91 protein-coding genes and 3 tRNA genes (1 of these 94 cut by a window edge) are annotated in these 102,739 nt (G+C 70.3%); 58 read left to right on the forward strand and 36 right to left on the reverse strand.

Features of this window, described 5'->3' with window-relative positions:
- The 4 genes from rplI to rpsF all read right to left on the reverse strand — a co-directional run.
- Nucleotides 1-321, reverse strand: partial view of a 50S ribosomal protein L9 gene (gene rplI, locus ACFV20_RS04805; RefSeq protein WP_126393477.1) — the 5' portion only. Its footprint begins 126 nt before the window's first position; only the first 321 of its 447 coding nucleotides appear in the window; it begins with the start codon at nt 319-321; its stop codon lies off the left edge, out of view.
- Between the two features lie 18 nt (nt 322-339).
- The gene (gene rpsR / locus ACFV20_RS04810) at nt 340-576 is read right to left on the reverse strand and encodes a 30S ribosomal protein S18 (RefSeq protein ID WP_003949403.1); all 237 of its coding nucleotides are present in this window, start codon (nt 574-576) and stop codon (nt 340-342) included.
- A 45-nt stretch (nt 577-621) separates the two neighbouring features.
- Nucleotides 622-1,209, reverse strand: coding sequence for a single-stranded DNA-binding protein (locus tag ACFV20_RS04815; protein WP_385652361.1), 588 nt, complete (start codon nt 1,207-1,209; stop codon nt 622-624).
- Nucleotides 1,210-1,280: 71 nt separating this feature from the next.
- Nucleotides 1,281-1,571 carry a 30S ribosomal protein S6 gene (gene rpsF / locus ACFV20_RS04820; protein ID WP_030847098.1) on the reverse strand — a complete coding sequence of 97 codons (291 nt, stop codon included), beginning with the start codon at nt 1,569-1,571 and terminating at the stop codon, nt 1,281-1,283.
- 263 nt (nt 1,572-1,834) lie between these two features.
- Here rpsF and ACFV20_RS04825 point away from each other — a divergent pair, with 263 nt between their 5' ends.
- From ACFV20_RS04825 to ACFV20_RS04835, 3 genes are all read left to right on the forward strand, one after another.
- Complete coding sequence (locus tag ACFV20_RS04825) at nt 1,835-2,140, forward strand: hypothetical protein (protein WP_385652363.1); 306 nt, start codon at nt 1,835-1,837, stop codon at nt 2,138-2,140.
- Between the two features lie 168 nt (nt 2,141-2,308).
- On the forward strand, nt 2,309-3,430 hold the full coding sequence (gene femX / locus ACFV20_RS04830) for a peptidoglycan bridge formation glycyltransferase FemX (RefSeq protein WP_031137685.1): 1,122 nt from the start codon (nt 2,309-2,311) through the stop codon (nt 3,428-3,430).
- An 81-nt stretch (nt 3,431-3,511) separates the two neighbouring features.
- Nucleotides 3,512-4,543: an alanine racemase gene (locus tag ACFV20_RS04835; protein WP_385652365.1), complete on the forward strand. Its 1,032-nt coding sequence runs from the start codon at nt 3,512-3,514 to the stop codon at nt 4,541-4,543.
- A gap of 114 nt (nt 4,544-4,657) precedes the next feature.
- On the opposite strand, the gene ACFV20_RS04840 is transcribed toward ACFV20_RS04835, so the two are convergent.
- A complete protein-coding gene (locus ACFV20_RS04840; protein WP_385652367.1) occupies nt 4,658-6,169 on the reverse strand; it encodes a glycosyltransferase family 87 protein in 1,512 nt (503 codons plus the stop codon).
- Nucleotides 6,170-6,338: 169 nt separating this feature from the next.
- Between ACFV20_RS04840 and ACFV20_RS04845 the strand changes: the two genes are divergently transcribed.
- Nucleotides 6,339-6,779, forward strand: coding sequence for a hypothetical protein (locus ACFV20_RS04845; protein ID WP_385652368.1), 441 nt, complete (start codon nt 6,339-6,341; stop codon nt 6,777-6,779).
- A 164-nt stretch (nt 6,780-6,943) separates the two neighbouring features.
- Here the strand turns inward: ACFV20_RS04845 and ACFV20_RS04850 are convergent, their stop codons facing one another.
- Nucleotides 6,944-9,598 carry a transglycosylase domain-containing protein gene (locus ACFV20_RS04850; protein ID WP_385652371.1) on the reverse strand — a complete coding sequence of 885 codons (2,655 nt, stop codon included), beginning with the start codon at nt 9,596-9,598 and terminating at the stop codon, nt 6,944-6,946.
- A 415-nt stretch (nt 9,599-10,013) separates the two neighbouring features.
- On the opposite strand from ACFV20_RS04850, the gene ACFV20_RS04855 reads away from it, so the two are divergent.
- From ACFV20_RS04855 to ACFV20_RS04870, 4 genes are all read left to right on the forward strand, one after another.
- Complete coding sequence (locus ACFV20_RS04855; protein ID WP_385652372.1) at nt 10,014-10,697, forward strand: PadR family transcriptional regulator; 684 nt, start codon at nt 10,014-10,016, stop codon at nt 10,695-10,697.
- Between the two features lie 44 nt (nt 10,698-10,741).
- Nucleotides 10,742-11,824, forward strand: coding sequence for an inositol-3-phosphate synthase (locus ACFV20_RS04860; RefSeq protein ID WP_385652374.1), 1,083 nt, complete (start codon nt 10,742-10,744; stop codon nt 11,822-11,824).
- 87 nt (nt 11,825-11,911) lie between these two features.
- Nucleotides 11,912-13,174 carry an MFS transporter gene (locus ACFV20_RS04865; RefSeq protein WP_385652376.1) on the forward strand — a complete coding sequence of 421 codons (1,263 nt, stop codon included), beginning with the start codon at nt 11,912-11,914 and terminating at the stop codon, nt 13,172-13,174.
- A gap of 123 nt (nt 13,175-13,297) precedes the next feature.
- Nucleotides 13,298-13,810: a DUF1720 domain-containing protein gene (locus ACFV20_RS04870; protein ID WP_385652379.1), complete on the forward strand. Its 513-nt coding sequence runs from the start codon at nt 13,298-13,300 to the stop codon at nt 13,808-13,810.
- 117 nt (nt 13,811-13,927) lie between these two features.
- On the opposite strand, the gene ACFV20_RS04875 is transcribed toward ACFV20_RS04870, so the two are convergent.
- Nucleotides 13,928-15,373, reverse strand: a complete 1,446-nt coding sequence (locus ACFV20_RS04875; protein ID WP_385652541.1) for a CCA tRNA nucleotidyltransferase — start codon at nt 15,371-15,373, stop codon at nt 13,928-13,930.
- A 266-nt stretch (nt 15,374-15,639) separates the two neighbouring features.
- Here ACFV20_RS04875 and ACFV20_RS04880 point away from each other — a divergent pair, with 266 nt between their 5' ends.
- From ACFV20_RS04880 to trxA, 7 genes are all read left to right on the forward strand, one after another.
- The gene (locus ACFV20_RS04880) at nt 15,640-18,036 is read left to right on the forward strand and encodes a DUF6049 family protein (RefSeq protein ID WP_385652382.1); all 2,397 of its coding nucleotides are present in this window, start codon (nt 15,640-15,642) and stop codon (nt 18,034-18,036) included.
- Nucleotides 18,037-18,079: 43 nt separating this feature from the next.
- The gene (gene murJ, locus ACFV20_RS04885) at nt 18,080-20,374 is read left to right on the forward strand and encodes a murein biosynthesis integral membrane protein MurJ (RefSeq protein ID WP_385652385.1); all 2,295 of its coding nucleotides are present in this window, start codon (nt 18,080-18,082) and stop codon (nt 20,372-20,374) included.
- Between the two features lie 140 nt (nt 20,375-20,514).
- Complete coding sequence (locus ACFV20_RS04890) at nt 20,515-22,209, forward strand: protein kinase family protein (RefSeq protein ID WP_385652388.1); 1,695 nt, start codon at nt 20,515-20,517, stop codon at nt 22,207-22,209.
- A 27-nt stretch (nt 22,210-22,236) separates the two neighbouring features.
- Nucleotides 22,237-22,962: an RNA polymerase sigma factor SigM gene (gene sigM / locus ACFV20_RS04895; protein ID WP_385652391.1), complete on the forward strand. Its 726-nt coding sequence runs from the start codon at nt 22,237-22,239 to the stop codon at nt 22,960-22,962.
- Nucleotides 22,959-23,879, forward strand: coding sequence for a hypothetical protein (locus tag ACFV20_RS04900; protein WP_385652394.1), 921 nt, complete (start codon nt 22,959-22,961; stop codon nt 23,877-23,879). The genes sigM and ACFV20_RS04900 overlap by 4 nt, the downstream gene beginning before the upstream one ends.
- Before the next feature lie 166 nt (nt 23,880-24,045).
- The gene (gene trxB, locus ACFV20_RS04905; RefSeq protein WP_385652395.1) at nt 24,046-25,014 is read left to right on the forward strand and encodes a thioredoxin-disulfide reductase; all 969 of its coding nucleotides are present in this window, start codon (nt 24,046-24,048) and stop codon (nt 25,012-25,014) included.
- A gap of 43 nt (nt 25,015-25,057) precedes the next feature.
- Nucleotides 25,058-25,390: a thioredoxin gene (trxA, locus tag ACFV20_RS04910; protein ID WP_030847066.1), complete on the forward strand. Its 333-nt coding sequence runs from the start codon at nt 25,058-25,060 to the stop codon at nt 25,388-25,390.
- Nucleotides 25,391-25,488: 98 nt separating this feature from the next.
- Here trxA and ACFV20_RS04915 read toward each other — a convergent pair whose 3' ends face one another.
- From ACFV20_RS04915 to rpmH, 9 genes are all read right to left on the reverse strand, one after another.
- A complete protein-coding gene (locus tag ACFV20_RS04915) occupies nt 25,489-26,106 on the reverse strand; it encodes a GNAT family N-acetyltransferase (protein WP_385652397.1) in 618 nt (205 codons plus the stop codon).
- Nucleotides 26,107-26,425: 319 nt separating this feature from the next.
- Nucleotides 26,426-27,526: a ParB/RepB/Spo0J family partition protein gene (locus ACFV20_RS04920; RefSeq protein WP_385652400.1), complete on the reverse strand. Its 1,101-nt coding sequence runs from the start codon at nt 27,524-27,526 to the stop codon at nt 26,426-26,428.
- Nucleotides 27,523-28,599: a ParA family protein gene (locus tag ACFV20_RS04925; protein WP_185008886.1), complete on the reverse strand. Its 1,077-nt coding sequence runs from the start codon at nt 28,597-28,599 to the stop codon at nt 27,523-27,525. Before ACFV20_RS04925 ends, ACFV20_RS04920 begins: the two co-directional genes overlap by 4 nt.
- 289 nt (nt 28,600-28,888) lie before the next feature.
- Nucleotides 28,889-29,605, reverse strand: a complete 717-nt coding sequence (gene rsmG / locus ACFV20_RS04930; RefSeq protein WP_385652402.1) for a 16S rRNA (guanine(527)-N(7))-methyltransferase RsmG — start codon at nt 29,603-29,605, stop codon at nt 28,889-28,891.
- Between the two features lie 124 nt (nt 29,606-29,729).
- Nucleotides 29,730-30,242 carry a protein jag gene (locus ACFV20_RS04935; RefSeq protein WP_385652403.1) on the reverse strand — a complete coding sequence of 171 codons (513 nt, stop codon included), beginning with the start codon at nt 30,240-30,242 and terminating at the stop codon, nt 29,730-29,732.
- A gap of 15 nt (nt 30,243-30,257) precedes the next feature.
- Nucleotides 30,258-31,544: a membrane protein insertase YidC gene (gene yidC / locus ACFV20_RS04940; RefSeq protein WP_385652405.1), complete on the reverse strand. Its 1,287-nt coding sequence runs from the start codon at nt 31,542-31,544 to the stop codon at nt 30,258-30,260.
- 3 nt (nt 31,545-31,547) lie between these two features.
- The gene (gene yidD / locus ACFV20_RS04945) at nt 31,548-31,922 is read right to left on the reverse strand and encodes a membrane protein insertion efficiency factor YidD (RefSeq protein WP_385652407.1); all 375 of its coding nucleotides are present in this window, start codon (nt 31,920-31,922) and stop codon (nt 31,548-31,550) included.
- Nucleotides 31,919-32,290: a ribonuclease P protein component gene (rnpA, locus tag ACFV20_RS04950; protein WP_078615240.1), complete on the reverse strand. Its 372-nt coding sequence runs from the start codon at nt 32,288-32,290 to the stop codon at nt 31,919-31,921. The genes yidD and rnpA overlap by 4 nt, the downstream gene beginning before the upstream one ends.
- A 21-nt stretch (nt 32,291-32,311) precedes the next feature.
- Nucleotides 32,312-32,449: a 50S ribosomal protein L34 gene (gene rpmH, locus ACFV20_RS04955; RefSeq protein WP_005482975.1), complete on the reverse strand. Its 138-nt coding sequence runs from the start codon at nt 32,447-32,449 to the stop codon at nt 32,312-32,314.
- Nucleotides 32,450-32,823: 374 nt separating this feature from the next.
- Between rpmH and dnaA the strand changes: the two genes are divergently transcribed.
- From dnaA to ACFV20_RS05005, 10 genes are all read left to right on the forward strand, one after another.
- On the forward strand, nt 32,824-34,944 hold the full coding sequence (gene dnaA / locus ACFV20_RS04960) for a chromosomal replication initiator protein DnaA (RefSeq protein ID WP_385652410.1): 2,121 nt from the start codon (nt 32,824-32,826) through the stop codon (nt 34,942-34,944).
- Nucleotides 34,945-35,930: 986 nt separating this feature from the next.
- Nucleotides 35,931-37,061: a DNA polymerase III subunit beta gene (gene dnaN / locus ACFV20_RS04965; protein WP_385652413.1), complete on the forward strand. Its 1,131-nt coding sequence runs from the start codon at nt 35,931-35,933 to the stop codon at nt 37,059-37,061.
- 208 nt (nt 37,062-37,269) lie between these two features.
- Nucleotides 37,270-38,145, forward strand: a complete 876-nt coding sequence (gene gnd, locus ACFV20_RS04970) for a phosphogluconate dehydrogenase (NAD(+)-dependent, decarboxylating) (protein WP_361114601.1) — start codon at nt 37,270-37,272, stop codon at nt 38,143-38,145.
- A 72-nt stretch (nt 38,146-38,217) separates the two neighbouring features.
- Nucleotides 38,218-39,339 (forward strand): DNA replication/repair protein RecF, encoded by a 1,122-nt coding sequence (gene recF / locus ACFV20_RS04975; protein ID WP_385652415.1) that lies wholly within the window; start codon nt 38,218-38,220, stop codon nt 39,337-39,339.
- Nucleotides 39,336-39,911 (forward strand): DUF721 domain-containing protein, encoded by a 576-nt coding sequence (locus ACFV20_RS04980; RefSeq protein ID WP_385652417.1) that lies wholly within the window; start codon nt 39,336-39,338, stop codon nt 39,909-39,911. The genes recF and ACFV20_RS04980 overlap by 4 nt, the downstream gene beginning before the upstream one ends.
- A 433-nt stretch (nt 39,912-40,344) precedes the next feature.
- Nucleotides 40,345-42,405: a DNA topoisomerase (ATP-hydrolyzing) subunit B gene (gene gyrB, locus ACFV20_RS04985; protein WP_385652419.1), complete on the forward strand. Its 2,061-nt coding sequence runs from the start codon at nt 40,345-40,347 to the stop codon at nt 42,403-42,405.
- Nucleotides 42,406-42,447: 42 nt separating this feature from the next.
- A complete protein-coding gene (gene gyrA / locus ACFV20_RS04990; RefSeq protein WP_385652421.1) occupies nt 42,448-45,042 on the forward strand; it encodes a DNA gyrase subunit A in 2,595 nt (864 codons plus the stop codon).
- A gap of 19 nt (nt 45,043-45,061) precedes the next feature.
- A complete protein-coding gene (locus tag ACFV20_RS04995; RefSeq protein ID WP_385652423.1) occupies nt 45,062-45,862 on the forward strand; it encodes a DUF3566 domain-containing protein in 801 nt (266 codons plus the stop codon).
- A gap of 125 nt (nt 45,863-45,987) precedes the next feature.
- Nucleotides 45,988-46,064: transfer RNA gene (locus ACFV20_RS05000), tRNA-Ile, on the forward strand.
- A 347-nt stretch (nt 46,065-46,411) separates the two neighbouring features.
- Complete coding sequence (locus ACFV20_RS05005; protein WP_385652425.1) at nt 46,412-46,756, forward strand: hypothetical protein; 345 nt, start codon at nt 46,412-46,414, stop codon at nt 46,754-46,756.
- Nucleotides 46,757-46,925: 169 nt separating this feature from the next.
- Here ACFV20_RS05005 and ACFV20_RS05010 read toward each other — a convergent pair whose 3' ends face one another.
- On the reverse strand, nt 46,926-47,288 hold the full coding sequence (locus ACFV20_RS05010) for a DUF6344 domain-containing protein (RefSeq protein WP_385652427.1): 363 nt from the start codon (nt 47,286-47,288) through the stop codon (nt 46,926-46,928).
- A gap of 337 nt (nt 47,289-47,625) precedes the next feature.
- Between ACFV20_RS05010 and ACFV20_RS05015 the strand changes: the two genes are divergently transcribed.
- On the forward strand, nt 47,626-47,754 hold the full coding sequence (locus tag ACFV20_RS05015) for a DLW-39 family protein (protein ID WP_003999697.1): 129 nt from the start codon (nt 47,626-47,628) through the stop codon (nt 47,752-47,754).
- A gap of 252 nt (nt 47,755-48,006) precedes the next feature.
- The gene (locus tag ACFV20_RS05020; protein ID WP_385652544.1) at nt 48,007-49,338 is read left to right on the forward strand and encodes a hypothetical protein; all 1,332 of its coding nucleotides are present in this window, start codon (nt 48,007-48,009) and stop codon (nt 49,336-49,338) included.
- Nucleotides 49,339-49,356: 18 nt separating this feature from the next.
- Here ACFV20_RS05020 and ACFV20_RS05025 read toward each other — a convergent pair whose 3' ends face one another.
- Together ACFV20_RS05025 and ACFV20_RS05030 are read right to left on the reverse strand one after the other, a co-directional pair.
- Nucleotides 49,357-50,826: a protein kinase gene (locus ACFV20_RS05025; protein ID WP_385652430.1), complete on the reverse strand. Its 1,470-nt coding sequence runs from the start codon at nt 50,824-50,826 to the stop codon at nt 49,357-49,359.
- Between the two features lie 364 nt (nt 50,827-51,190).
- Nucleotides 51,191-51,739 (reverse strand): DNA-binding protein, encoded by a 549-nt coding sequence (locus ACFV20_RS05030; RefSeq protein ID WP_189590515.1) that lies wholly within the window; start codon nt 51,737-51,739, stop codon nt 51,191-51,193.
- A 181-nt stretch (nt 51,740-51,920) separates the two neighbouring features.
- Between ACFV20_RS05030 and ACFV20_RS05035 the strand changes: the two genes are divergently transcribed.
- Nucleotides 51,921-51,993, forward strand: a tRNA-Ala gene (locus tag ACFV20_RS05035).
- A 157-nt stretch (nt 51,994-52,150) separates the two neighbouring features.
- Here the strand turns inward: ACFV20_RS05035 and ACFV20_RS05040 are convergent.
- Nucleotides 52,151-52,852: a DUF5324 family protein gene (locus ACFV20_RS05040; RefSeq protein ID WP_385652432.1), complete on the reverse strand. Its 702-nt coding sequence runs from the start codon at nt 52,850-52,852 to the stop codon at nt 52,151-52,153.
- Between the two features lie 338 nt (nt 52,853-53,190).
- Between ACFV20_RS05040 and ACFV20_RS05045 the strand changes: the two genes are divergently transcribed.
- Both ACFV20_RS05045 and ACFV20_RS05050 read left to right on the forward strand, forming a co-directional pair.
- Nucleotides 53,191-53,718 carry a peptidylprolyl isomerase gene (locus ACFV20_RS05045; protein WP_385652435.1) on the forward strand — a complete coding sequence of 176 codons (528 nt, stop codon included), beginning with the start codon at nt 53,191-53,193 and terminating at the stop codon, nt 53,716-53,718.
- 135 nt (nt 53,719-53,853) lie between these two features.
- Complete coding sequence (locus ACFV20_RS05050; protein WP_385652436.1) at nt 53,854-54,744, forward strand: rhomboid family intramembrane serine protease; 891 nt, start codon at nt 53,854-53,856, stop codon at nt 54,742-54,744.
- A gap of 254 nt (nt 54,745-54,998) precedes the next feature.
- Here the strand turns inward: ACFV20_RS05050 and crgA are convergent, their stop codons facing one another.
- On the reverse strand, nt 54,999-55,253 hold the full coding sequence (crgA, locus tag ACFV20_RS05055; protein ID WP_221755573.1) for a cell division protein CrgA: 255 nt from the start codon (nt 55,251-55,253) through the stop codon (nt 54,999-55,001).
- 139 nt (nt 55,254-55,392) lie between these two features.
- Here crgA and ACFV20_RS05060 point away from each other — a divergent pair, with 139 nt between their 5' ends.
- The 6 genes from ACFV20_RS05060 to ACFV20_RS05085 are packed head-to-tail and all read left to right on the forward strand — an operon-like array spanning nt 55,393 to nt 59,610.
- On the forward strand, nt 55,393-56,172 hold the full coding sequence (locus ACFV20_RS05060; protein ID WP_385652438.1) for a DUF881 domain-containing protein: 780 nt from the start codon (nt 55,393-55,395) through the stop codon (nt 56,170-56,172).
- A 23-nt stretch (nt 56,173-56,195) separates the two neighbouring features.
- Nucleotides 56,196-56,873 carry a class E sortase gene (locus ACFV20_RS05065; RefSeq protein ID WP_385652441.1) on the forward strand — a complete coding sequence of 226 codons (678 nt, stop codon included), beginning with the start codon at nt 56,196-56,198 and terminating at the stop codon, nt 56,871-56,873.
- A gap of 17 nt (nt 56,874-56,890) precedes the next feature.
- A complete protein-coding gene (locus tag ACFV20_RS05070) occupies nt 56,891-57,088 on the forward strand; it encodes a hypothetical protein (protein WP_385652552.1) in 198 nt (65 codons plus the stop codon).
- Nucleotides 57,085-57,723, forward strand: coding sequence for an aminodeoxychorismate/anthranilate synthase component II (locus ACFV20_RS05075; protein WP_385652443.1), 639 nt, complete (start codon nt 57,085-57,087; stop codon nt 57,721-57,723). Before ACFV20_RS05070 ends, ACFV20_RS05075 begins: the two co-directional genes overlap by 4 nt.
- Nucleotides 57,720-58,847, forward strand: a complete 1,128-nt coding sequence (locus ACFV20_RS05080) for a class E sortase (protein ID WP_385652445.1) — start codon at nt 57,720-57,722, stop codon at nt 58,845-58,847. Before ACFV20_RS05075 ends, ACFV20_RS05080 begins: the two co-directional genes overlap by 4 nt.
- Nucleotides 58,848-58,860: 13 nt before the next feature.
- Nucleotides 58,861-59,610: a class E sortase gene (locus ACFV20_RS05085; RefSeq protein WP_385652450.1), complete on the forward strand. Its 750-nt coding sequence runs from the start codon at nt 58,861-58,863 to the stop codon at nt 59,608-59,610.
- Nucleotides 59,611-59,705: 95 nt separating this feature from the next.
- Here the strand turns inward: ACFV20_RS05085 and ACFV20_RS05090 are convergent, their stop codons facing one another.
- The 7 genes from ACFV20_RS05090 to ACFV20_RS05120 all read right to left on the reverse strand — a co-directional run bounded on the left by ACFV20_RS05090 (nt 59,706) and on the right by ACFV20_RS05120 (nt 69,161).
- Entirely contained in the window at nt 59,706-60,737 is a 1,032-nt protein-coding gene (locus tag ACFV20_RS05090) for a restriction endonuclease (RefSeq protein WP_385652452.1), read from the reverse strand.
- A 203-nt stretch (nt 60,738-60,940) separates the two neighbouring features.
- Nucleotides 60,941-62,965 carry a Stk1 family PASTA domain-containing Ser/Thr kinase gene (gene pknB / locus ACFV20_RS05095; protein WP_385652454.1) on the reverse strand — a complete coding sequence of 675 codons (2,025 nt, stop codon included), beginning with the start codon at nt 62,963-62,965 and terminating at the stop codon, nt 60,941-60,943.
- A gap of 169 nt (nt 62,966-63,134) precedes the next feature.
- Nucleotides 63,135-64,613, reverse strand: a complete 1,479-nt coding sequence (locus ACFV20_RS05100) for a peptidoglycan D,D-transpeptidase FtsI family protein (RefSeq protein WP_385652455.1) — start codon at nt 64,611-64,613, stop codon at nt 63,135-63,137.
- Nucleotides 64,610-66,058, reverse strand: a complete 1,449-nt coding sequence (locus ACFV20_RS05105; protein ID WP_385652458.1) for an FtsW/RodA/SpoVE family cell cycle protein — start codon at nt 66,056-66,058, stop codon at nt 64,610-64,612. The genes ACFV20_RS05100 and ACFV20_RS05105 overlap by 4 nt, the downstream gene beginning before the upstream one ends.
- Before the next feature lie 22 nt (nt 66,059-66,080).
- A complete protein-coding gene (locus tag ACFV20_RS05110; protein ID WP_385652460.1) occupies nt 66,081-67,634 on the reverse strand; it encodes a Stp1/IreP family PP2C-type Ser/Thr phosphatase in 1,554 nt (517 codons plus the stop codon).
- 140 nt (nt 67,635-67,774) lie between these two features.
- Complete coding sequence (locus ACFV20_RS05115; protein WP_385652463.1) at nt 67,775-68,290, reverse strand: FHA domain-containing protein; 516 nt, start codon at nt 68,288-68,290, stop codon at nt 67,775-67,777.
- A gap of 10 nt (nt 68,291-68,300) precedes the next feature.
- Nucleotides 68,301-69,161, reverse strand: coding sequence for an FhaA domain-containing protein (locus ACFV20_RS05120; protein WP_385652466.1), 861 nt, complete (start codon nt 69,159-69,161; stop codon nt 68,301-68,303).
- 473 nt (nt 69,162-69,634) lie between these two features.
- Between ACFV20_RS05120 and ACFV20_RS05125 the strand changes: the two genes are divergently transcribed.
- Nucleotides 69,635-69,718 (forward strand) — tRNA-Leu (locus ACFV20_RS05125).
- A 105-nt stretch (nt 69,719-69,823) separates the two neighbouring features.
- Here the strand turns inward: ACFV20_RS05125 and ACFV20_RS05130 are convergent.
- The 3 genes from ACFV20_RS05130 to ACFV20_RS05140 all read right to left on the reverse strand — a co-directional run bounded on the left by ACFV20_RS05130 (nt 69,824) and on the right by ACFV20_RS05140 (nt 73,637).
- The gene (locus ACFV20_RS05130) at nt 69,824-70,357 is read right to left on the reverse strand and encodes a winged helix-turn-helix transcriptional regulator (RefSeq protein ID WP_385652468.1); all 534 of its coding nucleotides are present in this window, start codon (nt 70,355-70,357) and stop codon (nt 69,824-69,826) included.
- Between the two features lie 122 nt (nt 70,358-70,479).
- On the reverse strand, nt 70,480-72,918 hold the full coding sequence (locus tag ACFV20_RS05135; RefSeq protein ID WP_385652469.1) for an ABC transporter permease: 2,439 nt from the start codon (nt 72,916-72,918) through the stop codon (nt 70,480-70,482).
- Nucleotides 72,912-73,637: an ABC transporter ATP-binding protein gene (locus ACFV20_RS05140; protein ID WP_385652470.1), complete on the reverse strand. Its 726-nt coding sequence runs from the start codon at nt 73,635-73,637 to the stop codon at nt 72,912-72,914. The genes ACFV20_RS05135 and ACFV20_RS05140 overlap by 7 nt, the downstream gene beginning before the upstream one ends.
- Nucleotides 73,638-73,793: 156 nt before the next feature.
- Between ACFV20_RS05140 and ACFV20_RS05145 the strand changes: the two genes are divergently transcribed.
- The 5 genes from ACFV20_RS05145 to ACFV20_RS05165 all read left to right on the forward strand — a co-directional run bounded on the left by ACFV20_RS05145 (nt 73,794) and on the right by ACFV20_RS05165 (nt 79,113).
- Nucleotides 73,794-75,065, forward strand: a complete 1,272-nt coding sequence (locus tag ACFV20_RS05145) for a sensor histidine kinase (RefSeq protein WP_385652472.1) — start codon at nt 73,794-73,796, stop codon at nt 75,063-75,065.
- Nucleotides 75,055-75,714, forward strand: coding sequence for a response regulator (locus ACFV20_RS05150; RefSeq protein WP_385652546.1), 660 nt, complete (start codon nt 75,055-75,057; stop codon nt 75,712-75,714). Before ACFV20_RS05145 ends, ACFV20_RS05150 begins: the two co-directional genes overlap by 11 nt.
- Before the next feature lie 215 nt (nt 75,715-75,929).
- Nucleotides 75,930-76,667 carry a VOC family protein gene (locus ACFV20_RS05155; RefSeq protein ID WP_385652474.1) on the forward strand — a complete coding sequence of 246 codons (738 nt, stop codon included), beginning with the start codon at nt 75,930-75,932 and terminating at the stop codon, nt 76,665-76,667.
- A 168-nt stretch (nt 76,668-76,835) separates the two neighbouring features.
- On the forward strand, nt 76,836-77,555 hold the full coding sequence (locus ACFV20_RS05160; RefSeq protein ID WP_385652475.1) for a ScbR family autoregulator-binding transcription factor: 720 nt from the start codon (nt 76,836-76,838) through the stop codon (nt 77,553-77,555).
- 304 nt (nt 77,556-77,859) lie between these two features.
- A complete protein-coding gene (locus tag ACFV20_RS05165) occupies nt 77,860-79,113 on the forward strand; it encodes a cytochrome P450 (protein WP_385652477.1) in 1,254 nt (417 codons plus the stop codon).
- A 30-nt stretch (nt 79,114-79,143) separates the two neighbouring features.
- Here the strand turns inward: ACFV20_RS05165 and ACFV20_RS05170 are convergent, their stop codons facing one another.
- Nucleotides 79,144-80,067 carry an NAD-dependent epimerase/dehydratase family protein gene (locus tag ACFV20_RS05170; RefSeq protein ID WP_385652479.1) on the reverse strand — a complete coding sequence of 308 codons (924 nt, stop codon included), beginning with the start codon at nt 80,065-80,067 and terminating at the stop codon, nt 79,144-79,146.
- Nucleotides 80,064-81,044, reverse strand: a complete 981-nt coding sequence (locus ACFV20_RS05175) for a ScbA/BarX family gamma-butyrolactone biosynthesis protein (RefSeq protein ID WP_385652483.1) — start codon at nt 81,042-81,044, stop codon at nt 80,064-80,066. The genes ACFV20_RS05170 and ACFV20_RS05175 overlap by 4 nt, the downstream gene beginning before the upstream one ends.
- A 375-nt stretch (nt 81,045-81,419) precedes the next feature.
- Between ACFV20_RS05175 and ACFV20_RS05180 the strand changes: the two genes are divergently transcribed.
- The 4 genes from ACFV20_RS05180 to ACFV20_RS05195 all read left to right on the forward strand — a co-directional run bounded on the left by ACFV20_RS05180 (nt 81,420) and on the right by ACFV20_RS05195 (nt 85,313).
- On the forward strand, nt 81,420-82,118 hold the full coding sequence (locus tag ACFV20_RS05180) for a ScbR family autoregulator-binding transcription factor (RefSeq protein WP_385652487.1): 699 nt from the start codon (nt 81,420-81,422) through the stop codon (nt 82,116-82,118).
- A gap of 179 nt (nt 82,119-82,297) precedes the next feature.
- Nucleotides 82,298-83,737 (forward strand): DUF2252 domain-containing protein, encoded by a 1,440-nt coding sequence (locus ACFV20_RS05185; protein ID WP_385652490.1) that lies wholly within the window; start codon nt 82,298-82,300, stop codon nt 83,735-83,737.
- 122 nt (nt 83,738-83,859) lie between these two features.
- Complete coding sequence (locus ACFV20_RS05190; RefSeq protein WP_385652492.1) at nt 83,860-84,702, forward strand: hypothetical protein; 843 nt, start codon at nt 83,860-83,862, stop codon at nt 84,700-84,702.
- Between the two features lie 281 nt (nt 84,703-84,983).
- Nucleotides 84,984-85,313, forward strand: a complete 330-nt coding sequence (locus tag ACFV20_RS05195; protein ID WP_385652548.1) for a rhodanese-like domain-containing protein — start codon at nt 84,984-84,986, stop codon at nt 85,311-85,313.
- A gap of 153 nt (nt 85,314-85,466) precedes the next feature.
- On the opposite strand, the gene ACFV20_RS05200 is transcribed toward ACFV20_RS05195, so the two are convergent.
- Nucleotides 85,467-86,600: an acyl-CoA dehydrogenase family protein gene (locus tag ACFV20_RS05200; protein WP_385652493.1), complete on the reverse strand. Its 1,134-nt coding sequence runs from the start codon at nt 86,598-86,600 to the stop codon at nt 85,467-85,469.
- Nucleotides 86,601-86,977: 377 nt separating this feature from the next.
- Between ACFV20_RS05200 and ACFV20_RS05205 the strand changes: the two genes are divergently transcribed.
- The 3 genes from ACFV20_RS05205 to ACFV20_RS05215 are packed head-to-tail and all read left to right on the forward strand — an operon-like array spanning nt 86,978 to nt 89,813.
- Nucleotides 86,978-87,865, forward strand: a complete 888-nt coding sequence (locus ACFV20_RS05205) for a DUF5819 family protein (protein ID WP_385652495.1) — start codon at nt 86,978-86,980, stop codon at nt 87,863-87,865.
- On the forward strand, nt 87,862-89,073 hold the full coding sequence (locus ACFV20_RS05210) for an HTTM domain-containing protein (protein WP_385652497.1): 1,212 nt from the start codon (nt 87,862-87,864) through the stop codon (nt 89,071-89,073). The genes ACFV20_RS05205 and ACFV20_RS05210 overlap by 4 nt, the downstream gene beginning before the upstream one ends.
- Nucleotides 89,070-89,813, forward strand: a complete 744-nt coding sequence (locus ACFV20_RS05215) for a TrmH family RNA methyltransferase (RefSeq protein WP_385652499.1) — start codon at nt 89,070-89,072, stop codon at nt 89,811-89,813. Before ACFV20_RS05210 ends, ACFV20_RS05215 begins: the two co-directional genes overlap by 4 nt.
- A gap of 103 nt (nt 89,814-89,916) precedes the next feature.
- Here the strand turns inward: ACFV20_RS05215 and paaN are convergent, their stop codons facing one another.
- On the reverse strand, nt 89,917-91,608 hold the full coding sequence (gene paaN / locus ACFV20_RS05220; RefSeq protein WP_385652502.1) for a phenylacetic acid degradation protein PaaN: 1,692 nt from the start codon (nt 91,606-91,608) through the stop codon (nt 89,917-89,919).
- 160 nt (nt 91,609-91,768) lie between these two features.
- Here paaN and ACFV20_RS05225 point away from each other — a divergent pair, with 160 nt between their 5' ends.
- The 3 genes from ACFV20_RS05225 to ACFV20_RS05235 all read left to right on the forward strand — a co-directional run bounded on the left by ACFV20_RS05225 (nt 91,769) and on the right by ACFV20_RS05235 (nt 94,420).
- Nucleotides 91,769-93,286 (forward strand): 3-hydroxyacyl-CoA dehydrogenase, encoded by a 1,518-nt coding sequence (locus ACFV20_RS05225; RefSeq protein WP_385652504.1) that lies wholly within the window; start codon nt 91,769-91,771, stop codon nt 93,284-93,286.
- Nucleotides 93,283-93,873 (forward strand): TetR/AcrR family transcriptional regulator, encoded by a 591-nt coding sequence (locus tag ACFV20_RS05230; protein WP_385652507.1) that lies wholly within the window; start codon nt 93,283-93,285, stop codon nt 93,871-93,873. The genes ACFV20_RS05225 and ACFV20_RS05230 overlap by 4 nt, the downstream gene beginning before the upstream one ends.
- 238 nt (nt 93,874-94,111) lie before the next feature.
- Nucleotides 94,112-94,420, forward strand: a complete 309-nt coding sequence (locus ACFV20_RS05235; protein ID WP_385652509.1) for a hypothetical protein — start codon at nt 94,112-94,114, stop codon at nt 94,418-94,420.
- Between the two features lie 18 nt (nt 94,421-94,438).
- Here ACFV20_RS05235 and ACFV20_RS05240 read toward each other — a convergent pair whose 3' ends face one another.
- Nucleotides 94,439-94,924, reverse strand: coding sequence for an Lrp/AsnC family transcriptional regulator (locus ACFV20_RS05240; RefSeq protein ID WP_385652550.1), 486 nt, complete (start codon nt 94,922-94,924; stop codon nt 94,439-94,441).
- A 190-nt stretch (nt 94,925-95,114) separates the two neighbouring features.
- On the opposite strand from ACFV20_RS05240, the gene pdhA reads away from it, so the two are divergent.
- The 6 genes from pdhA to ACFV20_RS05270 all read left to right on the forward strand — a co-directional run bounded on the left by pdhA (nt 95,115) and on the right by ACFV20_RS05270 (nt 102,612).
- Entirely contained in the window at nt 95,115-96,260 is a 1,146-nt protein-coding gene (gene pdhA / locus ACFV20_RS05245) for a pyruvate dehydrogenase (acetyl-transferring) E1 component subunit alpha (RefSeq protein ID WP_385652511.1), read from the forward strand.
- Nucleotides 96,257-97,261, forward strand: a complete 1,005-nt coding sequence (locus ACFV20_RS05250) for an alpha-ketoacid dehydrogenase subunit beta (protein ID WP_385652515.1) — start codon at nt 96,257-96,259, stop codon at nt 97,259-97,261. Before pdhA ends, ACFV20_RS05250 begins: the two co-directional genes overlap by 4 nt.
- Complete coding sequence (locus tag ACFV20_RS05255) at nt 97,261-98,901, forward strand: dihydrolipoamide acetyltransferase family protein (RefSeq protein ID WP_385652517.1); 1,641 nt, start codon at nt 97,261-97,263, stop codon at nt 98,899-98,901. The genes ACFV20_RS05250 and ACFV20_RS05255 overlap by 1 nt, the downstream gene beginning before the upstream one ends.
- Nucleotides 98,902-98,987: 86 nt before the next feature.
- Nucleotides 98,988-100,121 (forward strand): NTP transferase domain-containing protein, encoded by a 1,134-nt coding sequence (locus ACFV20_RS05260; protein ID WP_385652520.1) that lies wholly within the window; start codon nt 98,988-98,990, stop codon nt 100,119-100,121.
- Nucleotides 100,118-101,506, forward strand: a complete 1,389-nt coding sequence (locus tag ACFV20_RS05265; RefSeq protein WP_385652521.1) for a molybdopterin molybdotransferase MoeA — start codon at nt 100,118-100,120, stop codon at nt 101,504-101,506. Before ACFV20_RS05260 ends, ACFV20_RS05265 begins: the two co-directional genes overlap by 4 nt.
- A complete protein-coding gene (locus tag ACFV20_RS05270; RefSeq protein WP_385652523.1) occupies nt 101,503-102,612 on the forward strand; it encodes a potassium channel family protein in 1,110 nt (369 codons plus the stop codon). The genes ACFV20_RS05265 and ACFV20_RS05270 overlap by 4 nt, the downstream gene beginning before the upstream one ends.
- The last annotated feature ends 127 nt before the right edge of the window (nt 102,613-102,739 follow it).

The raw sequence follows: 102,739 nt of genomic DNA on the forward strand, positions 1-102,739 counted from the left end.
GCCACCGGAAGCCTTGATCGCGGACGCGATGTCGGCCGGGGTGACGGAACCGAAGAGACGACCGGCGTCGCCGGAGCGGACGGCCAGACGGACCTTGACGCCCTCGAGCTGGGCCTTCACAGCGTTGGCCTGCTCGATGGTCTGGATCTCGTGGATCTTGCGAGCACGACGGATCTGCTCGACGTCCTTCTCGCCACCCTTGGTCCAGCGGATAGCGAACTTCCGCGGGATCAGGTAGTTGCGAGCGTAACCGTCCTTGACGTCGACGACGTCGCCCGCGGCACCGAGGCCGGAGACCTCGTGGGTGAGGATGATCTTCATGTGTCGGTCACCCTTCCCTTATCGCGCGGTGGACGTGTAGGGCAGCAGCGCCATCTCACGGCTGTTCTTCACGGCCGTGGCGACGTCACGCTGGTGCTGCGTGCAGTTGCCGGTCACGCGGCGGGCACGGATCTTGCCGCGGTCGGAAATGAACTTCCGCAGCATGTTCGTGTCCTTGTAGTCCACGTACGTGACCTTGTCCTTGCAGAAAGCGCAGACCTTCTTCTTCGGCTTGCGCACAGGCGGCTTAGCCATGGTGTTTCTCCTGTGTGATCAAGAAGTGTGAGTGCGAACCCGCCCCTAGAAGGGAGGCTCGTCCGAGTAGCCGCCGCCACCGCCGCCGGAGTTTCCACCCCAGCCGCCGCCACCGCCCTGGTTGCCACCGGCGGGAGCGCCGGTCGCCCACGGGTCGTCGGCGGGAGCGCCGCCGCCCTGCTGACCGCCACCGGGGCCGCCGCCCCAGCCGCCGCCACCCTGGCCGCCGCCACCGCCGTAGCCACCCTGGCCACCCTGTCCACCGCGGCCGGAGGTCTTGGTGACCTTGGCCGTGGCGTTGCGCAGGCTGGCGCCGACTTCCTCGACGTCCAGCTCGTAGACCGTGCGCTTGACGCCCTCACGGTCCTCGTAGGACCGCTGCTTCAGCCGGCCCTGCACGATGACGCGCATGCCTCGCTGGAGCGACTCGGCGACGTTCTCCGCCGCCTGACGCCAGACCGAGCAGGTCAGAAAGAGGCTCTCGCCGTCCTTCCACTCGTTCGTCTGGCGGTCGAAGGTGCGGGGAGTGGACGCGACACGGAACTTCGCGACCGCCGCACCGGAGGGGGTGAAGCGCAGCTCGGGGTCGTCGACAAGATTGCCGACGACCGTGATGACGGTCTCGCCTGCCATGGGGGAACCTCTCGGCGGGTTTGCTCTGGCTGCTTGCTACTCGAATCCCGGAATCAGCTGAGCTGGGAAGCTCAGTGGGTCTCGGGACGGAGGACCTTGGTCCGGAGGACCGACTCGTTCAGGTTCATCTGGCGGTCGAGCTCCTTGACGACCGCAGGCTCGGCCTGCAGGTCGATGACCGAGTAGATGCCCTCGGGCTTCTTCTTGATCTCGTACGCGAGACGACGACGGCCCCAGGTGTCGACCTTCTCGACCTTTCCGCCGCCGTCACGGACGACAGAGAGGAAGTTCTCGATCAGCGGAGAGACAGCGCGCTCCTCGACCTCGGGGTCGAGGATGACCATCACCTCGTAGTGACGCATGTGGAACCCACCTCCTTTGGACTCAGCGGCCACGGTCGTTCCGTGGCAGGAGGGTTGTGATGCGTAGGCAACGGTATCGGCCACCACTGACAATCGGGGTTCTGGCGAGAAGCCCCTGCCATGACGTGGGCAGACACCGGTGCGGACGGTACAGAGTACCCGCACAGCGGCTTGCGGTTGAAATCCGGCCGCCAGGGCAGCCAATCTGTACACATCGGGTGTGTATGGCGCTACGATGCGCCGACTTTCGCAGGAGGTGCCCTATGGCACAGGCATTGCGACCCAACACCGGCGGCGGCCTGTTCGCCACGGACGGCAAGCCCCACCCCCTCCAGGACACCCTGCTCGCGGTGACCCTGGTGCTGGGCCTCTTGTCGTTCCTCACGGCGATCATCGAAGAAGACCTGCACGTGCTCAGCTCCTGGGCCGGCCTGGTGGGCATCCTCACGGGCGCCTACGGCCAGTGGATCTCGGAGACGACCCGGGAGCGCTTCGGTCTCATCCTCGGCCTGGGCGCATCGGGCGTCGGGTTCTTCCTGGGCATGGCGCACGGCGGCCTCATCGGCTGACGCCAGGACACCTCCTCATCAGAACAGCGGATCCCGCACCGGCCGGCCTCGGGCCGGGGCGTAGGGCCCGTACGCCCAACCGGCGCGCTCCCACGGCGCAGTAGGCTTCGCGCGAGAGCCGGAGCCCCTGACCCCATGGGGACACACCAGCCCGAGGAGCGCCCCGAAATGAGCCTGACCCTGAGGACCATCAGTCGCGAGCAGCATCTGGCCTACATCCAGAGCCTGCCGTCGGCGAGCCACATGCAGGTCCCGGCCTGGGCTGACGTCAAGGCGGAGTGGCGCTCCGAGAACCTCGGCTGGTTCGACGACCGCACCGGTGAGATGGTCGGTGCGGGTCTGGTCCTCTACCGGCAGCTCCCCAAGATCAAGCGCTACCTCGCCTACCTGCCCGAGGGCCCGGTCATCAACTGGTTCGCGCCGAATCTGCAGGAATGGCTCGAACCGATGCTCGCGCACCTGAAGCAGCAGGGCGCCTTCTCCGTGAAGATGGGCCCGCCGGTGATCATCCGGCGCTGGGAGGCCCCGTCGATCAAACAGGGGATCCAGAACCCTGACGTCAAGCGCCTGCGTGACATCGAGGCCGACCACATCGAGCCGCGTGCCTTCGAGGTGGCCGACAAACTGCGCCGCATGGGCTGGCAGCAGGGTGAGGACGGTGGCGCGGGCTTCGGCGACGTCCAGCCCCGTTACGTGTACCAGGTGCCGCTGGCGAACCGTTCCCTTGAAGAGGTCCACAAGAACTTCAACCAGCTGTGGCGCCGCAACATCAAGAAGGCCGAGAAAGCCGGCGTGGAGGTCGTCCAGGGCGGCTACCAGGACCTCGAGGAATGGCAGCGGCTGTACGAGATCACGGCCGTGCGCGACCACTTCCGGCCGCGTCCGCTGTCGTACTTCCAGCGCATGTGGACGGCCCTCAACACCGAGGACCCCAACCGCATGCGGCTGTACTTCGCCCGGCACAACGGCGTGAACCTGTCGGCCGCGACGATGCTGATCGTCGGCGGGCACGTCTGGTACTCCTACGGCGCCTCCGACAACATCGGCCGTGAGGTGCGGCCCTCGAACGCGATGCAGTGGCGGATGCTGCGCGACGCCTACGCGCTCGGCGCCACCGTCTACGACCTGCGCGGCATCTCCGACTCGCTGGACGAGACCGACCACCTCTTCGGCCTGATCCAGTTCAAGGTGGGTACCGGCGGCCAGGCGGCCGAGTACCTCGGCGAGTGGGACTTCCCGCTGAACAAGCTGCTGCACAAGGCGCTCGACATCTACATGTCGCGCCGCTGATGTCCCGTTCAGTGCTTCCATACCTCTGACACACGGCAACCGCCGATACACGGCACCGCGAGAAAGGTTCCAGGTCCGGCCATGGCGCTCACGCTCTACGTCGACACCGCGCGCTGGCGTGCGCACCACAAGCACGTACAGGAGCAGTTCCCGGGCCTCGTGCCGGTCTGCAAGGGCAACGGCTACGGCTTCGGGCACGAGCGGCTGGCCGAGGAGGCCACGCGGCTGGGTTCGGACGTCCTGGCCGTCGGCACGACCTACGAGGCCGCCCGGATCAAGGACTGGTTCGGCGGGGACCTGCTGGTGCTGACGCCGTACCGGCGCGGCGAGGAGCCGGTGCCGCTGCCGGACCGGGTCATCCGCTCGGTGTCGTCGATAGACGGTGTCTACGGTCTGGTCGGCGCCCGCGTCGTGATCGAGGTGATGTCCTCGATGAAGCGGCACGGCATCGGCGAGCAGGACCTGGCCCAGCTGCACGCGGCCATCGAGAACGTCCGTCTTGAGGGCTTCGCCATCCACCTCCCGCTGGACCGCACCGACGGCTCGGACGCCGTGGAGGAGGTCATCGGGTGGATGGACCGGCTGCGTGCCGCCCGGCTGCCCCTGCACACCATGTTCGTCAGCCACCTCAAGGCCGAGGACCTCGCCCGGCTCCAGCAGCAGTTCCCGCAGACCCGCTTCCGGGCCCGCATCGGCACGCGGCTGTGGCTGGGGGACCACGACGCCACCGAGTACCGCGGTGCGGTCCTGGACGTCACGCCCGTCGCCAAGGGTGACCGGTTCGGCTACCGGCAGCAGAAGGCGGCCTCGGACGGGTTCCTGGTGGTCGTGGCGGGTGGCACCTCGCACGGAGTGGGCCTGGAGGCCCCCAAGGCGCTGCACGGCGTCATGCCGCGCGCCAAGGGCGTCGCCCGCGCCGGCCTCGCGACGGTGAACCGGAATCTTTCGCCGTTCGTCTGGGGTGGCAAGCAGCGCTGGTTCGCGGAGCCGCCGCACATGCAGGTCTCGATCCTGTTCGTGCCGGCGGACGCGCCCGAGCCGAAGGTCGGCGACGAGCTGGTGGCCCATCTGCGGCACACCACCACGCAGTTCGACCGCATCATGGACCGCTGACCGTCACGCCGGCCGGCGCGGGGCGCCGTCTCCCGCAGCACAGCGAGAAGGCCGTACACGGTGTCCCGTGTACGGCCTTCGGCGTCGCCGGTCACGGCGACCTGGGCGGTTCGCTCAGAGCGAACCGCCCGTGGCACCCGGCTTGCCCCACTCGACCGGTGTCCCGTCGAACCGGGCGGTCACCTGCTGCCGCGGGCGGGCCGCCGGGCCGAGGACGAAGACGTCCTCGGCGCCGTCCAGCACTCCGCCCGAGGGGTCGTCGTCACCGGAGCGCCGCACCGGGTCCCGATCCGGCCTGAAGATGTCGCGCACGACCATCACGCACAGGTAGAGCGTCCCGAGCAGGTGCAGGCCGATGGCCCAGTGGTAGCCGTCCGTGGGCAGTCCCTTGTGGGCGTCTCCGCTGGTCGTGTACGCGAGGTACAGCCAGATGCCCAGGAAGTACGCCACCTCGCAGGCCTGCCAGATCAGGAAGTCCCGCCACTTCGGCCGGGCGAGGGCGGCCAGCGGCACCAGCCACAGCACGTACTGCGGCGAGTAGACCTTGTTGGTGAGGATGAAGGCCGCCACGATCAGGAAGGCGAGCTGGGCGAACCGTGGGCGTCGAGGCGCGGTCAGTGCGAGCGCCGCGACGGCCGCACAGCACACCAGCATCAGCAGCGTGGCCAGGGTGTTGACCGTTTCGGTGCTGAGCGGGTCGTCCGAGTTCTGCGCCATGATCAGCCAGAAGGACCCGAAGTCGACGCCCCGTTCCTGGCTGAACGTGTAGAACTTCGACCAGCCCTCGAAGGCGAAGAGCATCACCGGTCCGTTCACGACGACCCAGGCGACGATCGCGCCCCCCAACGCCGTCCCGAACTCCCGCCACTTGCCCGCGCGCCAGCACAGCACCATCAGGGGCCCCAGGAGCAGGAAGGGGTAGAGCTTGGCGGCCGTGGCAAGCCCCAGCAGGACGCCGAACGCGAGGGAGCGGCCACGTGACCACATCAGCATCGCCGCGGCGGTCAGAGCGACCGCGAGCAGGTCCCAGTTGATGGTCGCCGTCAAGGCGACCGCGGGTGCCAGGGCGACGAGCAGGCCGTCCCAGGGGCGCCGGGCGTGGGTACGGGTCACGCAGACGGCGATGACCGACGCGCACACCATGAGCATTCCGGCATTGACCATCCAGTACCACTGCTCCTGGTCCTGGATGGTGCCGCTGCCGGGCGTGAGCCAGGAGGCGACCTCCATGAAGACACCCGTGAGCACCGGGTACTCCAGGTACTGCATGTCGCCGGGGAGCCTGTCGAAGTACGGCACCAGCCCGTCGGCGAAGCCACGGCCCTGGTACAGGTGCGGGATGTCCGAGTAGCACGCGTGCGTGTACTGGGAGCTGGCGCCGAAGAACCAGGCGCCGTTGTAGCAGGGCGCCTTCTGGACCAGGCCGAGGGCGAACATACCGATCGCCACGAGCGCGATGACCCGCACGGGCGCCCACCAGGACGACCCGAGCAGGGCACGCCGCCCGAGCGGACCACCGATCAGCTCGCTGCCGGCCGCGGCGACCTCGTCCTCCTTGGTCGGCCGCACCGGCTCCCGCTCATGGACGCTCGCTCGCGTCGATTCTGCACTGGGCATGCCGCACATCCTGCCGTATGTGTCCGGCGGCGGCGCCAAGCCGTCCGAACCTCCGCCTCGGCTGCCGAGAAACAAAGCAGCCACATTACACCCCAATTGTCGATTATATTTACATTGCAGGAAATTCCATGCGCTGATAGCTTCGAACCAGCGGCATTCCGCCGAGCAAGGGGGATAAGTGAAAAGCAGCACAAAAATCGGGCTCGTCGCCAGCGCATCGGCACTGTTGATCGGGTTTACGGCCAGCCCGTCCCAGGCGGGCGCACAGGCCTACGCGAGTTGCTCCACCAGTCCGGCCGGAGCTGGTGGATCCGTTTCGACCAGCGGATGGAGTTCCGGCGGCCGTAGCATTCCCAGCTTGACGATGAAGCTGTACGACGAGGCCCCGGACAATCACCACGTGCGGATTCGTCTCGTCGTCATGTACGCCGATACGCACCAGTACTTCGGCTGGCACCACAACTACGACGGCTACGGAACGTACAAAGAGTTCCCCAGCTATGTCAGCCAGGGCGGCAATATCTATGATGTCGGAATTCAAGCCGCCGTGTTCGAGGGCAACAAGAGGCTCGACCACTGCACCAAGTGGGTTTCCGGATCGACGAAGGACCCTTCCTGAGTTCTAGCGGTCGCCCACGTCTCTTTTGAACTGATGCCAGGACAGGGGAATTTCCCTGTCCTGGCATCAGTGCTGTGCACGGGTGAGGCGTCCTGGTTGCGGGCACATAAAAGGGTGCGATACGGCCCGGCCGTATCGCACCCTCTCACCTTGCGTGACGTCGGCTACCCCTCAGGGCCTCCGAAGATGCCTCCGTTGCCGTTGCCTCTGCTGTTGCCGCCGCTGTCCAGGTTCGTATCGGTCGGCGTGGGCTCGGGAGAGACTCCTCCGTCCGTGCCTCCGTTGTCGTTGCCGCCGTTCTGTGCGCCACCGTCGTTCTCACAACCGAAGAACCCACAGGTGTCGCTCGGCGTCGGCGACGGAGACGAGCTCTCGGTCGGCGTGGGGCTCGGCGACTCGGTCACGGTCTCGCTGGGCTCCACGCTGGGCGTCGGCTTCGGCGACGGAGCACCCACCTCGTCCTGGATCTCGCCGATCTTCTCGGCCTCGGGGAAGCCCAGGTCGGGCTGACCCTTCAGCGCGGCCTTCATGTACTCCGTCCACACCAGTGTGGGGACGTCACCACCGTGGATGGACTTCTCGCCGGCCGTGCCGTTCATGGAGAGCAACTTGGCACTCTTGGGGTCTTCACGGAACATCGCGACCGAGGTCGACAGCTGCTGGGTGTAGCCGACGAACCAAGCCGATTTGTTCTCGTCGGTGGTACCGGTCTTGCCGGCCGCGGTGCGACCCAGGGAGAGCGCCTTCTTACCCGTACCGTTCTGGATGACGTTCTCCAGAACGTCCGTGACGTTGTTGGCCACGTTCTCGGGCATCGCCTGCGTGATCCGCGGCTTGTCGAAGCCTTCGACCTCCTGGCCGTTGTACTTGACGCTGGTCACCGAGTACGGAGCGGCCTGCTTGCCCGACGCGGCGAACGACGCGTAGGCGTCGGCCATACGGATCGCACTGGGAGTCGACGTACCGAGCGCGAACGAAGCATTGAGATCGGCGAAGCTGCTGTCCAGGATTCCGGACTTCTCGGCCAGGTCGGCCACGTTCTTCATCCCCACGTCCATGCCGAGCTGCACGAACGGCGTGTTGACGGACTGCTCCATCGCCTTGCGCAAGGAGATGTAGCCCCAGGGATAGTCGCTCTCGTTCTCCTGGAAGAACGGCGTGTTGTCCTTCTTCAGGACGTAGGTGCCGTCGTTGTTCTTGACCTTGAGGTGGTCGTTGCCGTTGTACTTGCTCAGCGGCGAGAGGGGACCGTTGCTCCGGTACGTGCCGTGCTCCATCGCGGCGGCGAGCACGAACGGCTTCCACGTCGAACCCACGGGGACACCCGAGGTGTCCGCGTTGTTGTTGAAGTGGCCGTTCTCGTATCCCGCACCGCCGTAGAGCGCGACGATCGCGCCGTCCTTGGGCTTCACCGACGCGGCACCGAACTGGACGTGCTTGTCCAGCTCACGGTTCTTCGGGTCCAGCTTCTCCTTCTCGACCTTCTTGACGGCCTTCGCCAGCGCCTCGACGTTGGCCTTCTTGAAGGTCGTCTTGATCTGGTAGCCGCCCAGGTCGAACTGTTTCTCGGAGATGTTGGAGTGGCTCAGGACGTACTTCTTGGCCGTCTCCGCCAGGTACCCGATCTGACCGCTCATGCCCTTGGACGCCTTGCGGGGCTGAGGCATGGGGTACTTCTTGATCGCGTCCTGGTACTCCTTGTCCGTGATCCTCTTGTCGTTGTGCATCTGCTCGAGGATCCAGCTCCAACGGGCCTCGGAGCGCTTGCGGTTGGCCTTGGCGGTCGCCGTCTTGTCGATGCCGTCGTTACCCGCGGGGTCGTAGTACGTCGGGCCCTTCAGCAGGGCGGCGAGGAAGGCGCACTCACTGGGGGTGAGGTCCTTCGCATCCTTGCCGTAGTAGGCCTGGGCGGCGGCCTGGATGCCGTAGGCGCCACGGCCGTAGTACGAGGTGTTCAGGTAGCCCTGGAGGATCACCGGCTTGGAGACCTTGGTGCCCACCTTGATGGAGATGAACATCTCCTTGAACTTACGGCTGACCGTCTGTTCCTGGCTCAGGTAGGTGTTCTTGACGAACTGCTGGGTGATCGTCGAACCGCCCTGCGTGTCGCCACCCCGGGCCATGTTCGCCAGGGCGCGGGCGATACCCATGGGGTCGACGCCGGAGTCGTCGTAGAAGCTCTTGTTCTCGGCCGAGATCACCGCCCACTGCATGGCCTTGGGGATCCGGTCGATCGTGACGTTCTGCCGGTTCTGCCCGCTGCCCGCCGCGACCATCTGGGTGCCGTCGGCCCAGTAGTAGACATTGTTCTGCGACAGCGCGGCCGCGTTCTCCTCATTGGGGACGCCCACCATGGCGTAGCCGATGCCCGCCACGGCCACCAGGCTGCCGAAGAAGCCGATGCACAGTCCGGAGACCAGCTTCCAGGACGGCATCCAGCGCTGCCAGCCGTACTTGCCGGCCCGCGGATAGTCGATCAGCCGCTTCTTGTCCGGGACGGCGGCCGCGCGTCCCCTGCCCCGGCCGGGCCCACCCGGGCCTCCGGGTGCGGCGCGCCGGCCGCCACGGGCAGGCTCGGCTGCTCTGCGGCGGCTGCCACCCGTACTTCTCTGCGCCGCACGACGGGCCTCGGCACGGCCGCCGTACTGGCGCTCCTCACCCCCCGAGTCGTACGCGCCCGACCCATAGGAGTCGGACGGAGACCCGGTGGCGCCTCGCGGTGCCGCACGGCGGCCGGAGGACGAGGCGGACGTGCCGCGTCGGGCCGCGGCACGTCCGCCTCCCTGCGGCTGCGGCGGTTTGCGACGGTGCTCGCTCATCGAACGACTACTCCTCGGGCAGGCGCACCCCTGCGCGCCTGGAAACGGCGGCTAGTTTCCGGTCCCCCCGAAGTACGGATGCGGTCGGCTCCGCATTCATCGGTCCCGCATGCACCCGTACTACACCGGAGACGACGACGCGCTCAGGCGTCACTCGGTTCCCGGTGATGTGCATGGCGCACAGACTACGCACCGTCAAAACCTGCCGAGCCCAGAAGTTCACCTCAAATCAGGCAACTCGCGTCGGATGAATCGGTGATGTGATCCCGTTCACCCACCCCCCTCTTGTCGCATCCGGAAGGCCGTTCTATCGTCGTGATGTATCGACTCGATACATCAGCTCGACACATCAGCTCGACACATCGGCCCGACACATCGGACGGATACACGCGCACCGCGGCGAGAGGAGGCGACCATGAGCCGGCGTTCCGGGATCCTCGAGTTCGCCGTCCTCGGTCTGCTCCGCGAATCTCCGATGCACGGCTATGAGCTGCGCAAACGGCTCAACACCTCGCTGGGTGTCTTCCGTGCGTTCAGCTACGGGACGCTCTACCCCTGCCTCAAGACGCTGGTCGCGAACGGCTGGCTGATCGAGGAAACGGGCAGCACCACCGAGGACGCCCTCGCCGCCCCTCTCGCGGGGCGCCGCGCCAAGATCGTCTACCGGTTGACGGCGGAGGGTAAGGAGCACTTCGAGCAGCTGCTCGCGCAGACCGGGCCCGACGCGTACGAGGACGAGACCTTCGCAGCCCGTTTCGCCTTCTTCGGGCAAACGTCACGCGATGTCCGCATGCGCGTACTGGAGGGCCGCCGCAGCCGGCTGGAGGAGCGGCTGGAGAAGATGAGCGCCTCCCTGGCCCGGACCCGGGAGCGCCTCGACGACTACACGCTAGAGCTCCAGCGCCACGGGATGGAGTCCGTGGAGCGCGAGGTGCGCTGGCTGAACGAGCTCATCGAGAGCGAGCGGGCGGGGCGGGACCTCAAGGGTCCGGCCGCCGGAGAGCCCGCATCGCGTGACACCACATCTGGAGCGTCGGGCGCCCTGCCCCGGCCGGGGGACACCCCCCGGCCGGATGCGCCCGACGACACCGCCACGTGAGAGCCCACCTAGGGCCTCACTCGTACACACAGGGAGCAACCGGAATGGGTTCGGTTCGCGTAGCCATCGTCGGTGTGGGCAACTGCGCCGCATCGCTGGTGCAGGGAGTCGAGTACTACAAGGACGCCGACGCGGCGTCCAAGGTGCCGGGCCTGATGCACGTCCAGTTCGGCGACTACCACGTGCGTGACGTCGAGTTCGTCGCCGCGTTCGACGTGGACGCCAAGAAGGTCGGCCTGGACCTGGCGGACGCCATCGGCGCCTCCGAGAACAACACCATCAAGATCTGCGACGTGCCCCGCACGGGCGTCACGGTGCAGCGCGGCCACACCCTCGACGGCCTCGGCAAGTACTACCGCGAGACGATCGAGGAGTCCGCCGAGGAGCCGGCCGACATCGTCCAGGTCCTCAAGGACAAGCAGGTCGACGTCCTCGTCTGCTACCTGCCCGTCGGTTCCGAGGACGCGGCGAAGTTCTACGCGCAGTGCGCCATCGACGCCAAGGTCGCCTTCGTCAACGCCCTCCCGGTCTTCATCGCCGGCACCAAGGAGTGGGCCGACAAGTTCACCGAGGCGGGTGTCCCGATCGTCGGTGACGACATCAAGTCGCAGGTGGGCGCCACCATCACGCACCGCGTGATGGCGAAGCTGTTCGAGGACCGGGGCGTCGTCCTGGACCGCACGATGCAGCTGAACGTCGGCGGCAACATGGACTTCAAGAACATGCTCGAGCGCGACCGCCTCGAGTCGAAGAAGATCTCCAAGACGCAGGCCGTCACCTCCCAGATCCGCGACCGCGAACTGGGCGAGGGCAACGTCCACATCGGCCCGTCCGACTACGTCGCCTGGCTGGACGACCGCAAGTGGGCCTATGTCCGCCTCGAGGGCCGTGCCTTCGGTGACGTCCCGCTGAACCTGGAGTACAAGCTCGAGGTCTGGGACTCCCCGAACTCGGCCGGCGTCATCATCGACGCCCTGCGCGCCGCGAAGATCGCCAAGGACCGTGGCATCGGCGGTCCGATCCTCTCCGCGTCGAGCTACTTCATGAAGTCCCCGCCCGTGCAGTACTTCGACGACGAGGCCCGCGAGAACGTCGAGAAGTTCATCAAGGGTGAGGTCGAGCGCTGACGCGCACCACAGTCGCTCCTGCCAGGGCTGTGAGGGTCCCCGGGTCGAACGACCCGGGGACCCTCCCCGTATGTGAGGCTGGGCCCCATGGCCGTCGTCCGTGACCTGCGGGTCCTGTTGCGCTTCCAGGGCTTCCGGCGCCTGCTCGCCGTGCGCCTGCTGTCCCAGGGGGCCGACGGCGTCTACCAGGTCGCGCTCGCCGCGTACGTGGTCTTCTCGCCGGAGAAGCAGACCTCGGCGGCCGCCGTCGCCTCCGCGATGGCCGTGCTGCTGCTTCCGTACTCCCTCGTCGGCCCCTTCGCCGGCGTCCTGCTGGACCGCTGGCGGCGTCGTCAGGTCCTGCTGTACGGGAGTCTGCTGCGTGCTCTGCTGGCCGGTGCGACGGCCGTGCTGATCCTCAGTCCGGCACCGGACTGGCTCTTCTACGTCTCGGCGTTGTGCGTCACCGCGGTCAACCGTTTCGTCCTGTCGGGCCTGTCCGCCGCCCTGCCGCGGGTGGTCGACGCCGATCGGCTCGTCCTCGCCAACTCCCTTTCCCCCACCGCCGGGACGCTGGCGGCGACCGCGGGCGGCGGGCTCGCCTTCGTCGTACGCCTGGCGGTGGCGGACTCCGACACCGCGGTGGTGCTCGTGGGAGCCGGGCTGTATCTGTGCGCTGCCCTGGCATCGCTGAGCATGGCGCCGGAACTCCTCGGCCCTGACCGGCCCTTGCCGCGCGAGCAGCTCGGTACGGCCCTCACCGGAACGGCCCGCGACCTGGCGGCGGGCGTGCGTCACCTGGCCGCTCCGCAGCGCCGGGAAGCCGCCTGGGCGCTCGCGGCGATGTCGATGATGCGGTTCTGCTACGGCGCCCTGCTGGTCATGCTGCTGATGCTGTGCCGGTACGCCCTCACCTCGACCACGGACGACGGACTGGCCCTGCTGGGGCTGGCGTTGGGCGTTTCCGGCGCGGGGTTCTTCGCGGCGGCCGTGGTGACCCCCTGGGCCGCGGGAAGGCTCGGACCGGGCCGCTGGATCGTGGTGTGCGCGGGAGCCGCGGCGCTGCTGGAGCCCGCTCTCGGGCTGCCGTTCGCCACCGCCCCCCTGCTGGCCGCGGCCTTCGTCCTGGGGCTGACGACTCAGGGCGCGAAGATCGCCACCGACACCATCGTCCAGTCCTCCGTCGAGGACGGCTTCCGTGGCCGGATCTTCTCGGTCTACGACGTGCTCTTCAACGCCTTCTTCGTCGGCGCGGCCGCGGTCGCCGCCCTGATGCTGCCACCGGACGGCCGATCCGTTCCGCTGGTGATCACGATCGCCGTTATCTACGCGGCAGTAGCTGCGGCTATGGCACGTTTTGGCCGTCAGTAAGTGTCACATCAATGCCACAGAGCCCCTTCCGGCTACTGCGTTGTCAGCGGGGACCGCTACCTTACGTGGGTCTTATCTCGCGACATGTTCGCGTCACTCACCATGTTCTAGGGGGACCCCCAAGTGACTACTCCGCCGCCCCAGGGCAATCCGTTCGCGCAGGGACAGCCCGCGGCTGCGCCCCAGGCTCCGTTCCCGCCCCAGGGCGGTTACCCGCAGCAGCCCGGCCAGCCCGGCTTCCCGCCCCAGGGCGCCGCTCCGTACGCTCCGGTCCCCCCGCAGCCGACCGGCCGCAAGCTCAGCTTCAAGACGATCAAGAACATCGTCGTCGTCATAGCCGTGGCGACCATCGCCATCGTGGGCTACGTCACGAGCCGGGACGACGCCAACACCGCCGCCGTAGGCGACTGCATGCACCGAGGCAGCAGCAGCGACAACAACCCGGACCTCGAAGTCGTGAACTGCGACGACGCCAAGGCCCAGTACAAGGTGCTGGCCAAGATCGAGGGCTCGTTCCTCACGGACACCCTCGCCTCCAGCAAGTGCGAGGCCGAGGCCAAAGACTTCCAGTACACGTACACCGAGAGCGGTGACGGCAAGGACTTCCTGCTCTGCCTGAAGGACTACAAGAAGTAGGCAGACGCACCGAGGGGCACTGTTTCACGTGAAACAGTGCCCCTCGGGCTGTGTCCAGCAGGCGGCCGGTCTCCGCGGGGTCATGTTTCACGTGAAACATGACCCCGTTGCGCAGCCTCAGCCCTCCTGCGCGGCCCACCACTCCTTCAGTGCCGCCACCGCGGCGTCGGGGTCCATGGGGCCGTTCTCCAGACGCAGCTCCAGCATGTGCTGGTAGGCACGGCCGATGACCGGGCCGGGGCCCACGCCGAGGATCTCCATGATCTGATTGCCGTCGAGGTCCGGGCGGATCGCGTCCAGCTCCTCCTGCTCCTGCAGCTTGGCGATCCGCTCCTCGAGCCCGTCGTAGGCGCGCGACAGTGCCGCCGCCTTGCGCTTGTTCCGGGTCGTGCAGTCCGAGCGGGTCAGCTTGTGGAGGCGGTCGAGGAGAGGCCCGGCATCACGGACGTAACGGCGCACCGCCGAGTCCGTCCACTCGCCGGTGCCGTAGCCGTGGAAGCGCAGGTGCAGTTCGACCAGACGTGAGACGTCCTTCACCAGCTCGTTGGAGTACTTCAGCGCCGTCATGCGCTTCTTGGTCATCTTCGCCCCGACCACCTCGTGGTGGTGGAACGAGACCCGGCCGTCCTTCTCGAAGCGACGTGTGCGGGGCTTGCCGATGTCATGCAGCAGGGCGGCCAGGCGCAGAGTGAGGTCGGGCCCGTTCTCCTCCAGTGCCATCGCCTGCTCCAGCACGATCAGCGTGTGGTCGTAGACGTCCTTGTGACGGTGGTGCTCGTCACGCTCCAGGCGCAGCGCCGGCAGCTCGGGCATCACGCGTTCGGCCAGGCCTGTCTCGACGAGCAGCGACAGGCCCTTGCGCGGCTGCTGCGAGAGGATCAGCTTGTTCAGCTCGTCCCGCACCCGCTCGGCCGAGACGATCTCGATACGCCCGGACATCTCCGTCATCGCCGTGACGACCTCGGGGGCGACCTCGAAGTCGAGCTGAGCCGCGAAGCGCGCGGCCCTCATCATCCGCAGCGGGTCGTCCGAGAACGACTCCTCCGGAGTGCCGGGAGTGCGCAGTACCCGCGCGGCGAGGTCCTCCAGCCCGCCGTGCGGGTCGACGAACTCCTTCTCCGGCAGTGCCACCGCCATCGCGTTCACCGTGAAGTCACGACGAACGAGGTCCTCCTCGATGGAGTCCCCGTACGACACCTCGGGCTTGCGCGAGGTGCGGTCGTAGGCCTCGGAGCGGTAGGTGGTCACCTCGATCTGGTAGCCGTCCTTGTGCGCCCCGACGGTGCCGAAGGCGATCCCGACCTCCCACACGGCATCCGCCCAGGGCCGCACGATCGTGAGGACGTCCTGGGGGCGGGCGTCCGTGGTGAAGTCCAGGTCGTTGCCGAGCCGGCCCAGCAGCGCGTCCCTGACCGAGCCGCCGACCAGGGCGAGTGAGAACCCGGCCTCCTGGAAGCGGCGGGCGAGGTCGTCGGCGACAGGGGCGACCCGCAGCAGTTCACTCACGGCACGGTGCTGCACCTGGCTGAGGGCGTTGGACGGTTCTTCGTTGGCGTTCGGCACAACAGAAGAGGGTACGTGGCCCATGCCGTCGCAAGCTCCTCCTATTCTGCGGAAGGAGCATGGGGACACGTCCGCCATACGCGCACAAGCCGAGCCCTTGAGCCGTAACGCAGCACTCTCCTCCACAGGGCCATATACCGGACAGCACGGTGCCCCGTACGCGATCTTGTCGAGCGGACCGCGGCACTTCCCCTCAGCGGGCATCGTTACCATGCGTGGACGCACATTCCGACGACCACTGACGACGACGAGGGACGGACGAGCGCGTGGCCGAGGCGGCAGACTTCCGAGGGACCAGTGCCTCACCTGCCCGCCGCTGGCTGCGGCGCACCGGGGCACTGCTCACCGGCGCGCCCCTGCTGGCCGGGCTCCTCCAGCTGCCCGCGGCAACGCCTGCGGACGCGGCCGTACCGGAGTCCCCGCAGGCCGCCGGCAAGGGCTCGGTGTCGGTCGCGGTCGACTCGCTGAGCCCCAGTGCCCCCTCCGAGGGAGACACGGTCACCGTCTCGGGGACGGTGACCAACAACGGCAGGCAGACGGTCACCGGTGCCCACGTCGACCTTCAGGTGGGCCCCCCGCTGGATACCCGCTCGGCGATCGACACCCTCGCCAAGAAGAGCGACGACCTCCAGGGACCCACCGGAGAGAAGGTCGGCGGCAAGTACACCGAGAAGTTCTCCGCGCTCACCCCCGGCGTCGCGGAGCCGTTCAGCATCTCCGTGCCGGCCGACAAGCTGGATCTCGGCCGCGACGGCGTCTACCAGCTGGCCGTCGCGCTCTCCGGTGAGACCGCGGCACAGCCCTGGGACAAGGTTCTCGGCGTCCAGCGCACGTTCCTGCCGTGGCAGCCGGAGGAAACCGACACCAAGACGAAGACCACGTTCCTGTGGCCGCTGGTCTCCAGTGCCCACATGGCGGCCGAGACGGGGTCGAACGAACAGCAGACACCGGTCTTCCGTGACGACGAGCTCGCCGACGAGATCGCCCCGGGCGGTCGCCTCGACCAGATGGTGTCGCTGGGCAAGGGCCTCGACGTCACCTGGGTGATCGACCCGGACCTGCTGGCGTCCGTCGACGCCATGACAGGGAGCTACGAGGTCCGCGGCGCGGACGGCACTACCACCCCCGGAAAGAACCAGGAAGTCGCCAAGCACTGGCTGGCCGAGCTCCAGCAGGCGGTCACGGGCGAGGAGGTCACCGCCCTGCCGTTCGGCGACCCGGACCTGGCCTCCCTCGCCCACAACGGCACGAGCGTCACCGGGTCGCTGAACCACCTCAAGGAGGCCACCGACGTCGCCGACGACACGGTGGAGACCATCCTCCACGTGAAACCGTCCACGGACTTCGCCTGGCCGGTGGACGGCGCCGTCGACCCCTCCATCGTGAAGGTCGCCACATCAGCGGGCGCCGACAAGGTGCTCACCCGCGGCGACAGCCTCCAGGACAACCTGTCGTACACGCCCTCAGCGGCCCGGCCCATCGGCGGCGGCACCACCGCCGTCGTCGCTGACTCCCGGATGTCCACGGCGTTCCAGGGCGACCTGACCAAGGCCTCCGCCTCCACGCTCGCCGTGCAGCGTTTCCTGGCCCAGAGCCTGACGCTCGGCCTGCAGACCGGCAAGCAGCGCAGCGTCGTCGTCGCCCCGCAGCGCATGCCGTCCGTGAGCCAGGCACAGGCCATGGCCGAGGCGGTGGGCGCCCTCCAGGTCGGGACCTGGTCCGAGCCGCAGGACCTCACGGCCGCCGCCAAGGCCAAGCCGGACCCGTCCGCCAACACCAAGGTGCCCTCCGCCTACCCCCCCGCGTTGCGCAAGCAGGAACTGCAGCGGGCCGCCTTCGAGCAGATCGCCAGGACCCAGGCCAAGCTCGACAAGTTCAAGGTGATCCTCACCCGCCAGGCCCGGGTGGTGACCCCGTTCGGACGGGCCATGAACCGCGAGATGTCCACGTCGTGGCGCGGCCGGGGCGTCGCGGCGGCGGGCTACCGCTACGGCATCGAGTCCTACCTCAACGGACTCATCGACGGGGTCAAGCTGATCCAGAAGACGGAGACCAAGCTCTCCGGCCGCAGCGCCACGATCCCCGTGACCGTCCAGAACAACCTGGTCCAGGGCGTCGACCACCTGGAACTTCGGCTCACCTCGAAGAACCCCACGCGACTCAAGATCGGCGGCGACGCCTACGAGGAGCAGCCCGTCACGGTCAACGGCGGCCACGCCCAGTCGGTGAAGTTCACCACGTCGGCCAATGCCAACGGCCGGGCCGAAGTCGTCGCCCAGCTGTACACGCAGGACGGGCAGAGGTACGGCGACCCGGTCACCTTCGACGTGCGGGTGACCGAGGTCACGCCCACGGTGATGCTGGTCATCGGCGGTGGTGTCCTGCTCCTGGTCCTCGCGGGCTTCCGGATGTACACCCACCGCAAGCGCGCCGCCGCCCGCGGGGCCGCCGAGGACGAGACCACCGAGGCGGACGACCAGGTCGACGGCCCGCAGGAGCGGGACGGCGCTCCGCAGAACCCGGACACCACCGGCACGCGTCCCAAGGAGGAGACGGAGGCCGGCGCACGCGCGGACACCCCCGAGCAGCCGAGTGACCCGGCCCCGGACACCGCAGCGGAAAGCGCCGACCCGTCCGGCCCGGGTGAGAGAGTGGACCGTTGAGAAATCGTGGCCGGTGGGCCCGGGACGATGAGGTGGGGTAACCATGAACGCGCCGTACGACGGTGACCGCGGCCGTGCCGCGGGCGGCTCGGGCCACCCCGACGCGGGCGGGCCCGAGGGCTCACCGCCCGAGCACGGCCAGGTGCCGCCGCAGCCGCCCACGGACATGTACCTCCAGGACGCCTACCGGCAGGACCCCTACCGCGCGCAGGACCTCTCCGCGCAGGACCCGGTCGGCGAGGCGCTCTACGACCGCGCCGCGCACCCGCCGCCCGCCCCCGGCACGTACCAGCCGCAACAGCAGCTCTACGGCCGGCCGCCGCAGTCGCCGTACGCGCCCGACCCGCAGGTGTGGGCCCAGACGCCCGCACCCGAGCCGGAGGGCCCCACGCGGCACCTGCCCTACGGCGACGACCCCCGCACCACACAGTTCGTGGGCGTGGACGACCTCGTCTCCCAGGCGGGCGAGCCCCGCCAGGAGCAGGACGCCTTCGCACACCTCTTCCGTGACCAGCAGCAGAGCAGCGGTCACCCCTCGTACGAGCCGCCGTCGGTCCCCGGCCCCTCGCCGGCCCCGCGGCAGCCGGCGCAGGGCCCGTACGCGGCGCAGGGGCCCTACCCGGCCGCCGATCAGACCGTGGCGGGACCGCACCTCGTGGACGAGGCACCCGAGCCGGAGCCCGAGGCACCGCCCGCGCCGAAGAAGAGCGGCCGCGCGGCGGGCCTGATGAAGTCCAGCGCCGTGATGGCCGCGGGCACGATGGTCTCCCGCCTCACGGGCTTCATCCGCTCCGCGCTGATCGTGTCGGCGCTGGGTGTCGGTCTGCTCGGTGACACCTTCCAGGTCGCCTACCAGCTACCGACGATGATCTACATCCTCACCGTCGGCGGTGGGCTCAACTCCGTCTTCGTGCCGCAGCTCGTGCGCGCCATGAAGGAGGACGACGACGGCGGCGAAGCGTACGCCAACCGCCTGCTCACCCTGGTCATCGTGACGCTCGGCGCACTCACCGCGCTGTCGGTCCTCGGCGCGCCGCTCCTGATCCGCTTCCTGTCCAACCCGGTCGCCAGCGACCCGGCGGCCAACGAGGTCGCCGTCACCTTCGCCCAGTACTTCCTGCCCACCATCTTCTTCATGGGCATCCATGTGGTGATGGGCCAGATCCTCAACGCCCGCGGCAAGTTCGGCGCGATGATGTGGACTCCGGTCCTGAACAACATCGTCATCATCGTGACGCTGGGCATGTTCATCTACGTCTACGGCACCGCGGCCGACTCCGGGATGAAGGCCACCACCATCCCGCCGGAGGGCCAGCGCCTGCTCGGCATCGGCGTCCTGCTCGGCCTCGTGGTCCAGGCGCTCGCGATGATCCCCTACCTGCGCGAGACCGGCTTCCGGCTTCGGCTGCGCTTCGACTGGAAGGGCCAGGGCCTCGGCAAGGCCGTCACGCTCGCCAAGTGGACCGTGCTGTTCGTCCTCGCCAACCAGGCCGGCGCCATGATCGTCATCCAGCTCTCGACCGCGGCGGGCAAGGCCTCGCCGGTCGACGGCACCGGCTTCGCCGCCTACGCCAACGCACAGCTGATCTGGGGCCTGCCGCAGGCCATCATCACGGTCTCCCTCATGGCGGCCCTGCTGCCGCGTCTGTCGCGCTCGGCCGCCGAGGGCGACGGGGGAGCCGTCCGCGACGACATCTCCCAGGGTCTGCGCAACACGGCGGTCGCGATCGTGCCGATCGCGTTCGGTTTCCTCTCCCTCGGCATCCCGATGTGCACGCTGATGTTCGGCTCCTCGGGCACCAGCGAGGCCACCAACATGGGCATCATGCTGATGGCGTTCGGTCTCGGCCTGATCCCGTACTCCGTGCAGTACGTGGTCCTGCGCGCCTTCTACGCCTACGAGGACACACGAACTCCCTTCTACAACACGGTCATCGTCGCAGCGGTCAACGCGGGCGCCTCGGCGATCTGCTACTTCGTCCTCCCGTCCCGCTGGGCCGTGGTCGGCATGGCCGCCTCGTACGGCCTGGCCTACGCCATCGGCGTCGGCGTCGCCTGGCGACGGCTGCGCAAGCGGCTGGGCGGGGACCTCGACGGCGCCCGTGTCCTGCGGACCTACGCCCGCCTGTGCATCGCATCGGTCCCGGCCGCCCTGCTCAGCGGCGCGGCCTGCTACGGCATCGGCCACACGCTCGGCCAGGGCCCCGCCGGCTCGCTGGCCGCCGTACTGGCAGGCGGCGCCGTACTGCTCGCGATCTTCTTCGTCGCCGCCCGCCGCATGCGCATCGAGGAGCTCAACTCCCTGGTCGGCATGGTCCGCGGACGCCTGGGACGCTGAGTCGGGGGGTAGGCGCACAACCATCGTCAGCCACCGCGTGTCGTGCATAGCGGCGGACTGTGGGCACAATTGGTTTCGGCGTCGGACGGCGCACATTGGATGCCGGCCGGGGCGTAATGGATGGGGAGGCAGGAACGACGGTGGCGGATCGGAGTACGGCTGCCGTCGACGTGGCAGACAACAGCGGCGAGACGTCGCTGACCGCACAGGCGGACCAGTCCACGGCCGACGGGGTGGCCAAGAACCGGGAGCGGGACACGGACAGCGACGAGGTACAGGAGAGCACCAGGACCGACGGTGCCGGAACGACCTCGCCGCCCGAACTGCACAGTGGCCACAAGCTCGCCAGACGCTACCGTCTCGAGGAGTGCGTCACCCGGCTGGACGGCTTCAGCAGTTGGCGTGCCGTCGACGAGAAGCTCCGCCGTGCCGTCGGAGTGCACATCCTGCCCGCCGACCACTCACGGGCCCGCTCCGTCCTGGCCGCCGCCCGTTCCTCCGCCCTCCTGGGTGACCCCCGCTTCGTCCAGGTGCTGGACGCGGTGGAGGAGAACGACGTCGTCTACGTCGTCCACGAGTGGCTCCCCGACGCGACGGAACTGACCACGCTCCTCGCCTCCGGTCCTCTGGAGCCCTACGACGCCTACCAGATGGTCAGTCAGGTCTCCTCCGCGATGGCGGCCGCCCACCGTGAGGGCCTCGCCCATCTGCGGCTGAACCCCAACGCCGTACTGCGCGCCTCGACCGGCCAGTGGCGCATCCGCGGCCTCGCGGTCAACGCCGCGCTGCGGGGCGTCTCGTCGGACACGCCGCAGCGCACCGACACCGAGGCCATAGGCGCCCTGCTGTACGCGGCGCTCACCCAGCGCTGGCCCTACGAGAACGACGCCTACGGCCTGTCGGGCCTGCCGAAGGACATCGGGCTCATCGCCCCGGACCAGGTGCGGGCCGGTGTGCACCGCGGCCTGTCCGAGCTCTCCATGCGCGCGCTCGCCAACGACGGCGCCACCGCCTCCCGGCACGAGTCGCCGTGCACCACGCCGGAGGAACTGGTGAAGGCGATCGGTGAGATGCCCCGCATCCGCCCGCCGGAGCCCGCGTTCACCGCCCCGCCCGAGTACCAGCGCACGACCTACCAGCAGGGCACGTACGGCCGCCAGACCCCGCGTCCCGGCGTCACCCAGCCGGTCCCGACTCCGCCGCCCCCGCTCCAGAGCCGCACGGGCAAGGCCCTGAAGTGGGCCGTCTCCGCCCTCCTGATCGCCGCGCTGGGCCTCGGCAGCTGGCAGCTGGCGGACGCGCTCATGGACCAGGGCGGCAAGAACGAGGACCCGGGCCAGACGCAGACGAACGACGGGAACGACAAGAGCCCGAAGAAGCCCGCGTCCGGCAAGCCGATCGCCATCCAGGGCGCCACGGACTTCGACCCGTTGGGCAATGACGGTTCCGAGAACCCGGATGAGACAAACCGCCTCTACGACAGCGCGCCCGGTACGTATTGGGAGACGAGCTTCTACAGAAGCGCCGACTTCGGCCGGCTGAAGTCCGGTGTGGGTGTCATTCTCGACCTCGGCAAGGTTCAGGAGGTCGGAAAGGTGACGGTCTCGTTCAAGGGCGCCACCTCCGTGGAGCTGCGTGCCGCGGGTGACGCGACCACCCAGCCCCAGTCCCTCGACGGCTACGAGCAGGTCGCCCAGGGGTCCGGTACGACGGTGACTCTCAAGCCCGACGAGTCGCTGAAGAGCCGGTACGTCCTGGTGTGGCTGACCAAGCTGCCCCTGACGGAGGACGGCAACTACCGTGGCCGGGTCGTGGACATCAAGGTGACCAGCTGACCGCATCTGCCTCGAGGAAGGAGGCCGATGGCAGACGGCACCGGATATGACGGAGTGAGCGATCAGGATCTGCTCGCCCGCCACGTCGAAGGCGACCCCGATGCCTTCGGTGAGATCGTGCGGCGGCATCGCGACCGCCTCTGGGCCGTCGCCCTGCGAACGCTCGGCGACCGCGAGGAGGCCGCTGACGCCGTGCAGGACGCCCTTGTGTCCGCCTACCGGGCCGCCCACACCTTCCGGGGCCAGTCGGCCGTCACGACGTGGCTGCACAGGATCACGGTGAACGCCTGTCTGGACCGTGCCCGCAAGGCCGCCTCCCGGAAGACCTCCCCGGTGGACGACACCGAGCGCCTGGAGCAGTTGCTGGAGCCGCACGAGTCGGCCTCGGCCCCCGCCGAGCGCAATGATCTCCACCGGCAGCTCATCGAAGCCCTGGGAACCCTGCCGGCGGACCAGCGTGCCGCCCTCGTGCTCGTGGACATGCAGGGCTACCCGGTAGCCGAGGCCGCCCGCATCCTCGATGTGCCCACCGGCACGGTGAAGAGCAGATGCGCGCGCGGACGGGCGAGACTCCTGCCGCTGCTCACCCACCTACGACCGGACCATCGCGGCGAGGGTAAGAACCCGGGTGGAGAACGGAACCGGACGCAGGGGTCGGCCGTCCCACCCGCAGCGGGGCCGCGTCAACCCGACCCCCCGGACAAGGGACCCAGCGACCCAGCCGCAGCGAAGGGCGGAGGTGGACGAGCGTGACGTCGACGACAGACATGGCCGGGCACCCGGACGTCGCGGAGATCTCCGACCTCGCCGAGGGGCTCCTCCCACCGGACCGGTCCACCGACCTGCGGCGGCACCTTGACGAGTGCGAGCTCTGTGCGGACGTGTACAGCTCGCTGGAGGAGATCCGGGGCCTGCTCGGCACGCTGCCGGGCACCCCGCGTATGCCCGCTGAGATCGCCGGGCGCATTGATGCCGCCCTTGCCGCCGAAGCCCTGCTGAACGCCGACGGCCCGGACTCGCCGGAGCCCCCTGAGCCGGAGCCGGTGGGTTCCTCCGGTGCCACCTCCGAGGACGACAGCGGGGTGCGGGTTTCACGTGAAACATCGACGCCCGCCGATCGGCCTGCAGGGCGCCCCCGCTCCTCCACCACCGGCCCGGGCCGCAAGGGCCGCACCCGCGCCGGACGGCGCAGGATCGCCGTCCTGGGGACCGTCTTCACGGTGGCTGCCCTGGGGCTGGGCTCCGTGCTGCTGTCGTCGCTCGGCGACACCCATGACACCGCAGGCGAAAGGGAGACCACCGCCGCGGACACCTTCTCCGAAGGAAAGCTGCAGAAGCAGGTCACCGATCTGCTGGCGAAGAACAAGACCAAGGAGGGCGGCTCTCGCACTCCGCTGGGCGCGGCGACAGCCCCCGGCACCAACCAGCCCAAGGTCTTCCGGGAGCCCGTCGTGCCCGGCTGCGTCCGAGACGGCATCGGGCGCGACGAGACCGCCCTCGCCACCGAGAACGGCACCTTCCAAGGGAAGAAGGCCATGCTCGTGCTGCTTCCCGATGCCTCCGACGCCACTCGGGTCACCGCCTACATCGTCGACGCCACATGCGTGGACCACACACCGTCCACGGACACCGGCGAGGTGCTCCTGGAGCGCACCTATCCCTCCGCCTGATCAAGTGCTTCGTCTCCGCCTCTCGGGGTCACCGCTTGGTGCCGCATCTCCGTGTGCCCGGACACAGCGGGAATGCGCGCCCCTTAGGATCCGTTGGGTGGGGTGAGAGCTCCGAGAGAGGCTCCCACCGGTCGAACGACGCAGTCCAGAGACGAGGAATCAAGCCGTGAGCGACGTCCGTAACGTGATCATCATCGGCTCCGGGCCCGCCGGCTACACGGCGGCGCTCTACACCGCGCGCGCGTCGCTGAAGCCCCTGGTGTTCGAGGGCGCCGTCACCGCCGGCGGTGCGCTCATGAACACCACCGAAGTCGAGAACTTCCCGGGCTTCCAGGACGGCATCATGGGCCCCGAGCTCATGGACAACATGCGCGCCCAGTCGGAACGCTTCGGAGCCGAACTCGTCCCGGACGACATCGTGGCCGTCGACCTGAGCGGTGAGATCAAGACCGTCACGGACACGGCCGGCACCGTGCACCGGGCGAAGGCCGTCATCGTCGCCACCGGCTCGCAGCACCGCAAGCTCGGCCTGCCGAACGAGGACGCCCTCTCGGGCCGTGGCGTGTCCTGGTGTGCCACCTGTGACGGGTTCTTCTTCAAGGACCAGGACATCGCCGTGATCGGTGGCGGCGACACCGCGATGGAGGAGGCGACCTTCCTCTCGCGGTTCGCCAAGTCCGTGACCATCGTCCACCGTCGTGACACCCTGCGCGCCTCCAAGGCCATGCAGGAGCGCGCCTTCGCCGACCCGAAGATCTCCTTCGTCTGGGACAGCGAGGTCGCCGAGATCCAGGGCGACCCGAAGCTCTCCGGTCTGAAGCTGCGCAACCTGAAGACGGGGGAGCTCTCGGACCTGCCGGTCACCGGACTGTTCATCGCCATCGGCCACGACCCGCGCACCGAGCTCTTCAAGGGTCAGCTCGACCTGGACGAAGAGGGGTACCTGAAGGTGCAGGCGCCGTCGACGCGCACGAACCTGTCCGGTGTCTTCGGTGCCGGCGACGTGGTCGACCACACCTACCGTCAGGCGATCACCGCGGCCGGGACCGGCTGCTCCGCAGCTCTCGACGCCGAGCGCTACCTCGCCGCCCTGGCGGACGAGGAGCAGCCCGAGCCCGAGAAGACCCCTGCCTGACCCTCCCTACCCGCCCCACGCACCAACAGTTAAGGAGCCCGCCGTGGCCGGCACCCTGAAGAATGTGACTGACGACTCCTTCGAGCAGGACGTCCTCAAGAGCGACAAGCCCGTTCTGGTGGACTTCTGGGCCGCCTGGTGCGGACCGTGCCGCCAGATCGCTCCGTCCCTCGAGGCGATCGCCTCCGAGTACGGCGACAAGATCGAGATCGTCAAGCTGAACATCGACGAGAACCCGGGTACGGCCGCCAAGTACGGCGTCATGTCCATCCCGACCCTGAACGTCTACCAGGGTGGCGAGGTCGCCAAGACCATCGTGGGCGCGAAGCCGAAGGCCGCGATCGTTCGCGACCTCGAGGAGTTCATCGCCGAGTGAGTCGGCTGAGTCGGCTGAGTCGTCGCACCGACGACGCATGTTTCACGTGAAACACGAATGGGCCAGCCCGGAAGGGCTGGCCCATTCGTTTGCCTGCCTTACAGCGGTCGCAGCGCCGGCTCCTTCTGCACGGCTCCCAGGAGACGGTCCAGCGCCATCTCGACGTCTTCCTTCCAGGAGAGCGTCGACCTCAGCTCCAACCGCAACCGGGGGTGCGTGGGGTGCTGGCGGACCGTCTTGAAGCCCACCGCCAGCAGATGGTCTGCGGGCAGAACGCAGGCAGGTTCCTTCCAGCGCGCGTCGCCGAACGCCTCGATCGCCTTGAAGCCCCGCCGCAGCAGATCCTTGGCCACCGTCTGCACCATCACCCGCCCCAGCCCCTGTCCCTGGTAGCCGGGCACGATGAACGCGGTCATCAGTTGCACCGCGTCGGGCGAGACAGGACTCGTGGGAAACGCCGTGGAGCGAGGGACATAGGCGGGTGGGGCGTAGAGAACGAAACCCACCGGCACGTCGTCGACATACACCACGCGCCCGCAGGAGCCCCAGTCCAGCAGAACCGCTGAGATCCAGGCTTCCTTCTCCGCGGCGGACGTGCCCGCCTTTACCGCGGCCTCACCGCTGACTGGGTCGAGCTCCCAGAAGACGCACGAGCGACAGCGCTTGGGAAGGTCCTGGAGGTTGTCCAGCGTGAGCGGTACGAGCCGGCGGCCCATGAAGGCTGATCCTCGCTTCCTTCGCCCGCCGCGTCGCGGGCGGCTGTCAGAGCACTCCGTTCCCTGAGGAGACTGCCGATGAACCCACCGACTGCTCCCAGCCCAAACCGGCGCTCACCAGTCCGGTGCGCCTCATGGTTCGCATGGCCCCTGCCTCCCTCTCAGAGGTGTTGCCAAGTGGTTGCGCCGTACCCGACGCATCGTATCCACGAAGCGATTCCATCGATACCGCCAGAAAGGAAAGAGCGGACCATGTTCCGGCACACACCGGACATGGCCCGCTCCGTCACCTGCACAGTGGAGGTTCCTCGCCGGAAGCTCAGGAATCGTTCTCCTCGGAGTCGCCCTCCAGGAGACTCTTCTGCAGGACCGGCCCCTCGCCGGGAGCGAGCGAGCCGAGGATCCGCTCAAGGTCCTCCATCGAGGCGAACTCGACCGTGATCTTGCCCTTCTTCTGCCCCAAGTCGACCTTCACGCGCGTCTCGAAGCGGTCGGAGAGCCGCGTGGCGAGGTCGGACAGCGCGGGCGAAACCCGTCCGCCGGCACGCGGACCCTTGGGCTTCTGCGCCTTCTGGGGCCGTGAGCCCATCAGCGTCACGATCTCCTCGACGGCCCGTACCGACAGACCTTCGGCCACGATGCGGTGAGCCAGCCGGTCCTGCTCCTCCGAGTCGTCCACCGAGAGCAGGGCCCGCGCGTGTCCCGCGGAGAGCACGCCGGCGGCGACCCGCCGCTGCACGGCCGGTGAGAGCTTCAGCAGACGCAGCGTGTTGGAAACCTGCGGACGGGATCGGCCAATGCGGTCCGCCAGCTGATCATGCGTGCAGTTGAAGTCCCTCAGCAACTGGTCGTAGGCGGCCGCCTCTTCCAGCGGGTTGAGCTGGGCCCGGTGCAGGTTCTCCAGCAGGGCGTCCAAGAGGAGCTTCTCGTCCTCCGTAGCACGCACGATGGCCGGGATCGCCTCCAGTCCTGCCTCACGACAGGCCCGCCAGCGACGCTCGCCCATGATGAGCTCGTAGCGGGCCGGACCCACCTGCCGGACGACGACCGGCTGGAGGAGCCCCACTTCCTTGATGGAGGTGATGAGTTCGGACAGCGCGTCCTCGTCGAAGACCTCACGCGGCTGGCGAGGGTTCGGCGTGATGGAGTCGAGAGGGATCTCGGCGAAGTGCGCACCGACGGGTGCCGCAGACGTTGCGGGTGCGCTCGACTGCGCCGGCTCCTCCGTTTCACGTGAAACAGGCGGCAGCGTCGCTACCTTCGCCGCGGCCACCCCGCGGTCGTTCGGCAGCGCGGGCACTGCCGCGGGAGACGTGGAAACGACGTTCCCCGCCGCGGCCTGGGCCACCGATTTCTCCGTCGGTGCGGCAGGGATCAGTGCGCCGAGACCACGGCCCAGCCCCCTTCGTCGCTCGCTCACTGGATGCCCTCCACCATGCTCGGGTCGTTCTGCTGTGCGCCGATATGGGCGTGCGTCGCGTCATAACTGATCCCGACACCCTTCAGCGCGATCTCTCGTGCCGCCTCAAGATAGGAGAGGGCACCACTCGATCCAGGATCGTAAGTCAGTACCGTCTGCCCGTAACTCGGCGCCTCCGAGATGCGGACGGAGCGCGGGATGCTCGTCCGCAGTACCTCGTCGCCGAAGTGGGTGCGCACCTCTTCCGCGACCTGCGACGCGAGACGCGTCCGGCCGTCGTACATGGTGAGCAGGATGGTCGACACATGCAGCGCGGGGTTGAGGTGCCCCCGCACCAGGTCGACATTGCGCAGTAGCTGCCCGAGGCCTTCCAGCGCGTAGTACTCGCACTGAATGGGGATCAGTACTTCCTGTCCCGCCACGAGGGCGTTGACCGTCAGAAGACCGAGCGAGGGCGGGCAGTCGATGAGGATGTAGTCCAGCGGCTGTTCGTACGCCTGGATGGCGCGCTGCAGCCTGCTCTCCCGAGCCACCAGCGACACCAGCTCGATCTCCGCACCGGCGAGATCGATCGTGGCGGGGGCGCAGAAGAGTCCCTCGACATCGGGGACCGGCTGGACGACCTCCGAAAGCGGCCTGCTCTCGACCAACACGTCGTAGATGGACGGGACTTCGGCGTGATGGTCGATACCGAGGGCGGTGGAGGCGTTTCCCTGAGGGTCGAGGTCGACCACCAGGACCCGGCCACCGTGCAGCGCCAGCGATGCGGCGAGGTTGACGGTCGTCGTCGTCTTCCCCACGCCGCCCTTCTGGTTGGCGACCACGATGATGCGCGTCTGCTCAGGCCGTGGCAGGCCCTCGCCGGCACGGCCCAGAGCCTCCACTGCCAGTTGGGCAGCACGACCGATGGGAGTGTCGTCCATCGGAGGCGGTGTTTCACGTGAAACATCCGCCCCCATCGACTCGGTACGGGGACCGGGGACCGGATCGGTCATCGGTCCCGCGATATTGGCGTCGGACCGCAAGGATTCACTCTCCTCGACTTCAGGCTCGCAATGAACAGAGCCTCCCATGTCTTCGGGGTCGCGAACCAGTGAGGCCTGGCGTTCTGTGGAGAAATCCACCTCTGTGGATACCTCAGGTCCCTCATCGAGTGAACCAAGAGGCTTTCGGTCGCGGGGTTCGGCCGCAGCGCGGCCACGACTGATGATGCCGTGCAGCAGAGAGCGACGTTTCACGTGAAACACGATGCACAGCAGCCGTGGCCGGACTGTCGCGACACTCCGGCATGCATGGGTTTGGCAGCTTGTGTGGAGTACGTCTCTTCCTCAGGACGGATCAGACCCACTCCGCAGGATCTCCTCAGCGACGACGACGCGTCCGCCCCGTGCGAGCCGCCTTGGCTCGCTTCGCTGCGAAGCGCACACCGCCGGGGCTCTCCCCGACCTCGACCCGTACGACCGTGGACGTCGGGTCCACCACACCCTCACCCACATGCAGGATCGACGTCTCCACCGCGCCCAGCTTGCTCAGCGCCGCCGACGCGCTCTTCAGCTCCTCCTCGGCGGTGTCGCCCTTGAGCGCGAGCATCTCCCCGTAGGGCCGCAGCAGGGGAATGCCCCAGGTGGCGAGCCGGTCGAGGGGCGCGACGGCTCGAGCTGTCACCACGTGGACGGGCTGGATCTTCCCCATGACCTCTTCGGCCCGGCCACGCACGACCGTCACGTGGTCGAGGCCGAGCAGCTCCACGACCTCGGTGAGGAAGGTGGTGCGCCGCAGCAGCGGCTCCAGAAGCGTGATCTTCAGGTCGGTACGGACCAGCGCCAGCGGAATGCCGGGGAGCCCGGCGCCGGAGCCGACATCGCACACGGTGACGTTGTCGGGCACGACCTCCGAGAGCACCGCGCAGTTCAGCAGGTGCCGCTCCCACAGGCGGGGCACCTCGCGCGGGCCGATGAGACCGCGCTGTACGCCCGCCTCGGCGAGCAGCTCGGCGTACCGCACCGCATCCGCGAAGCGATCACCGAACACCTCGCGCGCCTGCTCGGGCGCGGGGGGAAGCTCCGCTGCCTCCGTCACGGGGGACCGTCCTTCCGTACCGCGTCAGCGCACCCGGCGCCGACACCAGAACCACCAGAACTATCAGGCTGACAAAGTTCGGCCCCGCCTGCGCAACAGACGGGGCCGAGAACGTACGGGCCGATCAGGCGGGCAGCACGACGACGAAGCGCTGCGGCTCCTCGCCCTCGGACTCGCTGCGCAGACCGGCGGCCTTGACCGCGTCGTGCACGACCTTGCGCTCGAAGGGCGTCATCGGCTTCAGCTTCACGGCCTCACCGCTGCTCTTGACCTCCGCGGCGGCCTTGGCGCCCAGCTCGGACAGCTCGGAGCGCTTCTGTGCCCGGTACCCCGCGATGTCGAGCATCAGACGGCTGCGGTCACCGGTCTCCCGGTGCACGGCCAGGCGCGTGAGCTCCTGGAGCGCCTCCAGCACCTCACCGTCACGACCGACCAGCTTCTGCAGGTCCCGGCCGCCCGTGTCGCTGATGATCGAGACGGAGGCACGGTCGGCCTCGACGTCCATGTCGATGTCGCCGTCGAGGTCGGCGATGTCGAGCAGACCCTCCAGGTAGTCCGCCGCGATCTCGCCTTCCTGCTCCAGGCGAGTCAGGGTGTCTGCACCCTCGGCAGCGGCGGAGGTGGTGCCTTCCGTCACGGGATGGACTCCTTCTTACTTCTTGGACGGGGACTTGGGCCGCTGCGGGCCCTTGCGCTGTCCGGACTGGGCCTTGCTGCGGGTACCGCCGGCGGGCTTGGGACCGCCCTGCTTGGCAGCGGTGGCGGGCTCGTCCTCGGTCCGGCCGGACTTGGTGAGCGACGTCTTCGGCTCGTTCTCACCGGCCGCCTTCGCGCCGACGGTGCCGCCGTGCTGCCGCTGCGACTTGCTCTGCCGCTTGGGCTGCTGGCGCTTCGGGGTGCCGGCTGCGGTGGTCGGCGTACCGTCCTCGGCCTGGGCGGCGGCCGCGCTCTCGCTCTTGATCACGGTTCCGTCGGCCTGGGCGGCGAGGCCGGCCTTGCTCAGGCCGTTGATGAACTTGCGCTCGAACTCGTTGCGGTCGCGGCCCTTGGCGACGATCGCCTTCACGATGGCGCGGTCGCGACGCCGACCGACCTTCTCGTGCTGGGTGACGTGCTTGTGCAGGCGCTCCAGGTACGTGGCCTGGGCCTTGGAACCCGGCGTCGGGTTGTTGCGGATGACGTACATCTGCTGGCCCATGGTCCACACGTTGGTGGTCAGCCAGTAGACGAGGACACCGACGGGGAAGTTGATGCCGAAGACGGCGAACATGACCGGGAAGACGTACATCAGCATCTTCTGCTGCTGCATGAACGGGGTCTTCACGGTGGTGTCGACGTTCTTCGTCATCAGCTGGCGCTGGGTGAAGAACTGCGACGCCGACATCAGAACGATCATGACGGCGGTGACCACACGGACGTCGGTGAGGGAGGCACCGAGTGCTTCCACCTTCGACGCGCTGTCGGTGAACTTCGCGGCCAGCGGAGCACCGACGATGTGCGCCTTCTGCGCGCTCTGCAGCAGGCTCTGGTTGATCACACCGATGGTGTCGCCCGTCGCGATGCTGTTGAGCACGTGGTACAGGGCGAAGAAGAACGGGGACTGCGCCAGGATGGGAAGGCACGAGGAGAGCGGGTTGGTGCCCGTCTCCTTGTACAGCTTCATCATCTCTTCGGACTGACGCTGCTTGTCGTTCTTGTAGCGCTCTTGGATCTTCTTCATCTCGGGCTGCAGCGTCTGCATGGCCCGAGTGGACTTGATCTGCTTCACGAAGAGCGGGATGAGGCAGATGCGGATCAGGATCACCAGGGACACGATCGACAGGCCCCAGGCCCAGCCGGTGTCGGGGCCGAAGATGGCGCCGTACACCGAGTGGAACTGGACGATGACCCAGGAGACGGGTGTGGTGATGAAGCTGAAGAGGCTGGCAATCGTGTCCACTAATCATGCTCCTTGGGCATGGGACGGTGTCTCTGCGGCCGGGCTCGAGGATCCGGACCGACTTGTGGGAGAAGTCGGTCCCTCGGTGGCCGGTTCGGCGGCGGAGGACCCGCCCTTGCGTGCACGCCACGCGTTACGCAGCGTTTCGTGCCACCGCGGGCGCTTGCGCGGCGGGACATGGTCCACACCACCCAGCGACCACGGATTGCACCGCAGGATGCGCCAGGCCGTGAGTGCCGTTCCCTTGATGGCACCGTGCCGGTCGATGGCCGTGAAGCCGTAGTGGGAGCACGATGGGTAGTACTTGCAGACCGGCCCCAGCAGCGGACTGATCGTCCACTGGTAGAGCTTGATCAGAGCCAGCAGCGGGTACTTCATCGCGCGCCCCCTCCCAGCAACCGCTGAAGAGCGGCATCCAGGTCTCGGGCCAGCTGTGCATGGTCGGCGTCGCCCGATCCGGGCAGCGCTCGTACGACTACCAGGCTACCGGGGGGCAGCTGGGCGACTCGCTCCCGCATCAGGTGACGAAGCCTGCGCTTCACTTTGTTCCGCACGACCGCGCCACCCACTGCCTTGCTCACGACGAAACCCGCACGCGTCGGGGGAGCGCTCTCCCCAGGCGCGTGCGGGTCCGTGGAACCGCTACGTAGGTGGACGACGAGGAGCGGGCGTCCAGCCCGGCGTCCTCGGCGTACCGCGGTCGCGAAGTCCTCGCGCCGCCTCAGCCGATGCTCGGTAGGCAGCACGACGTCATGACCTGATCAGGATCAGGCGGACAGGCTGGCGCGACCCTTGCTGCGGCGGTTCGCGAGAATCGCGCGACCGGCACGGGTACGCATCCGCAGGCGGAAGCCGTGGGTCTTCGCGCGACGACGGTTGTTCGGCTGGAAGGTGCGCTTGCTCACTCGGGGGCTCCAGAAGAAATCGGTAGTTGCGGGGTGCCGTCCTGGCTGTCACCGTGCGCCCACGAGTAGCTCGCAGTTACGCCCGAGTGCACCGCTGACCGATCATCCGAATGATCTGTGCCCATCGGAGGCAGGCGGCAGCAGCCATCGACAACTCGACCTGGTTACGGTACGCGCGGCTACGCCATCCGGTCAAACCGGGAGTCGCCGGGAGACACTTGTCCACAGGCTGGGGACAACAACTTGAACCGTACCGGCCGCGCTGACTACCGTGACGGAACTCCGATTCGTTCCCTTATCCCTGCCCCACCCGATTTACATCCCGAGCCGTCCCAGAACCACACGTTCGTGGGACCTGTGAGAGAGCGTGCCCTGTGGCTGACGTACCTGCCGATCTTGCCGCAGTGTGGCCACGCGTATTGGAGCAGCTCCTCGGGGAGGGGCGCGGCCAAGGGGTCGAAGGGAAGGACGAGCACTGGATCCGGCGCTGCCAGCCCCTCGCGCTGGTCGCGGACACCGCACTGCTGGCCGTGCCGAACGAGTTCGCGAAGGGCGTACTGGAGGGCCGGCTGGCGCCGATCGTCAGCGAGACGCTGAGCCGCGAGTGCGGGCGCCCGATCCGGATCGCCATCACCGTCGACGACTCCGCGGGCGAGCCCCCCGCCCCTCCCGCACCCCCGGCGCGCCCCCAGCAGCGCTACGAGGAACCCGAGCTCCCGTCCGCGCGCCCGGACCGCGACGGGTACGACCGCCCCGAACGCGACGGATACGACCGGCAGGACCGCGACGGATACGACCGCAAGGACCGTGACGGATACGGCCGCCAGGACCGCGATGCCTACGACGGTCAGGACCGGGACGGATATGAGGGATACGGCCGGCACCGCGCCGAGCACCACCCCGGGCCGGCCGGCGACCAGCTTCCGCCTACGCGCGCAGATCAGCTGCCGACGGCCCGTCCCGCCTACCCCTCCGAATACCAGCGCCCCGAGCCCGGCGCCTGGCCGCGACCCTCGCAGCAGGACGAGTACGGCTGGCAGCAGCAGCGCCTGGGCTTTCCCGAGCGTGACCCGTACGCGTCACCCGGGCAGGACACGTACGGCTCCGGCTCCCAGGACGCCTATGGGTCCCAGGACTCCTACGGGTCCAACGAGACGTACGGATCCCAGGACTCCTACGGACCGAAGGACACGTACGGATCCAAGGATTCCTACGGCCCGCCGTCCCAGGACTACCGCCCGCAGCCCGTCGAGCGGCCCTCCTACGACCAGCAGCGCTCCGACTACGACACGTCGCGGGGCGACTACGACCAGCGTGACGCGGTGCGCCGGGAGCTGCCCGAGCCCCCGGCCGGTTCGGGCCACGTGCACCGAGGCGGCCCGGTCGGTCCGAACCTGCCGACGACCGGTGCGCCCGGCCCCCTGGCCGCGCAGCCCGCGCCGGCGACCGGCCCGGGCGAGCCGACCGCCCGCCTGAACCCGAAGTACCTCTTCGACACCTTCGTCATCGGCGCCTCCAACCGCTTCGCCCATGCGGCCGCGGTCGCCGTGGCCGAGGCGCCGGCGAAGGCGTACAACCCCCTGTTCATCTACGGGGAGTCCGGCCTCGGCAAGACCCACCTGCTGCACGCGATCGGGCACTACGCGCGCAGCCTGTACCCGGGCACACGGGTGCGGTACGTGAGCTCGGAGGAGTTCACCAACGAGTTCATCAACTCCATCCGCGACGGCAAGGGCGACAGCTTCCGCAAGCGGTACCGGGAGATGGACATCCTGCTCGTCGACGACATCCAGTTCCTCGCGGACAAGGAGTCGACGCAGGAGGAGTTCTTCCACACCTTCAACACGCTCCACAACGCCAACAAGCAGATCGTGCTGTCCTCCGACCGGCCGCCCAAGCAGCTGGTGACCCTGGAGGACCGGCTGCGGAACCGTTTCGAATGGGGTCTGATCACGGACGTCCAGCCGCCCGAGCTGGAGACGCGGATCGCGATCCTCCGCAAGAAGGCGGTGCAGGAGCAGCTGAACGCGCCGCCGGAGGTCCTGGAGTTCATCGCGTCCCGGATCTCGCGGAACATCCGCGAGCTGGAGGGCGCGCTGATCCGGGTCACGGCGTTCGCGTCGCTCAACCGGCAGCCGGTCGACCTGGGCCTGACGGAGATCGTCCTGAAGGACCTGATCCCCGGCGGCGAGGACTCGGCCCCCGAGATCACCTCGACGGCCATCATGGGCGCCACGGCGGACTACTTCGGGCTGACCGTCGAGGACCTGTGCGGCACCTCGCGCGGCCGCGCCCTGGTCACCGCCCGGCAGATCGCCATGTACCTGTGCCGTGAGCTGACGGACCTGTCGCTGCCGAAGATCGGCGCGCTGTTCGGCGGGCGCGACCACACCACGGTCATGCACGCGGACCGCAAGATCCGCAACCTGATGGCCGAGCGCCGCTCCATCTACAACCAGGTCACGGAGCTGACCAACCGCATCAAGAACGGCTGACGCCGACGGCGGTACGCCGCCGAGGGCGCCTCCTGTGGTTCCGGGGGCGCCCTTTTCCATGTCCTGGGAGGGTCCGGGAGGGTCCGGGAGGGTCCGCTTGCCTGCCCGAAGGACTCCGCCGTGCCCCGCGAGGGCTCCTTCACGTCCCGGGAGGGCGCCGTCGGGGACCGCGCCGGGCTTCCGTCCGGCACCCGACCGCAACCCGCTGTTCGATTAGTCGCCGGGTTACGGCCCCCCTCCACAGATTCGGTGACTTTCTGCCGTCCACATCCTGGGGACCGGGGAGTTGTCCAGATCGTGTCCACAGCCGCCCTGGGTGAAAGACCATCAGACCAGCTCAGGTGGCTGTGGATTGGTGGACGAAGGATCTCCACAGACTGTGGACGACGAGATGATCCACAGGCTGTGCATCGAGTTGTCCACCGGCCACCCACAGGCTGGGGGCGGTTGTCCCCAGCAAACGGTCGCTTCTCCACATGCCTGTCCACTGTTCGGCAACCCGACGCGCCTCCTCACCGGGTCGAGTGAAAGGCGTCACACGAAGGTGCCGGGTTGGGCTGTGGGAAAGCTGGGTAAAGCTGGGGATGGCGCTGGGGAGAACTCGCCTCACCCTGTGCACGGCGTGTGCAGAACTTTCTGTTCTCCACAGATACGCCCGGTTGTCCACCGCCTCCACCCACAGGACCCGTGGACAAAATTCCCGCCCTGAGCTGGGCAAACGAGGTTATCCACGGTATCCACAGGCCCTACTACTACTCCCGACTAGAGAGAGCTGGGAATCCGTTTCGAAGGGGGCCCTGTGCACAACTCGCTCTTCGGTGCCCGGCCGCCCCTCGTCACGACTTGACCCCGAGAGGCACCTACTGTCAGTGCGGTGCGTCAGACTGGTCCCCGGTGTCCTCCCCTCACAGGGACCGTCGGCACCGCGACAGACGACGAGGGCCAGGCAGAGCGAGAAGCGCCGGCAACAGCAGGAGGCGGCAACAGTGAAGATCCGGGTGGAACGCGACGTACTCGCGGAGGCAGTGGCCTGGGCGGCACGCAGCCTCCCGGCCCGTCCGCCGGCGCCTGTCCTCGCCGGCCTCCTGCTGAAGACCGAGGAGGGCCAGCTGAGCCTGTCCGGCTTCGACTACGAGGTCTCCGCGCGGGTCTCCGTGGACGCCGAGGTCGAGGAGGAGGGCACGGTCCTGGTCTCCGGCCGCCTGCTCGCGGACATCTGCCGCGCGCTCCCCAACCGCCCGGTGGAGATTTCCACAGACGGTGTACGGGCGACCGTGGTCTGCGGCTCGTCCCGGTTCACACTCCACACCCTGCCTGTGGAGGAGTACCCGGCCCTGCCCCAGATGCCGAACGCGACGGGCACGGTGCCCGGCGAGGTCTTCGCCTCCGCCGCCTCCCAGGTCGCCATCGCGGCCGGCCGTGACGACACGCTGCCCGTCCTCACCGGTGTGCGCATCGAGATCGAGGGCGACACCGTCACGCTGGCGTCCACCGACCGCTACCGCTTCGCGGTCCGCGAGTTCCTGTGGAAGCCGGAGAACCCCGAGGCCTCCGCGGTCGCGCTGGTGCCCGCCAAGACGCTCCTGGACACCGCCAAGGCTCTGACCAGCGGCGACCAGGTCATCCTGGCGCTGTCCGGCTCGGGCTCCGGCGAGGGCCTGATCGGCTTCGAGGGCGCCGGCCGACGCACGACGACCCGCCTGCTGGAGGGCGACCTCCCGAAGTACCGCACGCTGTTCCCGACGGAGTTCAACAGCGTCGCCGTGATCGAGACCGCCCCCTTCGTGGAGGCCGTCAAGCGTGTGGCCCTGGTCGCCGAGCGCAACACCCCGGTGCGGCTCAGCTTCGAGCAGGGTGTGCTCATCCTGGAGGCCGGTTCCAGCGACGACGCACAGGCTGTGGAGAGGGTCGACGCCCAGCTCGAGGGCGACGACATCTCGATCGCCTTCAACCCGACGTTCCTGCTGGACGGCCTGAGCGCCATCGACTCCCCGGTGGCCCAGCTGTCGTTCACGACGTCCACCAAGCCCGCGCTGCTCAGCGGCAAGCCGGCGCTGGACGCCGAGGCGGACGACGCCTACAAGTACCTGATCATGCCGGTGCGCCTCAGCGGCTGAGCCGGGCCCGAGGGCCGCAGGTGGGCTGGGGATCATCGGCGGTTGTCCACAGGCTGAGGACAAAGCCGCAGGTGAGGGCGTACGAGTGAGCGCGTATGCCCACAGATGTGCGCGAGCGTCCGGGTTTAGGGTCGGACGCGGGTACGAAAGTGCCTCGCGGTACACACGTGCCGCCACGCCACGTCGCAGAACCTAAGGAACACAACTGATGGAGCTCGGTCTCGTCGGCCTCGGCAAGATGGGCGGCAACATGCGCGAGCGGATCCGCCGCGCAGGTCACACCGTCCTCGGATACGACCGCAACCCGGACCTCGCCGATGTCCACAGCCTGGAAGAGCTGGTGGGCAAGCTCAGCGGCCCGCGCGTGATCTGGGTGATGGTCCCGGCCGGGGAGGCCACGCAGACCACGATCGACCGGCTCGCCGAGCTGCTGGAGCCCGGCGACGTCGTCGTGGACGGCGGCAACTCCCGCTGGACCGACGACGAGCGGCACGCGGAGGAGCTGGCGGCCAAGGGCATCGGCTTCGTCGACTGCGGTGTCTCCGGCGGCGTCTGGGGCCTGGAGAACGGCTACGCGCTGATGTACGGCGGCGACAAGGAGAACGTCGCCAAGGTGCAGCCGGTCTTCGACGCGCTCAAGCCGGAGGGCGACTTCGGCTCGGTGCACGCCGGCAAGGTCGGCGCGGGCCACTTCGCGAAGATGGTCCACAACGGCATCGAGTACGCGATGATGCAGGCTTATGCCGAGGGCTGGGAGCTCCTGGAGAAGGTCGACTCCGTGACCGACGTCCGGGAGGTCTTCCGCTCCTGGCAGGAGGGCACGGTCATCCGGTCCTGGCTGCTCGACCTCGCGGTCAACGCGCTCGACGAGGACGAGCACCTGGACGAGCTGCGGGGTTATGCACAGGACTCCGGCGAGGGACGCTGGACTGTGGAGGCCGCCATCGACAACGCGGTGCCGCTGCCGGCGATCACCGCGTCGCTGTTCGCGCGGTTCGCCTCCCGCCAGGAGGACTCGCCCCAGATGAAGATGATCGCGGCGCTGCGGAACCAGTTCGGCGGCCACGCGGTCGAGAAGAAGTAGTCCAGACAGAAGCAGAGATCCACAGGGCCGCACGGCGGTCCACGAACGTCCGGGGAGGTCGGCGAAACGACCATGCACGTCACGCATCTGTCGCTGGCCGACTTCCGCTCCTACCCCCGGGTCGAGGTCCCGCTCGACCCCGGGGTGACGGCCTTCGTCGGACCGAACGGGCAGGGCAAGACCAACCTGGTCGAGGCCGTCGGCTATCTCGCCACCCTCGGCAGCCACCGGGTCTCCTCCGACGCCCCCCTGGTCCGCATGGGCGCCGAGCGCGCGATCATCCGGGCCCAGGTCCGGCAGGGGGAACGGCAGCAGCTGGTCGAGCTGGAGCTGAACCCGGGTCGCGCCAACCGGGCGCGCATCAACAGGTCCTCGCAGGTCAGACCGCGTGACGTGCTGGGAATCGTCCGGACCGTGCTGTTCGCGCCGGAGGATCTCGCGCTGGTCAAGGGCGATCCCGGCGAGCGGCGGCGTTTCCTCGACGAGCTGATCACCGCGCGCTCTCCGCGGATGGCCGGGGTCCGCTCCGACTACGACCGGGTCCTCAAGCAGCGCAACACGCTGCTGAAGTCGGCGGCGCTGGCCCGTCGGCACGGTGGTCGCACCATGGACATGTCCACGTTGGACGTGTGGGACCAGCATCTCGCGCGCGCGGGCGCCGAGTTGCTGGCCCAGCGGCTTGATCTGATCGCCGCGCTCCAGCCGCTGGCGGACAAGGCCTATGAGCAGCTCGCGCCCGGCGGCGGGCCGATCGCGCTGGAGTACAGGCCGTCCGCGCCGGGTGAGGCGCACACCCGCGAGGATCTCTTCGAGCAGCTGATGGCGGCGCTCGCGGAGGCCCGCAAGCAGGAGATCGAGCGCGGTGTCACCCTGATCGGCCCGCACCGGGACGACCTGCAGCTGAAGCTCGGCCAGCTGCCGGCCAAGGGCTACGCCTCCCACGGCGAGTCCTGGTCCTACGCGCTGGCGCTGCGCCTGGCCTCGTACGACCTGCTCAGGGCGGAGGGCAACGAGCCGGTGCTGGTGCTCGACGACGTCTTCGCCGAGCTGGACACCCGTCGCCGTGAGCGCCTGGCCGAGCTGGTCGCGCCGGGCGAGCAGGTCCTGGTGACGGCCGCGGTCGACGACGACGTACCGCATGTGCTGTCCGGGACGCGGTTCGCCGTGTCCGAGGGCACGGTGGAGCGGGTATGACGGAGAACACATCCGGCGACGTCCCTCAGTCCTCCGAGCCCGCTGACCTCGCGGCCGGAGGTCCGAAGCAGCCCGAGCCGTCCGGTGTCGACCTCGCGCGCGTGGCGTTGCGTGCGGCCAAGGAGGCGGCACGCGCGCGGGGGGACGCGGCGCAGCAGAAGAAGCAGGCGCGCCGCGGAGGTCTGCGCTCCGGAGCGCGAGCCGACGGGCGCGACCCCATGGCGCTCGGATCCGCGATCAACCGGCTGCTCACCGAACGCGGCTGGGAGGCGCCGGCCGCGGTGGGCGGTGTGATGGGCCGCTGGCCGCAGATCGTCGGCGAGGACGTGGCCAAGCACTGCGTGCCGGAGAAGTACGACGAGGACGAGCGCGTCCTGACGGTGCGCTGCGACTCCACGGCCTGGGCGACGAATCTGCGGCTGCTGGCGCCCACGCTGGTCGCGCGGCTGAACGAGGACCTGGGCCACGGCCGGGTGACGCTGATCAAGGTGCAGGGGCCCGGTGGCCCCGCTCGCCGCTACGGCCCGCTGCGTGCTCCCGGCAGCACCGGTCCGGGCGACACCTACGGCTGATCGGGACCGGTTTTCCCGCCCGTCGACAGCACGTGACTGACATCACATCAAGGGCTTCCGGCGCCTCTCTCGGAGTGCCGGGGGCCCTCTTCTCGTGCGCCCGCACACGGTTGCGAATCGCGACCTGACTCCGAAGTAGCCAAGGGTTGACGGCCGGAAGCGCTGAGTGCCTCCGTGAGCCTCTTGGAGCCCCCTTCCGCATATCGGGAGTCGGACAAGACCCGTCGAGGGCGGCACATGCGGACTCAGGTACCGGCAAACCCCCATCAGTGTCAGTGCTACCGGTAGACTGGAAGCAATCCCGCCCCACTCGCTGGGGACCGTCCGGGAAAAGCTGAGCAACGCTGATCAAGGCTTACCAACGCAACATGCCGCAGCCGCTCCGGCAACCCGCCGACGAGCCTGGCTCGTGCTGTGCCAGAAAGGGCGCTTCGTGGCCGATTCCGGCAACCCCAACGAGAACATCCCGTCCACCGACGAAGGCGTGAGCAGCGAGGCGATCACCTCCAGCAGCGAGGTCACCGCCTCGTACGACGCCAGTGCCATCACCGTCCTCGAGGGTCTGGACGCGGTCCGCAAGCGACCCGGCATGTACATCGGCTCGACCGGTGAGCGCGGCCTGCACCACCTCGTGTACGAGGTCGTCGACAACTCCGTCGACGAGGCGCTGGCCGGGCACGCGGACACGATCGAGGTGACGATCCTCCCCGACGGCGGCGTCCGCGTCGTCGACAACGGCCGTGGCATCCCGGTGGGCATCGTCCCGTCCGAGGGCAAGCCGGCCGTCGAGGTCGTGCTGACCGTGCTGCACGCGGGCGGCAAGTTCGGCGGCGGCGGCTACGCGGTCTCCGGCGGTCTGCACGGCGTCGGCGTCTCGGTGGTGAACGCCCTGTCCAGCAAGGTCTCCGTCGAGGTGAAGACCGACGGCCACCGCTGGACGCAGGACTACAAGATGGGCGTCCCCACGGCGCCGCTCGCCCAGCACGAGGCCACCGAGGAGACCGGCACCTCGGTCACCTTCTGGGCCGACGGCGACATCTTCGAGACCACCGACTACTCCTTCGAGACGCTCTCGCGGCGCTTCCAGGAGATGGCGTTCCTCAACAAGGGCCTCACGATCAAGCTCACGGACGAGCGCGAGTCGGCGAAGGCCACGTCGGGGGCGGACGAGGCGGGTGCGGACGAGACCGCCGAGGTCAAGACGGTCACGTACCACTACGAGGGCGGCATCGTCGACTTCGTGAAGTACCTCAACTCCCGCAAGGGCGAGGCGGTGCACCCCACCGTCATCGACCTGGAGGCCGAGGACAAGGACAGGCAGCTGTCCCTCGAGGTCGCCATGCAGTGGAACGGCGGCTACACCGAGGGTGTGTACTCCTTCGCCAACATCATCCACACCCACGAGGGCGGTACGCACGAAGAGGGCTTCCGGGCCGCGCTGACCTCGCTGATCAACAAGTACGCGCGCGACAAGAAGCTGCTCCGCGACAAGGACGACAACCTCACCGGTGACGACATCCGCGAGGGTCTGACCGCGATCATCTCGGTCAAGCTGAGCGAGCCGCAGTTCGAGGGCCAGACGAAGACCAAGCTGGGCAACACCGAGGCCAAGACCTTCGTGCAGCGGGTCGTCTACGAGCACCTCGCGGACTGGCTGGACCGGAACCCCAACGAGGCCGCGGACATCATCCGCAAGGGCATCGCGGCGGCCACCGCGCGCGTGGCGGCCCGCAAGGCCCGTGACCTCACGCGCCGCAAGGGCCTGCTGGAGACGGCGTCCCTGCCGGGCAAGCTCTCGGACTGCCAGTCGAACGACCCCGAGAAGTGCGAGATCTTCATCGTCGAGGGCGACTCCGCCGGCGGTTCGGCCAAGTCCGGCCGCAACCCGCAGTACCAGGCGATCCTCCCGATCCGCGGCAAGATCCTCAACGTCGAGAAGGCGCGCATCGACCGCATCCTGCAGAACCAGGAGATCCAGGCGATGATCTCCGCGTTCGGCACGGGCGTGCACGAGGACTTCGACATCGAGAAGCTCCGCTATCACAAGATCATCCTGATGGCGGACGCCGACGTCGACGGCCAGCACATCAACACCCTGCTGCTGACCTTCCTGTTCCGCTTCATGCGGCCCCTGGTCGAGGCCGGGCACGTGTACCTCTCGCGTCCCCCGCTCTACAAGATCAAGTGGGGCAAGGACGACTTCGAGTACGCGTACTCCGACCGTGAGCGCGACGCCCTGATCGAGATGGGGCGCAACGCCGGCAAGCGCATCCGCGAGGACTCCGTCCAGCGGTTCAAGGGTCTCGGCGAGATGAACGCCGAGGAGCTGCGCATCACGACCATGGACCAGGAGCACCGCGTCCTCGGCCAGGTCACCCTCGACGACGCCGCCCAGGCCGACGACCTGTTCTCGGTCCTCATGGGCGAGGACGTCGAGGCCCGCCGCGCGTTCATCCAGCGCAACGCCAAGGACGTCCGCTTCCTCGACATCTGAGTCGGTCTCAGCTGACCGCACCAGGAAGGACCTTCACCAGCAATGACCGACGAGAACACTCCCGTGACGACGCCCGAGGGTGACGCCCTGGCCATGCGTGTCGAGCCCGTCGGGCTCGAGACGGAGATGCAGCGCTCGTACCTCGACTACGCGATGTCCGTCATCGTCTCGCGTGCGCTGCCCGACGTCCGCGACGGCCTCAAGCCCGTCCACCGCCGAGTGCTGTACGCCATGTACGACGGCGGCTACCGCCCCGAGCGCGGCTTCTACAAGTGCGCCCGCGTCGTCGGCGACGTCATGGGCAACTACCACCCGCACGGCGACTCCTCCATCTACGACGCGCTGGTCCGCCTCGCGCAGCCGTGGTCGATGCGCATGCCGCTCGTCGACTCCAACGGCAACTTCGGCTCCCCGGGCAACGACCCGGCCGCGGCCATGCGGTACACCGAGTGCAAGATGGCGCCGCTGTCGATGGAGATGGTCCGCGACATCGACGAGGAGACCGTCGACTTCACGGACAACTACGACGGCCGCTCCCAGGAGCCGACCGTCCTGCCGGCCCGCTTCCCGAACCTGCTGATCAACGGCTCGGCCGGTATCGCGGTCGGCATGGCGACCAACATCCCGCCGCACAACCTGCGCGAGGTCGCCGCCGGTGCCCAGTGGTACCTGGAGAACCCCGAGGCCTCCCACGAGGAGCTGCTGGACGCGCTGATCGAGCGCATCAAGGGCCCGGACTTCCCGACCGGCGCGCTCGTCGTCGGCCGCCGGGGCATCGAGGAGGCGTACCGCACCGGCCGCGGCTCCATCACCATGCGCGCGGTCGTCGAGGTCGAGGAGATCCAGAACCGCCAGTGCCTGGTGGTCACGGAGCTTCCGTACCAGGTCAACCCGGACAACCTCGCGCAGAAGATCGCCGACCTGGTGAAGGACGGCAAGATCGGCGGCATCGCGGACGTCCGCGACGAGACCTCCTCGCGCACCGGCCAGCGCCTGGTCATCGTGCTGAAGCGGGACGCGGTCGCCAAGGTCGTGCTGAACAACCTCTACAAGCACACCGACCTGCAGACGAACTTCGGCGCCAACATGCTGGCGCTGGTGGACGGCGTGCCGCGCACGCTCTCGCTGGACGCGTTCATCCGCCACTGGGTGACCCACCAGATCGAGGTCATCGTCCGCCGTACGCGCTTCAGGCTGCGCAAGGCCGAGGAGCGGGCGCACATCCTGCGCGGTCTGCTGAAGGCCCTGGACGCCATCGACGAGGTCATCGCGCTGATCCGGCGCAGTGAGACCGTCGAGATCGCCCGCGGCGGCCTGATGGACCTGCTGACGATCGACGAGATCCAGGCCAACGCCATCCTCGAGATGCAGCTGCGCCGACTGGCCGCCCTGGAGCGCCAGAAGATCGTCCAGGAGCACGACGAGCTCCAGGCGAAGATCAGCGAGTACAACGAGATCCTGGCCTCCCCGGTCCGCCAGCGCGGCATCGTCAGCGCCGAGCTGGCCGCGATCGTCGAGAAGTACGGCGACGACCGCAAGACGACGCTGATCCCCTACGAGGGCGACATGTCCATCGAGGACCTGATCGCCGAGGAGGACATCGTCGTCACGGTCACCCGGGGCGGCTACATCAAGCGCACCAAGACCGACGACTACCGCGCCCAGAAGCGCGGCGGCAAGGGCGTGCGCGGCACGAAGCTCAAGGAAGACGACATCGTCGACCACTTCTTCGTGTCCACCACGCACCACTGGCTGCTGTTCTTCACCAACAAGGGCCGTGTCTACCGTGTGAAGGGCTACGAGCTGCCCGACGCCGGCCGGGACGCGCGCGGTCAGCACGTGGCGAACCTGCTCGCCTTCCAGCCGGACGAGTCGATCGCCGAGATCCTGGCGATCCGCGACTACGAGGCGGTTCCCTACCTCGTGCTCGCCACCAAGGCCGGACTGGTGAAGAAGACGCCTCTGAAGGATTACGATTCGCCTCGTTCCGGCGGTGTGATCGCGATCAACCTCCGCGCGATGGAAGACGGTTCCGATGACGAACTGATCGGTGCCGAACTCGTTTCGTCGGATGACGATCTGCTTCTGATCAGCAAGAAGGCGCAGTCGATCAGGTTCACCGCCTCGGACGACACCCTGCGGCCCATGGGCCGTGCCACCTCGGGCGTCAAGGGCATGAGCTTCCGCGAAGGCGACGAGCTGCTCTCGATGAATGTTGTTCGACCCGGTACGTTCGTGTTCACTGCCACAGACGGCGGGTACGCGAAGCGGACCGCCGTCGACGAGTACCGCGTCCAGGGTCGCGGCGGTCTCGGCATCAAGGCCGCCAAGATCGTGGAAGACCGTGGATCCCTCGTCGGCGCGCTGGTGGTCGAGGAGACCGACGAGATCCTCGCCATCACGCTGTCGGGCGGTGTGATTCGTACGCGAGTCAACGAGATCAGGGAAACCGGCCGTGACACCATGGGCGTCCAACTGATCAATCTGGGCAAGCGCGATGCCGTCGTGGGCATCGCTCGCAACGCCGAGGCGGGGCGCGAGGCGGAGGAGGTCGACGGCGATGTGGTCGTCGACGAGACCGCCGAGAACGCCGCGACCAGCGGCACGGACGAGGGTGAGGCGCCCTCGGCCGAGTAGGCACGAGGAGTGAGTCAGCGTGAGCGGAGCCACGGGCGCCGGACCGGCCGGTACCTCAAGGGGTACAGGGGACGACGGCGGCCGTGGCTCCGCCGCGCGTGCGGCGGACCCGCACACGACCAACCTGAAGGCGATCAAGTCCCCGACCAAGGACGAGCCGTCGCCTGACGCGCACGAATCACAGGGGGGAACTGTGACGGACACCCGAGGTCCGCAGACGCAGCAGGCCACATCCGGTGCGGGGGCGTCCACCTCCGGAAAGCGGCCGCAGCCGGCCACGCAGGAACCGGCCACGGCCTCCCCCCTGCCCGGCGAACGCCCCTCACAGCAGCAGGCCGGCCCGTACCACCCGCCGCAGGCCTACCCGGCGCAGCAGCAGGCGGCGGCCGGCGCCGATGCGGGCGCGGGTGCCGTACGGCGTCCGCGCACGGGAGCGAGCACCATGCCCCGCGTGCGCAAGGCGCGGCTGCGCGTGGCGAAGGCCGACCCGTGGTCGGTGATGAAGGTCAGCTTCCTGCTCTCCATCGCCCTGGGCATCTGCACGATCGTCGCGGCCGCCGTGCTGTGGATGGTCATGGACGCGATGGGCGTCTTCTCGACGGTCGGCGGCACGATCTCCGAGGCCACCGGCTCGAACGAGTCCAACGGCTTCGACCTGCAGGCTTTCCTCTCGCTGCCCAACGTGCTGATGTTCACGTCGGTCATCGCGGTCATCGACGTGGTCCTGGCGACCGCCCTCGCGACGCTCGGCGCGTTCATCTACAACCTGTCCGCGGGCTTCGTCGGCGGGGTGGAGCTGACGCTCGCCGAGGACGAGTGACGTCACCTTCGTCGCTGTCCTGAAGAAGCCGCCCGACGATGCGCTGACAACCGATTTTGGGACTGCCCATGTCGTGCGCTAATCTTCAGGAGTCAGCGCGCGGGACACACACCGCAGAGCGCGGCGGGGCTATAGCTCAGTTGGTTAGAGCGCATCCCTGATAAGGATGAGGCCACAGGTTCAAATCCTGTTAGCCCCACCAGCGAGAAGACCCCCGAACCATCGGTTCGGGGGTCTTTTGACACCAACGGCAGACACCAACAGCCGGGGCCGCGTCAGGTGGCGTGCAGGGGGCACCGTTCGCCGGCTGCCAGGTGAATGTCTCCCTGCCAGACGTAGAAGCCTCCGTCCAACCAGCCAGTGCCTCGCAGGCGCAGTCGGCGCAGTCGGCGGGGTTGAGGGAGAGCTGCAGGCTCACGGTGTAGTGGGCTCCTTCAGGCACCTCGCTGGGGCGGTGGGAGCCGAGGGAACCGGAGCAGGGCAGCTACTTTCCAGGGGCTCTGGCATCGATCACGGCGACCCTGGCCGACCGGAGCGGAAGGTGAACAAATGACCTCCTCCGAGCTTGAGGGCATCCTCGATGGCGGCTGGATCATCGACACGAACCTGAGGCCCATGTGTGAATCGGTCGCAGAGTTCGCGGGATACGAGTTCAGTGATGCGGAGTGGCAAGCTGTCGAAACGGCTCTGCCCGCAACGGACGTCGAACAGGACACCTGGTACGACTATCCGATGTCGGGCCAGCTGCCCCTCACGCTGCTCGTCGCAGCCGACCCAGGGTCGTCCGAGGTCTTCATCAGAGTCGCAGGCGTTACCGATGAGCGCACCAGAGCACAGATCGAGGCGGCGCTGCACATCTTCGCGACGTGGGAACTGGCCCGGCAGCCTCGCTAGGCCGTGGTCTGGCACGGATCAGGCCGACGCTCCAGGGGCCCCATGGCCGACCTGAACGGATGAGGCCACAGGTTCAAATCTTGTCTGGAGCAGGACATGCGTAAGCCCGGCCGCTCCGCGGAGCTGCCGGGCTTTGTACGCAGTTCGCCGGGACGTTGTGCCTGGGGGTTCAGCGCTGGAGGGGCGTGAGATGGTCCGCCTCGGGGTCGGGGTCCTCGTCGGTGCAGTCGGTGCCGGGGGAGGTCGCCGTGTCCGCGGGTGAGCGGTGCCGGCAGCGGGGGGTCTTGCCGTGGGCCTCGGCGCGGATGCGCTGCTTCATCGTGGGGGGCAGGGCCCTGGGGGAGGACCAGGGGGACATCACCGGTGCCGCCGTCCGCTGCTGCGGGATGCTCGCGCCGTTGCTGTTGCTCTTCTGCTCGGTCTGCGGTACGGCCGCGGCGGCGGTCGTGGTGACCAGTCCGAGCGCCGTGCACAGCGCGAGGAAGGCGGTGACGATGGTGGTCCACAGCTTCATGACCTTGTTCCGGGCCATGGCCCCTCACTTTCGGGTTGGGCGATTTGCGTACTTTCCTCATGATGTGTATGGGGGTCGAGAAGTGGTGGATCTCCGCCCGTGGCGCGTCGATGTTCCGATGAACACCACCCGGATGGGCGCAAACGAGGTGAAAAGCTGAGGAGAGCGCCGAAGAGAGGCCAAAGTAACCGTCCGTCGAGGTGTGATCACCCTCAGATCGGAGCGGTGTGCTCCGCTTCTATCCCGGCTCCCGGGACGGGAGTTGAGGGGCGACGCAGGTCACCGATCGGTATCGGCCGGTGTGTATAGTCGGGCGCCAGAGGTCCCCTACGTCAAGGAAAGACGAGGTCGCGCGGTGAAGAAGCTTCTCCTGGTCGCACTGGCCGCCATCGGCGGGCTCCTCGTGTACCGCCAGATCCAGGCGGATCGCGCCGAGCAGGATCTGTGGACGGAGGCGACTGACTCCGTGCCCACGGGTTCGTGAGTCACGACAACTCAGACCGAGCACACCCCGGCCGCCTCGCGGTCGGGGTTTTGTGTGCCGAGGGCCGGTCGTGAACGCGGTGCACGCGGCAGGATGGGCCACGGCTGCACGGCTGCACGGCTGCACGGCTGCACGGCTGTCCGGCTGTGCGGCTTGCGGTCCGGCGAGGGTGAGGGGTGGCGCGTGAGGGGACGGTGTCGTACGGCGTGGATACGGCACGCGGGGGCGTGGCGTGGCCGACCGGCCGTGACAGTGGCTGTCCGCGCCGGCGCCGCGGCGCTGGTCCTGGGGGCGACCACGGCGGCGATTCCGACGACAGCGGCAGCGCTTCCGACCACGGCGGCCGCGGATGCGGGAAAGGCCTCCGCCGTCGGGATGCGGGCCTCCGGTACGCCCGGCCCCTACGCCTTCGCCGACGGGGCCCGGCGCATCGAGGGAGCCGGAAGCACCGGGGACGCCGCCCTCCTGAAGCCCGGTGAGGCCTACAAGAGCTCCCTGCCGGGCCGCGGCAGGGTCAACTACCGCCTCGACCTCGACGCCACCTCCAACGCCTACGTCTCCGTCACCGCCGTCCCCTCCCCCGACACCACCGTCTCCGTCATCGACGGGGTCAAGGTGACCGTGCAGGACGCCCAGGGCAACACCTGCTCCGTCGACCAGACCAAGAGCTTCGGTACCGCCCGAAGCCCCCACCCCGTCACCACGTGGGGCATGCGCGAGATCTCGCCCGACCGGCCGCTGTGCCGCAAGGCCGGTGCCTACTACGTGTCCGTCGAGCGCGTCGACCCCGAGGGCGACGGCTCCGAACCCGACGCCTGGGACCTGGAACTGTTCGCCACGACGGAACCGCGGACGGCGAAGACAGGGCCGACCGGCGCACCCGAGGTGTGGAACTCCGCCACGCCCCAGCCGCTCCAGGGCGAGCCCGAGCACCGCCAGGGCGGCGCGGGATTCAGCGGAGCGACCCCCCTCGACCAGGGCGTCTGGCGGGACGACATCCGGCCCGGCCAGACCCTCTTCTACACGGTGCCGGTCGACTGGGGACAGCAGATCTCCGTCACCGCCGACCTCGGCAGCACGGACTCCGGCCGCACCGGCTACGCGTCCGACGCGCTGGACCTGGCCCTCTACAACCCCGCGCGCGGTGACGTCGCCGACATGGCCGTGGGCTACGACGGCGACCAGACGTCCGGAAGCCTGCCTCCCCTGCCGCCGGTCGACCACGCCAACCGCTACTCCGCCACCGCCCAGGTGAGCGCGATGCGCTTCGCCGGCTCCTACTACCTGGCCGCCCACCTCGCCCGCGGCGTCACCGACACCTTCGGGAACGGGCCGTTCAAGATGACGCTGCGCGTGGCGGTGAGCGGGGAGCCGCAGGGAGGGCCCGAGTACGCGGGGGAGCCCGTGCCGAGCGGTGTCTTCGGAGTCTCCGAGCAGGACCGGGAGGCGGCCGCGCAGGGCGTGGCCGCGGGCGGCGACACCGCCATGAGGGCGCTCGCCGTGGGCGGCATCGGAACCGGCAGCGCCCTGCTCGTGGGGCTCGGCGTGTGGACCCTCATGGCCCGGCGCAGGAGTGCCGCGTAGGGGACGCGTCAGGGACGCTCAGATGCGGGACAGTGCCCAGAAACCCACGGCGTAGCAGGCCAGCGCGAGGAGCAGCAGAGGCACCGCCACCCTGGCCGGAGGGCCTGGACGTGAGGGCCGCTGGGCACGGTGCCGTGACGGGGCCGGGCCGCTCGGCGGGGCCGTCGGCGTCCGGGCGGTGTACGAGGCCGTGGAGGCCTCCGCACGGTACTGCTCCGCGAGAGGCACCGGCGGGCCGGAGTACACCGGCGGGAGCGGCTGGGCGGGGGACAGCCGGTGGGTGGTGTCGTAGGGGGAGACGGGCGCCTGCACGTGCGGGGCGTGGACCGGGACGGGGCGGCCCTGCCCGGCCGCGGGGGACGAGGTGACGGTGGGCTGCGGCGGCGGCAGCGGGAAGCTGCCGGTGTCCGACATGGAGGACGGCTGCGACGGGTCGGCGGTGTGCCGGGGATCGGACGGCACCTGTGCGTGGTCCCGGTCGGGCTCGGAAACGTGCCGCCCGCCCGGCTCCGGCGCCTCACCCCCGGCCCGCCGGTGCGAGGACCGCTCCCCGCCCGTCTCCGAGGAGTCGGACGGCTCCTCCCTCGGCCCCAGCCCCTTCGCTCGCTCCAGGGGGCCCTCGGGGGCGAACCCCCTTGGCAGCGGCCCCAGTTGGTCGAAGATCTCGATCAGCTCGTCGTCCGGTCCCGGTTCCGGAAGCAGCTCCGCGGCGGCGGCGAGCGCCTTGCGCGCACCCGTGGCCGTACGGAACCGCGCCTCCGGATCCGGCTGGAGCAGCGAGGCCACCACCTGCCACAGCGGCTCCGCAATGCCCTGGGGCGCACGGGGCGTCCCGTGCTCGGCGAAGTACTGGATGAGCGCCTTGCTGTCCGGTTTGGCGCCCTCGAGCAGATACAGCGCGACCAGCCCCACGGCGAACAGGTCGGCGGGGAAGTCCGGTTCGGCCCCCATCATCTGCTCGGGCGCAAGGTAACCGGGCGTCCCCACCACCAGGTTGGTCTCCGTCAGACGAGGTTCGCCCAGCCGCATCGCGATGCCGAAGTCGGACAGCCGCAACCGCGGCCGGCCCGTGCCCGTGGCCTCCAGCAGCACATTGGCCGGCTTCACGTCCCGATGGACGACACCCTCCGCATGCACCGCGGCCAGGCCCGCCAGCAGCTGATCGAGCAGCGTGCAGACGAAGGCCGGCGGGAGCGGGCCGTAGTCCCCCACGAGATGGACGAGCGAACCGCCCGCGACCAGATCCATGGTGAACAGGACCTTGTCGTCGTCGGCGGCCCAACTGGTCGGGGCGAGCACATGCGGGTGATCGATCCGCAGGGCCTGTTCCCGCACGAAGCGCAGCAGCGAGTGCGCGTCACTCTGGAGCAGGACCTTGGCGGCCACATAGCGGCGGCGACGGTGATCCCACGCGCGCCAGACGGCACCGACCCCTCCGCGTCCGATCGGGTCGACCAGTTCGTACCGGCCGGCGAAGACCTCACCCATGGCTGTACGTCGCTCCTCCCCCTGCGGCTTCCCCCCTTGCTTCCCCCTCGGCGAGCGCTACGACTCCCCGACGGACGAAAACGGCTCCCCCGAAACCCCCGAATCCCCCGAACCCTGGCTCCCCCTCGACCCCACAGGTCTCCCGAACCCCTGAGATCCCGGACACCCCGCACCCCCTGAGATTCCGGGCTCCCCCGAACCCGGCTCCCCCGATGAGTGAGACGCCCCCCGCGCGTCGTCCCCCTCGCGTCGACCGGTCCCCCGTACGGGACACGCCCCCTCGTGCCCGCCCGTACCGTGACGCATCCCCCGTCACCTCACCCGAGCCCGCTGCCGAACCCCCTTCGGCGACCGGGCGGCGGGATCAGTTCTGGTGGGACTGGTAGTGCGTGACGGCGTCCGAAGTGCGGCCGGCGCCGTAGACCCGGAGGAACTCTGCCAGCTCCGGATGGCTCGGCGCGAGGGTGTCGGCCGCGTCGATGATGTCGCCCGCCGCCGCGACCGACCGCAGCAGCGACTGGATCTCACGCACCACGCGCTTGACCGTGGGCGCCCCCGAACTGCTCGTCGTCTGCGTGGTGTTGCTCAGCACCGAGCCCCCCTGCGACTTCTTGATCTCCTCCATGCGCTCGGTGGCCTCGGCCGCACTCACGCTGCCGTCCGCCACCTGCCCCGCCAAGTCCTGCAGCAGCTGCACCCGCTGCACCACGGCCGGGTTACCGATCTTCGCCCGCTGACCACTCATCAGCTGCGACAACATCGGTGCGGACAGTCCCAGAACCCCCGCGAGACGAGCCTGGTTGAGACCAAGATCGTCGATGAGCCTACGGAAGAGCGCCCCCAGTGGCTCCCCGTACCAGTTCCGCTGCAGTTCCCGCGCTCTTGCGGTCGCTTCCTGCTGTGCGGCGTCCATTGCGTCTCCCCATCGCTTCCCCATGTACGGCGGTTCGCGGTAGCGAACCACGCCGAGCATCTTACGGAGAGTGGTCGGCGACGGGGACCCCCAATCTTTTTGCGGAACCACGGGGGAGACCCGGTACTCTGGTCTCCGACGCCCGCCGGGATGCGGTTTCTCCGGTCGGACGTCCCCTTCCGGGGCCTTAGCTCAGTTGGTAGAGCGCTGTCTTTGCATGGCAGATGTCAGGGGTTCGACTCCCCTAGGCTCCACTCCGGACATGCCCCCCGAACTGCGGAAACGCAATCTCGGGGGGCATGTCGCATGCCGGAGCGGGTGACCGGGGGACGCCTGTTTCACGTGAAACAACCCGGCGGGGCGGAAGACCCTCAAGTCTTCCGCCCCGCCGGGCTGTTCGGTCAGGCGCCCTCAGGAACCGTCGTCGCGCCGGGCGGCCTCGTCCTCGGCCTGCTTGGCCTCGACCTCCGGATCCAGGACCGACGTGCCGGTACCGTCCACGGACGACAGACGCCCCGACTCGGGCACCTCCGTCGCGGCCGGCGGCTCCACCAGCCAGTCCGGATTGGCCTGCTTGTCCCACCACTTCCACGCGGCGAAAGCACCCCCGGCGACCGCGCCCAGGATCACCAGCGTCTTCATGGCCTTACCGGCCCGGGCCCGCCGCTCATGCTTGCGGACCAACTTCTGGATCTCCTTGGGCGTGACCTGTCCACGCAACGCGGACAACGCGGCCACACTCCGGGCCGCGGCCTCGGTCGTGACAGGCACGGCCGCAGCCACTGCCTGCTCGATCCTCGGACGCGAGTACTCCGCTGCCTGGCGAGCGGCCCTGCGGGTGCGCTCGGCAGCCTCCTGGGCGGCCTGGTCGACCTTCGGCGGCACATGCGTGCGGGCCTGCTCCAGATACGGCTGCACATGCGTGCCGTACTGGACGCGCGCCTGCCCTGCGGCCTGCGTCACCTTGGGCGCTAGCCGTACGCGTGCCTCGTGTGCGTAGTGCGCGGCCCTGTCCTTGGCCGTGTCGGCGTAGGGCGCCACCACTTCCGCGGCGTGCAGCACGCTGTCCTTCGCCGAACCAGTCGCGGCGCGCACGCTGTCGATGCGGGTCACGGGTTCCTCCTCCTCGGTGGCGTACGGTATTTCGACTTTCCACCCTTTTACGGATCATGCCTCCCGGCACACGACCAGGCATGCGCGGAAGGGCATCCGGGTCACGGGAACCGGCATCCAAACGCCGATCACGTGCAATAGCGGATGAATAAGGGACAACAGGAGCTTGTCGACGACAATGCCACGGATCGCCGCCGAGCGCCCCCGCCCCGGGACTACTCGACTGGTTTTTGCGTACACCCGTCGAGGGTTTCCCCCCGCTGCCACGAGGCCGGGCGACGCGAAGGCCCGTCCGTGCGAGGATCGGGGAGTCACGGAAAGACAACGGAAGGCAGATCGTGGCCGAGCAGCTCTACGCCACCCTGAAGACCAATCACGGCGACATCGAAGTCCGGCTCCTGCCGAACCACGCGCCCAAGACGGTCAAGAACTTCGTCGAGCTCGCCCAGGGCGAGCGAGAGTGGACCCACCCCGAGACGGGCCAGAAGTCCACCGACAAGCTCTACGACGGCACGGTCTTCCACCGGGTGATCAGTGGCTTCATGATCCAGGGCGGTGACCCGCTGGGCAACGGCACCGGCGGCCCCGGCTACCAGTTCGAGGACGAGTTCCACCCGGACCTGCGCTTCGACAAGCCCTACCTGCTCGCCATGGCCAACGCCGGCCCCGGCACCAACGGCTCGCAGTTCTTCATCACCGTCTCCCCGACGGCGTGGCTGAACCGCAAGCACACCATCTTCGGCGAGGTCACCGACGCGGCCAGCCAGAAGATCGTGGACACCATCGCCACCACCCAGACCAACCCGCGCACCGACCGCCCGCTCAACGACGTGATCATCGAGTCGGTCGTCATCGAGACCCGCTGAACGCGACCGCCTCCGCGGGAAACCCCGGGACGGCCCCACAGGCCGCCACGCACAGGTGCCCGCAGGGAACCAATCGCCCCGCTCATCCGTAAGGATGAGCGGGGCGGGCTTTTCTCACACGACCTAGGGGAGACCATGGACGACCAGGCTGCGGGCAGCCCGCAGGACGCCCACAGCGTCCCCATGTGCTACCGCCACCCGGACCGCGAAACGGGCATCCGCTGCACCCGCTGCGAGCGCCCCATCTGCCCCGAATGCATGGTCAACGCCTCCGTCGGCTTCCAGTGCCCCGAATGCGTCCGCACCGGCTCCGGAACCGGCCACTCGCCCTCCGCCGCCATGCCCCGGACCATCGCGGGCGGCTCCGTCGCCGCCGACCCCCGGCTGCTGACCAAGATCCTCATCGGTATCAACCTGGCCGTCTTCATCGCCGTCCAGATCCACCAGTCGCTGCTGAACGACATCGTCCTCCTCGGCGCCTGGCCCCCCGCCCCCTTCACACCCACCCAGGGCGTGGCCGGAGGCGAGTGGTACCGCATGATCACCTCGATGTTCACGCACCAAGAGGTGTGGCACATCGCGTTCAACATGCTCAGCCTCTGGTGGCTCGGCGGCCCCCTGGAAGAAGCCCTCGGCCGCGCCCGCTACCTCGCCCTCTACTTCATCTCCGGCCTCGCCGGCAGCGCCCTGGCCTACCTGCTGGCCTCCCCGACCACGGCGACCCTGGGCGCCTCCGGCGCGATCTTCGGCCTCTTCGGCGCGACAGCCGTGCTGCTGCGCCGGCTCAACTACGACATGCGGCCGATCATCGCGCTGCTGGTGATCAACCTGATCTTCACCTTCAGCCCCGGCTTCAACATCTCCTGGCAGGCCCACATCGGCGGTCTGGTCGCCGGAGTCGTCGTCGGATACGCCATGGTCCACGCCCCGCGCGAGCGCCGCGCACTGGTCCAGTACGGCACCTGCGCGCTGGTCCTCGGCGTCGTCGTGCTCATGACCGTACTGAGGACGGCGCAGCTCGTCTGACCAGGCGTTGTCCACAGCGGGTGTCGGATCTTGTGCATACGGTGCGGGAACACATGTGCCCCCTGTCACCGACCTGCTTTTCCGCAGGTCAGACAGGGGGCGAACAGGTTTTCGAGTGCCGGTACTTCCGTCATACCGGCGTCAACGTCCAACGGGTTATCCACAGATCGTCTTCATTATCCCCATGTGGAAAACCGCTGTGGATAACTCAGCGAACACCCGTGGGCAGAGCTGCGTTCACCGTCCGGTGACCGCTACTTCCACTGGGTCGAGACACCGAATCCGGCGGCGATGAAACCGAATCCCACGACGATGTTCCAGTTGCCCAGCGAGTCGATGGGCAGCGATCCGTCGGTGACGTAGAAGACGACGATCCAGGCCAGGCCGATGAGGAACATGGCCAGCATGACGGGCGCGACCCAGGCACGGTTGGTCAGCTTGATCGCTGTCGTCTGCTTGGCAGGCGGCGGCGTGTAGTCGGCCTTCTTGCGGATACGTGACTTCGGCACGAGGGTCTCTCCTGTCGATGCGCTGCGTGGCCGCGCAGGTAACTGGGTCGGTCTCGGGGCAGCGTAAGGGGACTCCGATTGCTCCCCCGGGCGTCCGTTAGCGTAGTGCTTCCGCCGCGCCGAAGGAGATAAGGGTACGTTGAGCAATTCTGCCGACTCCCCCGGGACGGGATCCACCCCTGAGCGCGCGCGCCGTTTCCGGCCCGTGCGCATCCTCACGGCGGCCGTGTTCGCTCTCGCGGGGCTGATCTTCTTCACCAGCTTCAACACCGCCAAGGGCACCAACATCCGTACGGACACCTCGCTGCTGAAGCTGTCGGACCTCATCCACGAGCGCAGCCGTGAGAACGGGCAGCTGGACGAGACCAACGGCACCCTGCGCCAGGAGATAGAGGCCCTCGCCGAGCGGGACGACGGCAGTACCAAGGCGGAGGACGACAAGCTGAGTGCGCTGGAGAAGCGGGCGGGCACCCAGAAGCTCAAGGGCGAGTCGCTCACGGTGACGCTGAACGACGCTCCGCCGGACGCGACCGCGAAGCTGCCGGGCTACCCCGAGCCGCAGCCGGACTACCTGGTCATCCACCAGCAGGACCTCCAGGCGGTGGTGAACGCGCTGTGGCAGGGCGGGGCCAAGGGCATCAAGGTCATGGACCAGCGGCTGATCTCGACCAGCGCGGTGCGCTGTGTGGGAAACACGCTGATCCTTCAGGGGCGTGTGTACTCGCCGCCGTACAAGATCACGGCGGTCGGTGATCCGGAGCGGCTGAAGAACGCGCTCGCGGCCTCTGCGGCGATCCAGAACTACATGGTCTACGTCAACGTCTACGGGCTCGGCTGGAAAGTCGAGGAGAACGGCCCGGTGACTCTGCCGGGCTACTCGGGCACAGTGGATCTGCACTACGCGAAGCCCGTGGAGTAGCGGCCAGGCCGGGGGAGCTGCCGGTGCGCGTGATCGTCAGGACCGTCAGCGAACTGTGCGTCACCGTGGGCAGTGTGATCGTGTTGTTCGTGGTGTACGTGCTGTTCTGGACCGGTGTGCGGGCCGACGGCGTCATGGACGACCAGATCGAGCTGCTCCGCAGGGAGTGGTCGAAGCCCCGTCCGCCGGCCGGTGCCTCCCCGGTGGGGCCGGTGAAGCCCGCGCCCTACGCCAAGGGCAGGCCTTTCGCGATCATGTACATCCCGCGGCTCGGTTTCACGTGGAACAAGCCGGTGCTGGAGGGCACCGCCACCGGCACCTTGAAGAAGGGGCTGGGGCATTACGCGGGGACCGCTCAGCTCGGGCAGAGGGGGAACTTCGCGGTCGCCGGCCACCGCCGTACCTACGGCGACCCCTTCAAGGACTTTCCCGAGCTCAGGCGGGGTGACGCGGTGGTGCTGACGGACGGCACGACCTGGTTCACGTATCGGATCGACAAAGGCCCGTACAAAACAGTGCCCTCGGACATCGAGGTGATCGACCCTGTCCCACGTACATCCGGGTACACGCGTGCGGGCCGGTACCTGACGCTGACCACGTGTGAACCGGAATGGGGACACAGTCATCGGCTGATCGTCTGGGCGCACCTGGACTCCACCCGGCCCGTGGAGGCCGGGAAACCAGAGGCGCTGCGCCGTTAGTCTGGTGGCTGTACGGCGTGGGTCTGGTGCCGTGGTACGACGGAAGGGACGGCATGTACGGCTGGATCTGGCGGCATCTGCCGGGGAACGCATGGGTGAAGGCAGTGATCTCACTCGTCCTGGTCGTGGCCGTGGTCTACGTGCTCTTCCAGTACGTCTTCCCGTGGGCGGAACCGCTGCTGCCCTTCAACGATGTGACGGTGGACAACCAGTGAGCGCGCGCATTCTCGTCGTCGACAACTACGACAGCTTCGTCTTCAACCTGGTTCAGTACCTGTACCAGCTGGGCGCCGAGTGCGAGGTCCTGCGCAATGACGAGGTGTCGACGGCGCATGCCCAGGACGGTTTCGACGGGGTGCTGCTCTCTCCCGGGCCGGGTACGCCGGAGCAGGCCGGGGTGTGTGTGGACATGGTCCGCCACTGTGCGGGCACCGGCGTGCCGGTCTTCGGTGTCTGCCTCGGCATGCAGTCGATGCAGGTGGCGTACGGCGGTGTGGTGGATCGGGCGCCGGAGCTGCTGCACGGCAAGACCTCGCTGGTCGAGCATGGCGGGGGCGGTGTCTTCGCGGGGCTGCCTTCGCCGTTCACGGCGACGCGTTATCACTCCCTGGCCGCCGAGCCGGCGACGGTCCCGGACGAGCTGGAGGTCACGGCCCGCACGCACGACGGCATCGTGATGGGTCTGAGGCACCGCGAACTTCCGGTCGAGGGCGTGCAGTTCCATCCCGAGTCGGTGCTGACCGAGCACGGGCACCGGATGCTGGCCAACTGGCTGGTGGAGTGCGGCGATCAGGGTGCTGTGGCGAGGTCGGCCGGGCTCGCCCCGGTGGTGGGCAGGGCCACGGCGTGACCGCGCTGCGCCCCGAGCGCGAGTCCGACACCTCGTACGGGCAGCAGTCGTACGGGGCGCGGGGTGCGTTCGAGGAGTGGTCGGGCGGGGATTCGTACGGGGTGACCCCGCACTCGCAGCCGCAGCAGCAGCCGTACGCGTCGTACGAATCCGTGCCGGACGAGACGTATCTGCCGCCCGCCGACGAGGAGACGGTGGCACTGCGGATGCCGGATCCCCCGCTGGAGGCCGGTGCGTCCACGACGGGCTCTGCGGCGTCCTCTGCCGCCCGGCGGGGCGGGCCCGCCCCGGGTGGGCGTGCGGCCCGCAGAAAGGCCGCCAAGCGCCGTCATGGGCGCCATGGCGGAGGGTCGGAGATGTCGGACGCCTCTTCTTCCCGCTCCGGCGGTGGGGGCCGGGGAGGGGCGCCGCTCTCGCGCGTGGAGGCGCGGCGGCGGGCGCGGGCGCGCAAGCCGGGGGTGGCGGTCGTCGCGAGCCGGGCCATAGGCGAGGTGTTCATCACCACGGGCGTGCTGATGCTGCTGTTCGTCACCTATCAGTTGTGGTGGACGAACGTGCGGGCGCACGCCCAGGCCGGCAAGGAGGCGAGCAGCCTCCAGAACGACTGGGCGAGCGGCAGGCGGAATCCGGGGGCTTTCGAACCGGGGCAGGGTTTCGCCATCCTGCACATTCCGAAGCTGGATGTGGTGGTCCCGATCGCCGAGGGGACCAGCAGCAAGGGTGTGCTGGACCGGGGCATGGTCGGCCATTATGCCGAGGGTGCGCTGAAGACGGCGATGCCCGGTGACAAGAGTGGCAACTTCGGGCTGGCGGGGCATCGCAACACCCATGGAGAGCCGTTCCGGTACATCAACAAGCTCGCTCCGGGTGATCCGATCGTCGTGGAGACGCAGGACGAGTACTTCGTCTACAAGATGGCGTCGATCCTGCCGGTGACGTCGCCGAGCAACACGAGCGTGCTGAATCCGGTGCCCAGGGGGTCGGGGTTCACCAAGCCGGGCCGTTACATCACGCTGACCACGTGCACGCCGGAGTTCACCAGTAAGTACCGGATGATCGTCTGGGGCAAGATGGTCGAGGAACGGCCGCGCAGCAAGGGCAAGCCGGATGCGCTCGTCAGTTAAGGGCAGATGACCAGTGGCAGCGACCACCGACACGGATCACGAAGAGCACACCGGCAGGGGGTCCCGGCCGTCCGCGGCACGGCGCCGTGTCGGGCCGGTCGCGATGGCGGTCAGCTTCTTCGGGGAACTCCTCATCACCGCGGGCTTGGTCCTCGGTCTGTTCGTCGTCTATTCGCTGTGGTGGACGAACGTGGTCGCCGACCGTGCGGCGGGCCGGCAGGCGGACAAGGTCCGTGAGGGCTGGGCGCACGGCCGGGGTGGTCCGGGTGCGCTGGACACCAAGAACGGCATCGGTTTCCTGCATGTGCCGTCGATGCGGAACGACGAGGTCCTGGTCGAGAAGGGGACGTCGAACAAGATCCTGAACGACGGTGTGGCCGGGTACTACACGGACCCGGTCAAGGCGACGCTGCCGATGTCGGGGAAGAACGGGAACTTCTCCCTCGCCGCTCACCGGGACGGTCACGGTGCGAAGTTCCACAACATCGACAAGATCGACAAGGGTGACCCGATCGTCTTCGAGACGAAGGACAAGTGGTACGTCTACAAGGTCTACGGCATCCTTCCCGAGACGTCGAAGTTCAACGTCGAGGTCCTTTCCAAGGTCCCGAAGGAGTCGGGCCGCAAGAAGCCGGGCCGCTACATCACGCTGACGACCTGCACGCCGGTGTACACGAGCACGTACCGGTACGTGGTGTGGGGTGAGCTGGAGCGCGTGGAGAAGGTGGACGCGGACCGGACACCGCCGAAGGAACTGCGCTGACCGCCTTCTCTGTGAGGGGTGGGCCGCTAGCATGAGTGAGGCCCGAAGCCGCAACTATCTCTTGCGACTTCGGGCCTTTCGGTTGCCGGTGGCCGCTATTGCAGGACGCCCAGGGCCGCCCCGGCGCTCCATTCCTCGACCAGCCCGCGGTGGACGGCGGTGATGCCGCTCTCGGCCGCGATGTTGAGGGCGTCGCGGGTGAAGGGGCACGTCGCCACGAACAGGGCGATGTCGGAGTGGTGCAGGACCTTGGCGGCGCCGAGGAACTTCTGGACTTCGGGGCTGGTGATGGAGATGTGGGGCGCGAACCTCTTGCATTGGACGACGATGCGCCGCCCGTCGGCCGTGAACGCGGTGATGTCGATGCCCCGGTCCCTTCCGCCGCCTTGCACGACGACGTCGGTGCAGCCGTCGCGGCGGAGCAGCTGGGCGACGTGTTCTTCGAACTCGCGCCCGTTCATGGCGTCCATGGCGGCCATGACTCCGGCGAGGGGGCGGTCCTGCCGGGGGGCTTCCAGCCGCTGCAGCCGGGCGTGGTGCTGGCGGAGCCGCTTCTCGATGCGCTGGACGCCTGTCCGGAGGGCGATGAGCTCTCGTCGGTGTTCGCTCGATGTGGCGATCAGGGCGTTGAACAGGGGGACGACGGTTGTCCCCAGGACGTGGGTGATGCGCTGGTCGATGCGGGCGTCGAGAGCGGCGGCGTCCAGTGGAGTGGGGTTGTCCACAGGCTGTGTGCGGGCCAGGTACTCCGTGTCGAGGAGATACACACGCACCTGACGTGCGACGTCGCTGTCCCGGAGCAGCATGGCGATGTTGAGGACGGCGCGCCGGGGGAAGAGGGCCAGGGAGCGGGTGCGGGACTGGATTCCACAGAGGTTCTTGAAGGACCTCAGTTCTTCGCCGGTCAGGAGTCGGTAGCCGCTGGCCTCCAGCTCGGTCCGGTGGTCCTTGATGAGCGACTTGATGGCTTCGAGACCGACGTCGAAGTACGACGCCACCATCGCGGTCGTCACATGCGTCCCGTCCGGCAGGAGCGACAGTGCCTTGACCCGGTCGAGTACCTCGGTGCGGGCGAGCACGCTGCCGCGCAGGGTCGGTGATTCCAGCAAGGCCGTTTCGTTGATCACGTTCTGCCCTTCGGCTCGTGTGGCCGGAGCGGGATTCCGATCCCCACCCCCCTTCGGTGAACGAGTCGGGACATATGAAGACACGATCGACGGACGCACGCTCTTGCGGGTCTGTCGTCGGCCGGGTACGGCAGAGCCCCCGGCCTTTGTGGGGCCGGGGGCTCTGAGGTGTGTCGGTGTGGTGGGTGTGGGGTCAGGTCTTCTTAGTCGCTGCCGTTGAGGCCGCCGAAGATGCCGCCGTTGCCGCCCCCGCCGTTGTCGTTGCCGCCGTTGTTCCCCCCGATGCCGACCGTCTGGAGGGTGATCGTCGTCCCTGCCGGGTCGTCGACCTCCTGGTTCGGTCCCGGGTTCTGGCCGGCGACGAGGGCGTTGTCGCTCTGGTCGCTGCCGCCCGCGAACTGGATGTTGGTGAAGCCGGCCTGGGCGAGGGTCTGCTTGGCCTGGCCGACCGTCTGGCCGACGACCTGCGGGACCTTGACCTTCTGCTGCTGCTTCTTCTTGCCGATCTGGATGTTGACCGAGGAGTTCGGGTCGACCGACGTGCCGGCCTGCGGGGTGGTCTGGATGACCTTGCCGACCTGGTTGTCGTCGTCGGTCTCCACCTCGGTGCAGTTGCCGACCAGGTCGCTGGCCTGCATCTGCTGCTTGGCGGCGTCACAGCTCTGGCCGAGGACGTCCGGGACGGTGGACTTCTCCGCCTCCTTGGCGATGGTGAGGGTGATGGTGGAGCCCTTCTCCACCTCCTCGCCCAATTCCGGGTTCTGCGCGAGGACGGTGCCAGGGTCCTCCGAGGACTCCTTCGTCTTCGTCTCGACCTCGAACTGGTACTTGTCGCCCTCCAGCGTTGCCTTGGCGTCGTTCAGGCTGTCGCCGACGACGCTCGGTACCGCTACCTTCGGCGCTCCGGTCGATACGACCAGGGAGATGGTGTCGCCCTTGTTGACCTGCACCCCGGCCTTCGGGTCCTGGTCGCAGATCTTGCCCTTGGTCTGGTTTTCGCAGGGCTTGTTGGAGAAGCTCAGTTTGAGGTCGGAGTTGGTCGCCAGCTGTTGGGCGCCCTTCTTCGATTCGCCGATGAAGTTGGGTGCCGGGACGGTGTCGTTGTTCACGCCGTCGCCGCTGAATGCCCACCGGCCGATCAGGATCGCTCCGACCAGGACCAGGATGCCGGCCACGACCAGCAGGATCGTGGAGGTGTTGGACTTGCGCTGCTGGCCGCGGCGCCGGTCGGGGCGGTCGTCGTAGCCGTAGCCGCCGTCGTCCGGGTTCATGGGGGGCAGCATGGACGTGGCGCCCGCGCCGGAGTCGGCGCGCAGGGCGGTCGTCGGCTGGTCGTCGGGGTAGCCGCCGTAGCCCGCGGAGCCCATTGCGGCCGTGGCGGCGACCGGCTGGCCGTCGAGGCAGGCTTCGATGTCGGCGCGCATCTCGTCGGCCGACTGGTAGCGGTAGTCGGGGTCCTTGACGAGGGCCTTCAGTACGATCGCGTCCATCTCGGGCGTGATCTCGGGGTCGAAGACGCTCGGGGACTGCGGTTCCTCGCGGACGTGCTGGTAGGCGACGGCCACCGGGGAGTCGCCGACGAAGGGCGGACGGACGGTCAGCAGTTCGTAGAGCAGACAGCCGGTGGAGTACAGGTCGGAGCGGGCGTCGACCTGTTCGCCCTTGGCCTGCTCGGGCGAGAGGTACTGGGCGGTGCCGATGACCGCGGAGGTCTGTGTCATCGTCATGCCGGAGTCGCCCATGGCGCGGGCGATGCCGAAGTCCATGACCTTGACCTGGCCGTTGCGGGTGAGCATGACGTTGGCCGGCTTGATGTCGCGGTGGACGATGCCGGCGCGGTGGGAGTACTCCAGGGCCTGGAGGATGCCGATGGTCATCTCCATGGCGCGCTCCGGCAGCAGCTTGCGGCCGGAGTGCAGCAGTTCACGCAGGGTCGAGCCGTCCACGTACTCCATGACGATGTACGGGATCGACACGTTGTCGATGTAGTCCTCGCCCGTGTCGTAGACCGCGACGATCGCGGGATGGTTGAGCGAGGCGGCCGACTGGGCCTCCCGGCGGAACCGGGCCTGGAAGGAAGGGTCACGCGCGAGATCCGCGCGCAGCGTCTTCACCGCCACGGTGCGGCCGAGGCGGGTGTCATGCGCGAGGTAGACCTCCGCCATGCCACCACGCCCGAGCACCTGGCCCAGTTCGTACCGGCCGCCGAGGCGACGCGGCTCTTCCATAGCTACCTACCAGCCCTCTCCGTCGGTCCCGACCGGCACGCTTGTACGGTCGGAGGCTGCCGTCCGGGCCTACCGTACCCGGCTCGCTTTGTGTGACCTGGCCAAGCCCGTCAGCCGATACAGGACCGGTATCGCAACGTGCACCGATGTGAAGCAGGCGTGAGCGGGGTCACTTCTTGCTGTCGATGACCGCCTCCATCACGTTCCTCGCGATCGGGGCCGCGAGGCCGCCGCCGGAGATGTCGTCACGGACGGCGTTGTCGTCCTCGACGACGACGGCCACGGCGACCGGCGAGCTGCCGTCCTCGCCCTTGGCGTAGGAGATGAACCACGCGTAGGGGTTCTCGCTGTTGTCGACGCCGTGCTGGGCGGTACCGGTCTTGCCGCCCACGGTGACGTTGGGGATCTTGGCGTTCGAGCCGGTGCCCTTTTCGACGACCGTCTCCATCATCGACTGGAGGATCTGGGCGTTCTCCGGCGACAGTGGCTGGCTCAGTTCCTCGGGGTCGGTCTTGGTGATCGGGTCGAGGCCGGGCGACTGGAGTTCGTCGACCATGTACGGCTTCATCAGCGTGCCGTCGTTGGCGACGGCGGAGGCGACCATGGCCATCTGCAGCGGGGTCGCGGCGGTGTTGAACTGGCCGATGGAGGACAGGGCGGTCTGTGAGGGGTTCATGTCGTCGGAGAAGACCGAGGCGTTGGCGCGGACCGGCGTGAACTGTTCCTCGCCGAAGCCGAACTTCTTGGCCATGTCCAGCATCTTGTCGTTGCCGAGGTCGGCGCCGATCTTGCCGAAGACGGTGTTGCAGGAGTACTGGAGGGCGACTCGCAGCGAGGCGTTCTCGCAGGGGATGTTGCCCTCGTTGGGCAGCTTGGTGTTGGTGCCCGTCATGACCCAGGGGTCCGGCGAGTCCGTCTTGCCGTCGGCGGTCTTGTACTTGCCGTCCTCCAGCGCCGCGGCGGCGGTGACGACCTTGAAGGTGGAGCCGGGCGGGTAGGTCTCGCGCAGTGCCCGGTTGAGCATCGGGTCGTCGGGGTTGTTCTTCTTCTGCAGCTTCTGCCAGGCCTTGCTGTCCGTGGTCGTGGAGTTGCCGGCGAAGGACGACGGGTCGTAGGACGGGTAGGAGGCCAGGGCGAGGATCTTGCCCGTCGACGGCTCCAGGGCGACGACGGCGCCCTTGCCGCCCTGCTTCTGGAGGCCGTTGTACGCGGCCTTCTGGGCGGCGGCGTTCAGGGTGGTGACGACGTTGCCGCCCTGCTGCTTCTTGCCGGTGAGCATGTCGAGGGTGTTGCGGAAGAACAGCCGGTCGTCGTTGCCGGTGAGGATGCCGTCCTCGAGGTTCTCCAGCTGGGTGGCGCCGAAGGCCTGGGAGGCGTAGCCGGTGACCGGCGCCCACATGGGGCCGTCCTTGTAGGTGCGCTTGAACTTGAAGTCGCTGCCGGAGGACTCGGCGGAGCCGGTGATGGCCTTTCCGCCGACGATGATGTTGCCGCGGGGGGAGGCGTAGCGCTCGATGGTGACGCGGCGGTTGTTCTTGTTGGTGCGCAGCTCGTCGGCCTGGACGTACTGGATCCAGTTGTCGCGGATCAGCAGTGCCAGAACGAGCAGGCCGCAGAAGATCGCGATCCGGCGCAGGGGCTTGTTCATGACGGGCGGACCACCTGGGTCATCTCGGCGTCGGGGTTGGCGGCGGGGGCGGGGGCCGGTCGGCGGGCGGTGTCGCTGATGCGCAACAGGACGCCGATCAGTGCCCAGTTGGCGATCACGGAGGAACCGCCGTACGCCACGAACGGCAGCGTCATGCCGGTCAGCGGGATGAGGCCCATCACACCGCCGGCGACGACGAACACCTGGAGGGCGAAGGCGCCGGACAGGCCGATGGCCAGGAGCTTGCCGAAGGGGTCGCGGGCGGCGAGGGCGGTGCGCACACCGCGCTCGACGATCAGGCCGTAGAGCAGCATGATCGCCATGACGCCGGCCAGGCCCAGTTCCTCGCCGAAGGTGGCGAGGATGAAGTCGGAGTTGGCGGCGAAGCCGATGAGGTCGGAGTTGCCCTGTCCGAGGCCGGTGCCGAGGGTGCCGCCGGAGCCGAAGGCCCACAGCGCCTGCATGGCCTGTTCAGTGTGGCCCAGTTCGCCCGCCCGGCTCAGCTCGAACTCGCGCATCGGGTCCAGCCAGGCCTGCACACGCGTCTGGATGTGCGGCTCGAAGCTCGCCACGCCGACGGCGCCGACCGCGGACATCAGCAGACCGAAGACGATCCAGCTGGTCCGCTCGGTGGCGACGTACAGCATGATGACGAACATCCCGAAGAACAGCAGGGACGTACCGAGGTCGGTCTCGAAGACCAGGATGAGGATCGAGATGACCCAGACCACGAGGATGGGGCCCAGGTCACGGCCGCGCGGCAGGTACAGGCCCATGAAGCGGCGGCTGGCCAGGGCCAAGGCGTCCCTCTTGACCATGAGGTAGCCGGCGAAGAACACCGCGAGGGCGATCTTCGCGAACTCGCCGGGCTGGAGGGTGCCGAGGCCGGGGATCTTGATCCAGATCTTGGCGCCGTAGATGTTCGCGCCCAGTCCGGGCACGAGCGGCAGCACCAGCAGCAGCAGCGCACCGGCCATGGAGATGTACGTGTAGCGCTGCAGGACCCGGTGGTCCTTGAGGAAGATCAGCACGACCACCAGCAGAGCGACGCCCATCGCGGAGTACAGCAGCTGCCGGGGAGCCGCCTCCACGAACTGCTTGCTCGCCTGCAGCTTCTCCGACTGGTCCAGGCGCCAGATGATGACCAGCCCAAGCCCGTTGAGAAGCGTCGCCAGCGGCAGCATCAGAGGGTCGGCGTATGGGGCGAACTTCCGTACGGCGAGGTGCCCGACGCCTGCGAGCAGACCGAGTCCGAGCCCGTAGCTCAGCAGGCCCGGCGGGACCGAGTCGTGGAGTGCCAGGCCGACGTTGGCGTAGGCGAACACCGGGATGACGACGGCGAACACCAGCAGCGCGAGCTCGGTGTTGCGCCGGCTCGGCGCGCCGATGGCGCCGATCGTGGACGTGTGGTGCGTCGCCGAGTGCGACGTATTCGTACCGCTCATCGTGTGACAGGGCCTCTCACGGCTACTGCTTACCGCACAGCGAGACGACCTTCTGCTCTTCCTCCGAGAGGCTGGGGCCGGGGCTGGGGGTGGGTGCGGTCGTGGTCGGGGGCGTGGACTTCTCCGGGGCCGACGGTGAACCCGACGGGCTGGACGGGTTCGGCGTCGGTGTGGCCTTGGACGTGAAGGAGGCGGGAGTGGTTCCCGTGGTGCCCCCGGCCTCGCCTTCGCCGGTCTTGGAGTTGTTCTTGCTCTCGGCTTCGCGCCGCTGCGCTTCCTTCTTGCACGCGGAGGCCTGCACCGACAGTTCCTGGATCTTCGCCTGGGCGTTCTTGAGGCCGCCCTCGGGGATGGTCTCCTTGAGCTGCTTCTGCTGGTAGGGCGGCAGGTACTTGAGTTCGATCTCGGGGTGGTCCTTCTCGACCTTCGAGAGCGAGACCCAGGCCAGGTCCTGGCTGATGCCGCGGTACAGGGCGACGTGCTGGTCCTCGGTGCCGATGTAGTACTGCGTCTGTGTCCAGCGGTATCCGCCGTACAGGCCGCCGCCGACGACGGCCAGGGCGAGGGCGCCGTAGAGGGATCTCTTCAGCCAGCGGCCCTTTTTGCGGCGGGGCTTGGTGAAGTCGTCGTCGCCGTAGTCGAAGCCGTCCGCGGGGATGTAGCCGGTGGTGTCGCCGGAGCCGGGCGGGCCGAACTCGCCGCCTCCGCCGCCGCGGCCGTGCCGGCCGAGCCCGGAGGCGCGGCCCGCGGGGGTCTGCATGATGCCGTTGTCGTGCAGCTGGTGCTGGTTCTCGGCGACGGCGCCGACCACGACGGGGGTGTCGGACAGCTGACCGGCGAGGGTGTCGCCGGTGTCGAGGTCGAGGACGTCGGCGATGATGACGGTGATGTTGTCCGGGCCGCCGCCGCGCAGGGCCAGTTCGATCAGGTTCTGGACGGTCTCCTGGGGGCCCTGGTAGCTGGCGAGGGTGTCCTCCAGGGTCTGGTGGGACACCACGCCGGACAGGCCGTCGGAGCAGATCAGGTAGCGGTCGCCGGCGCGGACCTCGCGGATGGACAGGTCCGGTTCGACGTGGTCGCCCGAGCCGAGGGCGCGCATCAGCAGCGAGCGCTGCGGGTGCGTGGTGGCCTCCTCCTCGGTGATGCGGCCCTCGTCGACCAGGCGCTGCACCCAGGTGTGGTCCTGGGTGATCTGGGTGAGGACGCCGTCGCGGAGCAGGTAGGCGCGTGAGTCGCCGACGTGGACCAGGCCGAGGCGCTGGCCCGTCCACAGCAGGGCGGTCAGGGTCGTCCCCATGCCTTCCAGCTGGGGGTCGTCCTCGACCATGGAGCGCAGCTGGTCGTTGGCGCGCTGCACGGCGGTGCCGAGCGAGGTGAGGATGTCGGAGCCGGGGACGTCGTCGTCGAGGGCGACGATGGTGGAGATGGCCTCGGAGGAGGCGACCTCGCCGGCCGCCGCGCCGCCCATGCCGTCGGCGATGGCGAGCAGGCGCGGGCCGGCGTATCCGGAGTCCTCGTTGCCCTCCCGGATCATGCCCTTGTGCGATCCGGCCGCGAAGCGCAGTGACAGACTCATGCGCACCTCGCCTGTCGGCTCCGGGTACAGCCGGTCGTGTCGAGCCACACTGCCCACCCTCCGGTCGGGAGCGCGCGGGGGGCCGGGGTGGGGCCCGCCACTGCGTGCTCGCTCCGCTCGCGCCTATCCATGATGTAGCACTACTTCCGCAGCTCGATGACGGTCTTGCCGATGCGGATCGGCGCGCCCAGCGCAATCGGTGTGGGAGTCGTCAGCCGGGACCGGTCCAGGTATGTGCCGTTGGTGGAGCCGAGGTCCTCGACGATCCACTGGCCGTCGCGGTCCGGGTAGATCCTGGCATGGCGGCTGGAGGCGTAGTCGTCGTCCAGCACGATCGTCGAGTCGTGTGCCCGGCCCAGGGTGATGGTCTGGCCCTGGAGGGCGACCGTGGTGCCGGTGAGGGTGCCCTCGGTGACGACCAGTTTGGTGGGGGCGTTACGGCCGCGCCGGCCGCCGCCGGCGGGCTGCTGGCGCTGCTGCGGCGGCGCCTGGCGGGCGGCGGCCTGCTGCTGCCGGCCGGCCTCGCGGCGCGATCCGCGCTGGGTGACGCGCGTACCGAACAGGTCGCTGCGGATGACCTGCACGGCCACGATCACGAACAGCCACAGTACGGCCAGGAAACCCAGCCGCATGACCGTGAGGGTCAGCTCTGACATTGCCCCCGCTTCACCCTTCGGCTTGCCGGTAAATGATGGTGGTGCTGCCCACGACGATCCGCGAGCCGTCGCGGAGCGTAGCGCGGGTGGTGTGCTGCCCGTCCACCACGATGCCGTTGGTGGATCCGAGATCCTGGATCGTCGAGGGCGTTCCGGTCCGGATCTCGCAGTGCCGGCGGGAGACGCCGGGGTCGTCGATCCGCACGTCGGCGTCGGTGCTGCGGCCCAGCACCAGCGTGGCGCGGGAGATCTGGTGGCGTGTGCCGTTGATCTCGATCCAGTGGCGGGTGCGTCCGCCGGCGGCCGGGGGCCGCTGGGCGCCTCCCGCGGGCGGGTAGCCGTACCCGCCGGGGCGGCCGCCGGGCGGCGGCGCGGCCGGCATGGGCGGGGCGCCGGCGGGCGCGGCGGACGGCGGGTAGCCGTAGCCGCCGGGGCGTCCGCCCTGCGGGGCGGCGGGTGCGGCGGTGCCGCCTCCCGGGCCGCCCTGCTGGCTGCTGGAGGAGGCGAGCGTACGGCTGCGTACCCGGTACAGGCCGGTGTCGAGGTCGTCCGCCTTCTCCAGGTGCACCTTGATCGGGCCCATGAAGGTGTAGCGCTGCTGCTTGGCGTAGTCGCGCACCATGCCGGCGAGCTCGTCGCCGAGCTGGCCGGAGTAGGGGCTGAGCCGCTCGAAGTCGGGTGTGCTCAGTTCGACGATGAAGTCGTTGGGTACGACCGTGCGGTCGCGGTTCCAGATGGTGGCGTTGTTGTCGCACTCACGCTGGAGAGCTCCCGCGATCTCCACGGGCTGGACCTCGGACTTGAACACCTTGGCGAAGGTGCCGTTGACCAGACCTTCGAGACGCTGCTCGAACTTCTTCAGGACTCCCATGGGGCACCTCCTCCGTCGTTGCCGTCCTGTGTACTGCCCGGCGGACCGCTTGGCTGGTACTGCTTACTGATCGTATCCACGCGCCGCTCGATCGGCTGGTTCCCCCTGTCAGCCCCGCCGACGGGTGTCGACGCATGACGACGTTCCCTGTGGAGCTCGCCTTCGAACTCCTCCGGTGGTACTGCTGCGCGTATCCGCCTCCGGTATGCCTGACAAGGATCGTAGAGGCGGCTGAAGACCAGTGTCCCGCACCCGGCTGTGGACCCCGCCCCCTCCTGCGGAGACGGCGGGTACCGGTACGAGGTTGATACGTGAACCGGTACGGGTTGATACGTGGCAGGGGCATCGACGGTTCGGCAGGGGGGTCTGCCTGCGGGGATAAGGGATGTGAACCCACCCCTTCCAGCGTGCTAATGTTCTGGGTGTCGGAAGGCGCCCGCCCCAACGGGGCAGACGCCCAGGACACACCCAATGCGCGGGTGGCGGAATAGGCAGACGCGCTGGATTCAGGTTCCAGTGCCCGCAAGGGCGTGGGGGTTCAACTCCCCCCTCGCGCACCGTCGGAACGGGCGGCATCGATCAGATGCCGCCCGTTCTTCGTATGTCCGGATGTGACGGCCGTCTCGGGCCGGGCCCGGGTCCCGTGCCGTGTGAGGAAGCTCTCAGGCCCGGTCGGCCGGGCCGTCTCCCAGCGTTCGTCCCGGGGCGAAGCGCTCCCGGACGAGCGGGTCGTCGAGGAGACGGGGCGGGTAGCCGGGGCCGGTGCGGGCGCTCATGTCCCGCTGGTGCAGGTCCTCGCCGCAGGCGGAGCAGACGACCCGGGCCTCGGTGTCGTGGCCGCAGGGCCGGTGGTGCAGGACCACGGGGGCGCCCGCGTCGCCGGCCAGCCAGCGGTCGCCCCAGGCGTTGATCGCGGCGAGCACGCCGAAGAAGTCGCGGCCCTTGTCCGTGGGCAGGTACTCGTGACGGACCGGGTCGCTCTGGTAGGCGCGCCGGTACAGCAGGCCCTCGGCCTCCAGGCGCCGCAGCCGGTCGGTGAGGGTGTTGCGGGCGATGCCCAGGGTGGTGATGAAGCCGTCGAAGCGGGATTCGCCGTAGAAGACCTCGCGCAGGACCAGGAGGGTCCAGGCGTCGCCGAGGATGTCGGCGGTGCGGGCGATCGAGCAGGGCCAGGTGCCGAACGAGGTCCGTCGCATGGGTTCACTGTAGAAGGCGGGCGCCCTGTCGGTCTCATGACGAGATCGAGCTGCCGGGGCCGGGCCGCTGTGCGCGTCCCGCCCCCTGGAGCCGCCGGGCGGGGCGCGGACCGGCCGGTCCCCTATGCGCGCAGGCCCGCCAGGTGCGCCGGGCGGCGGCGCAGGGCGAGGGCGGTGGGGACCGTCGCGCAGACCACGGCGAGCAGGGCGCAGGCGGCGGCCGTCGCGCCGAGGGCCTGCCACGGGAGGGTGACGGTGGGCGGCACCGACAGCAGGGCGAGGGCTGCCCCCATGCCGGCCAGGTTGACGCCGGTGACGAGCAGGCCGAGCAGCGCACCGGCCGTGACGGCCGTCAGGGCCTCGGCCGCGGTCAGCAGCAGCACCTGCCGGCGGGTGGCGCCGGCCAGCCGCAGCACGGCCAGGTCACGGGATCGGTCGGAGGCCGCCATGACCGTGGTGTTGGCCACGGAGATGCCCGTGTAGAGCAGGGCGATGCCGAGCACCAGGAGGACACCGAGGCGTGTGGTGCGGTGGGTGTCCGGCTGGGTGGCGCGCAGCCATGCCTCCCGGGTGTGGACCCGGGCGCCCGACGGGCCGGCCGCCTCGCGCAGGGCGGTGGCCACGGCGGCGGGTGCGGTGCCGTGCTGCGGGGTCACGTCCACGCGGTCGACCGTGGCGCCCGGGGCGTTGCGCGGGGTGACGTAGGCGCCGTTGCCGCCCGTGCCGGTGGGCATCACCGCGGCGATGCGGAGGGTGCGCGGGGTGCCGTCGCCCAGCCAGACCCGGACGTGGTCGCCCACCCGGTGCCGTTGCCACTCCTCGTTGACGATGATCGAGTCGTCGTCGAGGTCGCCGGCCTTGCCGGCGCGGAGTGGCAGGCGGGTGGTGGCCGCCAGGTCGCGGGGGGTGGCGGCGCGGGCCTCGGAGCGGATCAGGGCCACCCCGTCCTCCAGTACGTGCACGGCCGTCGGCGCGGTCGGTGAGATCCGTGCGCCCGGCACGGCCCGCAGCCTTTCGAGGGTGGCGGCGTCGAAGCCCTGTCCGGTGGCGGGGGTGACGACGAAGGCGGCGGTGGTGCGTTCCCTCGTCTCGGTGGACCGCGCCTGGTTCAGGGTGGCGGTGGCGCCCAGGAGGGAGCCGGCGAGCGCGACCGTGACCAGGACGGGGGCCGCGAGGGCGGCGGTGCGGCGGACCGCGGTGGCGGTGTTCTCGCGGACCAGGGTGGCCAGGGCCGAGGGCAGGCAGGTCAGCAGGCGGGTGAGGGGACGCAGGACGAGGGGCGCGAGCAGGGCGGCCGCCGTGATCAGCAGCATGGGGCGGCTGATGTAGGTCTTGCGGTGGAGCAGGTCGCCCGGGTCGCCGGTGAGGGACAGGGCCAGGGTCACGGCGGCGTTGAGCAGGAGGGCCGTGCCGCAGAGCAGGCGTCCCCGGGTGAGCGGCCCGCTGTCGGCGGCGGCCTCGCGCAGCGCCTCGGCGGGGGCCGTGCGGCCGGCCCGCCAGGAGGCCGCGGCCGCTCCGCACAGGGCGACGAGCAGGCCCGTCCAGAAGGCCGCGTGGTAGGGCCAGGTGTGCTCGCCGATGGTGAACCAGACGGGAGCGAGGCGCTCTTCGACCACCCGGGCCGCCAGCAGCGGCGCCCCGTAGGAGCCCAGCACGCAGCCGGCCACCGAGGCGAGCACGCCGACGGTGAGGGCCTCGGCGAGGACGGCCCGGCGCAGCTGCGCGGGACTGGCCCCGGCGGTGCGCAGCAGGGCGAACTCCCGGCGGCGCTGGGCGACCGCGAAGGCGAAGGTCGACGCCACGACGAACACGGACACGAAGGCGGTGACGCCGCCGGCGGTGCCGAACAGGGCATTCATCGCGGTGAGCGCCTCGCGGTCCCGGTCCGGGTCGGCGTCGGCGAGGCGGCGTGCCGTGCCGGTGAGCACCCGGGCGGTGTCGCCCACCGCCGCGCGTACGGACGCCGGGTCGGCCGTCACGGCCACCTGGTCGGTCGGCGGGTGCAGTTGTGCGGCGCGGCTGTCGGTGAAGAACACGGCGTTCTCGAAGCCGCGCGGGGTCAGCGTGCCCACGACGCGTACGGTGCCCGCGTCGGTGTGGATCCGATGGCCCGGGCGGGCCCAGTCGCCGGTGACGGCGACCTCGCCGGCGGTGCGGGGGGCCCGGCCGGTGGCGAGGTCGTAGGGGGCGAACGCGGCGGTGGACCAGGGGTGGCCCACCAGGCCGGCGGGAGCGCCGGGTGCCCGGACGGGGAACGAGCGGTCCTCGACGACCGGACCCAGCGTCCGCAGCCGTGCGACGGTCGCGGCCGGTACGGGACGCGGGTGCGCGAGCCGGGACGCGCGCACGCCGGCCGGGGTCGGCACGCGCAGGGTGTCCTGCCCCTTGACCACGACCGGCGCGGCGGCGAAGCGTTCGGGGGCACGCTCGGGGGCGGTGAGCGTCGAGGCCAGGGCCAGGCCCATCACGGTGAGCAGGGCCACGCCCAGACAGAGCGCGACGAAGCTGCCGGTGAAGGTGGCCCAGCGGGCGCGCAGGGTGTGCAGGGTGACGTTCAGCACGGCACGGCCTCCAGGCGGGTCATACGGGCGGCGATGGCCTCGGCGCCCGCGTCCGTCAACGCGCCGCTGACACGGCCGTCGACGAGGAAGACGACACGGTCGGCGTACGCGGCGGCCACCGGGTCGTGCGTGACCATGACGACGGTCTGGCCCTCGCGGTCGACCATGCCGCGCAGCAGGCCGAGCACCTCGCGGCCGGTGCGGGTGTCCAGGGCGCCGGTCGGTTCGTCGCCGAACAGCACGTCCGGCCGGGTGATCAACGCGCGGGCCAGCGCGACGCGTTGCTGCTGGCCGCCGGAGAGCTGGGCCGGCCGGTGCCGGGCCCGGTCCGCGAGGCCGACCTGGGCGAGCGCCTCGCGCACCCGGGCCGTGGGGACGCGGCGGCCGGCCAGGCGCAGGGGCAGGGCCACGTTCTGCTCGGCGGTCAGCGAGGGCAGCAGGTTGAACGCCTGGAAGACGAACCCGACGCGTTCGCGCCGCAGCAGGGTCAGCCGCCGTTCGCTCAGCCCGGTCAGTTCGGTGCCGCCCACGGTGACCGATCCGGAGGTGGGCCGGTCCAGGCCGGCCGCGCACTGGAGCAGCGTGGACTTGCCGGAGCCGGACGGGCCCATGACGGCGGTGAAGGTCCCGGCGGGGAAGGTGAGCGAGACCGCGTCGAGGGCGGTCAGGGGCCCGTATCTGCGGGTGAGCGAGTCCAGCCGGACGGCGTCGTGCGTCATGGGTTCCCCCTGGTGTCGGTGTCGCTCCCACGAAACCGGGCGGGGGCCGGCCGGCGCACTGCGGCAGGGGCTAGACGCGGGGTAGGGCCAGGCATACCCCCGGGCCTCCGCCTGCGCCCATGGCCGCGGCCCCGGGCGGCTCCTACGGTGATCCGCATGCATCCTCGGAACGTGTGGCAGGCCCTGTCCCGCCCCGGCTATCTGCTGTCGGCGTGGCCCTGGCGGTCGGCGGCCTACCTGCTCAGCGGCGCGGTCACCGGAGCGGTCGTGCTGGTGGGGATCGTGCTGGGGGCGGTGGCCGGCGGGGTGCTCGCGCTCGCGCTGGTGGGGCTGCCGCTGCTGCTCGGCACGGCCCTGGCGGGCGTTCCGGTGGCGGCCCTGGAGCGCTGCCGGCTGCGGCTGGTCGACGAGGAGCGGGCGACGGATCCGCACGAGGCGCCCGGGGAGCCGGGGCTGCGGGCCTGGCTGGTGACACGGGTGCGGGAGCGGGCCACCTGGCGGGAGCTGGGCCACGCCCTGCTGTTCGCGGGGCTGTTGTGGCCGGTCGACGCCCTGGCCTTCGCCCTCCTGCTGCCGGTACCGCTGTCGGTGGTGGCGACGCCGTTGCAGCTGGCCCTGTTCGGTGAGGCGAAGGTCCTCAAGGTGTGGCTGGTCACCGGCTGGCCCGCTGCCCTCGGCTGGGCCGCCCTCGGGCTGGTGCTGCTGGCCCTGGGCGGCTGTCTGCTGGGGGTCGTGGCCGGGGCCCGGGCGTCGCTGACCCGGCTGCTGATCGCGCCTCGGGAGGCCGAGCTCGGGGCCCGCGTGGTCGAACTGGCCCGTTCCCGAGTGCGGTTGGTGGACGCCTTCGAGGCGGAACGGCGGCGCATCGAACGCGATCTGCACGACGGGGCGCAGCAGCGGCTCGTCGCCCTGACGATGACGCTCGGACTGGCGCGCCTCGACGCCCCGCCCGGCCCGCTCGCCGACCAGCTCGCCAAGGCGCACCAGGAGGCGGACAGCGCCCTCGCGGAACTGCGCGAGCTCATCCACGGCATCCACCCCAAGGTGCTCGCCGACTACGGCCTGGAGGCGGCCGTGGCCGACGCGGCCGACCGTTCGGCGGTGCCCGTGGACGTCGACCTGGAGCTGCCCGGGCGGCTCTCGCCGGCGGTCGAGGCCGCCGCGTACTTCGTGGTGTGCGAGGCGCTCGCCAACGTGGGCCGGCACAGCGGCGCCGGCCGGGCGGAGGTCAGCGGGGAGTACCGCGACGGGCGGCTGCTGCTGCGGATACGCGACGACGGGCGCGGCGGGGCGCGGGCCGGGGAGGGCAGCGGGCTGACCGGGCTCGCCGACCGGGTGTCGGTGCTCGATGGCAGACTCACCCTGTCCAGTCCGCCCGGCGGACCGACCCTGCTGCGTGTGGAGATCCCTTGTGACCCTGCGAGTTGAGCGGCCGCTGCGGGTCGTCCTGGCCGAGGACAGCGTCCTGTTGCGGGACGGGCTCGTCGCACTGCTGGAGCGCTGCGGGCACGAGGTCGTCGCGGCCGTGGGGGACGCAGGGGCCCTGGTCGCGGCCGTCGGGGAGCACGATCCGGACGTGGTCGTGACGGACGTGCGCATGCCGCCCGGCTTCCAGGACGAGGGGCTGCACGCGGCGGTGCGGCTGCGCGAGCGTCGGCCCACACTGCCCGTGCTGGTCCTCAGCCAGTACGTGCAGCGCCGGTACGCCGCCGAGCTGCTCGACTCCGGCGACGGCACGGGCGTCGGCTATCTGCTCAAGGACCGCGTCGGCCAGGTCGAGGAGTTCGTCGAGGCGCTCGGCGAGGTCGCGCGGGGCGGCACGGTCGTCGACCCCGAGGTCGTACGGCAGTTGCTGCGCCGGCGCCGCGATCCGCTGGAGCGGCTCACCCCGCGCGAGCGGGAGGTGCTGGCGCTGATCGCCGAGGGCCGGTCCAACAGCGCCATCGCCCGCGAACTGGTCGTCTCCGAGGCGGCCGTGGGCAAGCACGTCTCCGGCATCCTCACCAAGCTGGACCTGCCCCCGGCCGACGCCACCCACCGCCGGGTGCTGGCCGTGCTGGCCTATCTGCGGGCCTGAGCAGGCGTGCGAGGGGCCGACGGGGCGTGTCGTGTCCGCAGGTGTGGCGGGACGTTTTGGGGGGCGGGGCTGGGCGCGCTTTCGAGGCCTGATGGGGCGTATGTCGGGGGGCTGGCGGGGCGTTTCCGGGGCCCCTGATGGGGCGTATGCCGGGGCCTGACGGGGCGTTTTCGGGGGGCCTGACGGGGTGGTGGCCTCGACCTTAGGGTGCACGCATGACGCTGCAACTGGTTCAGGTGAACTTCAAGGCCCGGGACGATGCCGCGCTCGGCCGGTTCTGGGCGGACGTGCTCGGCTGGGGCATGTCCAGCGAGGGTCCCGGTGTCACCAACCTGGAGCCGGTGGGCTTCGACTGGCCGGACCCGTCCGCCGTCTGCGTCGACCTCGTCCGGGTCCCGGACCCCGAGTCGGTGCGGTACCGCGTCCACCTCGAACTCGCCACCACCTCCGACGCCCATCAGGCGGAACTGGTCGCGCGCCTGAAGGACCTCGGGGCGACGCCCGTCGAAACGGGCCGGGACGACGTGCCGTGGACGGTGCTGGCCGACCCGGAGGGCAACGTGTTCAGCGTCCTGGAGCCGCGGGAGCTCTACCGGGACACCGGGCCCGTCGCCGCCGTGGTCGTCGCCTGCGCCGACCCGCGGGCCATGGTCCGGTTCTGGGCCGAGGCGATCGACTGGACCGTCCACGAACTGACCGACGAGCGGGCCCTGCTGCGCTCCTCCGAGGGTGTCGGGCCGTACCTGGAGTTCCGCCGCACACCGGACGACCGGGCCGTCACCGGCCGCGTCCACCTCGACGTCAGGCCCGATCCGATCGAGGACCAGGCGACGGAGGTCGCCCGCCTCGAAGGGCTCGGTGCGACACGGGCCGATGTGGGCCAGGGCGACGTCCCCTGGGTCGTCCTCGCCGACCCGGAGGGCAACGAGTTCTGCGTCCTGGGCCGGGGCTGACGAGGACCGCGTCCGTGCCCTTGCGCACGGCGGCACGGCAGGGCCTCCGTGCGGTACGGCACCGGGGAGCACGTCCAAGGGCCGTGCGGGGTGGGCACGTTGTATTAAAACCAGCGAGTTGGTTTCATTGCGTCGCCTCGCCATCAGAGCCCTGCAGGGGAGCCACGGGTGACCAAACAGGACCGGGCCGTCCGGACCCGTCGCGCGCTGATCCGTTCCGCGGCCGAGCAGTTCGAGGCCCGGGGATACGTCCGGGCCTGCCTGGCGCAGATCAGCGCGGGCGCCGGCGTCAGCTCCGGCGCGCTGCACTTCCACTTCGCCAACAAGGCCGCCGTCGCCGAGGCCGTCGAGCACGCGGCCGCCGGTGCCCTGCGCGAGGCGGCGGGGCACGGGCGGGACGCCGAGGGCAGCGCCCTGCAACGGCTCGTGGACGTCACCCACCACGTCGCCCGGCTGCTGCGCGCCGACGTGGTGGTGCGGGCGGGGCTGCGGCTGAACGCCGAGGGGTACGGCGGGCGGAGGCGGGACCTGCGCCGGGAGTGGCGGGAGTGCGTGCAGGGCCTGCTGGCCGAGGCGGAGGGGCGGGGCGAACTCGCCGCCGGGGTGGCCCCGCAGCGCACCAGCGCCGTCGTCCTCGCCGCCACGACCGGCATCGAGGTCCTGTCCCGGGAGGACCACGGCTGGCTCGCCCGGCCCGCGCTGACCGACCTGTGGCACCTGCTGCTGCCGTGCCTGGCGGCACCGCGCCTGGCCGGACAGCTGGACCCGGCGGGGAGCGCGCCGGGAGGGGGCGCGAGCACGAGGGCTGTGGCGGACCCGGTCGGCAGCGGGGCGGACACTCCGGGCGTCCCGGCACAGGCGTGCGTGGCGGGGCTCGCGCTGCGGTAGGGCGGATGGATGCACCGGGCGTCCGGACGCGGGCGTGCGGGGCTCGCGCTGCGGTAGGGCGGATGGAGGCACCGGGCATCCGGACACGGGCGTGTGTGGCGGGGTTCGCGCTGCGGTAGGGCGGATGGATGTACCGGGCCTCGGGACGCGGGCGTGTGTGGCGGGGTTCGCGTTGCGGTAGCGGTGGCCCCGGCCGAGCACCGGGCTCGCTGAGCCGGGGCCGAAACAAACCGGATGGCAAGTTTTTCCGGCGCGCTGATCGCACGATGGTCTCCCAGTCTTCGGAACCGAGGAGCGATGAGCCATGGCGACACAGCCCGCCTGCCCCTTCCTGTCGATCGACCCGTCCGGTCAGGACCTCTACGGCGAGATATCCCGCATCCGTGCGCAGGGCCCGGCCGTGGAGGTCGAACTCCCCGGCGGCGTACGGGCGTGGTGGATCAACGGCCTGGAGCTGAACAAGCGGCTCCTGGCCGGCCCCGAGACGAGCAAGGACGCCTTCCAGCACTGGCCGGCCTGGATCAACGGGGACATCTCGCGCACCTGGCCGCTCGCCATCTGGGTCTCGGTGCGCAACATGGTCACCGCCTACGGCACCGACCACAGCCGGCTGCGCAAACCGATGGCCGCCGCGTTCACCAAACGCCGCGTCGACGCACTGCTGCCCCGCGTCCAGCAGATCGTCGACCGGGCGCTGGACGCGCTGGAACGCGTCCCTGAAGGCGAAGTCGTCGATCTGCGCGCGGCGTTCGCGGCGCCCGTCCCGCACGAGGTGGTGTGCGAGCTCTTCGGCGTACCGCGCGGCGAGGACGGCCCGCGCGCGGACCTCTACCGCATCATCAACCGCTTCTTCGACACGGCCATCTCCCTGGAGGACGCCCAGGCCAACGCCGTCGACCTCTACGGCACGCTGACGGCGTTCCTCCAGCACAAGCGCGAGCACCCGGCCGACGACCTGACGACGGCGCTCATCACCGCACGCGACGAAGGCGCCCTCAGTGAACAGGAGTTGATGGACAACCTGATCCTGCTGCTCACCGCGGGTTTCGAGACGACGGTCAACCTCATCGACAACACCGTGCACAGCCTGCTCGCCCACCCCGAGCAGCTCGACCTCGTCCGCTCCGGGCGGGCGACCTGGGAGGACGCCCTGGAGGAGTCGCTGCGCTTCGAGGCGCCCGGTGCCATGTCGGGCCTGCGCTACGCCGTGGAGGACATCGAGATCCAGCCGGGCCTGACCATCCCCAAGGGCGACCCGCTCGTGGTCTCCTTCGCCGGTGCCGGGCGCGACCCCGAGCGGCACGGGCCCGACGCCGAACGGTTCGACATCACCCGCGGCACCAGCCGCGACCACGTGTCCTTCGGCCACGGGGTGCACCACTGCCTGGGCCGGCCCCTGGCCATGGCCGAGGCGACCGTGGCCCTGACGTCGCTGTTCGCGCGTTTCCCGCGGCTGGCCCTGGCCGACCCGTCGCGTCCGCCGAAGCGGCTGCGGTCCATCATCTCCACCGGCCACCAGGAACTGCCGGTGCTGTTGCACGGCCCGCGCCCGGTCTGAGAGCGACAGACGGAGGCCGTGCCGGAGTGATCAGGAGACCTTCCAGCCCTGGAGGAACGCGCGGTACCAGGGCACCGCGCGGGGGAAGGCTGCCGCGAAGCCGTCACCGGGCGAGCAGTCGAAGGTCTTCCAGAACGTGTCGTCCACGAACCAGTGGTCGACCGTGAGCATGCCGAGGTGATGCAGGGCGAGCGGTGACCCGGCGGCCCGGTCGAGGGCGGTGGCGACGTCCACGGCCGCGCCGCCGCCCGGCTCCCCCAGCTCCCGTGACACGGCCGCCAGCAGGGCCGGGACCGTCACCGGCTCGGGGTGGCCGACGTGGTGCACCCCGCCGCCGGACGCCGGGGCGAGCGCGGCGGCCACCACCGCACGGCCCAGGGTGTCGACGTCGATCATCGACTGGAGCGCCTCGCAGCCGGTGAGGGTGGCCGACAACTCGTTCATCAGCCACACCAGCCCGGGGATCACCCAGCGGTCGCCCTCGCCGTACACGAGGTGGGGGCGCAGCACCAGGCCGCCCGCGTCGAGGACGTACCGTTCGGCGGCGGCCCGGGTGCGGCTGGTGGGTGAGGCGGGCGCGATCGGCGCCTCTCCGGGGCGCACGCCCCGGAAGGGGCCCCGGCCGTGCACGGCGGCCGTGCTGACGTACACGATCCGGCGCACTCCGGCGCGCACGGCCTCCTCGACCAGGGCGCGGGTGCCGTGGTCGTTGACCGCCTCGACGGTCTCGGCGTCGCCGCCGACCCGCGCGGCGCAGTGCACCAGGACGTCGGTGTCGGCGCAGACGCCGCGCAGGGAGGGCGGGGCGCAGAGGTCGCCGTGCACGTACGCGGGGCCGGGCGGTGTGTGCCGGGACAACAGGCGTACGCGTACGCCCGGTTGCCGCTGTGCCGCGGCGGCGACCCGGCCGCCGACGAAGCCGCTCGCGCCCGTGATGAGGATCCTGAGGGTCACGACGGGGACCGTACCCGCGCGGGGCGGGCGGAGGTCAGGTCGGCGGTGAAGACCGGCTCGCCGTCCTGCCGCCCCGACACCCGTACCGTCACCTCCCCGGGGCGCTCGTCGAAGACCTCGGTCTCGATCCGGCACGGGCTGTGCAGCTCGGCGTAGCGGGCGAACTCCGCCGTCATCCGCAGCGGCAGGAACGGGTGCAGGCCGGACGCGGCGGTCGCGGCCTGGCGGGCCGCCTCGAACAGCACCATGCCGGGGACGTGGTCGTTGGGGCGCGGGAAGAGGACCGGGTGACCCGTGTCGACGCGCAGCTGCCAGACGCCGGGGCGGTCGCCGGGAGCGAGGACGACGTCCTCGGCGCGGGCCCGGCCCGCCGTCCGTGGGTCTATGCCCGCCGGGAGCGGCACCGGTATGTCCAGGGCGTTCAGCCGGCCCGCGCGTATGCGGCGGTAGGCGCGCGGCGGGGTGCAGCCGGTGCTTCCGGTGCCGCGGGCGACGACTCGTCCCGCGCGGCGGAACTCCATCGTGGTGCGCATGCTGCGCAGCCCGCGGCCGTGGCGGCGGACCTCGGAGCACACGACGTCGAACTCGACCGGCTCGGCGGCGTCCGCGAGCAGGAGTGCGGCCGGGTCGACGTGGACCGTCAGGTCCCACATGACGAAGTGCGTGTCCGCCGGGGCGCCGAACTCGGCGTGCGCCAGCACCATCGAAGCCTGCCGCAACGTTTCGCCCACGACCATCGGGTCCTGGTGACGGTCGTCCACGGGGCCGAAGAAGGCGTGGTCGGCCGGCCAGTGCCCCGTGAAGCGGAAGCGGCAGTCGGAGATTCGGCGCCACCGGGTGGGGAAGACGTCCGACTCAGCGGTGCGATGGGCGAGCTCCGCGGTGACGACGGAGGCGTGGGAGCGGGGGATGGGGCGTTCGGTGGCCGGGTGCGTCGCGGCGGGTGGGTGGGTCCCGGTGGGGGGAGTCGGCGGCATGGGTTCGTTCGCTGCTGAGGGGGCTGAGGGGGCTGAGGAGGCGGAGAGGGATGACCGGAGTGGGCGGGCTGCTGCCGGGGACGCCGGTGCCCGCAGCTCTCGCAGGGCGGTGGTCTGTGGCGTGTTCTCGACGGTCGTAGCCGTCGCGTTTGCCGGACTGCCCCCACGTCCGGTCTGATCCTCCGTGAGTGGGCTCAAAGGCCCTGTCTGCGGCATGAGAACCCCCAGGATCGGCTGCCTGGCCCCGGTCGGCGCCTGACTAAGATACGGACGAGCCGGTTTTTTTCAAAGGGCGAGCCAAGCCGCTGGAACAGGCTCTCGCGCCCTCGCCCCCCAGCGACTTCACACGGATCGACGGAGATCAGGAGGCATCCGATGGCGCGACAGGAGCGCGCGATCCGCACCCGGCGGACCATCCTGGAGGCGGCAGCGGTCGTCTTCGACGAACGCGGCTACACCTCGGCGACCATCGGCGAGATCCTCGACCGGGCCGGCGTCACCAAGGGCGCGCTGTACTTCCACTTCGGTTCCAAGGAGGAACTGGCGGTCGGGGTGTTCGAGGAGCAGCTCGCGATCACCCTCCCGCCGCAGAGCAGCAAACTCCAGGAACTCGTCGACTCCGGTCTGGTGATGGCCCGTCGGCTGCGGTCCGAACCGCTGGTGCGGGCGAGCGTGGGGCTCGCCCTCGACCAGGGGGCCATGGACCTCGACCGCACCCCCGCCTTCCAGATGTGGATCGACCAGAACACGCAGATGCTGGCCGAGGCGAAGACGCGGGGCGAACTGCTCCAGCACGTCGACGTGGCGGAGACGGCCGAGCTGCTGGTCGGCAGCTTCTCCGGCGTGCAGCTGCTGTCCCAGCTGCGCTGCCAGCGGCAGGATCTGGAGCGCCGTGTCGTGGTGCTGTTCGAGCACTTCCTGCCCAGCATCACGGTGCCGGCGGTGCTGGCCCGGCTCGACATCTCCACGGAGCGGGCCGAGCGGGTGCTGGCGCAGGTGCTGACCGAGGAGAGCGCGGCCGTGCCGGCCCGGGCCGCCGTGCCCGCGCACACGTCCGTGGCCTCCGGAGCGTGAGCAGTGCCGTGGGCCGCGAGGTGAAGTCGTGAGGTCCGGCAGGTCCGGCAGGTCCGGCTGCTGCCCGGCGCGGGTTGTCCACAGGCGTGGAGTCGTCCACAGGGTCTGACGCGTTTCGGCCGCCGGTTGTACGGTCGGAACGAGTTGATGTTCGTGCGCGTGCGGGGGAGGCGGTCGGGATGACCAGGGCTGGAGCTCAGGACGAGAGCGGGACCACGGCGAAGGACGGGGCACCCCGCAGGCTGCCCCGGGTGCGCGGCTTCGCCGAGTGGCCGCCCGCCGGTTCGCCCAAGGACGAGGGCAAGGCCCTGCGCAAGCGGGTCCCGCGCAGCGCCCACGCCTCGCTCGTCCTGGACGCCTCCCGGCCGGACGCGGTGAGCGCCGTCGAGGAATCGGGCCGCGGGCGGCTGCCCGAGCTGACCCCGCTCCGGGTCGGGCGCATGGCCGCCAACCCGTTCGCGTTCCTGCGCGGCTCGGCGGGCCTCATGGCGTACGACCTCGCCCGCACACCGATGACGAGGATCCGGGCCCAGCTCTGCGGCGACGCCCACGCGGCCAACTTCGGCCTGTACGGCGACGCCCGCGGCGGTCTGGTCATCGACCTGAACGACTTCGACGAAACGGTGCCCGGCCCCTGGGAGTGGGACCTCAAGCGTCTCGCTACGTCCCTGGTGCTCGCGGGCCGGGTGGCGGGCGCCGGCGAGGACCGGTGCCGCAAGGCGGCGTACGACGCGGCGGGCGCCTACCGCAGGACCATGCGGCTCCTGGCCAAGCTCCCGGTCCTGGACGCGTGGAACGCCATCGCGGACGAGGAGCTCGTCTCCCACACCGACGCCCACGACCTGCTCGGCACGCTGGAGCGCGTCTCCGAGAAGGCCCGCCACAACACCAGCGGCCGCTTCGCCGCCAAGTCGACCGAGCCCACCGAGGACGGCGGGCGCCGCTTCGTCGACGCGCCCCCGGTGCTGCGGCGCGTCCCGGACGCCGAGGCCGCGGCGGTGGCGGCGTCCCTGGAGGAGTACGTCGGCACGCTGCAGGAGGACCGCCTGCCGCTCCTCGCCCGGCACGCGGTGCACGACGTGGCCTTCCGCGTCGTCGGCACGGGCAGCGTCGGCACCCGGTCCTACGTCGTGCTGCTCCTGGACCACCGGGGCGAGCCGCTGGTGCTCCAGGTGAAGGAGGCGCGGGCGTCGGCGCTGGTGCCGCATCTGGCGACGGCCGGTTTCGAGACGCCGCAGGCCGCTCACGAGGGCCGGCGGGTCGTGCTGGGCCAGAAGCGGATGCAGGTCGTGAGCGACAACCTGCTGGGCTGGACGACGGTCGACGGGCTGCCCTACCAGGTCCGCCAGTTCCGCAACCGCAAGGGCAGCGTCGACCCCGCCGCCCTGGCCGCCGACCAGCTGGACGACTACGGCCGCATGACCGGCGCCCTCCTGGCCCGGGCACACGCCCACAGCGCCGATCCGCGGCTCATCGCCGGGTACTGCGGGAAGAGCGAGGAGCTGGACGAGGCGGTGGCGGCCTTCGCCGTCGCCTGCGCGGACCGGACGGAGGAGGACCACGCGGATCTGCTGGCCGGGGTGAAGGCGGGGAAGGTGGCGGCGGAGCTGGGGGTGTAGGGACGCGGCGGACGGCGGAGCTGGGTGTGTAGGGACGCCGCGGGCGGCGGTCCGTGCCGCGGGTTCCGGGCCGTTCCCCTCCGGGGCGTGGGCGCGGTCCGGGTGTCACCTAGGCTGGTCGGGTGACGACCCCGGAAGCTGAGCAGGATGGCGGCGACGCCGCACGGCCCGAGGCGCGGCTGGAGCGGGCCGTGCGGGCCGCCGAGCAGGCGTTGATCGAGTACGAGATCGCCGTGGAGACCTTCCGCGTCGAGGTCGAGAACTTCTCCCGGCTGCACGAGCAGAAGCTCGGACCGCTGTACGCCCGGCTGGAGGAGCTGGACGCCCGGATCCTGGAGGCCAGAGCCGCCCGCAGCGGCGACCCCGCGGACCGGCAGCGGGCGGAGGAGGCCAGGGCACGGCTCGCCCCGATCCCCGGCGTCGAGCAGCTGCTGCACGGCTGGATGGACGGCGACGGTCTGTTCCCCGAGGCGTCGGCGATGCTCACGGACCAGCCGGTCCGGCCCCCGCAGCGGGTCCGCCCCAGCGAGGAGGCCCGCAAGCTCTACCGCGACCTGGCCCGCAAGGCCCACCCGGACCTGGCGCAGGAGGAGAAGGAACGCCGACGGCGTGAGGAGTTCATCACCCGGGTCAACGCCGCCTACGCCCGCGGCGACGAGAAGGAGCTGCGGGAGCTCGCCGCGGAATGGGCCGAGGGACCCCAGCTGAAGCGGGGCCCGAGCCGCGCCGAGGAGCTCTACGCCCGCCTCGAGTGGCTCGCCCAGCGCAAGGAGCTGCTCGGGCTGCTCGCCCGGGAGCTCGAGGACAGCGCCATCGGCCACATGCTGCAGCTGGCCCCCGACGACCCGGACCGGCTCCTGGACGAGATCGGGCAGGGGCTGCTCGCCCAGGTCACCGAACGGGAGACGGAACTGGCCGCGTTGCTCGGCGAGGGCGCGGGCGAGGGTCAGGGCCACCAGGGCTGAGCCTCGGATTCGGGCTCGGGGTCTGGGCTCGGGGTCTGGGCTCGGGCTCGGGCTCGGGCTCGGGCTCGGGCTCGGGTCTGGCCTCGGGTTCGGGTCTGGCCTCGGATTCGGGTTCGGGTTCGGGTTCGGGTTCGGACCAGGGTGACGGGGGCATGGCTGCGGCCGGGTCCCGGGGCGGCAGGGTTCGGCAGGCTTCGGCGTGAGCGCTGGGTCTGAGCCGTGGCCCCGCCGGTGTCCCGGCCGGGTCGGGTAGCGTCGGGCGCATGAGTTTTGGAGCTGGTGTGCCCACGGTCGCGGTCGCGGACCTCAAGGACGGTGACTTCCTGCTGGACGTCCGGGAGGACGACGAGTGGAAGGCCGGCCACGCCGCAGGGGCGCTGCACATCCCGATCAGCGAGTTCGTCGCCCGCTACGGCGAGCTGACCGAGGCCGCACCGCAGGACGGCCGCGTCCATGTGATCTGCCGTTCGGGCGGCCGGTCCGCCCAGGTCACGATGTACCTGGCCCAGCAGGGCATCGACGCCGTGAACGTCGACGGCGGCATGCAGGTGTGGGAGGCGGCGGGACGTCCCGTCGTGACGGACGACGGGCAGCAGGGGTTCGTCCTCTAGGGACTCCCGACGAGGGCGTGGCGTCCGACCGGGCACTCCCTACGAGGGGCTCTCGACCAGGGCCCCCTCCGAGGGGCCCCGGACGAGAGCCCGACCCGGGACTCGATACGGCTTCCGGCCAGAGGCCTACCCGGGTGGACCCGGCCGTCGGGATCAGGCGGGTGGGTGGGTGGCCAGCAGGTCACCCAGGGCCTCCTCGTGTGCCGCGGCCGGGCCGAGTGACAGTTCCAGGTGCTTGGCCCAGGCGTGGTAGCGGTGCAGGGGGTAGTCCACGTCCGCGCCGAAGCCGCCATGCAGGTGCTGTGCGGTCTGCACGACCCGGCGGACGCCCTCCGCCGCCCAGATCTTGGCGACGGCCACGTCACCGGCGGCGGGCAGCGGACCAGGCGCCCCCGAGGCGATGCGCCACGCGGCCTGCCACAGCGTGGCCTCCATCGCGCGCAGGTCGATGTAGCGGTCGGCGGCCTGCACGGCGACGGCCTGGAACGTCGCGATCGGGAAGCCGAACTGCTCCCGCTTGCCCGTGTACTCCCCGGTCATCCGCAGCACGCGCTCCCCGAGCCCGAGCGCCAGCGCGCACGTCCCGGTGGCCAGCAGGTCCCGCAGCCATTCCCAGGCCCCGTCGGCGTCGATCACGTCCCGGGCAGCGAGCCGTGCCGACTCCAGCCGCAGCTCGCCGAGCCGCTCGCCGCTGGTGGAGAACTGCTCCGCGAGCCGTACGCCCTCGTGCCCGCGCGGTAACAGGGCCAGTACGGTCCGGCCGGTCGCGGTGTGCGCGGGGACGAGCGTGACGTCCGCGTCGTAGGCCCACGGCACCGCCGTCTGCACCCCGTCCAGCACCCAGTCCGCGCCGTCCCGCCGGGCGGTCACGGACTGCTCGGCCGGGTCGTGGCCGGTGCGGCCGTGCGCGGCGACGGTCAGCACGGTCTCGCCGCGGCCGGCCCGGGCGAGCAGGTCCGCCTTCGCCTCCTCCCCGCCGAAGGCCTGGACGGTCGCGGCCGCCGCGCTGCTCTCCAGCAGGGGCACCCTGGCCAGGACCCGCGCCGACTCCCGCAGCACCAGGCACAGCGCGATGGCGTCCAGGCCCGCCCCGCCGTACCGCGCGTCGAGCAGCAGGCTCAGCAGGTCGGCGTCGGCGAGCCTGGCCCACAGGGCGCGGTCGCAGGTCTCGGCGACGGCGCCCGGGGTGAGGGCCGGGCTGGGCACGGCGTCGGGGGCGACCCCGGCGAACACGCCCTTCGCCGCCTCGGCCGCCGCCTGCTGCTCCTCGGTGAAGGTGAAGTCCACGGTGTCTGTCCTCCCGGCGGGGTCCGGTTGAGCTGACGGGGCGTCAAGATAGAACAGGTTCTAGAAGAAGGGAATGGGTGTACGGCGGGCGCCGTAGGGTGTCACTCCGGTCGGCGACCGGCCGGGGCGCCCTGTGGATAACCTGGGTCCCCTGTGGACCAGGGGGACGATGGCCGCCGGGCGGTAGCGGGCGCCGTACCGTCATCCTCCGGTGTGGCGACGGCCACCGCGGGAGGGGCGGGCAGGGGCTGCGCGCGGGTGGGTGTCCTGAGTACCGTGCCGGTGCCGATGCCGCGCGGTGCCGCGCGGGCGGTACGACGCCCTCGCGGCCGGCCGGGCGGACGGAACTACGGACCGGGATCGTGGAACGGGGCGGAATGGACGCGTACGACGAGGGCTCGACCGCCCGGCACGGCCCGGACGCGCCGAGCCCCCCGCCCCCGCACGTGCCTCATCCGCCCGGTGAGCAAGCTGAACCCGATGCACTCGGTGAAGCCGCTGCACTCGGTACACCCGGCGCACTCGGTGATCCCGGTGCACTCGGTACACCCGGCGCACTCGGTGATCCCGGTGCACTCGGTACACCCGGTGCACTCGGCGACCCCCGTACCGGCATCGCGGCGCTCTCCCTGCGCTACCAGGTCGGTGTCGCCCTGGCCCTCGCGGTCGTCGCCATCGGCGTCTGCGTGCACCTCGGCATGACGTTCCTGCACGTGGCGCCGGCGAACACGGTCACCAAGGCGCACGGCGAGGCCGTCGACGACTGGATCTATCCGGAGTTCGAGCAGAACTGGAAGCTCTTCGCGCCGAACCCGCTCCAGCAGAACATCTCGATCCAGGTCCGTGCCGGAGTGCGCGGGCCGGACGGCATGAAAGCGACCACCGGCTGGTACGACCTGTCCGCCGAGGACGGCAGGGCCATCGACGGCAATCTGCTGCCCAGCCACACCCAGCAGAACGAGCTGCGCCGGGCCTGGGACTTCTTCGTCGCCACGCACGACGGCGAGAACCGTCCGGTCGGGCTGCGCGGCGCGCTCTCGGAGGCCTATCTGCGCCGGATCATGGTGCTGCGCCTCACCGACGACGACGCGGTACGGGCCGCGACGGGGGGCTCCGGGATCATCGAACGGGTGCAGGTGCGCTCCCGGACCAGCAACGTGCCGCCGCCCCCGTGGAGCCGGGAGAAGGTCTCGACGACACCGTCCTACCGGGAGCTGCCGTGGTGGAAGGTGGCGCGGGACGAAGCCGGGGGTGGGGTGCGGTGAACCGCTTCTCGCTGGCCGTCTCCGGCGCCATCGCCCGGGTCACCGAAGCGGCCCTGGGCCCCTACCAGACGGCCGTCGTCCGCATCGGCTTCAGCGCCACCTGGCTGCTGTTCCTGCTCCGCGAACTCCCCCACCGGCACGAGCTGTACGGTCCCGACGGCCCCTGGAGCTGGGATCTCGCCCAGCAGCTGGTCGGCTCCAACGGTTCCTTCACCGTCCTGATGTGGTCGGACGACCGGGTCTGGTTCGAGACCGTCTACGCGCTCGCGGTCCTCTCCGGTGCGCTGCTGATGCTGGGCTGGCGCACCCGCACCATGTCGGTGCTGTTCATGGTCGGAGTGCTGTCGCTGCAGAACCGCAGTGTCTTCATGGGCGACGGCGGCGACAACGTGCTGCACCTGATGTCGATCTACCTGGTGTTCACGCGCTGCGCCCAGGTGTGGTCGCTGGACGCCCGGCGGGCCGTGCGGGACCGGGCGGCCCGGGCGCGGGGCGAGCGGGTCACGGACCGGACCGGGCCGCTGCTGTGGGGCGTGCTCGGGTTCGTGCTCGTCGCGGTCACCCTCGCCGGCCGCATGCAGGGAGATGGGCTGATACCGGTCCTGCTGTGGACGGTGTGGGTGGTGCTGGGCCTGTGGTGGCTGGTGGGACGACGGGCCAGGACCGGTGAGCCGCGGATCCTGCTGGACGTCGTGGCGAACATCGTGCACAACGGGGCGCTGCTCGTGATCATGGCGGAGGCGTGCCTGATCTACGCGACGGCCGGCTGGTACAAGATCCAGGGTTCGCGCTGGCAGGACGGCACGGCGGTCTACTACCCGCTCCACCTGGAGTACTTCTCGCCCTGGCCGGCGCTGGCGGACCTGCTGTCCGCCAGCGGCACCATGGTGATGCTGGTGACCTACGGGACCGTCGTCGTGCAGGTCGCCTTCCCGTTCACGCTGTTCAACCGGCGGGTGAAGAACGTCCTGCTGGCCGTCATGATGACCGAGCACGCCGTGATCGCCGTGGTCCTGGGGCTGCCGTTCTTCTCGCTGGCGATGATCGCGGCGGACGCCGTGTTCCTGCCGACGGGCTTCCTGCGCCGCCTGGGCGGCCGGGCGGTTCGTGCGCGCGACCGGCTGCGGCGCCGGGGCGGGCGGGGGCAGGTGCCCGGGCAGCGCACCCGCGAGAGTCCGGAGGCCTCGCACGTAGGCTTCGGGGCATGACCGACCCCGTGACCACCTGGCACCGGCTCGCCGGTGACACCGTCCTGCTCGACGGGTTCCACGCGCTCAAGCACGCGCTGCGCTTCGGCGCCGAGGTGCCGGTGGCGGTCACGGCCGACCGGGCGGCCGCGCTGGCCCTCGCCGGAGAGCTGGCCCCGGACGTGCGGGACGCGATGGCCGGGGCGCTGGCGGAGGTGCCGCACGAGACGTACGCGTCGCTCGTGCCGCGCCCGCATCCCACGGCCGTGGCCGCCCTGGCCGTACGGCCGTCCCGTGCCTGCGGCCTCGCCAGGCTGGCGGCCGTGCCGCGCAGGGCCCCGGTCGTGGTCCTCGACCAGCCCCGCAACCTGGGCAACGCGGGCGCGGTGATCCGGCTGGCCGCCGGCCTGGGGGCGACCGGTGTGGTGACGACCGGGACGCTCGACCCCTGGCACCCGACGGTCGTGCGGGGCGGGGCGGGGCTGCACTTCGCGACGACGGTGGAGCGGCTGGCCGTCGACGAACTGCCGCCCGGCCCGCTGTTCGCCCTGGACCCGGAGGGCGACGACATCCGGGGCGTCAAGCTCCCGGACGACGCCGTCCTCGCGTTCGGCTCCGAGCGCACGGGCCTGTCGGCGGAACTGCGCGCCCGCGCGGACCACCTGCTGTCCCTGCCGATGCGCCCCCAGGTCAGCAGTTACAACCTGGCGACGAGCGTGGCGATGACCTTGTACCACTGGAGCCTCGGCGCGTCCCTCTAGGAGCGCCCCGACCGGGGCGCTCCTAGAGGGACTGCGCGAGCAACCACAACGCACCGGCACCCCGCGCGACGACCAGAGCCGACGACGGGAACCCCCGGAGCTCCTACGCGTCCCTGCGTACCTCGACCACCCGGAACCGGTTGGCCACGAACGCCCCGTCGCACAGCGCCGCACTCGCCGCCGGATTGCCACCCGACCCGTGGAAGTCGGAGAACGCGGCCGTCTGGTTCACGTACACCCCGCCCGTGAGGTTCAGCGACAGCTGCGCCGCCTCCTCCAGGCAGACCTCCTGCACGGCCTGCTCGACCTGCGGGTCGGTCGTGTACGCCCCGACGGTCATCGCGCCCTTCTCCCGCACGGTCCGCCGCAGCAGCTCCGTCGCGTCCTCGGCGGAGTCGACGGCCACGGCGAAGGACACCGGCCCGAAGCACTCGCTCATGTACGCGGCCTCGTCGTCCGGCTTGGCCCCGTCCAGCTTGACGATCACCGGCGTGCGCACGACCGCGCCCGGGAAGTCCGGGTTGGTGATCTCACGGGAGGCCAGGGCGACCTCGCCCAGCCCCGCCGCGGCCTCGAGCCGGGCCTTCACGTCCGGGTTGACGATCGCGCCGAGCAGCGCGTTCGCCCGGGCGTCGTCGCCGAGCAGGCCGTCCACCGCCCGGGCGAGGTCCGCGACGACCTCGTCGTAGGACTTGGGGCCCTGGTCGGTGGAGATGCCCTCGCGGGGGACGAGGAGGTTCTGCGGGGTGGTGCACATCTGGCCGCTGTACAGGGACAGCGAGAAGGCCAGGTTGGAGAGCATGCCCTTGTAGTCGGACGTGGAGTGGACGACGACCGTGTTGACGCCGGCCTTCTCCGTGTAGACCTGCGCCTGGCGGGCGTTGGCCTCCAGCCAGTCGCCGAACTCGGTCGAGCCCGTGTAGTCGATGATGCGGATCTCGGGGCGCAGCGCGAGGGTCTTGGCGATGCCCTCGCCGGGGCGCTCGGCGGCCAGCGCGACCAGGTTCGGGTCGAAGCCGGCCTCGGCGAGCACCTCGCGGGCGACCTGCACGGTGAGGGCGAGCGGCAGCACCGCGCGCGGGTGCGGCTTGACCAGGACCGCGTTGCCGGTGGCGAGGGAGGCGAACAGGCCCGGGTAGCCGTTCCACGTGGGGAACGTGTTGCAGCCGATCATCAGGGCGATACCGCGCGGGACCGGCGTGAACTGCTTGTTCATCGCCAGCGGGTCGCGCTTGCCCTGCGGCTTGGTCCATTCGGCGTTGTCGGGCGTGCGCACCTGCTCCACGTAGGCGTAGGCCACCGCCTCCAGGCCGCGGTCCTGCGCGTGCGGTCCGCCCGCCTGGAACGCCATCATGAACGCCTGGCCGGAGGTGTGCATGACCGCGTGCGCGAACTCGTGGGTCCGGTCGCTGATGCGCTTGAGGATCTCCAGGCAGACCACCGCGCGCTGCTCCGCGCCCGCGTCCCGCCAGGCGCGCTGGCCGGCCTTCATGGCGGGCAGCAGCACGTCGAGGTCCGCGTGCGGGTACGTCACGCCCAGGTCGACGCCGTACGGGGAGGTCTCGCCGCCCACCCAGTCGTCCGTGCCCGGCTGGCCGAGGTCGAGGCGGGAGCCGAGCAGGGCGTCGAAGGCGGCCTTGCCCGCCGCCGCGTCCAGGCTGCCGTTCTCCCCGTAGGCCTTGGGGTGCTCGGGGTGCGGGGACCAGTAGGCGCGCGTGCGGATCGCTTCCAGCGCCTGGTCGAGGGTGGACCGGTGCCGGGCGATCAGCTCGTGCGCCGAGAGTGCGGCGGTCATGGGTGACCAACTCCTCGTCTCAAGAACTCTTCGTCGAGTTCATGACCTGGGCAGAAACCTGGGCAGGAACACTCGGACAGAGCTAGAGTAACCGAACGATCGGTCGGTTCAAGGGGGTCCGCCGCATCTGTGGAAAACCCCGTGCGGGAGGATCGCGCACATGACAGCACTCGACCTCAGCAGCCCCGTGGCCGTCGTCGGCACCGGCACCATGGGCCAGGGAATCGCCCAGGTCGCGCTGGTCGCGGGCCATCCCGTCCGGCTGTACGACACCGTCCCAGGGCGGGCCCGGGCGGCGGCCGACGCGATCGGCGCACGCCTGGACCGGCTCGTCGAGAAGGAGCGGCTCACCGGCCCCGACCGGGACGCCGCCCGCGCCCGGCTGCTGCCCGCCGAGGCCCTCGCCGAGCTCGCGGACTGCGCCCTGGTCGTCGAGGCCGTCCTGGAACGGCTCGACGTCAAGCAGGAGCTGTTCGGTGAGCTGGAGGGCATCGTCTCCGACGACTGCCTGCTCGCGACCAACACCTCGTCGCTGTCGGTCACCGCCATCGGCGGCGCCCTGCGCGTCCCGGGCCGGTTGGTGGGCCTGCACTTCTTCAACCCGGCGCCCCTGCTGCCGCTGGTCGAGGTGGTCTCCGGTTTCGCCACCGACGTCACGTACGCCACGCGCGCGTACGAGACCGCCCGCGCCTGGGGCAAGACGCCGGTCGCCTGCGCGGACACCCCCGGCTTCATCGTCAACCGCATCGCCCGGCCCTTCTACGCCGAGGCCTTCGCGGTGTACGAGTCCCAGGGCGCCGACCCGGCCACCGTCGACGCCGTGCTGCGCGAGTCGGGCGGCTTCCGGATGGGCGCGTTCGAGCTGACCGACCTGATCGGCCAGGACGTCAACGAGTCGGTCACCCGGTCGGTCTGGGAGTCCTTCTTCCAGGACGTGCGCTTCACGCCGTCCCTCGCCCAGCGGCGCCTGGTCGAGTCCGGCCGGCTCGGCCGCAAGACCGGCCACGGCTGGTACGACCACTCCGACGGCGCCGAGCGTCCCGAGCCGGACACCGCCGAGAAGCGGCAGCCGCCCGCGTACGTCGTCGCCGAGGGCGACCTGGGGCCGGCCGCCGAACTGCTCGCGCTGATCCGCGAGGCCGGCATCCCGGTCCGCGACGAGGACGAGGACAGCGGCAGCCGCCTGGTGCTGCCGAGCGGCGGGCAGCTCGCCCTCGCCGACGGGCAGACCTCGGTGGAGTTCCGCGACGTGGTCTACTTCGACCTCGCGCTCGACTACCGCGCGGCCACCCGCATCGCCCTGTCCGCCTCCCAGGACACCTCCCCGCAGACCCTCTCCGAGGCCATCGGTCTCTTCCAGGCGCTCGGCAAGCAGGTCAGCGTCATCGGTGACGTGCCGGGCATGATCGTCGCCCGTACGGTGGCGCGGATCATCGACCTGGCGCACGACGCGGTCGCCAAGGGCGTCGCCACCGAGGAGGACATCGACACCGCGATGCGCCTCGGTGTCAACTACCCCCTCGGCCCCTTCGAGTGGAGCCGCCGGCTCGGCCGCTCCTGGGCCTACGCCCTCCTGGACGACCTGCACCTGCGCGACCCGTCGGGGCGCTACGCGCCCTCCCTGGCGCTGTACCGCCACGCCCACGCCTCCGACAAGCGGGAGGGCACCGCCTCATGACCACCGCCAAGCGCGACACCTACACCCCGGACACCCTGCTGTCCGTCGCCGTCCAGGTGTTCAACGAGCGCGGCTACGACGGCACCTCCATGGAGCATCTCTCCAAGGCGGCCGGCATCTCCAAGTCGTCGATCTACCACCACGTGACCGGCAAGGAGGAGCTGCTGCGCCGGGCCGTGAGCCGGGCCCTGGACGGGCTGTTCGGCATCCTCGACGAGGAGCACGCGCGCGTGGGGCGCGCCTCGGACCGTCTGGAGTACGTCGTCCGGCGCATGGTCGAGGTGCTGATCACCGAACTGCCCTACGTGACCCTGCTGCTGCGGGTGCGGGGCAACACCGACACCGAGCGGTGGGCCCTGGAGCGGCGCCGCGACTTCGACCACCGGGTGGCCGACCTGCTCAAGGCGGCCGCCGCGGACGGGGACGTGCGGGCCGACATAGAGGTCCGGCTGGTGACCCGGCTGGTCTTCGGCATGATCAACTCGATCGTCGAGTGGTACCGCCCGGACGGCCGCGGCATGAGCGAACGCGAGGTGGCCGACGCGGTGGTCCAGCTGGCCTTCGGGGGCCTGCGCCAGGCCGGGTGACGGCACCCCGCGTCTGCGCGAGGCCGGGTGACGGCACCCCGCGTCTGCGCGAGGCCGGGTGACGGCGCCCATGTCTGTGCGAGGGCGGGTGACGGCCCCCGCGTCTGCGCGAGGCCGGGTGACGGCCCCTGCGTCTGCGCGAGGCCGGGTGACGGCGCCCCGCGTGAGTACCCGCGCGCGGGTCGGCTGAGTACGCGCGACGATGTTCCGGCCACCCGGCGGTGATGGGGTGGGGTGCATGCCCGGACCCGACACACCGCCCGCCCGCGCCGCCCACCGGACCTGGTGGCGGGCACCCCTTGTGGCCACCCTGCTCGGCCTGCCGCTCCTCGTGCTGGAGTACCGCTGGTTCGCCGCCGAGGACGGCCCCGGGGCCTTCTCGGGCGTGCTGTTCTGGGCGGCGGGCCTGCTCGCGCTCGCCTGGGTGCTGCCACACCGCCGGTCCCTGCGCGGACTGCGGATCGCGGTCGCCGGCACCGGGCTCGGCTGCGCGCTGCTGCCGGTGACGTTCGCGGTGCTGCTCGGCGTCGCGGTGGCCGCGAGCTGACGGGCGGGGCCCGGCCGGTCAGCCCTGCGGTTCCAGGTCCTCCTCCTCGAACACCAGCAGGGTGCGGGTGCTGAGCACCTGGGGGATCGCCTGGAGCCGGGTCAGGACCAGCTCGCGCAGGGAGCGGTTGTCGGAGACGTGGACCAGCAGCAGCACGTCGAAGTCGCCGCCCACCAAGGCGATGTGGGAGGCGCCGGGCAGCTGCCTGAGCTCCTCGCGGACCGTGCGCCAGGAGTTCTGGACGATCTTCAGCGTGATGTACGCGGACGTGCCCTGCCCCGCCCGCTGGTGATCGACCCGGGCGCCGAAGCCCCGGATGACACCGTCCTCGACGAGCCGGTTGATGCGGGCGTAGGCGTTTGCCCGGGAGACGTGGACCCGCTCGGCGACCGACCGTATCGACGCGCGGCCGTCCGCCTGCAGCATGCGCAGGATGTCCTGATCTATGGCGTCCAGGGACCGTGGCGGCGGCAGTACGCCGCTGTCGTCCTGGCCTTCGGCCATTTGTTCAGATGCCACCTGCGCCGACCTCCCCACCATGGACGTACTGCGTCCATCTCAGGCTGTGGAGAACCGTTTGTCCACAGCCTGAGGCCACCCATAGCCAAATTGTGCCGTCGACCGAACAATCGGTAGGTGAGGCGGGTCACAGCCGATGCGCCTCTTCGAGCCGCTCCCACGAGGAGGTGCCGTCATGACGGTCATGGAGCAGCGGGGCGCGTACAAGCCGACCCCGCCGCCCGCCTGGCAGCCCCGGACGGATCCCGCGCCGTTGCTGCCCGACGCCGAGCCGTACCGCGTCCTCGGCACCGAGGCGGCCGCCAAGGCCGACCCCGAGCTGCTCAGGGCGCTGTACGCGCAGCTGGTGAAGGGCCGCCGCTACAACGCGCAGGCCACCGCCCTCACCAAGCAGGGCCGTCTCGCGGTCTACCCCTCCACCACCGGCCAGGAGGCCTGCGAGGTCGCCGCCGCCATGGTCCTCGAGGAGCGCGACTGGCTCTTCCCGAGCTACCGCGACACCCTCGCCGTGGTGGCCCGGGGCGTGGACCCCGTCGAGGCGCTCACCCTGCTGCGCGGCGACTGGCACACCGGCTACGACCCGCACGAGCACCGGGTGGCCCCCCTGTGCACCCCGCTCGCCACCCAGCTGCCGCACGCCGTGGGCCTCGCGCACGCCGCCCGCCTCAAGGGCGACGACGTGGTCGCGCTGGCCATGGTCGGCGACGGCGGCACCAGCGAGGGCGACTTCCACGAGGCGCTGAACTTCGCGGCCGTCTGGCAGGCCCCGGTCGTCTTCCTCGTGCAGAACAACGGCTTCGCGATCTCCGTCCCGCTCGCCAAGCAGACCGCGGCCCCGTCGCTGGCCCACAAGGCGGTCGGCTACGGCATGCCCGGCCGCCTGGTCGACGGCAACGACGCCGCGGCCGTGCACGAGGTGCTCTCCGACGCCGTACGCCACGCCCGCGCCGGCGGCGGCCCCACCCTCGTCGAGGCGATCACCTACCGCGTCGACGCCCACACCAACGCCGACGACGCCACCCGCTACCGCGGCGACGCCGAGGTCGAGACCTGGCGCGAGCACGACCCGATCCGGCTGCTGGAGCGCGAGCTGACCGGCCGCGGCCTGCTCGACGAGGCCGGCATCGAGGCCGCCCGGCAGGACGCCGAGACCATGGCCGCGGCCCTGCGCGAGCAGATGAACCGGGACGCGGTCCTCGACCCGATGGACCTGTTCGCTCACGTCTACGCCGAGCCCACGCCCCAGCTGCTGGAACAGCGGGACCAGCTGCGGGCCGAGCTGGAGGCCGAGGCCGAGTCCGAGGGGGGCACGCACCGATGACCACCGTCGCCGTCAAGCCGGCCACCATGGCGCAGGCCCTCACCCGCGCGTTGCGCGACGCCATGGCCGCCGACCCCGCCGTGCACGTCATGGGCGAGGACGTCGGCACCCTCGGCGGCGTCTTCCGCGTCACCGACGGACTCGCCAAGGAGTTCGGCGAGGACCGCTGCACGGACACCCCGCTCGCCGAGGCCGGCATCCTCGGCACCGCGGTCGGCATGGCCATGTACGGGCTGCGGCCGGTCGTGGAGATGCAGTTCGACGCGTTCGCCTACCCGGCGTTCGAGCAGCTCATCTCGCACGTGGCCCGCATGCGCAACCGCACCCGCGGCAGCATGCCCCTGCCGATCACCATCCGCGTCCCCTACGGCGGCGGCATCGGCGGCGTCGAGCACCACAGCGACTCCTCCGAGGCGTACTACATGGCGACTCCGGGGCTCCATGTCGTCACGCCCGCCACCGTCGCAGACGCCTACGGGCTGCTGCGCGCGTCCATCGCCTCCGACGACCCGGTCGTCTTCCTGGAGCCCAAGCGGCTGTACTGGTCGAAGGATTCCTGGAACCCCGAGGAGCCGGCGCCGGTCGAGCCGATCGGCCGTGCGGTGGTGCGCCGCCCGGGCCGCAGCGCCACGCTCATCACGTACGGGCCGTCCGTCCCCGTCTGCATGGAGGCGGCCGAGGCGGCCCGGGCCGAGGGCTGGGACCTCGAAGTCGTCGACCTGCGCTCCCTGGTGCCGTTCGACGACGAGACGGTGAGCGCCTCGGTGCGGCGCACGGGCCGCGCGGTCGTCGTCCACGAGTCGGGTTCCTTCGGCGGCCCGGGCGGGGAGATCGCGGCGCGGGTCACGGAGCGCTGCTTCCACCATCTGGAGGCGCCGGTGCTGCGCGTGGCCGGGTTCGACGTCCCGTACCCGCCGCCGATGCTGGAGCGCCACCACCTGCCCGGTGTGGACCGGATCCTGGACGCCGTGGGGCGTCTGCAGTGGGAGGCCGAGAGCTGATGGCACAGGTGCTCGAGTTCAAGCTGCCCGACCTCGGTGAGGGGCTCACCGAGGCGGAGATCGTGCGCTGGCTGGTCGAGGTCGGCGACGTGGTCGCCATCGACCAGCCGGTCGTCGAGGTCGAGACGGCCAAGGCCATGGTCGAGGTGCCCTGCCCCTACGGCGGTGTGGTCACGGCCCGCTTCGGCGAGGAGGGCACGGAACTGCCCGTCGGCGCGCCGCTGATCACGGTGGCCGTGGGGGAGCGGCCCGCTTCCGGCTCCGGGGACATCGGATCCGGGGACATCAGTTCCGGGGGCACCGGCTCCCGAGACACGGGGTCCGGAGACACGGGCTCCGGAGACAGGGGCTCCGGGGGGTCGGGCAACGTCCTGGTCGGCTACGGCACCTCCGAGGCGCCCGCGCGGCGCCGCCGGGTCCGGCAGGACCGGCCGCTGTCCGGCACGTCCGCGGCAGCGGGCCGGGCCGCATCCGCCGGGGCGCCGACCGGGCGGGCGGACGCCGTGGCGGCCCCGAGTCAGGCTTCCTCGGCGCAGGCGCAGGCGCAGGCGCAGGCGCAGGCGCAGGCACCGGGACAGGCCCGGGTCGATGACCACGTGGCGGCCGTCAACGGGCGGGCCGACGGTCCCGGCACGGCGGACGGTCCCGTCCCCGTGATCTCACCCCTGGTGCGCCGGCTGGCGCGGCAGAACGGCCTGGACCTGCGGGAGCTGACCGGCTCCGGCCCCGACGGGCTGATCCTGCGGGCGGACGTGGAGTACGCGCTGCGCGCCGCGGGCATCCAGGAGACCCAGGGCGCTCAGGGCGCTCAGGGCGCTCAGGGCGCTCAGGGCGTTCCGGCGGGATCGCCGGCCGTGCCGCACCCGCACGGCGTGCGGCACGCACCGAGCCCGGTCCTCGCCTCCCGGCCCTCCGCTGCGGGCCCCGGCGGGACCGGCGCCCCGCTCACCGGCGAGACCCGCACGCCCCTCAAGGGCATCCGCGGTGCTGTCGCCGACAAGCTGGCGCGCAGCCGCCGGGAGATCCCGGACGCCACCTGCTGGGTGGACGCGGACGCCACGGAGCTCATGCGGGCGCGTGCGGCCATGAACGCGGCCGGCGGGCCGAAGATCTCCCTCCTGGCCCTGCTCGCCCGGATCTGCACCGCGGCCCTCGCCCGCTTCCCCGAGCTCAACTCCACGGTCGACACGCAGGCCAGGGAGATCGTGCGGTTCGACCACGTGCACCTGGGGTTCGCGGCACAGACCGACCGGGGCCTCGTCGTGCCGGTCGTGCGGGACGCGCACGCGCGGGACGCCGAGGCGCTGACCGCCGAGTTCGCCCGGCTGACCGAGGCGGGCCGCACGGGGACGCTGACACCGGGCGAACTCACCGGCGGCACCTTCACGTTGAACAACTACGGCGTCTTCGGCGTCGACGGCTCCACACCGATCATCAATCACCCCGAAGCCGCCATGCTCGGCGTCGGCCGCATCGTCCCCAAGCCATGGGTGCACGAGGGCGAGCTGGCGGTGCGGCAGGTCGTCCAGCTCTCGCTCACCTTCGATCACCGGGTGTGCGACGGGGGCGTGGCCGGCGGCTTCCTGCGGTACGTCGCGGACTGCGTGGAACAGCCGGCGGTGCTGCTGCGGACCCTGTGATTCCTGTTCCGGATCCGAGCCGGAGTTCGTGATCGCGTCGCTTCCCCCGCGTTCCGTGTGATCGCGGGGGCACGCATACTCGGGGGGTGACCGCCAACCCGCCCCCCGGTGAACCCGGCGCCGCCACGGGCCCCGCGCACAGCGCCGCCACAGCCCCCGCGCACACGGCCGGCCCCGCCGGTTACGACGCCGTCGTGCTCGCAGGCGGTGCCGCCCGGCGTCTGGGTGGCGCGGACAAACCCGGCGTGCCGGTGGGCGGACGGCCCCTGCTCGACCGGGTGCTCGCGGCCTGTGCGACCGCCCGCACCACCGTCGTCGTCGCCGCGCCCCGGCCGACCGCACGGCCCGTGACCTGGGCGCGTGAGGACCCGCCCGGCGGCGGGCCGCTCGCCGCCCTCGACGCCGGGCTGCGCCACACCACGGGCGAGCACCTCGTGGTGCTCTCCGCCGACCTGCCGTTCCTGCGCGAGCCGACCGTCAGCCGCCTGGTGAGCGCGCTGCGGACGAGCGGCTCCGACGGCGTGCTGCTGACCGACCCCGGCGGCCGGGACCAGCCCCTCGTGGCCGCCTATCGGGCATCGCGGCTGCGTGCGGAACTCGCGCTCCTCACCGGGCGGCACGGCGCTCTCACCGGTCTCCCCCTGCGGCGTCTGACCGCCGAGCTGAACCTCACCCGTATCTCCGACCCGGTCGCGTCCTTCGACTGCGACACCTGGGACGACATCGCCACCGCCAGGGCACGTATCAGGGAGCATGGGCACGTGTTGGATGAATGGATTTCCGCCGTCAAGGACGAACTCGGGATCGACCTCGATGTCGACACCCGCGGCCTGCTCGACCTCGCCCGCGACGCCGCCCACGGGGTGGCCCGGCCCGCGGCACCGCTGACCACGTTCCTCGTCGGCTACGCGGCCGCGCAGAGAGGCGGCGGTCCCGAGGCGGTCGCCGAGGCCGCCCGCAAGGCCGCGGCGCTCGCCACGCGCTGGGAGCGGGAGGGCACGTCCGAGGCCGGGGAGCGGGAGGGGACGTCCGAGGCCGGGGAGCGGGAGGGGACGTCCGAGGCCGGGCCCTCCGCCGAAGGCGCGGGGCAGCCGCAGGGCGACGCGGCCGGGGAGGGCTCGCAACAGGCCCAGGGCGACGCGGCCATGGACGGTGCCCAGCCCCCGCAGGGCGATGTGGCGCCCGACGCCACGCCCGACACCCGGCCGGACGCCGGATGACCCCGCACGGTGCCCGCGCCGGAGAGGACGCCGAGGACCTCGACGTCGAGGAGGTGCTCGCTCTCGTGAGGAACAGCAACGGCGATCACCCGCCCGACCCCGCGGCCCGGGGCGGGAAGGTCAGCGCCGGCGCCCCCTCCCGGCCGGACGCCCCGGCCCGGTCCGACAGCCACCACCGCGCCACCGCGTGGCCCGAGGCCCGGACCCTCGCCGAACGCGCCGGCCGCGACGCCGCCCGGGCCGCCCGCCGCGCCCCCGTCTCCGCACCCCTCGACACCGCCCTCGGCCTGACCCTCGCCGCCCCGCTCGACGCCCTCACCGATCTCCCCTCCTTCGACACCTCCGCGATGGACGGCTGGGCGGTCTGCGGTCCCGCCCCCTGGCGCGTACGGGACGAGGGCGTCCTGGCCGGGCACGCCGCGCCCGGGCCCCTCACCGACGGCGAGGCGGTCCGGATCGCGACCGGCGCCCGCATCCCGCCGGACACCAGCTTGGTCCTGCGCAGCGAGCACGGCCGCACCGACGACAAGGGCCGCCTCTACGCGACGAGGGATGTCGTCCCCGGTCAGGACATCCGCCCGCGCGGCCAGGAATGCCGGGCCGGCGACCAGCTGCTGGCCGTCGGCACGCTCGTCACCCCGGCCGTCCTCGGGCTCGCCGCGGCGGCCGGGTACGACAGCGTCACCGCCGTCCCCCGGGCCCGGGCCGAAATCCTGGTCCTCGGGGACGAGTTGCTCACCGAGGGCCTGCCGCACGACGGCCTGATCCGGGACGCGCTCGGCCCCATGCTGCCGCCCTGGCTGCGGGCGCTCGGCGCCGAGGTCACCGCCGTCCGGCGCATCCGTGACGACGCCGACGCGCTGTACGAGGCCGTCACCGCCTCGGACGCCGACGTCCTCCTCACCACCGGCGGCACCGCGGCGGGGCCCGTCGACCACGTCCACCCCACGCTGCGCCGGATCGGCGCCGAACTCCTCGTGGACGGCGTCAAGGTGCGTCCGGGCCACCCGATGCTGCTGGCCCGCACCACACCGACCCAGCACCTGGTCGGCCTGCCGGGCAACCCGCTCGCCGCCGTCTCCGGGCTGCTGACGCTCGCCGAGCCCCTGCTGCGGATCCTCGCGGCCCGCCCGGCCCCGGAGCCGTACACGATGCCGCTCCGGGACGCCGTGCACGGGCACCCGCACGACACCCGGCTCGTCCCCGTGGTCCTGCGCGGCGACGAGGCCGTGCCGCTGCACTACAACGGCCCCGCCATGCTGCGCGGCATCGCGGCGGCCGACGCGCTGGCCGTGGTCCCGCCGGGCGGTGCGCGTCCGGGGCAGGAGACGGAACTGCTCGACCTGCCCTGGGCGTCCGGAGGCATCGGGGTGTGTTTCACGTGAAACTTCCGGGCCAGGACGCGATCGCCCGCCAGGCCGACGAGCATCTGGTGACCCATCGGGTGAAGCTCCCGAGGAAAGTGGTGGAGCACCCGATCCGCCAGGTGGCCAAGCGGCTCTCCATGGCGCTGTTCGTCCTCGTGCTGACCGCGTTGATCGTCTACGCCGACCGCGACGGCTACCACGACAACGCGGGCGGTGGCATCAGCTTCCTCGACGCGTTCTACTACGCGACCGTCACGCTCTCCACCACCGGCTACGGTGACATCACCCCGGCCAGCGAGAGCGCCCGGCTCACCAACATCCTCGTCATCACGCCCCTGCGCGTGCTGTTCCTGATCATCCTGGTCGGCACCACGCTCGAAGCCCTCACGGAACGCACCCGGGAGGAGTGGCGGCTGACCCGCTGGAGGTCCACGTTGCGCGATCACACCGTCGTCATCGGCTTCGGCACGAAGGGCCGGTCGGCGATCAGGACCGTCTGCGCGACGGGTCTGAAGAAGGAACGGGTCGTCGTGGTCGACCCCAGTTCCAAGGCGATCGACGCCGCGACCGCCGAGGGCTACGTCGGCATCGTCGGGGACGCGACCCGCAGCGAGGTGCTGAAGCAGGCCGAGGTGCACAAGGCGCGCCAGATCATCATCGCGACCCAGCGCGACGACACCGCGGTTCTGGTGACGCTGACGGCCCGCCAGCTCAACCGCGGGGCGAAGATCGTGGCCACCGTGCGGGAAGAGGAGAACGCCCCGCTGCTCAAGCAGTCCGGCGCGGACGCGGTCGTCACCAGCGCCAGCGCCGCCGGCCGGCTGCTCGGACTGTCCGTGCTCAGTCCCTCCGCCGGCATGGTGATGGAGGACCTCATCCAGCAGGGCAGCGGCCTCGACATCGTCGAGCGGCCGGTCGTCAAGGCCGAGGTGGGCAAGACACCCCGGGAGGCCGCCGACCTGGTGGTGAGCGTCATACGCGGCCACCGGGTGCTCGGCTACGACGATCCCGCCGTCGGCAGGCTGGAGTTGACCGACCGCCTCATCACGATCGTGCGGAAGACGCCGGCCACCCAGGTCGCCCCGGACATCCGCCCGATGCCCCCGATGCCCCGCGACACCTGACGGGCACAGCGAACGGCCGGCCGCCCCGCACCCGTACGGTGCGCGGGGGGCGGGCGGGAACCCGGCGCTGCCCGGGTAAGTCCCGTTGTTAAGCCCCAACGGGTCGGGGCCCCAGAACACCACGAAC

Origin of the sequence: Streptomyces sp. NPDC059696, assembly GCF_042733745.1 — a bacterium.
Lineage (GTDB): Bacteria > Actinomycetota > Actinomycetes > Streptomycetales > Streptomycetaceae > Streptomyces.

Coding starts and splice junctions, on each gene's coding strand:
- rpsR (WP_003949403.1), bottom strand. CDS start 576: ATGGCTAAGCCGCCTGTGCGCAAGCCGAAGAAGAAGGTCTGCGCTTTC.
- ACFV20_RS04815 (WP_385652361.1), bottom strand. CDS start 1,209: ATGGCAGGCGAGACCGTCATCACGGTCGTCGGCAATCTTGTCGACGAC.
- rpsF (WP_030847098.1), bottom strand. CDS start 1,571: ATGCGTCACTACGAGGTGATGGTCATCCTCGACCCCGAGGTCGAGGAG.
- ACFV20_RS04825 (WP_385652363.1), top strand. CDS start 1,835: ATGGCACAGGCATTGCGACCCAACACCGGCGGCGGCCTGTTCGCCACG.
- femX (WP_031137685.1), top strand. CDS start 2,309: ATGAGCCTGACCCTGAGGACCATCAGTCGCGAGCAGCATCTGGCCTAC.
- ACFV20_RS04835 (WP_385652365.1), top strand. CDS start 3,512: ATGGCGCTCACGCTCTACGTCGACACCGCGCGCTGGCGTGCGCACCAC.
- ACFV20_RS04840 (WP_385652367.1), bottom strand. CDS start 6,169: ATGTGCGGCATGCCCAGTGCAGAATCGACGCGAGCGAGCGTCCATGAG.
- ACFV20_RS04850 (WP_385652371.1), bottom strand. CDS start 9,598: ATGAGCGAGCACCGTCGCAAACCGCCGCAGCCGCAGGGAGGCGGACGT.
- ACFV20_RS04855 (WP_385652372.1), top strand. CDS start 10,014: ATGAGCCGGCGTTCCGGGATCCTCGAGTTCGCCGTCCTCGGTCTGCTC.
- ACFV20_RS04860 (WP_385652374.1), top strand. CDS start 10,742: ATGGGTTCGGTTCGCGTAGCCATCGTCGGTGTGGGCAACTGCGCCGCA.
- ACFV20_RS04865 (WP_385652376.1), top strand. CDS start 11,912: ATGGCCGTCGTCCGTGACCTGCGGGTCCTGTTGCGCTTCCAGGGCTTC.
- murJ (WP_385652385.1), top strand. CDS start 18,080: ATGAACGCGCCGTACGACGGTGACCGCGGCCGTGCCGCGGGCGGCTCG.
- sigM (WP_385652391.1), top strand. CDS start 22,237: ATGGCAGACGGCACCGGATATGACGGAGTGAGCGATCAGGATCTGCTC.
- ACFV20_RS04915 (WP_385652397.1), bottom strand. CDS start 26,106: ATGGGCCGCCGGCTCGTACCGCTCACGCTGGACAACCTCCAGGACCTT.
- ACFV20_RS04925 (WP_185008886.1), bottom strand. CDS start 28,599: ATGGGAGGCTCTGTTCATTGCGAGCCTGAAGTCGAGGAGAGTGAATCC.
- yidD (WP_385652407.1), bottom strand. CDS start 31,922: ATGAAGTACCCGCTGCTGGCTCTGATCAAGCTCTACCAGTGGACGATC.
- gnd (WP_361114601.1), top strand. CDS start 37,270: ATGGAGCTCGGTCTCGTCGGCCTCGGCAAGATGGGCGGCAACATGCGC.
- recF (WP_385652415.1), top strand. CDS start 38,218: ATGCACGTCACGCATCTGTCGCTGGCCGACTTCCGCTCCTACCCCCGG.
- ACFV20_RS04980 (WP_385652417.1), top strand. CDS start 39,336: ATGACGGAGAACACATCCGGCGACGTCCCTCAGTCCTCCGAGCCCGCT.
- gyrA (WP_385652421.1), top strand. CDS start 42,448: ATGACCGACGAGAACACTCCCGTGACGACGCCCGAGGGTGACGCCCTG.
- ACFV20_RS05005 (WP_385652425.1), top strand. CDS start 46,412: ATGACCTCCTCCGAGCTTGAGGGCATCCTCGATGGCGGCTGGATCATC.
- ACFV20_RS05010 (WP_385652427.1), bottom strand. CDS start 47,288: ATGGCCCGGAACAAGGTCATGAAGCTGTGGACCACCATCGTCACCGCC.
- ACFV20_RS05025 (WP_385652430.1), bottom strand. CDS start 50,826: ATGGGTGAGGTCTTCGCCGGCCGGTACGAACTGGTCGACCCGATCGGA.
- ACFV20_RS05030 (WP_189590515.1), bottom strand. CDS start 51,739: ATGGACGCCGCACAGCAGGAAGCGACCGCAAGAGCGCGGGAACTGCAG.
- ACFV20_RS05050 (WP_385652436.1), top strand. CDS start 53,854: ATGGACGACCAGGCTGCGGGCAGCCCGCAGGACGCCCACAGCGTCCCC.
- pknB (WP_385652454.1), bottom strand. CDS start 62,965: ATGGAAGAGCCGCGTCGCCTCGGCGGCCGGTACGAACTGGGCCAGGTG.
- ACFV20_RS05100 (WP_385652455.1), bottom strand. CDS start 64,613: ATGAACAAGCCCCTGCGCCGGATCGCGATCTTCTGCGGCCTGCTCGTT.
- ACFV20_RS05105 (WP_385652458.1), bottom strand. CDS start 66,058: ATGAGCGGTACGAATACGTCGCACTCGGCGACGCACCACACGTCCACG.
- ACFV20_RS05110 (WP_385652460.1), bottom strand. CDS start 67,634: ATGAGTCTGTCACTGCGCTTCGCGGCCGGATCGCACAAGGGCATGATC.
- ACFV20_RS05115 (WP_385652463.1), bottom strand. CDS start 68,290: ATGTCAGAGCTGACCCTCACGGTCATGCGGCTGGGTTTCCTGGCCGTA.
- ACFV20_RS05120 (WP_385652466.1), bottom strand. CDS start 69,161: ATGGGAGTCCTGAAGAAGTTCGAGCAGCGTCTCGAAGGTCTGGTCAAC.
- ACFV20_RS05130 (WP_385652468.1), bottom strand. CDS start 70,357: ATGCGACGGACCTCGTTCGGCACCTGGCCCTGCTCGATCGCCCGCACC.
- ACFV20_RS05140 (WP_385652470.1), bottom strand. CDS start 73,637: ATGACGCACGACGCCGTCCGGCTGGACTCGCTCACCCGCAGATACGGG.
- ACFV20_RS05145 (WP_385652472.1), top strand. CDS start 73,794: ATGCATCCTCGGAACGTGTGGCAGGCCCTGTCCCGCCCCGGCTATCTG.
- ACFV20_RS05155 (WP_385652474.1), top strand. CDS start 75,930: ATGACGCTGCAACTGGTTCAGGTGAACTTCAAGGCCCGGGACGATGCC.
- ACFV20_RS05165 (WP_385652477.1), top strand. CDS start 77,860: ATGGCGACACAGCCCGCCTGCCCCTTCCTGTCGATCGACCCGTCCGGT.
- ACFV20_RS05175 (WP_385652483.1), bottom strand. CDS start 81,044: ATGCCGCCGACTCCCCCCACCGGGACCCACCCACCCGCCGCGACGCAC.
- ACFV20_RS05180 (WP_385652487.1), top strand. CDS start 81,420: ATGGCGCGACAGGAGCGCGCGATCCGCACCCGGCGGACCATCCTGGAG.
- ACFV20_RS05185 (WP_385652490.1), top strand. CDS start 82,298: ATGACCAGGGCTGGAGCTCAGGACGAGAGCGGGACCACGGCGAAGGAC.
- ACFV20_RS05205 (WP_385652495.1), top strand. CDS start 86,978: ATGGACGCGTACGACGAGGGCTCGACCGCCCGGCACGGCCCGGACGCG.
- ACFV20_RS05215 (WP_385652499.1), top strand. CDS start 89,070: ATGACCGACCCCGTGACCACCTGGCACCGGCTCGCCGGTGACACCGTC.
- paaN (WP_385652502.1), bottom strand. CDS start 91,608: ATGACCGCCGCACTCTCGGCGCACGAGCTGATCGCCCGGCACCGGTCC.
- ACFV20_RS05225 (WP_385652504.1), top strand. CDS start 91,769: ATGACAGCACTCGACCTCAGCAGCCCCGTGGCCGTCGTCGGCACCGGC.
- ACFV20_RS05230 (WP_385652507.1), top strand. CDS start 93,283: ATGACCACCGCCAAGCGCGACACCTACACCCCGGACACCCTGCTGTCC.
- ACFV20_RS05235 (WP_385652509.1), top strand. CDS start 94,112: ATGCCCGGACCCGACACACCGCCCGCCCGCGCCGCCCACCGGACCTGG.
- ACFV20_RS05240 (WP_385652550.1), bottom strand. CDS start 94,924: ATGGCCGAAGGCCAGGACGACAGCGGCGTACTGCCGCCGCCACGGTCC.
- pdhA (WP_385652511.1), top strand. CDS start 95,115: ATGACGGTCATGGAGCAGCGGGGCGCGTACAAGCCGACCCCGCCGCCC.
- ACFV20_RS05250 (WP_385652515.1), top strand. CDS start 96,257: ATGACCACCGTCGCCGTCAAGCCGGCCACCATGGCGCAGGCCCTCACC.
- ACFV20_RS05255 (WP_385652517.1), top strand. CDS start 97,261: ATGGCACAGGTGCTCGAGTTCAAGCTGCCCGACCTCGGTGAGGGGCTC.
- ACFV20_RS05265 (WP_385652521.1), top strand. CDS start 100,118: ATGACCCCGCACGGTGCCCGCGCCGGAGAGGACGCCGAGGACCTCGAC.